Origin of the sequence: Paenibacillus sp. RC84, from assembly GCF_041260495.1 — a bacterium.
Taxonomy (GTDB): Bacteria; Bacillota; Bacilli; order Paenibacillales; family NBRC-103111; genus Paenibacillus_F.
In genome coordinates this window covers 1-115,343 of sequence record NZ_JBGBYL010000006.1, presented here as the reverse complement: position 1 = coordinate 115,343, position 115,343 = coordinate 1, and the positions used below count along the sequence as shown (strand labels likewise).

At 47.7% G+C, this 115,343-nt stretch carries 107 protein-coding genes, 1 tRNA gene and 4 pseudogenes; 44 read left to right on the top strand and 68 right to left on the bottom strand.

What is annotated here, in order from left to right:
- Positions 1–248 precede the first annotated feature (248 nt).
- Positions 249–1,445, bottom strand: a complete 1,197-nt coding sequence (locus ABH899_RS15195) for a macrolide family glycosyltransferase (RefSeq protein WP_369997651.1) — start codon at positions 1,443–1,445, stop codon at positions 249–251.
- 425 nt (positions 1,446–1,870) lie between these two features.
- Here ABH899_RS15195 and ABH899_RS15190 point away from each other — a divergent pair, with 425 nt between their 5' ends.
- The 8 genes from ABH899_RS15190 to ABH899_RS15155 all read left to right on the top strand — a co-directional run bounded on the left by ABH899_RS15190 (position 1,871) and on the right by ABH899_RS15155 (position 9,673).
- Complete coding sequence (locus ABH899_RS15190; protein WP_369997649.1) at positions 1,871–3,391, top strand: MDR family MFS transporter; 1,521 nt, start codon at positions 1,871–1,873, stop codon at positions 3,389–3,391.
- A gap of 46 nt (positions 3,392–3,437) precedes the next feature.
- A complete protein-coding gene (locus ABH899_RS15185; RefSeq protein ID WP_369997647.1) occupies positions 3,438–4,400 on the top strand; it encodes a helix-turn-helix transcriptional regulator in 963 nt (320 codons plus the stop codon).
- Between the two features lie 22 nt (positions 4,401–4,422).
- Positions 4,423–5,175 (top strand): SDR family NAD(P)-dependent oxidoreductase, encoded by a 753-nt coding sequence (locus ABH899_RS15180; protein WP_369997644.1) that lies wholly within the window; start codon positions 4,423–4,425, stop codon positions 5,173–5,175.
- A gap of 247 nt (positions 5,176–5,422) precedes the next feature.
- Positions 5,423–5,998 carry a class I SAM-dependent methyltransferase gene (locus ABH899_RS15175; protein ID WP_369997642.1) on the top strand — a complete coding sequence of 192 codons (576 nt, stop codon included), beginning with the start codon at positions 5,423–5,425 and terminating at the stop codon, positions 5,996–5,998.
- 69 nt (positions 5,999–6,067) lie between these two features.
- Positions 6,068–6,676, top strand: a complete 609-nt coding sequence (locus ABH899_RS15170) for a DedA family protein (RefSeq protein WP_369997639.1) — start codon at positions 6,068–6,070, stop codon at positions 6,674–6,676.
- Positions 6,673–7,374, top strand: coding sequence for a response regulator transcription factor (locus ABH899_RS15165; protein WP_009672927.1), 702 nt, complete (start codon positions 6,673–6,675; stop codon positions 7,372–7,374). The genes ABH899_RS15170 and ABH899_RS15165 overlap by 4 nt, the downstream gene beginning before the upstream one ends.
- Positions 7,367–8,794, top strand: a complete 1,428-nt coding sequence (locus ABH899_RS15160; protein ID WP_369997636.1) for a sensor histidine kinase — start codon at positions 7,367–7,369, stop codon at positions 8,792–8,794. Before ABH899_RS15165 ends, ABH899_RS15160 begins: the two co-directional genes overlap by 8 nt.
- Positions 8,795–9,073: 279 nt before the next feature.
- A complete protein-coding gene (locus ABH899_RS15155; RefSeq protein WP_369997634.1) occupies positions 9,074–9,673 on the top strand; it encodes a DUF4062 domain-containing protein in 600 nt (199 codons plus the stop codon).
- Between the two features lie 91 nt (positions 9,674–9,764).
- Here the strand turns inward: ABH899_RS15155 and ABH899_RS15150 are convergent, their stop codons facing one another.
- Entirely contained in the window at positions 9,765–10,316 is a 552-nt protein-coding gene (locus ABH899_RS15150; protein ID WP_369997631.1) for a riboflavin biosynthesis intermediates N-glycosidase, read from the bottom strand.
- 2 nt (positions 10,317–10,318) lie between these two features.
- On the bottom strand, positions 10,319–11,206 hold the full coding sequence (locus ABH899_RS15145) for an NUDIX hydrolase (protein WP_369997629.1): 888 nt from the start codon (positions 11,204–11,206) through the stop codon (positions 10,319–10,321).
- Between the two features lie 298 nt (positions 11,207–11,504).
- On the opposite strand from ABH899_RS15145, the gene ABH899_RS15140 reads away from it, so the two are divergent.
- Positions 11,505–11,870, top strand: a complete 366-nt coding sequence (locus ABH899_RS15140) for a PadR family transcriptional regulator (RefSeq protein WP_369997627.1) — start codon at positions 11,505–11,507, stop codon at positions 11,868–11,870.
- Complete coding sequence (locus ABH899_RS15135; protein ID WP_369997625.1) at positions 11,857–12,903, top strand: HAAS signaling domain-containing protein; 1,047 nt, start codon at positions 11,857–11,859, stop codon at positions 12,901–12,903. The genes ABH899_RS15140 and ABH899_RS15135 overlap by 14 nt, the downstream gene beginning before the upstream one ends.
- Before the next feature lie 301 nt (positions 12,904–13,204).
- Here ABH899_RS15135 and ABH899_RS15130 read toward each other — a convergent pair whose 3' ends face one another.
- Both ABH899_RS15130 and ABH899_RS15125 read right to left on the bottom strand, forming a co-directional pair.
- Positions 13,205–14,614: a hypothetical protein gene (locus ABH899_RS15130; protein ID WP_369997623.1), complete on the bottom strand. Its 1,410-nt coding sequence runs from the start codon at positions 14,612–14,614 to the stop codon at positions 13,205–13,207.
- Positions 14,615–14,629: 15 nt separating this feature from the next.
- Positions 14,630–16,108, bottom strand: coding sequence for an MBOAT family O-acyltransferase (locus ABH899_RS15125; RefSeq protein WP_369997620.1), 1,479 nt, complete (start codon positions 16,106–16,108; stop codon positions 14,630–14,632).
- Positions 16,109–16,211: 103 nt separating this feature from the next.
- On the opposite strand from ABH899_RS15125, the gene ABH899_RS15120 reads away from it, so the two are divergent.
- The gene (locus tag ABH899_RS15120) at positions 16,212–16,520 is read left to right on the top strand and encodes a nitroreductase family protein (RefSeq protein ID WP_369997618.1); all 309 of its coding nucleotides are present in this window, start codon (positions 16,212–16,214) and stop codon (positions 16,518–16,520) included.
- A 296-nt stretch (positions 16,521–16,816) separates the two neighbouring features.
- Here the strand turns inward: ABH899_RS15120 and ABH899_RS15115 are convergent, their stop codons facing one another.
- Positions 16,817–17,317, bottom strand: coding sequence for an SMI1/KNR4 family protein (locus ABH899_RS15115; RefSeq protein ID WP_369997615.1), 501 nt, complete (start codon positions 17,315–17,317; stop codon positions 16,817–16,819).
- A 124-nt stretch (positions 17,318–17,441) separates the two neighbouring features.
- Here ABH899_RS15115 and ABH899_RS15110 point away from each other — a divergent pair, with 124 nt between their 5' ends.
- Positions 17,442–18,134, top strand: coding sequence for a YetF domain-containing protein (locus ABH899_RS15110; protein WP_369997613.1), 693 nt, complete (start codon positions 17,442–17,444; stop codon positions 18,132–18,134).
- A 256-nt stretch (positions 18,135–18,390) separates the two neighbouring features.
- Here the strand turns inward: ABH899_RS15110 and ABH899_RS15105 are convergent, their stop codons facing one another.
- Positions 18,391–18,834 carry a cell wall hydrolase gene (locus ABH899_RS15105; RefSeq protein WP_016423721.1) on the bottom strand — a complete coding sequence of 148 codons (444 nt, stop codon included), beginning with the start codon at positions 18,832–18,834 and terminating at the stop codon, positions 18,391–18,393.
- Positions 18,835–19,061: 227 nt separating this feature from the next.
- Between ABH899_RS15105 and ABH899_RS15100 the strand changes: the two genes are divergently transcribed.
- The 3 genes from ABH899_RS15100 to ABH899_RS15090 all read left to right on the top strand — a co-directional run bounded on the left by ABH899_RS15100 (position 19,062) and on the right by ABH899_RS15090 (position 22,099).
- Positions 19,062–19,811 carry a GntR family transcriptional regulator gene (locus ABH899_RS15100; RefSeq protein ID WP_369997609.1) on the top strand — a complete coding sequence of 250 codons (750 nt, stop codon included), beginning with the start codon at positions 19,062–19,064 and terminating at the stop codon, positions 19,809–19,811.
- 203 nt (positions 19,812–20,014) lie between these two features.
- Positions 20,015–20,731 carry a purine-nucleoside phosphorylase gene (gene deoD / locus ABH899_RS15095; RefSeq protein ID WP_369997606.1) on the top strand — a complete coding sequence of 239 codons (717 nt, stop codon included), beginning with the start codon at positions 20,015–20,017 and terminating at the stop codon, positions 20,729–20,731.
- A 30-nt stretch (positions 20,732–20,761) separates the two neighbouring features.
- A complete protein-coding gene (locus ABH899_RS15090) occupies positions 20,762–22,099 on the top strand; it encodes an MFS transporter (protein WP_369997604.1) in 1,338 nt (445 codons plus the stop codon).
- A 249-nt stretch (positions 22,100–22,348) separates the two neighbouring features.
- Here the strand turns inward: ABH899_RS15090 and ABH899_RS15085 are convergent, their stop codons facing one another.
- From ABH899_RS15085 to ABH899_RS15070, 4 genes are all read right to left on the bottom strand, one after another.
- Positions 22,349–23,446, bottom strand: coding sequence for an L-dopachrome tautomerase-related protein (locus ABH899_RS15085; RefSeq protein ID WP_369997601.1), 1,098 nt, complete (start codon positions 23,444–23,446; stop codon positions 22,349–22,351).
- A 296-nt stretch (positions 23,447–23,742) separates the two neighbouring features.
- A complete protein-coding gene (locus ABH899_RS15080; protein WP_369997599.1) occupies positions 23,743–24,372 on the bottom strand; it encodes a hypothetical protein in 630 nt (209 codons plus the stop codon).
- Between the two features lie 14 nt (positions 24,373–24,386).
- Entirely contained in the window at positions 24,387–24,830 is a 444-nt protein-coding gene (locus ABH899_RS15075; RefSeq protein ID WP_218230682.1) for a hypothetical protein, read from the bottom strand.
- A gap of 4 nt (positions 24,831–24,834) precedes the next feature.
- The gene (locus ABH899_RS15070) at positions 24,835–28,503 is read right to left on the bottom strand and encodes an AAA family ATPase (protein WP_369997597.1); all 3,669 of its coding nucleotides are present in this window, start codon (positions 28,501–28,503) and stop codon (positions 24,835–24,837) included.
- Positions 28,504–29,020: 517 nt separating this feature from the next.
- Here ABH899_RS15070 and ABH899_RS15065 point away from each other — a divergent pair.
- The 3 genes and pseudogenes from ABH899_RS15065 to ABH899_RS15055 all read left to right on the top strand — a co-directional run.
- The gene (locus ABH899_RS15065) at positions 29,021–30,394 is read left to right on the top strand and encodes a hypothetical protein (protein WP_369997595.1); all 1,374 of its coding nucleotides are present in this window, start codon (positions 29,021–29,023) and stop codon (positions 30,392–30,394) included.
- A gap of 929 nt (positions 30,395–31,323) precedes the next feature.
- Positions 31,324–31,980, top strand: coding sequence for a CatB-related O-acetyltransferase (locus ABH899_RS15060; RefSeq protein WP_369997593.1), 657 nt, complete (start codon positions 31,324–31,326; stop codon positions 31,978–31,980).
- Positions 31,981–32,139: 159 nt separating this feature from the next.
- Positions 32,140–32,232, top strand: a pseudogene (locus ABH899_RS15055) (transposase); the annotation flags it as partial.
- Here ABH899_RS15055 and ABH899_RS15050 read toward each other — a convergent pair.
- The 5 genes and pseudogenes from ABH899_RS15050 to ABH899_RS15030 all read right to left on the bottom strand — a co-directional run bounded on the left by ABH899_RS15050 (position 32,229) and on the right by ABH899_RS15030 (position 36,637).
- Complete coding sequence (locus ABH899_RS15050; RefSeq protein WP_369998229.1) at positions 32,229–32,594, bottom strand: cupin domain-containing protein; 366 nt, start codon at positions 32,592–32,594, stop codon at positions 32,229–32,231. The pseudogene ABH899_RS15055 and the gene ABH899_RS15050 sit on opposite strands and share 4 nt — an antisense overlap.
- A 155-nt stretch (positions 32,595–32,749) precedes the next feature.
- Positions 32,750–33,578 (bottom strand): annotated as a pseudogene (locus tag ABH899_RS15045) (helix-turn-helix transcriptional regulator).
- 45 nt (positions 33,579–33,623) lie between these two features.
- Positions 33,624–33,839, bottom strand: a complete 216-nt coding sequence (locus ABH899_RS15040) for an NADPH-dependent FMN reductase family protein (RefSeq protein WP_036739699.1) — start codon at positions 33,837–33,839, stop codon at positions 33,624–33,626.
- 1,255 nt (positions 33,840–35,094) lie between these two features.
- On the bottom strand, positions 35,095–36,090 hold the full coding sequence (locus ABH899_RS15035; protein ID WP_369997590.1) for a hypothetical protein: 996 nt from the start codon (positions 36,088–36,090) through the stop codon (positions 35,095–35,097).
- 166 nt (positions 36,091–36,256) lie between these two features.
- On the bottom strand, positions 36,257–36,637 hold the full coding sequence (locus ABH899_RS15030; RefSeq protein ID WP_369997588.1) for a hypothetical protein: 381 nt from the start codon (positions 36,635–36,637) through the stop codon (positions 36,257–36,259).
- 411 nt (positions 36,638–37,048) lie between these two features.
- On the opposite strand from ABH899_RS15030, the gene ABH899_RS15025 reads away from it, so the two are divergent.
- Entirely contained in the window at positions 37,049–38,023 is a 975-nt protein-coding gene (locus ABH899_RS15025) for an Ldh family oxidoreductase (protein ID WP_369997586.1), read from the top strand.
- Positions 38,024–38,288: 265 nt separating this feature from the next.
- Positions 38,289–38,993, top strand: a complete 705-nt coding sequence (locus ABH899_RS15020) for a DUF421 domain-containing protein (protein WP_369997584.1) — start codon at positions 38,289–38,291, stop codon at positions 38,991–38,993.
- 118 nt (positions 38,994–39,111) lie between these two features.
- Here ABH899_RS15020 and ABH899_RS15015 read toward each other — a convergent pair whose 3' ends face one another.
- Positions 39,112–40,314, bottom strand: a complete 1,203-nt coding sequence (locus tag ABH899_RS15015) for a pectin acetylesterase-family hydrolase (protein ID WP_369997582.1) — start codon at positions 40,312–40,314, stop codon at positions 39,112–39,114.
- 380 nt (positions 40,315–40,694) lie between these two features.
- On the opposite strand from ABH899_RS15015, the gene ABH899_RS15010 reads away from it, so the two are divergent.
- On the top strand, positions 40,695–41,072 hold the full coding sequence (locus ABH899_RS15010) for a hypothetical protein (protein WP_369997579.1): 378 nt from the start codon (positions 40,695–40,697) through the stop codon (positions 41,070–41,072).
- A gap of 347 nt (positions 41,073–41,419) precedes the next feature.
- Here ABH899_RS15010 and ABH899_RS15005 read toward each other — a convergent pair whose 3' ends face one another.
- Entirely contained in the window at positions 41,420–41,869 is a 450-nt protein-coding gene (locus tag ABH899_RS15005) for an S-Ena type endospore appendage (RefSeq protein ID WP_369997576.1), read from the bottom strand.
- A 207-nt stretch (positions 41,870–42,076) separates the two neighbouring features.
- Between ABH899_RS15005 and ABH899_RS15000 the strand changes: the two genes are divergently transcribed.
- Positions 42,077–42,466: a DUF3992 domain-containing protein gene (locus ABH899_RS15000; protein ID WP_369997573.1), complete on the top strand. Its 390-nt coding sequence runs from the start codon at positions 42,077–42,079 to the stop codon at positions 42,464–42,466.
- A gap of 250 nt (positions 42,467–42,716) precedes the next feature.
- Positions 42,717–43,103, top strand: coding sequence for a DUF3992 domain-containing protein (locus ABH899_RS14995; RefSeq protein WP_369997570.1), 387 nt, complete (start codon positions 42,717–42,719; stop codon positions 43,101–43,103).
- 1,642 nt (positions 43,104–44,745) lie between these two features.
- On the opposite strand, the gene ABH899_RS14990 is transcribed toward ABH899_RS14995, so the two are convergent.
- The 4 genes from ABH899_RS14990 to ABH899_RS14975 all read right to left on the bottom strand — a co-directional run bounded on the left by ABH899_RS14990 (position 44,746) and on the right by ABH899_RS14975 (position 46,924).
- Positions 44,746–45,153, bottom strand: coding sequence for a DUF7668 domain-containing protein (locus ABH899_RS14990; RefSeq protein ID WP_369997568.1), 408 nt, complete (start codon positions 45,151–45,153; stop codon positions 44,746–44,748).
- An 89-nt stretch (positions 45,154–45,242) separates the two neighbouring features.
- Positions 45,243–45,809, bottom strand: a complete 567-nt coding sequence (locus ABH899_RS14985; protein WP_369997565.1) for a hypothetical protein — start codon at positions 45,807–45,809, stop codon at positions 45,243–45,245.
- Between the two features lie 136 nt (positions 45,810–45,945).
- Complete coding sequence (locus tag ABH899_RS14980; RefSeq protein WP_369997562.1) at positions 45,946–46,368, bottom strand: hypothetical protein; 423 nt, start codon at positions 46,366–46,368, stop codon at positions 45,946–45,948.
- 310 nt (positions 46,369–46,678) lie between these two features.
- Complete coding sequence (locus ABH899_RS14975) at positions 46,679–46,924, bottom strand: hypothetical protein (protein WP_369997559.1); 246 nt, start codon at positions 46,922–46,924, stop codon at positions 46,679–46,681.
- Positions 46,925–47,028: 104 nt separating this feature from the next.
- Here ABH899_RS14975 and ABH899_RS14970 point away from each other — a divergent pair, with 104 nt between their 5' ends.
- The gene (locus ABH899_RS14970) at positions 47,029–47,451 is read left to right on the top strand and encodes a tetratricopeptide repeat protein (RefSeq protein ID WP_369997557.1); all 423 of its coding nucleotides are present in this window, start codon (positions 47,029–47,031) and stop codon (positions 47,449–47,451) included.
- 426 nt (positions 47,452–47,877) lie between these two features.
- Here ABH899_RS14970 and ABH899_RS14965 read toward each other — a convergent pair whose 3' ends face one another.
- Complete coding sequence (locus ABH899_RS14965) at positions 47,878–48,855, bottom strand: helix-turn-helix transcriptional regulator (protein ID WP_258042455.1); 978 nt, start codon at positions 48,853–48,855, stop codon at positions 47,878–47,880.
- Between the two features lie 179 nt (positions 48,856–49,034).
- Here ABH899_RS14965 and ABH899_RS14960 point away from each other — a divergent pair, with 179 nt between their 5' ends.
- The 4 genes from ABH899_RS14960 (at position 49,035) to ABH899_RS14945 (ending at position 52,207) form a co-directional block, all read left to right on the top strand.
- Positions 49,035–49,514 carry a hypothetical protein gene (locus ABH899_RS14960; RefSeq protein WP_369997554.1) on the top strand — a complete coding sequence of 160 codons (480 nt, stop codon included), beginning with the start codon at positions 49,035–49,037 and terminating at the stop codon, positions 49,512–49,514.
- Between the two features lie 22 nt (positions 49,515–49,536).
- Positions 49,537–50,013 (top strand): GyrI-like domain-containing protein, encoded by a 477-nt coding sequence (locus ABH899_RS14955; RefSeq protein WP_369997551.1) that lies wholly within the window; start codon positions 49,537–49,539, stop codon positions 50,011–50,013.
- Between the two features lie 320 nt (positions 50,014–50,333).
- Complete coding sequence (locus ABH899_RS14950; RefSeq protein WP_369997548.1) at positions 50,334–50,921, top strand: TetR/AcrR family transcriptional regulator; 588 nt, start codon at positions 50,334–50,336, stop codon at positions 50,919–50,921.
- A 137-nt stretch (positions 50,922–51,058) separates the two neighbouring features.
- Positions 51,059–52,207, top strand: a complete 1,149-nt coding sequence (locus ABH899_RS14945) for an MFS transporter (RefSeq protein WP_369997545.1) — start codon at positions 51,059–51,061, stop codon at positions 52,205–52,207.
- 41 nt (positions 52,208–52,248) lie between these two features.
- Here the strand turns inward: ABH899_RS14945 and ABH899_RS14940 are convergent, their stop codons facing one another.
- The 3 genes from ABH899_RS14940 to ABH899_RS14930 form a co-directional block, all read right to left on the bottom strand.
- Positions 52,249–53,823 (bottom strand): ABC-F family ATP-binding cassette domain-containing protein, encoded by a 1,575-nt coding sequence (locus tag ABH899_RS14940; protein WP_369997542.1) that lies wholly within the window; start codon positions 53,821–53,823, stop codon positions 52,249–52,251.
- Positions 53,824–53,868: 45 nt separating this feature from the next.
- The gene (locus ABH899_RS14935) at positions 53,869–54,729 is read right to left on the bottom strand and encodes a S1 family peptidase (protein ID WP_369997540.1); all 861 of its coding nucleotides are present in this window, start codon (positions 54,727–54,729) and stop codon (positions 53,869–53,871) included.
- A gap of 234 nt (positions 54,730–54,963) precedes the next feature.
- Entirely contained in the window at positions 54,964–56,703 is a 1,740-nt protein-coding gene (locus tag ABH899_RS14930; RefSeq protein ID WP_369997538.1) for an ABC-F family ATP-binding cassette domain-containing protein, read from the bottom strand.
- 293 nt (positions 56,704–56,996) lie between these two features.
- Here ABH899_RS14930 and ABH899_RS14925 point away from each other — a divergent pair, with 293 nt between their 5' ends.
- Together ABH899_RS14925 and ABH899_RS14920 are read left to right on the top strand one after the other, a co-directional pair.
- Complete coding sequence (locus ABH899_RS14925; protein WP_369997536.1) at positions 56,997–58,181, top strand: hypothetical protein; 1,185 nt, start codon at positions 56,997–56,999, stop codon at positions 58,179–58,181.
- Positions 58,178–61,183, top strand: a pseudogene (locus ABH899_RS14920) (DEAD/DEAH box helicase). The gene ABH899_RS14925 and the pseudogene ABH899_RS14920 overlap by 4 nt, the downstream one beginning before the upstream one ends.
- A gap of 190 nt (positions 61,184–61,373) precedes the next feature.
- Here ABH899_RS14920 and ABH899_RS14915 read toward each other — a convergent pair.
- Positions 61,374–61,472, bottom strand: a pseudogene (locus tag ABH899_RS14915) (DNA alkylation repair protein); the annotation flags it as partial.
- 380 nt (positions 61,473–61,852) lie between these two features.
- Here ABH899_RS14915 and ABH899_RS14910 point away from each other — a divergent pair.
- Positions 61,853–62,659 (top strand): class I SAM-dependent methyltransferase, encoded by an 807-nt coding sequence (locus tag ABH899_RS14910; protein ID WP_369997534.1) that lies wholly within the window; start codon positions 61,853–61,855, stop codon positions 62,657–62,659.
- 92 nt (positions 62,660–62,751) lie between these two features.
- On the opposite strand, the gene ABH899_RS14905 is transcribed toward ABH899_RS14910, so the two are convergent.
- The 5 genes from ABH899_RS14905 to rlmH all read right to left on the bottom strand — a co-directional run bounded on the left by ABH899_RS14905 (position 62,752) and on the right by rlmH (position 68,880).
- Complete coding sequence (locus ABH899_RS14905; RefSeq protein WP_369997532.1) at positions 62,752–63,639, bottom strand: DUF5677 domain-containing protein; 888 nt, start codon at positions 63,637–63,639, stop codon at positions 62,752–62,754.
- Between the two features lie 501 nt (positions 63,640–64,140).
- Entirely contained in the window at positions 64,141–64,701 is a 561-nt protein-coding gene (locus ABH899_RS14900; RefSeq protein ID WP_369997529.1) for a hypothetical protein, read from the bottom strand.
- Positions 64,702–65,552: 851 nt separating this feature from the next.
- Positions 65,553–66,179, bottom strand: a complete 627-nt coding sequence (locus ABH899_RS14895) for a hypothetical protein (protein ID WP_369997527.1) — start codon at positions 66,177–66,179, stop codon at positions 65,553–65,555.
- A gap of 312 nt (positions 66,180–66,491) precedes the next feature.
- Positions 66,492–68,267, bottom strand: coding sequence for a GmrSD restriction endonuclease domain-containing protein (locus tag ABH899_RS14890; RefSeq protein ID WP_369997525.1), 1,776 nt, complete (start codon positions 68,265–68,267; stop codon positions 66,492–66,494).
- A 133-nt stretch (positions 68,268–68,400) separates the two neighbouring features.
- Positions 68,401–68,880, bottom strand: a complete 480-nt coding sequence (gene rlmH, locus ABH899_RS14885) for a 23S rRNA (pseudouridine(1915)-N(3))-methyltransferase RlmH (RefSeq protein ID WP_009673450.1) — start codon at positions 68,878–68,880, stop codon at positions 68,401–68,403.
- A 381-nt stretch (positions 68,881–69,261) separates the two neighbouring features.
- Here rlmH and ABH899_RS14880 point away from each other — a divergent pair, with 381 nt between their 5' ends.
- The gene (locus tag ABH899_RS14880; protein WP_369998226.1) at positions 69,262–70,788 is read left to right on the top strand and encodes a gluconokinase; all 1,527 of its coding nucleotides are present in this window, start codon (positions 69,262–69,264) and stop codon (positions 70,786–70,788) included.
- A gap of 83 nt (positions 70,789–70,871) precedes the next feature.
- On the opposite strand, the gene ABH899_RS14875 is transcribed toward ABH899_RS14880, so the two are convergent.
- The 3 genes from ABH899_RS14875 to ABH899_RS14865 form a co-directional block, all read right to left on the bottom strand.
- Positions 70,872–71,279 carry a DUF4878 domain-containing protein gene (locus tag ABH899_RS14875; RefSeq protein WP_218230708.1) on the bottom strand — a complete coding sequence of 136 codons (408 nt, stop codon included), beginning with the start codon at positions 71,277–71,279 and terminating at the stop codon, positions 70,872–70,874.
- Between the two features lie 162 nt (positions 71,280–71,441).
- On the bottom strand, positions 71,442–71,609 hold the full coding sequence (locus tag ABH899_RS14870) for a CxxH/CxxC protein (protein ID WP_009673401.1): 168 nt from the start codon (positions 71,607–71,609) through the stop codon (positions 71,442–71,444).
- Between the two features lie 19 nt (positions 71,610–71,628).
- A complete protein-coding gene (locus tag ABH899_RS14865; protein WP_369997523.1) occupies positions 71,629–72,867 on the bottom strand; it encodes a S1C family serine protease in 1,239 nt (412 codons plus the stop codon).
- A 174-nt stretch (positions 72,868–73,041) separates the two neighbouring features.
- Between ABH899_RS14865 and ABH899_RS14860 the strand changes: the two genes are divergently transcribed.
- Complete coding sequence (locus ABH899_RS14860; protein WP_103995373.1) at positions 73,042–73,254, top strand: hypothetical protein; 213 nt, start codon at positions 73,042–73,044, stop codon at positions 73,252–73,254.
- On the opposite strand, the gene ABH899_RS14855 is transcribed toward ABH899_RS14860, so the two are convergent.
- The 17 genes from ABH899_RS14855 to rpsF all read right to left on the bottom strand — a co-directional run bounded on the left by ABH899_RS14855 (position 73,223) and on the right by rpsF (position 90,142).
- Positions 73,223–74,029, bottom strand: coding sequence for an MBL fold metallo-hydrolase (locus ABH899_RS14855; RefSeq protein WP_326050507.1), 807 nt, complete (start codon positions 74,027–74,029; stop codon positions 73,223–73,225). The two genes, ABH899_RS14860 and ABH899_RS14855, sit on opposite strands and share 32 nt — an antisense overlap.
- Before the next feature lie 45 nt (positions 74,030–74,074).
- Positions 74,075–74,839, bottom strand: a complete 765-nt coding sequence (yycI, locus tag ABH899_RS14850; RefSeq protein ID WP_369997519.1) for a two-component system regulatory protein YycI — start codon at positions 74,837–74,839, stop codon at positions 74,075–74,077.
- 100 nt (positions 74,840–74,939) lie between these two features.
- Complete coding sequence (locus ABH899_RS14845; RefSeq protein ID WP_369997517.1) at positions 74,940–76,226, bottom strand: YycH family regulatory protein; 1,287 nt, start codon at positions 76,224–76,226, stop codon at positions 74,940–74,942.
- Positions 76,223–78,055, bottom strand: a complete 1,833-nt coding sequence (gene walK, locus ABH899_RS14840) for a cell wall metabolism sensor histidine kinase WalK (RefSeq protein WP_009673424.1) — start codon at positions 78,053–78,055, stop codon at positions 76,223–76,225. Before walK ends, ABH899_RS14845 begins: the two co-directional genes overlap by 4 nt.
- A 1-nt stretch (position 78,056) precedes the next feature.
- Entirely contained in the window at positions 78,057–78,791 is a 735-nt protein-coding gene (yycF, locus tag ABH899_RS14835) for a response regulator YycF (protein WP_369997513.1), read from the bottom strand.
- Positions 78,792–78,939: 148 nt separating this feature from the next.
- On the bottom strand, positions 78,940–80,454 hold the full coding sequence (locus tag ABH899_RS14830) for a peptidoglycan DD-metalloendopeptidase family protein (RefSeq protein ID WP_369997511.1): 1,515 nt from the start codon (positions 80,452–80,454) through the stop codon (positions 78,940–78,942).
- 207 nt (positions 80,455–80,661) lie between these two features.
- A complete protein-coding gene (locus ABH899_RS14825; RefSeq protein WP_009673419.1) occupies positions 80,662–81,387 on the bottom strand; it encodes a hypothetical protein in 726 nt (241 codons plus the stop codon).
- A gap of 291 nt (positions 81,388–81,678) precedes the next feature.
- On the bottom strand, positions 81,679–82,965 hold the full coding sequence (locus tag ABH899_RS14820; RefSeq protein ID WP_369997508.1) for an adenylosuccinate synthase: 1,287 nt from the start codon (positions 82,963–82,965) through the stop codon (positions 81,679–81,681).
- A gap of 149 nt (positions 82,966–83,114) precedes the next feature.
- Positions 83,115–84,470, bottom strand: a complete 1,356-nt coding sequence (gene dnaB / locus ABH899_RS14815) for a replicative DNA helicase (protein WP_009673460.1) — start codon at positions 84,468–84,470, stop codon at positions 83,115–83,117.
- Positions 84,471–84,535: 65 nt separating this feature from the next.
- On the bottom strand, positions 84,536–84,979 hold the full coding sequence (gene rplI, locus ABH899_RS14810) for a 50S ribosomal protein L9 (protein ID WP_009673400.1): 444 nt from the start codon (positions 84,977–84,979) through the stop codon (positions 84,536–84,538).
- Positions 84,976–86,943 carry a DHH family phosphoesterase gene (locus tag ABH899_RS14805; protein WP_369997504.1) on the bottom strand — a complete coding sequence of 656 codons (1,968 nt, stop codon included), beginning with the start codon at positions 86,941–86,943 and terminating at the stop codon, positions 84,976–84,978. Before ABH899_RS14805 ends, rplI begins: the two co-directional genes overlap by 4 nt.
- A gap of 17 nt (positions 86,944–86,960) precedes the next feature.
- Positions 86,961–87,893: a DUF2232 domain-containing protein gene (locus tag ABH899_RS14800; protein WP_369997501.1), complete on the bottom strand. Its 933-nt coding sequence runs from the start codon at positions 87,891–87,893 to the stop codon at positions 86,961–86,963.
- Positions 87,890–88,201, bottom strand: coding sequence for a MazG-like family protein (locus ABH899_RS14795; RefSeq protein ID WP_217562979.1), 312 nt, complete (start codon positions 88,199–88,201; stop codon positions 87,890–87,892). Before ABH899_RS14795 ends, ABH899_RS14800 begins: the two co-directional genes overlap by 4 nt.
- A gap of 111 nt (positions 88,202–88,312) precedes the next feature.
- Positions 88,313–88,666, bottom strand: a complete 354-nt coding sequence (locus ABH899_RS14790; protein ID WP_369997497.1) for a cupin domain-containing protein — start codon at positions 88,664–88,666, stop codon at positions 88,313–88,315.
- 339 nt (positions 88,667–89,005) lie between these two features.
- Complete coding sequence (gene rpsR, locus ABH899_RS14785; RefSeq protein ID WP_082211313.1) at positions 89,006–89,314, bottom strand: 30S ribosomal protein S18; 309 nt, start codon at positions 89,312–89,314, stop codon at positions 89,006–89,008.
- Between the two features lie 19 nt (positions 89,315–89,333).
- A complete protein-coding gene (gene ssb, locus ABH899_RS14780) occupies positions 89,334–89,816 on the bottom strand; it encodes a single-stranded DNA-binding protein (RefSeq protein ID WP_009673468.1) in 483 nt (160 codons plus the stop codon).
- Positions 89,817–89,854: 38 nt separating this feature from the next.
- Positions 89,855–90,142, bottom strand: a complete 288-nt coding sequence (rpsF, locus tag ABH899_RS14775; RefSeq protein WP_009673440.1) for a 30S ribosomal protein S6 — start codon at positions 90,140–90,142, stop codon at positions 89,855–89,857.
- A gap of 244 nt (positions 90,143–90,386) precedes the next feature.
- On the opposite strand from rpsF, the gene ABH899_RS14770 reads away from it, so the two are divergent.
- Positions 90,387–90,569 (top strand): YjzC family protein, encoded by a 183-nt coding sequence (locus ABH899_RS14770; RefSeq protein WP_009673434.1) that lies wholly within the window; start codon positions 90,387–90,389, stop codon positions 90,567–90,569.
- Positions 90,570–90,586: 17 nt separating this feature from the next.
- Positions 90,587–90,868 carry a hypothetical protein gene (locus ABH899_RS14765; protein ID WP_009673391.1) on the top strand — a complete coding sequence of 94 codons (282 nt, stop codon included), beginning with the start codon at positions 90,587–90,589 and terminating at the stop codon, positions 90,866–90,868.
- A 134-nt stretch (positions 90,869–91,002) separates the two neighbouring features.
- On the opposite strand, the gene ABH899_RS14760 is transcribed toward ABH899_RS14765, so the two are convergent.
- The 4 genes from ABH899_RS14760 to ABH899_RS14745 form a co-directional block, all read right to left on the bottom strand.
- Positions 91,003–91,093, bottom strand: a tRNA-Ser gene (locus tag ABH899_RS14760).
- A gap of 78 nt (positions 91,094–91,171) precedes the next feature.
- Entirely contained in the window at positions 91,172–91,408 is a 237-nt protein-coding gene (locus tag ABH899_RS14755; RefSeq protein WP_369997493.1) for a DUF951 domain-containing protein, read from the bottom strand.
- Positions 91,409–91,411: 3 nt separating this feature from the next.
- Positions 91,412–92,335 carry a mechanosensitive ion channel family protein gene (locus ABH899_RS14750; protein ID WP_369997490.1) on the bottom strand — a complete coding sequence of 308 codons (924 nt, stop codon included), beginning with the start codon at positions 92,333–92,335 and terminating at the stop codon, positions 91,412–91,414.
- Between the two features lie 13 nt (positions 92,336–92,348).
- Complete coding sequence (locus ABH899_RS14745) at positions 92,349–92,600, bottom strand: putative Se/S carrier protein (protein ID WP_369997487.1); 252 nt, start codon at positions 92,598–92,600, stop codon at positions 92,349–92,351.
- 154 nt (positions 92,601–92,754) lie between these two features.
- Between ABH899_RS14745 and yyaC the strand changes: the two genes are divergently transcribed.
- Entirely contained in the window at positions 92,755–93,369 is a 615-nt protein-coding gene (gene yyaC / locus ABH899_RS14740) for a spore protease YyaC (protein WP_369997484.1), read from the top strand.
- Here the strand turns inward: yyaC and ABH899_RS14735 are convergent.
- From ABH899_RS14735 to rpmH, 12 genes are all read right to left on the bottom strand, one after another.
- The gene (locus ABH899_RS14735; protein WP_256124131.1) at positions 93,344–93,838 is read right to left on the bottom strand and encodes a DUF4446 family protein; all 495 of its coding nucleotides are present in this window, start codon (positions 93,836–93,838) and stop codon (positions 93,344–93,346) included. The genes yyaC and ABH899_RS14735 overlap by 26 nt on opposite strands.
- 68 nt (positions 93,839–93,906) lie before the next feature.
- Positions 93,907–95,070, bottom strand: coding sequence for an aminotransferase class V-fold PLP-dependent enzyme (locus ABH899_RS14730; protein WP_369997481.1), 1,164 nt, complete (start codon positions 95,068–95,070; stop codon positions 93,907–93,909).
- A 101-nt stretch (positions 95,071–95,171) separates the two neighbouring features.
- Positions 95,172–96,032, bottom strand: coding sequence for a ParB/RepB/Spo0J family partition protein (locus ABH899_RS14725; RefSeq protein WP_009673433.1), 861 nt, complete (start codon positions 96,030–96,032; stop codon positions 95,172–95,174).
- Positions 96,013–96,786 (bottom strand): ParA family protein, encoded by a 774-nt coding sequence (locus ABH899_RS14720; protein ID WP_036739716.1) that lies wholly within the window; start codon positions 96,784–96,786, stop codon positions 96,013–96,015. The genes ABH899_RS14725 and ABH899_RS14720 overlap by 20 nt, the downstream gene beginning before the upstream one ends.
- A 431-nt stretch (positions 96,787–97,217) precedes the next feature.
- Positions 97,218–98,045, bottom strand: a complete 828-nt coding sequence (noc, locus tag ABH899_RS14715) for a nucleoid occlusion protein (protein WP_009673389.1) — start codon at positions 98,043–98,045, stop codon at positions 97,218–97,220.
- Positions 98,046–98,304: 259 nt separating this feature from the next.
- Positions 98,305–99,033: a 16S rRNA (guanine(527)-N(7))-methyltransferase RsmG gene (gene rsmG / locus ABH899_RS14710; RefSeq protein ID WP_369997477.1), complete on the bottom strand. Its 729-nt coding sequence runs from the start codon at positions 99,031–99,033 to the stop codon at positions 98,305–98,307.
- Between the two features lie 8 nt (positions 99,034–99,041).
- Complete coding sequence (gene mnmG, locus ABH899_RS14705) at positions 99,042–100,931, bottom strand: tRNA uridine-5-carboxymethylaminomethyl(34) synthesis enzyme MnmG (RefSeq protein ID WP_369997473.1); 1,890 nt, start codon at positions 100,929–100,931, stop codon at positions 99,042–99,044.
- 22 nt (positions 100,932–100,953) lie between these two features.
- Entirely contained in the window at positions 100,954–102,330 is a 1,377-nt protein-coding gene (mnmE, locus tag ABH899_RS14700) for a tRNA uridine-5-carboxymethylaminomethyl(34) synthesis GTPase MnmE (protein ID WP_009673451.1), read from the bottom strand.
- A gap of 88 nt (positions 102,331–102,418) precedes the next feature.
- Positions 102,419–103,036, bottom strand: coding sequence for an RNA-binding cell elongation regulator Jag/EloR (jag, locus tag ABH899_RS14695; RefSeq protein ID WP_217562992.1), 618 nt, complete (start codon positions 103,034–103,036; stop codon positions 102,419–102,421).
- Entirely contained in the window at positions 103,033–103,788 is a 756-nt protein-coding gene (locus ABH899_RS14690) for a YidC/Oxa1 family membrane protein insertase (protein ID WP_218230726.1), read from the bottom strand. The genes jag and ABH899_RS14690 overlap by 4 nt, the downstream gene beginning before the upstream one ends.
- 104 nt (positions 103,789–103,892) lie before the next feature.
- Entirely contained in the window at positions 103,893–104,240 is a 348-nt protein-coding gene (rnpA, locus tag ABH899_RS14685) for a ribonuclease P protein component (RefSeq protein WP_009673476.1), read from the bottom strand.
- Between the two features lie 138 nt (positions 104,241–104,378).
- Positions 104,379–104,513 (bottom strand): 50S ribosomal protein L34, encoded by a 135-nt coding sequence (gene rpmH, locus ABH899_RS14680; RefSeq protein ID WP_009673467.1) that lies wholly within the window; start codon positions 104,511–104,513, stop codon positions 104,379–104,381.
- Positions 104,514–104,990: 477 nt separating this feature from the next.
- Here rpmH and dnaA point away from each other — a divergent pair, with 477 nt between their 5' ends.
- The 8 genes from dnaA to ABH899_RS14640 all read left to right on the top strand — a co-directional run bounded on the left by dnaA (position 104,991) and on the right by ABH899_RS14640 (position 115,026).
- Positions 104,991–106,355, top strand: a complete 1,365-nt coding sequence (dnaA, locus tag ABH899_RS14675; protein WP_369997465.1) for a chromosomal replication initiator protein DnaA — start codon at positions 104,991–104,993, stop codon at positions 106,353–106,355.
- 168 nt (positions 106,356–106,523) lie between these two features.
- On the top strand, positions 106,524–107,666 hold the full coding sequence (dnaN, locus tag ABH899_RS14670; RefSeq protein WP_369997462.1) for a DNA polymerase III subunit beta: 1,143 nt from the start codon (positions 106,524–106,526) through the stop codon (positions 107,664–107,666).
- A 39-nt stretch (positions 107,667–107,705) separates the two neighbouring features.
- On the top strand, positions 107,706–107,921 hold the full coding sequence (gene yaaA, locus ABH899_RS14665) for a S4 domain-containing protein YaaA (protein WP_009673395.1): 216 nt from the start codon (positions 107,706–107,708) through the stop codon (positions 107,919–107,921).
- A 26-nt stretch (positions 107,922–107,947) separates the two neighbouring features.
- Positions 107,948–109,066, top strand: coding sequence for a DNA replication/repair protein RecF (gene recF, locus ABH899_RS14660; RefSeq protein ID WP_218230728.1), 1,119 nt, complete (start codon positions 107,948–107,950; stop codon positions 109,064–109,066).
- A 6-nt stretch (positions 109,067–109,072) separates the two neighbouring features.
- On the top strand, positions 109,073–109,321 hold the full coding sequence (gene remB / locus ABH899_RS14655; protein ID WP_042235705.1) for an extracellular matrix regulator RemB: 249 nt from the start codon (positions 109,073–109,075) through the stop codon (positions 109,319–109,321).
- Between the two features lie 34 nt (positions 109,322–109,355).
- On the top strand, positions 109,356–111,272 hold the full coding sequence (gene gyrB, locus ABH899_RS14650; RefSeq protein ID WP_369997457.1) for a DNA topoisomerase (ATP-hydrolyzing) subunit B: 1,917 nt from the start codon (positions 109,356–109,358) through the stop codon (positions 111,270–111,272).
- A gap of 65 nt (positions 111,273–111,337) precedes the next feature.
- A complete protein-coding gene (gene gyrA, locus ABH899_RS14645) occupies positions 111,338–113,863 on the top strand; it encodes a DNA gyrase subunit A (protein ID WP_369997454.1) in 2,526 nt (841 codons plus the stop codon).
- A gap of 89 nt (positions 113,864–113,952) precedes the next feature.
- Positions 113,953–115,026 carry an HD-GYP domain-containing protein gene (locus tag ABH899_RS14640; protein WP_369997451.1) on the top strand — a complete coding sequence of 358 codons (1,074 nt, stop codon included), beginning with the start codon at positions 113,953–113,955 and terminating at the stop codon, positions 115,024–115,026.
- Positions 115,027–115,343: the final 317 nt, after the last annotated feature.

The window sequence follows — 115,343 nt, the reverse complement described above, 5'->3', positions numbered from 1 at the left end:
TTTATCTCATTATTTCAAAAAATTTGCCGTTATGATAAGGTTCACCGCGCTGTCCCCATAGACCTGCACATCACTAACATAAATTAACCCGGTTGTACCTGACATAGCGAAGTTCAGTTCGTATGCCGCCTCAACGACTAAACAATGAGATAGACTCACCGTTAGTTAGTTATGCTGTCGCAAAAAAATAAGCTCCCGCCGAAATTAATCGGGGGAGCTTATCTCCATGACCTGCCATCGGATCAAATTCACTGGTAAATATAAGATCGATTTTTAAACTCGAAAATCTCATCAACGGCTTGACGATACCCGCCTGATTTCCGAAAAGATTCGCCGATATTTGCAACAGCTTCTTTGAAAGATGGGGGGCTTAACACTTGATCGGCGGCTTCACGCAGTTGATGTGCAGTCAACCCTTGCATTTGTAGGGCAAGGCCTGCTCCGATTTTGGCGACTTGCCCCGCAACCATCGGTTGATCGGCGTTTTGAGGGATGACAACGAGTGGGACCCCGTTATAAAGACCTTCATGGGTACTGTTCATTCCGCCGTGTGTGATAAATAACTTCGTGTGTTGCAAAACTTCCGTTTGCGGAACGTAATTTTTGACGATGAAATTATCAGGTATCTCCCCCAAATCGGAAATTAGGGTGTTATTCCCTACAGACATGACAATCGTATGCTCCGTGTTCCCGAACGCCTCGAAACAGAGCTTGTAGAATTCAATCGCCTGGTTAAAAACCGTCCCCAGCGAAATGTAGATCGGATTTTTCCCCTTGATTGCGGTCAAATCGAAATTTTTTTGAGCTGGCCGCGACGAGAGGGACGGACCGACAAATTTATACGTTTGGTCGAATTTCTCCTCATTCGTTTGAAAGTCCCTTGTTGTATATACGATGGTAAACGGAGCCGGATTACAAAACACCTCATAAGGAGTACGGACCTCTACACCGTATTTTTCGCCCACCTTTTTCGTCAGGCTATGAAACCGTTCAACGATTTCTTCGGGGGTTTTTACGGGAGGCGGTTCCAGGAGGGCATCGAACGTTTCTTCGATATGCGCAAAAGAAGTACAAGAACTGATGGCGGGAAGCTTAAGAATCTGAGCGAGCATACGCCCGCATCCGAACATGGAATCATGGATCATGTAATCAAAATGTTCTCCCCGAATCTGCTCGAGGACGGCCGGGATGACTACATCCGCCGTAAGCAAAAGACCGATGGCTCTTTCGAGTACATAGTCTTTTCCACCGGAAGTAAAGGCTTCTATAAATTGTTGATCGTCAATAATTCGTACCGAAGCCCCCGTCTTCTCTATGCGGTCCCGATAAGCCCCTATACAGAAGTACACCACCTCTTCTCCACGCGAAATAAGCTCCTGCACAACGCCAATCGTCGGATTGATATGTCCCTCCGAGCCGGCATTAATAAATAAAACCCGCGCCATTTCTATCACTCCTTAGGTTACGGTTTTCTAAATCGCGTAAGAGCAACGCCTTCTACGAAAATAATGGAAACAAGTCTATCATATTACAATTTTATGGAAATCTCAAAGCTTTAACCCAAAGGACTGCCCCCGGCAATCCCTTGGCTAACCGCATAGGGCATCCGTACCGCGCTTTCCACAAATACCGGCTTCTGCAACTTCGCCCCTTCCATATGGTGCTTTACATAAGCCGTCGGGTTGAACTAGTCCCGCACACCCGGTGGTCTGCCGCTACGGGCCCAGCCTCAGCCCTCTTGGAACCTTATTTCGAAAAACGCCAATGGAGCATTCCTTCCCTGACATACAGATGTCAACAAGGGTAGCTTATGATGATCTCAGATGATTGTTCAGCAATCAATTCAGGTACATGAAAGGAATGGGAGTATATGAGAAACAAACTGTCCGCAATCGTTGGAGGACTGCTGCTTGCAATTCTGATGGCGTCCATGGACAATACGATTGTATCAACGGCGATCGGCACGATCGTCGGAGAGATGGGAGGACTCGACAAGTTCGTATGGGTCACCACAGCATATATGGTTACAGAGATGGCCTGCATGCCGATCTTCGGCAAGCTGTCCGATATGTATGGGCGCAAACGTTTTTTCATCTTTGGGATCATCGTGTTTATGATCGGTTCCGCGTTGTGCGGAATAGCGCAATCCATCGTAGAGTTAAGTATCTATCGGGCTGTGCAAGGGGTCGGGGCCGGGGCGATGGTATCCATTGCGTTCACGATTTTGTTCGATGTCGTGTCACCCAAGGATCGCGGGAAGATGATGGGGGCATTCGGAGCGGTGTTCGGTTTGTCCAGTGTGGTTGGTCCGCTGCTCGGCGGGTACATCACGGATCACATAAATTGGTCGTGGATTTTCTACATCAATCTGCCGCTGGGCTTCATTGCCTTGCTGATGATTGCCTTGTTCTACAAAGAATCGGCGGAGCATTCGCAGCAAAAAATCGATTGGGCGGGTTCTATTCTTCTCATAGGGACTGTCGTCTGCTTTATTTTCGGGCTTGAGCTGGGCGGCAAAACATATGCCTGGGATTCCCCGCAAATTATCGGGTTGTTCACTGGATTCGCGGTTCTTGCTTTCATGCTTGTCATAGTCGAGAAAAAAGCCGCAGAACCGATCATCTCGTTCGGCTTGTTCCGCAGCAGACTGTACACGACGAGCAATCTGGTCGCCATGTTCAGCGGCGCAGCATACATGACCGCGGCGATTTTTATTCCGATCTACGTGCAAGGCGTGCTTGGCGGTTCCGCCTCCAATTCGGGGTTGACCTTATTGCCGATGATGCTGGGTTCAGTTGTCACCGCGACGCTTGGCGGATTTCTGATGACGAAACTGCAATACCGGACAATCATGATAGGGACGCTGGCGATGCTGCTGACAGGCCTTGCCCTCCTCTCACAAATTACGGTAGAATCTTCTCGACTTTCCATTACAGGGATTATGATTCTGATCGGTCTCGGGATTGGCGCTTCCTTCTCGGTATTAAGCACTTCTGTGCTTCATTCGTTCCCTGCGGCGCAACGCGGGGCGGCAAACGCGACTTTGAATTTCAACCGTTCGCTCGGCATGGCGCTTGGCATTACCATTTTTGGGATGGTACAAAGCCACAGCTTGCTCTCGAAGCTCACCGAATCGCTTGGCAAAGGCGACATAGCGGTCCCGGTTGACTTGAACTTAAGCGATCCCCATTCGTTGCTGAATCCGGCGCTTCGGCAATCCGTGGATCCTCAGCTTCTTGATTCCATTACCGCCGGGCTGTCGGGCTCCATCGGAGCAACCTTTGCCTGGAGCCTCATTCCCGCTGTTTTGGCGCTGATTGCGGCATTTCTGATGACGAAGGATAAAATGGATCCGGCTGCCGAAGGCGAAGAATTCGCCACCGCACACTAATTCATCTATCGGCAAGCTGCAGCAGGCCGACTTAGGAGAGATGACATTGAAGCTTGAACGGTTAATGACCATTACGATTTTGCTGCTCAATCGAAAGCGGGTACAAGCGCAGGAATTGGCGGACCAGCTTGAAGTGTCTCTGCGCACCATTTATCGCGATCTCGATTCGCTCGGTCAAGCCGGCATTCCCATCGTCTCCTATACCGGCATGGAAGGCGGTTATGAGATTATGGACAGCTTCCGCCTGGATCGGCAGCTGCTGTCCTTCGATGAGCTGACCGCCCTCTCCACTGCGCTTCGCGGTCTTGAGTCTACGAAGGCCTACGATCGCTCGAATATGGATCTCCTCCTCAGCAAAGTCGGCGCAATGGTGGCGCAAGCCGAGCAGGGCCGGGCAGGAGAAGGAGACCGTATTCATATAGATTTTACCCCTTGGAAAAATAGCGAAGAGGACCAAAGTCGGTATAATTCGCTTCGCCAAGCCGTGAATGATCGGAAGCTCATCCGATTCAGATACACGAGCAGAACGGGCGATGAACAAAAGCGCGAGGTAGAACCGATGGCGCTCGTGCTCAAGAACTACGCGTGGTACCTTCACGGCTATTGTCGCTTGCGGGGCGATTATCGCATCTTCAAGCTGACGCGTATTCGGGAATTAGGCATACAAGCCGGCACCTTCATTCGTCGAGCGGAGTCGCTTGCGCAGTTGAATGACAGGTGGAAGAAACCTGAGATAACCGAGGCAAATGAGGCGATTGCAGTTGTCCTTCAATTTAAAGCATCGGCTGCCGTGTCCGTGATGGACCATTTTGATGAAAAGGATATTGAACGGTTGTCGGATGGACAGCTTATTGTGCGCATGACCTACTCGAGTGAACATTGGCTGATCCGTACTGTGTTCCATTATATGACGGATGTTATTGTGCTTGAGCCTGCTTCTATTGCCGCAAAAGTGAGGCAGACTGCTCTGGATATTGCGGGACAGTATGGCGTGTCGGATACGAAATAAGTTCAAAGAGGGAGGTTTGCTCATGATGTCCTTAGATGGAAAAGTAGCGATTGTTACCGGGGGCGCTCGGGGGGTCGGGAGAGCGACGTGCATTCAGTTGGCTAAACAGGGAGCGAAGATTGTTGTCAACGACTTTGGAAATGAGTTGACCGCCGAATCCGTCGTGTCCGAGATTGTTGCGGATGGCGGCGAGGCCGTGTCGATTCCGGCGGATGCCCGCAGTGCGGGACAAATGGAACAGCTCGTGAAAGCCGTGAAGCAAGCATTCGGGCGTATTGATGTTCTCGTATGCAATGCGAGTAACGGCGCTACAGCCGCGACCTTTGCCGAGCTCTCTTGGGAGTCATTCGAACGGCAGCTGACCGATGAGTTGAAGGCGGCATTCGAGCCGACGAAGGCAGTTATCCCGACGATGACGGCACAGCAATTCGGCCGGATCATCTATCTGTCCAGCACGGATGCCAAAGATCCTACCCCTCAATATATCGCATTCGGTACGGCGAAGGGCGGGCTCGATACGTTTGCGCGATATATTGCGCAAGAATTCGGCCCCTGCGGGATCTCGGCAAATGTCGTCGCTCCCGGCTTCGTTAGAGCCGATGAGACTCTTATGATCTCTGAGGAAGAGGCTCGCGTGATAGGCAGCTTCACACCACTCGGCCGGATTGCCGAGCCGGAAGATGTGGCGGGAGTTATCTCTTTTCTCGCCGGAGACGGCGCCCGATTCCTGACGGGAACATACACGCCCGTTACCGGCGGGCTTGTCATGGAGTGAGTCTCTCCACACTCGATCCCCTCATAATGATGCGACTGCCCCGCATGGGAGCCTTTTAAGGCTCCTTTTTTGTATTGTATGTGGCGGCAAATTCGCATGGCGAAGACATGTCCTTGAAGTAAGGGCATGTCTTTTTTTCAATAGATCTTAAGAAAATCTTTATTGTTTACTGACGTAAATGCTAATAAATTTTCGATAAGATAAGGCCAGTAATCCATAAAGTACATTAAGGAGTTGAAGTGAACATATGCTGGCTAACACCTTTATAAAAACCAAGATCACCGATAGATGGCGCTTCCTTAAAAAATTTATTCAAAATCCCCACGACGTCGGGAGTATTGCCCCAAGCTCGAACAGATTGACGCAAAAAATGTTGGAGCCTGTGCCCTGGAATCATGTGCACACGTTAGTCGAATTGGGAGCGGGAACAGGGGTATTCACCCAAATGATTTATGACCTAGTTCGTCCGGATTGCCAAGTCGCCGTCTTTGAGAAGGAAGAGGAGATGAGGGATTTACTCAAGCGAGAGTTCGTCGGATTCCATATGTTCCCCAATGCGCTGGAGCTTAAAGACAGCTTGAGCAGCATCGGAGCGGGCCGAGTGGACTGTATCGTCTCGGGGCTGCCTTTCGCCAACTTTTCGCAAGCGGATCGGGAGAAGATCATCCGGCAAGTTCGCGAGACGTTAAGGGAAGACGGATTGTTCATTACATTCCAATATTCGCTGCAGATGAAAACCATGCTGCAGGCTGCGTTCGACGAGGTAAGCATCTCACTTGTTCCGTGGAACCTCCCTCCGGCTTTCGTCTATACATGCAAATAAATGCCATTATCCTAAAAATTTCCTGATTTTCCTTTTGTTCATTATTAAATTAGAATTGGAGGAGACATCATGAGCATTGATTCCATACTCGATGGCATTCATCACTTCGGTTATTTCGCGCTCTTTTTCTCGCTATGGCTGGGCATAGTCGGGATGCCGATACCGGATGAAGTGGTTGTCATGACGGGGGGAATGGTCGGTTCGCTGCACTTGCTGCAGACGGTTCCGGCTTATGTTATGACCTACCTGGGAGTAGTGTCCGGGTTATCATTAGGTTATATTTTAGGCAGAGTGATGGGACCGCACGTCGTCGAGCGTTTGCGCGAGAAGAAAAAAATCGCGCCCTACATTCAAAAATCCGATCGGTTGCTCGAGAAATACGGGTCGTTCGCGCTGGTGATCAGCTACTGTTTTCCGGTAGTTCGTCATGTTCTGCCTTACTTGGCGGGAGTCAATAAAATGCCGTTCCCTAAATACGCGATGATTTCCTACTCGACCGGACTGCTGTGGACGACGATTTATTTTATTATCGGTTATTATTTTGGAGGCAGCATCGAGCGGATAGGAAATAATGTGTATAAATACGGGTATTATGGCCTGGCTGCAGCCGTTATTTTCATAAGCAGTGCCGCCGTTATCAAAGCGATTCGTAAAAAGAAGAAGGTGTGTTCCGAATGAAGAACGAGAAAGGGGCCTCCGTCCTAATCATTGACGATGAGCCGGAAATCCGCGACATTGTCCAAATTTTTCTCAAAAATGAAGGGTACGAGGTCATGGAAGCCGAAGATGGGGCCGCGGGCTTGGAGCTGCTTCGGAAGAAGGAGTTCGATCTGGTCATTTTGGACGTGATGATGCCGAGGCTCGACGGGATCAAGGCCTGCATTCAAATTCGGCAAACCCGGAATACCCCGATTATTATGCTCTCCGCCAAGAACGAAGACATGGACAAAATATTAGGCTTAACGAGCGGTGCGGACGATTATTTATCCAAGCCGTTTAATCCTCTGGAGCTTGTCGCCCGGGTCAAATCGCAGCTGCGGCGGGTCCGGATGAGCGAGACGCAGGATAAGCGGCAGCCACTAGAGCTTAGCATTGGAGATTTGGTCCTTAATATCCCCCGCCACCAGGTAACGGTCAAAGGCAAGGATATCTCTCTTACTCCGCTGGAGTTCGATATTCTGGAGCTGCTCGCCACTCACCGGGGGCATGTATTCAGCGTGGACAGAATTTACGAAACGATCTGGAAGGACCCCGCGTTGCAATCCGACAAAACGGTAATGGTGCATATCCGGAATCTTCGCGAAAAACTCAAGGACAATCCCCGGGAGCCCAAATATATCAAAACCGTCTGGGGAGTGGGCTATAAAATTGATTAGACTCAAAAGACCGGATTGGATCAAGAGTCTGCGGGTAAAGCTAATGCTGGCTTTCGGAGCGACCCTCGTGCTCACGACGATTTTGAGTCTGCTCTTCGACTATGTGACGCGGGAATCGCGTAAGGTCTACTTTACCAGTTTTGAAACAAGCAAACAGAACGTCAAACAGCACTTGAGCGACATAGAGCGGCAGATACCCGTGCTCTCCGGTCCGGAGGGGATCGATCCGCTGCTAAAGCGCGAGAGCGAGGCAAGCCGGCTGCGCATTCTGCTTTCCGATATGCAAGGGACTATCGTCTATCATTCCCCATCGGTTACAGAGGATAAGATCGATTTATACCAAATTATCTATGAGCAGAGGGAGACGGAGAATCAGCCCGAGTCCGGCACTATGTATACGGCGATTACACCCATCCAATATCAGGGTCAGAAGCTGTTTCTTGTCGTATCGGGGCCGCTCTTTGCAGAACGAGGTTATGTATATGAGAATCCTCCCCTGTACAGCTCGCTTGTGTTTCTGCTGTTATTCCTGCTGCTGTTTTATTTGCTCACCTACAGCAAAATGAAAGAAATCCGGACCATGAGCAGAGGAGTCCGGCAAATTGCCGAGGGCAAGCTATCCATACGACTGCCGGTCAAAAGCAAGGATGAGCTCGGAACCCTCACCGCAAGCATCAACGAGATGGCGGGACAGCTAGAGGAGATGATCGCCAAAGAGCGGCTGGCCGAGCAAGCCAAGAGTGAGCTTATAACGAACATATCTCATGATTTGAGAACTCCTCTGACGAGTATTATCGGCTATTTAACCGTCCTGATCGAACATCCGGAGACAAGCGGCGTGCTGAAGAATTACGTTAATAATGCGCTGAACAAATCCAACCAGCTCAAAAAATTAATTGACGATTTATTCGAGTACACACGGCTGACCAACAATCAGGTGGCTCTGGACAAAAGCCGGGTCGACCTGGTCGGTATGCTGAATCAGATCATCATGGAATTCCTTCCGCTCGCTGAGCAGCACCAGATCAGAGTGAACAGTACGCTGCCCGATCGGAAAGTAGATGTATGTATCGATGCAGACAAAATCGTCCGGGCCATCGATAACTTGTTAACCAATGCGCTCAAATTCAGCGTAAAACCGGGCAGCATCGATATCGTAATGAATGCAGAGCACACATGGGTCGTACTGTCTATCGCCAACACGGGTTTGGCCATTACGCCTGAGCAGGAAAAAAGGCTGTTCGACCGATTCTATAAAGCCGACGAATCGAGGAACGACCACCGGATGCCGCACGGGTCGGGTCTTGGCCTTTCGATTGCACAGAGCATCATGCAGCTGCATGAAGGAGATATCTGGCTGCGGCGAACCGGACCGTACTATGAATTCTTTATGCGGATTCCATTGCCGCCCTCACATTAGACGCCCGCTTCCGTTACAATGTAAACATGTTGCTCGGTGTCTGCCCGCGAAAAATGTGAAAGGAGCTGCCGCGGCACGCTCCTTCGTTGATGTTCTTATGGATTTATATTTTCATGATCTGCACGACAGATTGACGATTCGGTGCCGAGGCACTTCGAAAAGTCGGCTTTGTCGCCTGTAATACGGATCACGCATTACCTCGGCTACTTCGGCAAATATTGATAAATAAAGTGAGCCGATGGTACAATTTATAATAATTTCACTTAATAAAGGTGGCCTATGAGAAAAAAACTACAAGTCTACATATCGTCTACTTTCAACGATCTTATTGAGGAAAGACATACCGCTGTTGAAGCCATACTTCAAGCCGGCCATATCCCTGCTGGAATCGAGCAATTTTTCAAGGAAAGTCCAATGAAAATTAGGAAGAGATGGATCGACGAGTCCGATGTATATATCCTGATTCTCGGAGGATTCTATGGTTTAACTCTTCCTGATGAATCTAAGAGCTATACACATTGGGAATATGAGTATGCCGGAGAAGCGGGCAAACCTAGATTTGCTTTTGTTGTCACAGATGAAGCATTAAGACAAAAGCCATACGACTTCGCAGCAATTGAATACTATCAGGAGTTCCAAGAATTTAGGCAATCCGTATTCGAAACAGTACCTACATTTTATGTTGAAGATGTACGGCACATTAAGCTGGTTATTCACGATAAATTGCCAGAATATGAAGGAAGAGACGATTTGTATGGCTGGGTTTCCGGTAAGAATGTCTCAGACGTACAAAAGTTATTGGAAGAGAATGCAAGTTTGTTGAGAGAGAATGCTAAATTAAATGCCGAGTTAGAGAAGAATAAAAAAACAAATCAATGATTTTCGCCGTCGAAGAGGTTCATGACATTCTGCCATTTCTTTTCGGTTCATTTTTTTCCCCTTCTTTCGTCCGTACCGATTCCGCCTGAAGTTAATCGCGCAATAATTCGTCGCGCACATCGGTTAGCACGAATCCAAGCAGATTCCTCCCTCTCCATTTGATGGGGTTCTCCGCGTCCGGGTTGGACTGGCCCATGCCAATTCCCCAGATGCGGTCCCGCGGGCTCGCCTCGACGAGAATACGGTTTTTCGTCGACTTGAGGTATCCGCCAAGATCCGGGTTTTGCGTAAACTTGGCCAGACTGCCTCTTCTGACGATGCCATAGCATTCTTGGTCCCATACGTCCTTGTCGAAGTTTCTAACCGCGCGCCCATAAGCTTTCATCTCCTTGGGATGATGGGCCTTGAGGATCGCATCCAGCATTTCGTCATCTCCGAACAGCCTTGCTTTCTCAGCCATCATAAACTGCTCCGTGCAGGAATACGCAGTCCCCTCTATCACAAACGGGCTCTTCCACCATTGACTAAAACAACTTTTGTCGACGCTGCCGTCCTTTGACGGTGTATGGCCCCAGAAGAACACAAATTTGAATTTGTTTCCCTCGTTATAAGCCTTTCTTAACTCTTCGATCGTGTATATCATCTCTAATCCTCCAATCTTCTTCGATATAAGCGGGAAGGACGATGTCCCGCATTTTCAGTGTAGTGGTCGGTCTCTACCACAAGATCGGCCACTTTACGCCGAAAAGCAGCTTTCAACAGCTCTTTGTCTAAAATAACCTCGTAGACCTGCTGCAGCTCCGTCAGCGTAAATAAGGGCGGCATCAAATGCAGGGCAATATCGGTATAATTCACTTTTCCCCTTAGTCGTTCAATGGCACAGGCAATAATTTTCGCATGATCGAAAGCCAGTCCATTATTCGATACGATGGAGTATACGGTAGACGCCGAGGTAGGCTTTACCGTCACTGTCCGATCCACAACGGCCGTAAGCTCCTCCTCTTCACTGTTAAGCTTGAGCTCATATTCATACGTTTTTACATACCCATTCTCGAGCAGTTCTTTCCGCTCCCGCAGCCGCCGATAGGTTACCTTGAACCAGGTAGCGTCGGCAGCGTCATCCCCTGCCTTCAACTGTACCTGATCGCTGTCGATCAGAGCCATATAGCTGCAGCTCATCACCCAAGTTCGGGGGTCACGCCCAATATCGCTGAATGTGTACAACTGCTCCAGATAGACATCATCCACGCCGGTCTCTTCGCGCAGCTCCCTCGTTGCTGCCTGCTCCGTCGTCTCGCCTAGCCGGACGAAGCCGCCCGGAAGCGCCCATTTGCCTATGTACGGATGCCCTCCCCGTCGGATGAGCAAGACGCGCAGCTCTTTCTCCGGAAGCTTGCGGTAGCTGGCCGCCTCCGTGTTCGTGACGGTGAAGATGGCCATATCTGCAGCCACCGAGGGCCGCTCGAAATCCCCCACCCGATACTGTTCCAAAAATTCACGTTCCGTAAGGCCATCGCGATCCAACAAATCCAATGTACTCGCCTCCTTCTTTGCTCTATGTTATTTCATTGCCGTTCAGATATTTGATCGGTCCAATAATCGCCCGCATAATCTTAGTATCATTTTGATAATAATAATTTGTTAATAACAAAAATATCAAAAAATCAAAGGAGATGCAAGTCAAACGTGAAAAATAAACATCTTTGGAGGGTTGTAATGCAGACAAAGGAATCATTTAAATCTGGATATAAGACTCAAGTAAAAATAATAATATTGTTCCATTTACAATAGTGTGTGACACACAGTATAATAATTTCCAGGAGCTGATCATATGGCGGATGTAAATGAAACGATAACGGGTTTATTAAGCGAGCTGCGACGGGGCACGATTGTCATTGGCGTGCTCAGTCAATTATCCGAACCGCGGTATGGCTATTCTCTCGTACCCTTATTGGAGGAAAAAGGAATCGCTGTCGAGCCCGGCACCTTGTACCCCCTGCTTCGCAGACTGGAGAAGCAAGAGCTGTTGGAGAGCAGATGGGATACGAATGAATCGCGCCCCCGTAAATACTATCTGCTCAGCCCGTTCGGGAAGAAAGTATATGCGGGTCTGTGCCAGGAGTGGCGCAAGCTAGTCGCCAGCATGGAAGGTATTTTGACTGATCTTGGAGGAGGAGAGCAGCATGGAAGTAATTGACCGTTATATTTATGCGGTGACGCAGCGTCTGCCTGAGCAGCATAGAGAGGATATTAGACGGGAATTGCAAAGCCTCATTGAAGATATGCTGGAGGAGCGCATACCAACTGGCCAAGCATCTAAAGAGGATGTCGAAAGCGTACTGCTTGAGCTGGGCCCTCCGAATGAGCTGGCCGCGAAGTATCGCGGGTACGAGCGTTACCTGATCGGTCCGATGCTGATCGACGCTTACTTGACTACGCTAAAGATTGTGTTGGCCTCGATTGTCATAGGACTAACCGCTGTTTTCATCATCGATACATTCCTTTCACATTCGGGGAAGCTAGACCCGGTTACAAGCTACCTGGCCTCCCTAGTTACGGGTGCTGCACAAGGATTCGCTTGGGTTACCGTTGTATTCGCTTGGATGGAGTATAGGCAGCGAATAAATATCGCCGGTAACGGCAGCAGGAATAAAGCGTGGAGACCCTCCGATTTGCCGCTGATTCCGGACGCAAAGTTGAAAATCAAAAGGATCAGGCCAATCTTAAGTATCTTTTTTACCATTGCGGTCATGGTGATTTGTCTCTATTTGACCGATCTGCTCGGGATCTGGAGGTACCACGATGGCGTGCTTGTGAGCGTTCCTTTTCTGGACAACGATGTATTCCGACGCTATTGGCCGCTTCTGTGGATCGTCGCCGCCTTTTCCATTACGAAGCAAATCGTCCGAATTATTGTGCGTTATAGATCGAGCAAGCTGCTGGCTTTCCATATCGTGATGACGATTATTACAACGATGCTTGTGTGCATCATGCTTTCGGATCAAACTCTATGGAATCCCCATTTCGTTCAGGATTTGACCGCCTCGAACCTTATGCCCGCCGAAGGAAATAACTTCAAAACCCTAGTGTCGACTTGGCCCAGGGTGAAAGAATGGCTCATAAACGCCATCGTGTTGTTTGCACTCCTCAATATCATAAGGGAGTCCCTTGCCTGGTACCGAACAAAATCATCGCCCTCTCCAATCACTCAAAAAAAGCCGCTTGTGTAGCGGCTCAGGCTGCTAGGAACCCTCCTCCTTTTTCCGATTGTGGCCGGATAAGAAGGAGTAGCGGCAAATTCTCGACAATCCGACTGACCTCAAGAGGTCAGTTTTTTTGTTGTTACATCCACAGACCTCAAAACATCATTTCCGCCTACTTATGATTTATGCCTAAGTGTGCCGCGCGGCGGTATTGATGCCTCTTGAAGTAACATTATCACCCGCCTTTAGTTCTACAACGTGGAGCTTGTAATTATTCTCCTGTTAGGTTTTATGGCAATCAGGCTCCTGATATGGTTCGGTATAAACTTTAATTTACTGTAAATTTCATAACAAAAGGCTTTGAGTTAGGGTTAATTTGATTAAACCATCCGTAATCTTCTTGGATCATATTAATTTGAATTTCATACTCCCCAGCTTGCTCTATTCCCGGGATGAGAAAGTTGTAATTTATTATTCCCTTAGGCTTAATATCAGGAAACAATAACAAGCCATGTTGTTGAACGAGATTTCCTTTTCGATCCAATATTTGAATAACAGGATGAACTAAATACTGATTATTGGCTTTAGCCTTGGAAGGCCATAAAAAATTGCTTTCGTTAACAATACTAAAATTAACTTTAAATGGATTTTTAGTTTTTATAGTTTGATCCTTATTTACTACCATATTTTCAACTAGAAAATTCATAGCGTCTTTATTCAGAACCCCATCTATTTCTGAAGATGTCGACTGATTATTTGTTTCGATCTGCGACTTTGCTTGAACGTTCCGATCTCCGAGTTGTTGAGCTTTTAAAAGCTCAATCATCTTTTGAGTACGTATGGTCATGCCGTCTTGATTTAAGTGATTGTGAACATCAAAGAAATAATCGATGTTTGAATATACAAAATCAGTAGGGGAGCCTAATAAATTAAAGCCCTTCTCCTTTAAGTACTCGGTTAAATTCTCAAGATATATATTATTTTTAAAACTATTGCTTGCGTCATACTCAGATGAAAAACTTATGTATAGAGTTATATTTCTTTGCTCGCACCAAGTTTTAAATTTAGACAATTCGAGCAATCCCTTAGTTTCAGTAAAATTAGGGAACGAAGTTAATTGTTTTATTGTTTCTTCAAAAGTACCGATATTAGTTGTCTCGTCGCCATTTCTATTCAACGTTAATGAGGTGTAACCTTCACCTGGATTCGGTTCATTGCCATTATACTGTACTTGTTCTTTTAACCCTTTTATGTAGTCAGAGGGACTAATTTGAAAGAAAAATTCTAACGCTTTTAAAGGTGAAATATGTACCAAATATTTTTTGTCGTATGACAAAGTATAAAAAACTTTTTCCTTGCTCGGTTCTCCGTTAAATAGAAACTGGTCGTCGTATTCAAGTGGAAGTACAGCTATATCGCCGGGTTTTAATACTTCCTTGGCTCGATGAAGCAGATAGTCAACTTGAAGTCTAGCATGCGTTGCAAAGTTTACGGATGGAATACCCAGTGCATCTTCTATGTCCTTGGTTCGTATACCAAATAATGAATTACTTCCACTGATAAACACTATCTTATTTCCAGTTACAGAATCCGCATCTTTAGTTTTCTTATTATAGATATTATCAATCCAAGAAGTCGTTACGGGGGTCTTAAATGAAATCAATATTAAACCCAAATAACTACAGAAAAAAACACAGATCATACAAAAAAACATGATTACAGCCGTTTTTACTTTCATAGTTATACCTCATATCTAGAAATTGAAATATAAAAAATACGTTTCTTCTGTTGATACATTAATAAATAAAATGGACAGTACAAACAACAGTGCAGTAAGCAACACGCTTCGAATGTTTATTTTAGACGTAAGATTAGATAGTAAATGATTTGAGTTTTTTTGCTTAAATACAATAACGAGTGAAATAAGAATAACTCCAAAATAAATAGCATCATTACCGAACCACTGAAGCACAATATTCAGTATATTCATACCTAATGTATCTTGGGGGTTAGTTCCTGATAAAACAGTATGTTTAGCATACTCCAAATCAATACCATGTGCCCCGAACATCCCTTTAATTAGTATCAGCGCATCATGCAAGTTAGGGGCTCTAAAGATAATCCAACCAATATTCACAAAATTAAAGGTTAAGAACCATGCTGCAAGCTTAGGCATCTTTAATTTCGAAGAGGCCCATATCCTATGTATTACGCTTCCGATTCCGTGATACAATCCCCATATGATAAAAGTCCAGCCTGCCCCATGCCAGATTCCGCATACCAAAAAGGTAATCATCAAATTGAAACAATTACGAGGCAATGAAACTCTGCTTCCTCCCATTGGGAAATAAATATACAAACGTAGTAATCTCCCCAGCGTAATGTGCCATTTTCGCCAAAATTCGGCTATGTTGAGCGATTTGTAAGGACTATCAAAATTAATAGGCAACTTAATATTAAACAAAAGGGCAGCTCCAATGGCCATATCTGAATAGCCGCTAAAATCAAAATATAATTGGAGTGTATATGAAAGTGAGATCATCCACGATTCTATTAGCCCATACTCCGACACATTGTTAAAACCATTATTAGCAAAGTGACCTAGAGTGTCGGCTAGTAAAACTTTTTTAGCCAATCCTAGTGTAAATATAAATATTCCTTGGAAAATATGATCATAGTTAATAAGTCGTTTGCTTTCGTCATCGAACTGAGACATCATGTTTTTATGATTAGTAATAGGTCCTGCTATAAGGTGAGGAAAGAAAGTAACGAATAACAAATAACTCTGAAATTTCCCTTTTTTCACTTCACCCTTAAACGTATCAATGAGATACTCAATTTGTTGAAATGTAAAAAAACTTATCGCAAGAGGAAGTGTAAAATTGATTAAAGGTAAATTAATGGGGAAAATAATGTTTATGTTGCTAAATAAAAATCCCAGATATTTATAAAAAAATAGAACAAGGAGATTTATCGAAATTCCAAAAACCAGAAATGCTTTTTTTCCTTTGCCTGGTTGTGAATTTGCAATGAAATATCCTATTATATAATTGAATAAAATGGAACCGATAAACAATGGTAAGTATCTTATATCCCACCAAGCATAAAAGAAAATCGAGCATGCTATTAATATGTACTTGCCGAGCGAATATTTTTTAGTTGATAGCAAAAAATAAATCAGAAAGGTAATTGGTAGAAATAGGAAAATAAAAATATTAGAGTTAAACAGCATTTGGAATTCTCCTAGCTTTTTTGATTAGAACAGATTTTGCCTGCCAATAGACTGTTACATATTTCGACAGGACCTCATATTTTCCTTTCTTAATTGTTATAACATGCTTGGTCTACCTCAGTACGTCATTCCCCTCTTCGGCATCGCCGTCGGCGTACCCGACCAACAGCCGGAAGTAAAGCCTCGCCTTCCCTTGGAAGCCGTCTATTTCGAGAACCGTTGCTCCTCCGAGACGGAGCAGCTTGAACGAGTCCAAGCTTACGACAGCGACATGAACCACTATTACCAGACGCGCAGCGAGAACAATCGCAATGAAGGGTGGTCGCGAAAGCACATTGACATTCTGAAGATGAAAATACCGCTCGGCGCCATGACCGAATACATGCGCAGCAAGGGCTTTAACATTACCTGAGGGAAACGACGAGGGATACTCGTTGCGGGGAATCATTTCGCCTTACTTATGATACGATTCACCGTATCACTCTAAAAGCGAATTTTAAAGGGCACCTAGTTGGGTGCCCTTATGAAAGCCTGAACAATTGTATGTGTTGGATAAGCATCGAATGCGAACGTCGATCTGTCTGGTGAGCATATAGTTCTGACAGCCAAGCTCATCTCCGACGCTTCCCATCAGATCGGCTGCGATGCCGGCAACCATTTGTAATTAGATAGACATTTATTAAACAAACTATATCGATATACCTTTATTTAACACTGGAACCCTATTGAATTCGACATAATTAATTCCAAAAACTCTTCAAGAGAGTTGGCCACTTTATCAACTTCTTCGAATTCGGGCTCATATCCACGTACAATAGCACCTTTATCATTGGTTAAATCAATCGCATAGAAGGAATATCCACCATCAACTGACATAACTATGGGCAAGTAATTATCCCACCATGCAGTTATTTGAGATTTCCAAATATTATCATTCGCTGCTGCTTCTAAACTGAGCAATTCATATTCATTCCATTTAAATGCACTATCCGAGCTATTATTGAACTCATTCTCACAAATAAACCAAGTCTCTTCATTTGGTGTCATACATTTTTCAACCACACTTAAAAAATCCAAATATTCATTTGGGATTTCTTTATATCTAGATAGAATGCTGCTGTCTAAATTTAATTGAAACCCAGATTTTTCGGTTATATCCCAACTGTTTTCATTAGCCCAAATAATAAATTCGCCAATTTTTTTGTTCATATTCATCACCCCCTAAAATATTCCACACGCCCAACACATTCTCCTAGGTTTCCACAACATTATTTTTGCCGACACTGAAATAAGGCCCAATCTAAAACCATCTGTTATGCAAGGAGCTCAGCACATGACGTATGGAGAAATTCTATTTCGTACGGCAACGTCCTTCGTTGCTCTACTCGTTTTGACGCGTCTGCTCGGTAAAAAACAAGTCGGACATCTAACGTTTTTCAATTATGTAACAGGGATCACCTTCGGCTCCACCACTGCCGAGATTATCGTCAACAGACAAATCACGCTGCTGCAAGGAATATCCAGCTTGGTCTTATGGTCGCTCTTGACGTTCATCATGGCATTGACCGGATTGCGGTCCGTCAAAGCTCGTGAGATTCTCGACGGCCAGCCTACGATTCTCATCAAAAAAGGAATGATTTTGGAAAAGGCATTAGCTAAACAGCACCTCAACATCGACGATTTAATCATGCTGCTTCGGAACAAGGATGTCTTCTCACCCGAAGAAGTCGAATTTGCAATTCTGGAACCTGACGGTAAACTCAGTGTGTTGAGAAAAGAAGAACTACTGCCTGCAACAAAAAAAGATATAAAAGCAACCATTACGCCTATTCAAAGAATCCCGACTGAACTTATCGTTGATGGCAAAATCGTAGAAAAAAATCTTATAAAAATGGATGTCTCCGCTGCCTGGCTCAACCAACAATTAAAGAAAGCCAGCATTCATTCTTTGGATCAAGTATTTTACGCAGAGCTCCAGTTGGACGGGACGCTATATATCGACAAATACCGGGATTCGATCCCATAAAAAGACCCGGTAGCGACTACTTGAGTTCAACCCAACCAACCTTCAACAACTGATACGGTTCGCCGCGCTGTCTATAACGGCAAGTTTTCGGGCTATCCTTGGCGGGATGACCTTTTGTAATTTGGACTCGACTTGTCTCCTTCAAAATAAAAAAGAAGCCGCGATATACGCGGCATTAAATGAGATAAAGTTCTTGTCACCCGAGGCTGTAACAAGTCAGGTTTAAGAGATCCTGAACTCTTATTCGTTTATAAAATTAAAACGTGTTATATATATTTTCACATTCTTCCCCGGTCGGTTCATAAAAACAGTGCTTCTTCCATCGTCCTGCGAGCGGCTGATTATACCAAGTTGGCGGACAGGGTCCGGGATTTTCGAACGTTCCTGGACGGAAATACCACAGGGAGAATTTACCCGGCCAATTCCGCTCCCCATTCACAGCCCGTCGTGCCAGACGGCGTTCCCTGTCCCTTGCTTTTTGATAGTACAGACCATGTTGCAAGGCTTCGAACGCATGCGGCTGGTTGATCATTTGGGGAATTGTCCGGATTCCTTTAAAATCGGAGCAATTCGCTCTTACCCGGTTAATGCCAACATTTCCAACAAGGAGCATGCCCGTTTCGCCTTCGGTCTCAGCTTCGGCTCGAAGCAACCTTGCCAACATATTAATATCCTGGTCCCTGGCTTTTACGACTGCCATTGGATCACCTCTTTAGATTTCCTAGACTCATCATATTGTAGGCGAAGCGGATGTGTTACTCTGACAGACAATTTAATAAAATGAACAAGGCTATTTCACCTAATAGCCGCCTATTTCGCTTGGGTTAAGAATCAACCTTTGACAGGAAGGTCCGCCCAAACTGAACGATTACGGGTGTGATATAATAGGCTCTAACTGATGAATTTAGAGAATAGGTGTGTGGACCGATGGAAGTAAAGCCGGAACATCCAGCCAAAGCAAAAATACCGCTATACCTTACCGTATATAATGAACTTTTCAAAAAAATCATGAGTGGTGTGTTCCCCCCCAACAGTCAATTGCCTACTGAACCTGAACTTGCCAAAATGTTCGACGTAAGCAGAATGACGTTAAGACAAGCATTAGCTCTCTTGCAAGATGACGGGCTGGTAAAGAGTATTCATGGTAAAGGAAACTTTGTTACCCCATCTCGAATGGTGCAGAGAAATGATGGACTGGATAAAATCGGAAATCCTATTTATAAGTGCCATACAGAGGACATTGACCATGTCGACATCCAGTTCAGACTGGACTTGGAGAGTGACTACACCAAAGAGGTCTTGAAAAGGAAAGCCACGGCTGTGGTAGCCGTTGAGCGTTGGTATATGAGTAAAGGACAGGCGGTGGCTTTCGGATTTACCTTTATGGCAATTGAGGCCGTAACCGAATTGAACCTGGACCTCCAAAATGAAGAGCAGCTGTTGGACATGCTTGAGAATAAGGTATATGAGTTGGCTAACTCTGCAACGGTGGAGGTCAAACATTCCACGGTGATGAATACCTCGTCTCAAAAATTTGAACTTAATGCCGGCGAGGGGTGTGACTTGCTGCTGGAAAGTCTATATGTAAATGAACAGTACCCTCTTGTATACAATAAATATTATATTCCTAAAGAATTTAGCCGGATTGTGATCAACGCTTCGAAGAATAGGACGTAATCTAATTTCAGGGCAGTCGTTTCTCCATAAAGGAGAGACCACTGCCCTTTTTGCATAGGACCGCCTAAAGGGATAGAACATTAGAAATTTATCCAGAAAAAATTAGTTGATAAAGGAATGCGATGTATGGTACTTTATCCGTGTACCAATTAGACAACTTATTATACAACTATACCAATATGTAAAAGAAAAGGAGATTTAAAATGAGTACTTCCACTAAAGAAACGCCGCATATTCAACCTGGAGGAGCAGAGATCGCCGAAACGATTCTATTACCGGGCGATCCCTTAAGAGCGAAGTTTATTGCGGAGAACTTTTTGGAGAATGTCGTCCAGTTCAACAAAGTCCGCGGTATGCTGGGCTACACGGGAACTTTCAAGGGTAGAAAAATATCCGTGATGGGAACCGGAATGGGAACTCCAAGCATGAGTCTGTATTCATGGGAGCTGATTCATGTATTCGGTGTTAAGAATCTCATTCGAATCGGTTCCGCAGGGGCGATTCAAGATCATTTGAACCTGTATGACATTGTTTTCGCAATGGGTTCTGCAACCGATTCCAATTATGGACACCAGTACAATCTCCCAGGTCACTATTCGATTACGGCCTCATTCGAGCTGTTGGAAAAAGCCAAGAAAATAGCGGATGCGCAGGGGCAGAAAGTTCATGTAGGCAATGTGCTCTCCAGTGACATCTTCTATAATGCGGATCCGACGGCGCTGAAGAAATGGAGTGAAATGGGCATTCTATGCGCCGAGATGGAATCTGCAGGCCTGTATATGAACGCAGCCCATGCGGGCGTTAACGCACTGTGTATCTTGACGATCAGCGATCATATTTTCAGACATGAATCCACGACCCCTGAAGAGAGACAGACAGCTTTCACTAAAATGATGGAAATTGCACTGGAACTTGCTTAATCATTTGATTCCAAGAAGGGAATGTGGCTAATGGCTGCAATAACTGAACAAACACCGCAAACTGCCCCATCCTTTCAGGCGAAAAGGGCAGTGCCTGTGATTCTGCTCTTTTTCGTTTTTGCCTTGATCGTCGACAACTCATTCAAGTTGGTTTCGGTAGCTATAGCCGATGATCTGGGAATCTCGGCAGCTGCGGTTAGCTGGCAAGCCTCATTAGCGGGACTTGTGATTGGAATTGGCGCTGTCATCTATGCCTCTTTGGCCGACACGATCAGTATCAGAAAGCTGCTGAGTGCAGGGATTATCTTAATCTGCATCGGTTCTGTTATCGGTTTTATTTTTCAACACTCTTATCTGCTCGTTATTATCGCTCGTATGATCCAGACAGCAGGCCTGGCCGCGGCTGAAACTTTATATGTGATCTATGTAACGAAACACCTGCCCAAAGAGGAGCAGAAAAAGTTCCTGGGACTCAGCACAAGCAGCTATTCGCTTTCTCTTGTTATCGGTTCCATTACGGGGGGTTACGTGTCCACCTATTTAAATTGGTCCACGTTATTCTTAATCCCGCTGCTGTCCTTAATCCTGCTTCCCTTCATTCTTAAATATTTGCCGAAGGAACAATCCCGGAAGAGTCATGTTGATTTTATCGGACTGCTTCTAATATCCGCCATTACTACTTCCGTCATGATGTATTTAACGGATTTCAACTGGATCTTTATTGTGATCTTCATAGCTGCAACAGGACTATTTCTTGGCTATATCAGCAAGAGTAAGAAGTCGTTCATCGGGATTTCCTTTTTCCAAAATAAGCGGTTTGCAGCGGTTCTTGCCATCGCTTTTGTGATTTATTCCGTTCAACTGGGCTACATCTTTATTTTCCCATTCCTGCTTCAGAAAATGTATAATCTTCAGCTCGACACGATCTCACTACTGCTGATACCAGGTTATGTAACCGCGATACTGATTGGATCGCTGTCAGGAAAAATAGCAAAAGTATTGACCAATAAGCAAGCGGTTTCCATAGCTATGATCATTATCGTGTGCAGCCTGGCTTTGCCCGGCCTTATTGGAGGCTCGGTTATCGTATACGTTCTCTCCATGCTGCTGTTCTCGGGGTCATTCGCATTCATGTACGCACCTATGCTTGATTCATGTATACGCTCCATTCCTGTAGAAAGATCAGGAACAGCCATTGGATTCTACAACTTGGTGTTGAATGTGGCCGTTTCTATAGGCATCACCTATACCGCGTCTCTAATGGATGTAGTATCTTTTGGAACGGTGTTATGGATCCTTGCTATAATTACCTTGTTCGCTCTATTGATGTATTGGTTGCTTGTAGGCCGACTCACCGAGTCCAAATAAGTAAAGATACCTTTAGCTTAAAACGCCAAAACACCTCCTCTTTGGGGGTGTTTTGGCGTTTTAAATATCTCCTGCGCTCTTGAAGTCGTTCTCCTTGAAAGTTCTCCTTGAAGAACTTTGTAGTTGTTCTTATATACACCGAATCTTTCGTAGTCATTTATGGTACGGTTCCCCGTATCGGGTCTATCGGCGAAAAATACGAGAGTAGCTGGTGATGGCCAGCTCCCTGATGAGGGATAGCTACCTTCATTATGAAAAGGTAGGAGCAGGGAATTCATCAATTCTCATACGAAGTAAACTATATGGTTTTTCCCGCAGGTCTCTTCCATAATGAAATCTCGCCTGCCGATGTAATTGATTCACAATGACATATAAGTATCGATCGGGGCCAATCGAAAAAGTATCCGGCCATAAAATTCTGGGGTCATGTGCGATGGTTTCCATTGCGCCATCCGGCAATATCTTCCGGATACTGTTGTTTTCATAGTCTCCCGCATAAACGGTTCCTTTTGCGCCGGTGATCATTCCATCAGACGCACCTTTTTCCCCCCAATACTGCACATATTGGGATAAATCCATGTCCTGTATCCTTCTGTCTCTTAGGGCTTCTGTTGAGATCGAGAACAGCTGACGGCTGGTTAGCGGAGCATAAAATAAAACCTTTCCATCCGGAGAAATCGCTAAACTATCGGAAGCCAATCTAAATGGGAAAGTCGAGCCGTCCGGGTTTCGATTCATCAAAATTTGACCTTCTACTTTCGGTAAAAAATAGGGATCAGGTGAAGTTGATAGGGCCCCATTTAACCGTCTAAACGCGTTCCCATTTTCTAAATCTACGACGATAATAGCCCCTGGCCCTTTGGAAGAAGAATCCGTTATATATGCATAGCCTGCACTTCCAACCCGAAAGTCCAAACGGACATCATTCAGATAAGTGGTTGGCAAGACAACATCTTCCGTAAAGGTATATACTCTCTTTATTGTATTCGTGCTTAAATCAACAGCAACTAATTTTGCTCCCCCTTGAATAGGTTCAGAAAAGTTTGGTGCTCCTGTATCCAGTACCCAAAGTGTTCCTCTTCCATCCGCAACGATACTTTGGACACTGACGAAAGACATCGTAATATTTCCCGTATTAACCACATTGGCTTCTAAACTGGGATAAGGCTGCAATTCATTCTCAACAATTTCCGCCACAGTAAATTGAACGTCGTCTCCCCATTTCGGAAAGCAAACAAAAATACGACCGGTTTCGGAAACGCTGACACCTGTAGGCATAGCCCCATAAAAAGCATGCACCAGTTCAAACCGCCCAAAATATTTTTCTTTAGGTAACATAGGTTGCATGATATCCTCCTCATCAAATCCGAACGGATATCACCTATATATGATCAAATTTTTTTGTAGTGCCTAGTTCTTAATAAATTTCTCTCTTGATGGATGCCGTGGATTTCAACTTCTCAGGGGCGATTGGCAGTTATACTCTCATCGAAATGATGATCGGTTCGTTTTCCGATTACTTATGATAAGACTCCCCGTATCGGGTCTATCGGCGAAAAATGATAGGCTGAGAAAAAAACCATTGGTGACATAAAAGTCGGCAATGGTTGTAGTTCGGCGTACCTGTTCACTTGTCGATCAAATTACTGTCCGGTTATCGTGTAGACGTTAGAGGAGCCTACCGGCGCCGCATTGAAATAAGCGTTATTCTGAACGGCTCCGGGGAACTTAACCCCGTATGTAATCCCGCCTCCGCCATCCTTAACACCTGTAATTTCAACCACACTCGGAATCGGAATATCAAGGAACACCGGGTTATGCATAATATTTATGTTCGCTTGAAGGATATTGCCGTCCACCTTCACTGTAACGACATCGCCGTCTTCCGCGGCGAAATCCCAGATCAGCATGCGGCTTGTCGTTGTATCTTTCTTCATCTCAATCTCGAAGTCCCTGGCCTCGAGTCCCGCCGAATCATCTGCCGCGGCTAGCTGGATACCCGCCTTCATCCCTTTACCGATTCCATTCGACTGAACATCTTTTATACTGCCGGTTGAACCTTGGAAATACATGCCCATCCCAAACGTGATCAATGCCGTAATTCCGATCCAAAATCGGTGTTTATTGCTTATTTTTCCCTTAGATGATGACTTGCGATTGACGGATGACCCTGTAACTTCCAATGGAACATCATCATCTTCCCTTTGTCGAGGCTCATATTGATTTGGAGCGTATGACTTCGGCTTTTGCTCGTTTTGTTCGTGATTTGCCAATTTCCTTCTCCTCACTATTCCATATATCGATTTGTCTGCCGATCAATCGGATACTTCCAGTACAGCAGCGACATGCATAATCGGATAGCCACAATCGCAAGCAGCATAAGCGTAATGGCCCATCCTTTGGAATAAAGTCCTTCGTCAGCCCATTTGTTAAGAATCATGACTCCTATCGATAGAGCGAAACTGGTATAGATGAGCATTTGCAGGAAAGGAAGCAATATCGTTATTTTACGATAGGGGATTCCTAAAAATTGACTTCTCATGGCCAAGTAAATAAAGAAAGCCAAAAGGCTTATTACGATCACACCGCCGCTTGCGACCGGAACCTCGTTAATCAGAAGATTCCTTATGTCACCGTATATCATGAAAGGCATAAAAAGCGTAACGATAATGACCCCGAGCATGAAGGAATGATAAAAAACAATGGCGAGCAGCCATTTTAGGACTTTCATTACATCACCCCCGTCTTTCCTTGAAGTCTTCAGGCATCAAAGCGGATAATTCCTCGGCCGTGGCGTCGGCTTTCTTGCTCATACGCAAGGCATGGTCTCGAATCGCTTTCTCTACCAAATTTCGAACGAGCCGTCCATTGCCTGCGGTCCTATCTCCTTCATAGGTCTCCAAAATGGAGAGCAGCGTGGCTTCGGCCTCCCGGACGATCACATATCCTTGCGCCTTTACCAGCAAACGCGCAATTTGCAGCATTTCCTCGGCTGTATAATCGGGGAATGTAATCATATTGGGAAACCTGGAGCGGAGTCCCGCATTGCGGTTCAAGAAGCGCTCCATATCTTCGTCGTAGCCGGCCAATATAACGATGAGTCTGTCCCGGTAATCGTCCATGGCTTTGACGAGCGTATCGATCGCTTCCTGTCCGAATTGATCCCCTTCCGCCAAGGCATAAGCCTCATCCACGAACAAGATCCCGCCAAGAGCGCGTTCGATAACCTCTTTCGTCTTGAGCGCGGTTTGCCCCACATAACCGGCAACCAGGCCGGACCGATCGGTTTCTACCAGCGTGTCGGCCTTAATCACGCCCAGTTCTTTAAATCGTTGGGCCAAAATACGGGCAATGGTCGTTTTACCGGTTCCCGGGTTTCCTTTAAATACCATATGAAGAGCTTGGGCAGAAGCCTTGGGCAGCCCCATCTCTTGACGGCGCTTGGCCACCTCAATTTGAGCCGATAGGCTTTTCACAAATTCCTTAACAGAGGACAGACCGACAACCGCATCGAGCGCTCCAAGCGCATTCGCCCGCTTCCCCGCAAGGTCTACATGTGCCGACAGTCCAAAATCCTCCACAGTCAGCTCATTTAACTGATCCGCCGCAATATCGGGGTGATCGGCCAATCGCTCCGCTTGCTTGCGTATCGCCTCCTCCAGCGTATTGCGGACGAGTCGTCCGTTGCCTCCGTCCTTTCTGCCCGGGATTTGCTTCTCGTTAAAATAGGATTCGAGCAAACCTGACACATCCGGAGCTAAAGCAAAACCGCGCGCCTTCACCATAATAGAGGCGATTTGCTGCATTTCCTCTGCCGTGTAATCGGGGAATTCGATTTGCAGCGGGAAACGCGAGGACAGACCCGGATTGACTTGAACAAACCGCTGCATATCCTCTGTGTATCCCGCCAAAATGACAACCAGATTGTCTTTATGAAGCTCGATAAGACGAACCAGTGAATCGATCGCTTCCTTACCGAAGCCCCCGCCCTGCACGCCATCCTGCGCTAGTGCATAGGCTTCGTCGATGAAGAGCACGCCGCCTAGAGCAGATTCGACAACCAGCTTGGTCTTGTTGGCCGTCTGGCCGACATACTCCGCTACCAGATCGGATCGGTCCACCTCAACGAGATGTCCTTTTTTTAAATAGCCCATGGACCGGAGCATCCCTGCCACCAGCCGCGCCATCGTCGTCTTGCCCGTACCGGGATTGCCCGAAAAAATCATGTTGAGAGTCTGTCCGGTATCGACATGAATCCCGGCTTCCTTCCGCCTTCGATCAACAATAAGTTGTTTCTCCAGCGTTCGGACGAATAGTTTGACTTGCTCCAATCCGACAATTCCGGCGAGCTCATTCTCGATATTAAAAGCTTCTTTCTCTCCGATCCCGAAGTCTGCCCCCGTCAATAATTGCAAGTCTGTATCTGCAGTTGTCCCTGACATCAGCCCTCTAAGCCGAGTCGCTTGCTTGCGGACAGCCTCCTCGAACAAATTGCGGACAAGCCGGCCGTTGCCGCTGTCATTGCGGCCAGGGATTTGCTTTTGATCAAACAGCTCGATCAAACCCTCATAAGCATCCGTTTCTATCCGGAAACCATTCTTGTTCGCCATCTGAATCATGATGTCCAGCATATCTGCCGCTTTGTAATCCGGGAATTCCACGATGAATGGAAATCTTGAACGCAAACCTGGATTCGATCGCAAAAAAGTCTCCATCTCCTGGGTATACCCTGCCAGCACAACAACCAGATGATCCCGATGATCCTCCATCGCCTTGACAATCGTGTCGATCGCTTCGATGCCGAACGTATCGTGATCGTGGCGGGCGAGCGTATAGGCCTCGTCGATGAACAATACGCCTCCCAAGGCCTCATTGACTTGTGCCATCGTTTTGGGAGCGGTAGAGCCCACATATTGGCCTACAAGATCCTGTCTCGTCACTTCGATCAGTTGACCTTGCGGCAGCAATCCGAGCGCCTTCAGAATACGGCCGACTAAGCGGGCGACCGTCGTTTTGCCGGTTCCGGGATTCCCGGTGAACACCATGTGAAGCGACATCGCCACAGAGCCTCCGCTTTCTCTGGCCCTCAGCTTGTTAACCTGAACCGTCTCCATGAGCTCATAGACAAACTTTTTCACGGGTTCCAGACCCGTTAACGCATTTAATTCTTCCAGAACATCGTCAATCGACTCCTGACGAACGAAAGATAGTGCTTTGATCGGAATTTCAAGAGAATTCGACTCCACAAAAAAAGAATCGTTCTTGAAACGGATACGCACACTCTCATTGCCACGAATCTCATTGCGGGCCCGTAGACCGGACAATACAACAGTAAGCTCCTTATCAATCCAATGCTGCACTGCCTCGCCGAACGTTTTGTTTGCTGCGGCTATATCGGCCAACGCCTCATACGTGGAAGGATGGACGGTAATCTCTGTTTGCATATCCCTTGACAGATCGTCTATCGCTTTCCCCAGCAAGATCTCGGCGATCTGCCGCATCGTCTCCTGCTCTAATGGTGAAGATATTGCCGCCGCAAGGATGGTTTGCAAGATAGAGGCAGGGAGATGCCTTGCCAGCACGGACGGAACTTGGCCATATTCGCTTTCTCTCTCTGCATGTTCATCGATATAGAAAATGATGAAATAATCGGCGGCGCTTATGCGAACCCCTTCTTTGGTTCGGAAGCTGCCTTCCGCGGCGAGCTTAGCGACCAGGCCGATAATAGCCGGGTCAGCCCCTTTGACCCCCTGGAATAACACCGTGCCCTCGGAATGCCGGAAAGCCTCCGCCATATCACTAATAAAATTTCCTGATAGTTCATCCGCCTCATAACGCTGTAAATCAATTTCTGCAATATGTGGCCGGGAGGTTACCCGACGTGCATGCATCTCCCGAACCAGCCATTCCAAGGCTGTTTTTTTGCCCGTACCAGGAGCCCCGGCCAGTAAGATCACATTCCTTGGCTTATTACTCTGGCGCCCATTCATATATCCCTGCTTATATCCCGCAACCAAATCGTCTACGAAGAACGCCTGTCCGATCACTTGACTATTTACGTTCTTTTCCACTTCTCGGAACAGTTGATCCAATTGCTTGGGAGATAAAGCACTCTGCGCATCATTCCGGCCTTCTCCCTGCGACGTATATGCTGGGGTCTGAACAGGTCGGGAAGTCGGTGAAGAAATGTTCTGTCCCGCGGCGGCCTGCTCGGAATAGCTCGGACCTGCACTTCTGGCTCCCGATCCTGCATGATATTGTTGCGTCGGCTGCACTTGCCTCGTTGGAGCCGGAGGGTCTTCTTTTTTGGCGATAAATCCTTTTTCCCGAACCAATTCAACGAGTTGATACTCAGGAAAAAGAAATTTGAGCGCTTTCAACATACTGCTTCGGTTGATTCTCATATTTCCCGTTACCCCCTGCGACCTGCTGTTCTTTCTTTCTTTTTTTCCTATATTATACTATGGCTCCGTTACTTTTGCTTTCAAACTATGGAATGTGTATCCGCCTAAAAAATTATCTAGGGCTAGCCCTCTTCGATACGGAACGCATATTTTTAGCATGGGGAACAGATAGGTCCTTGCAAATGCTGTTCATTACTGACAATAAAGATTCAATCAATCTCCTATAACCATGTATGGTGCATACGGAAAAAAATCCTCAATCCAGACTGCTTGATTAGAAGAAGGATACGGGGGATGAACTCAATAGACACTATACAATTCAATCCAACTATTTTGTTGACAAAACACATAGGAATAATTTAAATTAAATCAAGGGTATCTTTTGTATTATATGTTAAATTATTACATCCGACTGGTTTAACCAGAGGCATGCCGATAAAAACCCGTTACCGTGGGTTAAAAGTATGCCTCTTTTAGCTTTGTAAAAATTTATTTTGGAGGGAGCATGTCAACTACTATGAATAGGCATTTACAGAAAAAGCGGAACGTTTTCCGAAAGCTTCATAAGCGGTTGCTTAAACTGGGGCTATGCGCGCTGGTTTTCGTATCCTTTAGCTCCGTAACGGTGCAGGGTGCTCAAGCGGCTGCATCGGTGCTGGCAACCGCGGATCAACAGGCGCTGGATGCATGGAGCATTCAGATCAATCAGAACAACAATTACCCTTTGCTGAAGGCTCAAGCCAAGGCGGCGTACAAGCTCGCCTACGGCGGCTCATTGAGCACAGAAGCGGAGAGCCGTCTCGATAACGCAATCAACGAGCTCGCGTTCAGCGCAATTCAGAAAGCGGTCAACAGCGATCCGTATTTCCCTAAAGTATACTGGTTAAACACTCCACCACGCAGTTGGCTTGGTCTGAACGTGCCGGGAGGACGGTATTCTTATGATAACCCGGACAATATTTACCGTACCATCCCGATTGACGGCTCGTCGAAGTACATCATTCATGGGAAACGTACTTTTCCGGGGCCGACCGATGTAACGTTCTCCCTGATCAGCAACCCCAATTCGCAACAGACCATCACCTTTCTGTCCGGCAAAGATCTGGTAGTGAATGCGGACGGGAGCTACGCCATCACCGTAGATAGCAATCCCGCCAATGGACGTGCCAACCATATACAGTCCACGAGCGCGGCCGTGCAGTTATTCGTCCGCAATAACCTTGGCAATTGGAATACCGAAACGCCCGATGCGCTTACGGTAGAGCGGCTGCCCGACGGCAGCCAGCGTACGCCCAAGAGTCAGCTTGCCATTGCTGCCGAAGCTTGGGCGAATCTGCAGGAATCCATTGTCGATTATGGCTATGGTGCTTTGGGCATAAAGACTCACACCAATCCGGTGAATACACTCTCCAGTCCGAGCGTATCATCCACATTAGGCACGCTGGTCACGCAGGCCAGTTCGTTCGGCCACTTCAAACTGGCGGATGACGAAGCGCTGGTCGCAAGGGTAACAACCGGGGGAGCAGGTTATGTAGTGTTTCCGGTTACAGATCCGTGGATGGTAACCGTAGACCCTATCCGTCATCAATCAAGTCTTAACAACGTTCAGGCAGCGCCGAATGCCAACGGCAGCTATACGTTTGTAGTATCGGTCAAAGACCCTGGCGTAGCCAACTGGATTGACCCTGTAGGGCTGCATGAGGGAACGATTATGGTTCGCTGGCAGAACCTGCCCGATAAACCGCCTGCAACAGGCGGGCCGTCCGTACAGACACAGGTCGTGAAGCTGGCTGACCTGAGCAGGGTTTTGCCGTCCGATACCCGCTACGTGACTTCGGAGCAGCGCAGCCGGCAGTTGGCCGACCGGGCAGCCGGTTACGCACTTCGCTGACAAAGGTCTCGTTCTCCACCATTATTTTGTGACTATCGAAGTTCATCAATAAGACCACCACGCAGCGAACGTAAACTCTGAATTTCTTCTTTTCCCCCCGCCGTACTGCGGTCGTAATAGCTTTGCCATGTTCGAGGGCGAGCTTGCAATGGCGTCTTGCGACCGCCAGTAATTGAGCCGATGTCGCATCGTCAATGATCAGCCCGATCAGCGAACAACGATTAGCGGATGCGGCTTCATTGATAGGCGATACGATTTTTTCAGTTATTGCGATCATAAGTAAATTCCTCCCAGTCAACAAGTTTTGTTGACTGGGAGATTTCGCAAGTCTTGTTTACAATGATTCATTTACCGAATTTGTTCTTTGAGCCAACCTGTCACATCTCATCTATTCTTTCAGCACCATCAATATTAGGCATTCGACATGTGACGACTAGACAGGGAGTACAAACCTTCACAGGAATGACATTTGCTCTTATGACTAGGGCGGCTAAGACAAGCCACTCTTTTTTCGATCTACTTAAGACATCTTGTATCTCAAATTGTCAAATTATAATGTCAATAATGTGCTACGTTAATTGAGAGGTGCTAAGAATATGAACTGATTCTCGTCCTTAACAAGGATTAGGTTGAGTATGTACGATGTCCTTATATAATCCGACGCAGCCTATAAAACGCATTGGTATATACAAGGAGGCTGTCAATTCCTAAGATGTTTGTCCAGATTAGTTACTTTTTTTATGTCATGGTTAGTTATAACAGTGAGGTATGATTTGACGAACAGAAAAATCGTTTGTTACAATGTCCCCATCAAAAAGGAAAAGGATGAGGACGATGGTTCGTCGTTTGAAACGGCTTAAGAATGTTGCTAGCGCATCAAGCTTCTAAGTGAAAAAATGATCTATATTACTTAGAAGCGAGGGGTAAGAATGAAACAACATCGATTTAACCACTGGTCTGAAATTAAGTATCTAAAGGATATTGTTACCAATCCAATGATTGAAGTAGGGGAATATTCCTACTACTCTGGTTATTACGATAATCATGATTTTGAAGATGGGTGTGTTAGATACCTTTGGGGAGATGAAAAATCAAGAAAATTATTTAACCCCATCGAGAACTATGGTTGGCTTTTAGATAAATTGATAATAGGAAATTACGTATGCATTGCAAGTGGTGTAATTATTTTAATGGGTGGAAATCACAATCATCATCCTGAATGGATTACCGTGTATCCGTTTGTGGAGCAGATTGAAACCTCTTACGAACCAAAAGGAGATACGATCATCGGAAATGACTCCTGGATTGGCATGAATGCAATGATTATGCCCGGTGTGAAAATAGGTGAGGGTGCCATTGTTGCGGCAGGATCGGTTGTTGTAAAAGATGTCCCACCCTATACGATAGTAGGCGGCAACCCTGCTAAAGAGATAAAAAAACGGTTCTCAGACAAAGAAATCGAAAAGTTAAAGGAAATGCGTTGGTTCGATTGGGAACGTGAGAAAATTGAACGAGCCAGTCATATCTTCTCAAGTTCTTCTATTGATCAATTATATGACTTTTATCAAAGGGAAATAAAATCATAGGGTAAAAGAAAAAGAGGGGCTAATTGCCCCTCTCAGATTGCAGACAAATTCCCTGGTTTCCATCGAAACCGAGGGATTTTGTTTGTTTTTTCAGCTAACAAGAGCAGAATTTTAGTAAGGGCAGACCTGCCACCACCCAGCCTCCAGAGCCAGGCTTGCATGCGATGGACGACTTTACGGGGACTGCGTAAAGTTTCGATGCAGGCGATGCTCGTTTTCGCTTGCATGAACCTCAAAAAGTTGAAGCACTAGATCCAAGTATCGTGGGCTGCTGTTATTTCGGTCTCAGGACCGCCAGTGTTTACAACGCTTTTAGGTTCCACCAGCATGAGATGGCATTCTTTTTCGGCGGAAGGCTTCATCTCTATTCCTTTCGGGACAATAAACATCTCGCCCTTGGAAATTTTCACTTGGCCATCACGAAAATCAAGGATCATCTCCCCTTCGAGTGCGATATATACCTTGTCGGTATCTTGATGAACGTGCCATTCGTAATCCCCGGCAATTTTAATAAGCTTAAATTGATAGTCATTCATTTCACCAATGACTTTCAGAGACCAATAGTCGTTGAATTTGGATAGCTTCTCATTCAGATTAATAGCTTGGTAATGGATATTAACCCCTCCTTATTTCTCTAAATTTAAATATACCGTTACAGTGAACAGGCCTGTAATCTGTTGCATATGAAATTTCTCCAACATAATATCTTCATTGATTTGACACTATTATAGTAAAGTAATTTTTAAATTAGAATGGATGCTTGTTGAAATCAGCATGGATTATTGATGAACTTCTCTCGATATTCAGTGGGAGAAATACCAAATTGTTTCTTGAACACTCTACTAAAATAAAAGGGGTCGGCAATTCCAACAGCTTGCGCAATTTGTTGTACAGGAACATCACTTGTAAATAACATTCTTTGCGCCATGTTTATACGATAGTTTAATAAATACTCTGCTGGTCCCATACCTGCATGTGTTCTAAATACATAAGAAAGCCGATTTCGATTAACGTTATTTTGTTCTGCAAGCGATGCTATTGTAAGGCTTTGATAATAGTATTCTTGAATGTAATTAGATACCCGTTCGAATAATGTATGCGTTCCACAACTATTTTGCCTATTATCGACACATAATAAAGCTTCATTTAGTACATCGCGAAATAACATCTCGGTTTGAAACTTCGAAATGCCTCCACGCTGATTATAAACATGCCAAAGACGCATAATTAGCTCAAGAAGTCGAGGAGATTGCCCTGTTAATAATTCAAAATGCTGATGCAAAAAGCTTGACTCTTTTAGTTCTGAGTTACATGTCCGGTATAAAACAAGGATGTATTCCCAGTCAGTTTTACCAAACACTTTTTGGGATAGTTTCATTTTTGCACCCCCATGTACAACTTTCCCTGGCGAAAAGATATAGGGGGGTTCCATTAAATTGAAATTGTATTTTCCCTGTAAGAGGAAACACAAATCCAGGAAAAGAATCTGTATAGTCAGCGTGAGGCACACCTGGATTTCTAGCATATCGATATACTCCTTGTACTTGAAAAGGAATGTGTGCCAGATGCTCTGCTAACTGATTAACGTCGATTTTCACATTGCATCCCTCGTTTTCAATGGTTATTGACCGATAATCCTAAGATCATTCTTTGTACACCCTGTGCAGCTCTTGACCACAAGCAGATCCTTCCTTCCATGTATAAGCATCCAGTAAAATACAATCATAGCGTTCAAGGATGGACCCATTGGCATCAAGCACCGATTTTAAGGTCCGTTTCCCACCGCGTAATGCTTGCCATACAGAAAGGTGGACATGAGAACTCTCGTCTACTTTTAGGTTATTGATAATGATTTTCATTGTCAACACCTATGAACAATAGGTCTCAACAATCCATCCCGAGATTGCACCCGCTCCAGTTTCATTCACTAGCAGCATCCCGAGGAGAGACCGCGCCAATTTCAGCGTCGACCGTTGAAAAAAGGATTCATTCAAAGGCTGTTGCAATCTGCCGTCACCCTCCTTAATTAGAAAGAAACCGATAACGCTTCTAAACAAAACCCGTTCCGCGAATTTCAGGCGGATTCGGCTGATTGACAGCATATTCGGCCAAAAGCTTCCCCATCTTCTTCTTTAGCGTAGAAAAGGCAGCCGATCATTATTCATCATGATCGCGACGATATCGGTAGCAGGAGGACTCGCAGCAGTCGCGGGAGTCCTCCTGCTCTGGACGCTGACAAGCGACCCGTCGCGCCCCTTTGACCTCGAGGCCATAGCGACATCGCCGACGATCCCGCTTGAGCTCGGCGCCGTCGTCGGAGCTAGCTTCGCCCTCTGGACCGCCATCGCGCTCTTGCGGTTGCCCGGATCTATCGCCCACGCCCGGCGGCGTCAGGCGGACATCGAGCGACTCCGCGTGGAGGGTTCGTCATGCACCGGAACGTTGACCGCCGTGCATTTTACTAACCGTTGGCTCTTTAATTTTCCGATGTTCACGGTTGAGGTAAATTATATCGTTGACGGTGCTCCTCGTGTCGTTTCAGCACACATGCGTACCAGCGCCGACCGCGTTCCCGTCGTCGGGTCGCGAATGATCGTGCTGATCGATGATCGCGGAACCACCCACGTGGAGCTGGACCTGGCGAGTGGAGCGGCATTCGAGCCGGACGTGGGGAAGTACGCTCCATCGGACGGTTGATTTTGCGACCCTGATGCAACATGGTTATAAGGAGTTCAAGTCAATACGGAGCTAAAGCTTCGCTTCACCATTTTTAACGCAGGACAAATTGGGCACTCACTCGGTATTCCTATGCGCAGCAAGTAGCAAGAAAGGTATTGGAACATCATCCGTACCATAACATGGAAAATAGTGGGTTATTTTCTGGTAAGTAGAAACTAAAAAGCCTCTGAAACTCAAGGTCTCAGAGGTTCTGTAAAATCCTTTATATCACACGCATATAACATTCCCAAGCGTCCCACCAAGGAAATTTTTCGCCGTCACTTATGGTACGGTTCAGCTTAACGGGGCTTTCGGCCAAAAATCCGCCGCGGCGCATAATCGCCAGCCTTTTACTCGATCCAAGGACTTCGTCTAATGAGCACGAGGTCTGCTTTTCTAAGACGCTCTCTCTTTCTCGTCGTTGACTGAAAAGATATGAAGTGGTCGATTCGGCGGAATATCGACCTCAAGGGGAATGTTCAGCTTCCTTGCGGCTATATGCAAATTTTGCAGCATCGTGAACCATTCTGCGTCCGAGCATGCATAATTTTTCGTTTTGATGGTAAAGTTCCTGCCATCCTGCTGCCAGAATGTGATCTTTCTGCCTCCGATATTTTCCAAACTTGCATTGCAATCTACGACGATTTTCCTGATTTGGTCTGCGGGCAGTTGATTTCTTTCGGAAAAAATAATTCGGTTTTGCTCAGAATCTACGACGATCCGCTGGGTCTTTATTGTACTGTAAGTAAGTGTGAATCGAGTCGCGGGGGATATGGAAGAATCTGTACTTGCTTGTAACTGCGCCGTTGCTTCAAGTGCCTTCAATTTCCGATTATTCAGCTGTTCATTTCTTTGCAACAACCGATCCTCCACTTTATAATGGCCTTCGATAGATCTAATAGGCAGTTTGATGACCTGCTCGGGCGTATAAAGATTGTATTCTTGCAGCCAGAAAAAACTAAAGCGTGCGATTCTGAATTTTTGCTCGACCCCGATCAGTTCCTCGAACGCCACATCGTAGCGGCGGCCCCATTTCGAGAATTGAATCCGATCATGCGACATTACGATGGAATACGGTGGCCGCAAGTAGCCGGATAGCGCTGTTCCGCTTATGAACAAAAAAATGCCCAGACACACAGCTGAAGCATTGATCGCCAGCATTTTCAGATCTTCCGACAGAAAGGACAACCATCCCATGAGGGGAAATTTGACCGAAAAGATCAGAATCGAAAATACTCCAATTAAAAGAAGGGACACAAAAAGCGATACCGCTGCAGCAAATCCAAGAGATTTAAACAATGATTCCCGCCTCAGTATTTCAGCTGGCGGTTTGTTCTCTTGCTCCCATTGCTTCTGTTTACGCTGATGTTTCGTGTTTATTTGTTTATTCATAGTTAAACTATAACACTTCCTCTAGTACATATTAAACATGCCTGCAGTACGAAATAGAGAGATACGGCCAAGGAATTGCGGCAAAAGCTGCTTGCTCCAAACACGAAGCAGCAAAGGAGAACGCCGTGATGGTCGTTCTCCTTTAATTTGGCTTAGTGGAACGTGACTACAATTCCATCCATTTTATACATTTTGGACGAATTTTCGTCTTGAAAAATTCTGTGCACGCATCAGTCATTTGTTTAACTGTAATAACCATTGTACTTGCTAAAACTACTTCTGCGCCATGAACATTCTCGTAAAAGGTAATCGTTTCGTCCCTAATATTGTCATCACCGCAAGAAGCAAAAGTTCCCGTCTGTTCAGAATCTAAAAAATACAACACACAATAATCATCCCGAATAAAAGCACATAATTGAGGGATACCACTTTCGTTAAAGGTAAAAATAATCTGATTGGCATTAAATGCTGGACGATTTCGAATAAACTCAACTACCTGCGATTCTGTATCTATTACAATTTCTCCGTTAAAATCACTAGCATACATTTGAAAGACCTACTTTCAGTAACAAAAAAATGGATTCTCTCACCTATACAGTTCTTGAGGCACTTAAGTTAAAAAGTGCCTGTGAACTCTCCTTGTTTTTCCTCATGTCAAATTTTTCGCCGTCACTTGTGATACGGTTCAGCTTAACGGCTCTACCGGCGAAAAACGGAAAAAGAGCTGGTCGCGACAGATCAGCTTAAGCTATTCGTTATTCATGACAAGTTCAGCTCACGATGACTTCTCTGGGCAACATATTTCCATGATATAATTTATGAAAACTTGTATTTCACATGGAAAGAAGAAACTTCAGTCGGGAGCGTGATGAAATGCCGAGAGGAAACAAGAAAGCAATAACTGAATCGGAAACTTTTTCACCCGCCGTAATTGAGCAGCATATCAGGATAATAGCCAATGCGATATGATCTTAAAAGTGCAAAAGAGTTGGCTATTCGCGTGTGTGTCGCCGCTGGTGCAAGCAAAGCAGCAGCCATCTCTCTCGCTGAGGCAACTGTCGCTGCGGAATGTTCCGGTAGGAGTTCGGTTGGATTTACTCATCTCCCAGACTATCTGGAAGGCTTTTTGTGTGGCCGCATTGCTGGCACAGAAGAACCTGCGCTCTGCTTTCCAGCGCCTGCTCTCATTCAAGTCGATGCCAAGGGGGGAATCGCCCAATTTGGCTTTGATCGTGCATTCGATGAACTGCTCATACGAACAGGCGTTTATGGTGTGACCGTATTCTCGTTAAAGAACAGCTATACGGCTGGAGAACTGGGCTACTACGTAAGGCGGCTCGCCCGTAAAGGATTGGTAGCGCTGGCTGCGACCAATGGATCTGCTTTAATGGCTGCCGGACAGAGTAGCCAGGCTGTTTATGGCACTAACCCGTTCGCATTCGCCGCACCTGTCGACAACAGGGCACCCTTAGTTATCGACCAAGCATCTAGCGCCACGGCGTTTGTCAATATTCGGCGGGCGGCAGAACGGGGGGAAGACATCCCCGAAGGCTGGGCCATCGATGAAAAGGGACACAACACAACAGATTCGCGTGAAGCGATCAAGGGAGCTTTACTTGCATTTGGGGGTGCTCGTGGTGCTAATATCGCACTCATGGTTGAAATACTCGCGGCAGGTACGACAGGTGCGAACTGGTCACTTGATGCGCCATCCTTTGAGGAGGGGAGTCACTCGCCTGGTGTGGGCCTGTTCATTGTGGCCCTAAATCCCGAACTACTCGCTCCCGATTTTTCCGCTCGAATGGCATCACAGATCGAACGACTGTCCTCCAAAGGTATTCATATCCCCGGAGACAGCTGTGCTGAGGATAAAACTGAAATCGACCTTCCGTCTTCACTTGTTGCGACCCTTGAGAAGTATTGTTTTATTTAATCTGTCATAACGTCGGGGCTATCGGCGGAAAATGCGCCTAAGTGCACCGCGCGGCGGCATTGCTGGCCTCAAAAGTAACTTGAATTTTTGCAGCTCTTAAGCCTGCAAATCAGAACTTACCGAATTACTGCAAAAACCCGAAACTAGGCAGAACATGAATTTCCCACTTCTCAGCGAAAGAGTTATAACACCGGCTTCAACCGTCAATAGTGTTATTATCGAGCCGTACGCCAGATCCCATAAATTGGAACAAGGAGTCCGCCCATTGCAAGCATACGTGGAAGTTATTTTTCGAACGATCGCCGCTTTTGTCCTCCTCATGATCACGTCGAGAATTCTCGGCAAGCAGACGATATCCAATATGACCTTCCATGACTTCGTGAGCGGCATCACGCTGGGCGCCATTGCGGCGAATTTGGCGTTTAACGATAAGCTCAACCATTGGCCCATCGTCGTATCGCTGCTGATGTTCTTCGTCATTTCTTTCCTCGTGTCCAAGATCGCGCTCAAAAACCAGGCATGGAACCGGTTGGTATCCGGCACTCCGACCGTCATTATCGAGAACGGCAAAATTCTCGAGGACAACATGCGAAAAATCCGCTACACGTTGGATTCCCTGGCCCAATCTTTGCGTGAAAAAGATATTTTCAATATAGCGGAAGTCGAGTACGCTTGCTTGGAGGATCACGGGAAGCTATCCGTCAAGAAGAAAAGCGATTATGAGTGGGTGACGCGCAAAGATCTGAAGCTACACGCCGCGGCCGTCCAGTCGTTCCCTGTCGAGCTGATTATGGACGGCATAATCATGGAAGACAATCTCGCCCACAACGGGCTGACCGTCCAATGGTTGGAGCAGGTGCTGCGGCAGCGGAACAAGTCCGTATCCGATGTGTTCTATGCCGTGAGAGGTACGCAAAATCAGTTGTATTTTGACTACTATCGGGACCACATTGACAAGCCCATCGATTAGCCCCGACCTCACTGCGCTCTCCCCTTGCCAGCCGAATGCCCCTACCAAAAACACCCCCATCAGGGGCGCGACATATGACCCTCATGAAGAAGCAGACGAAGACGCTGGACCGATATCGTCAGCCCTCTTTATCTACAAAATGCCGCCCCACGGAGTAATATTCATCCTTATTCACAGCATCGTCCAGCCACTTCATCAGCTTCACCCCGTCCTGTTCGGCTTTGTAGAAATGATTTAATGGGGAGAGTGTATGTGGTGTCCTGCCCGTCTTCTCGTTAAGACCGTAATCAGTGATGTAATAATAGTAGCCTGGCAATACTTCAGTTAGCTCTCCGGCAGATTGCAGCATGCGGGCCGACCAGCGATGCACATATTCGCTATCGTCCGAAACGTCACCATTCAGATCCTTTTCAAAGTCGAACAGCAGCTCGTCATAAAGCGTATTGGACTGCAAAAGTACTGCGTTGTCCGGGAGCAGCTTGCGGTTCGCCGCGAATACGGACGAAATCAAATCGACCTGGACTTCATAACCAAAGGTTGCTGCAAAGTTGGCCTTCCATTCGTTATCGATAATATCCGGCCAGCGGTCGGCATTTAAGTAGGAGCTGTCCGAATATTGATAAATGCGGGCATCCGGGTAGCGTTTCGCAATCTCAGGTGCCCAGAAAGCAGCTCCGAATCCTCCGGCGCTTTCTCCCGCAATGAGGATCTTTTCCGGCGCAGCGAAATGGTTTGCAATCCATTCCAATGCTGCGCGCGTATTGGCTTGACCGTTGTAACGCATTGTAAACGGCTTGCCTTTGGCGTCCGTATATTCCTTGGATGCATTCCCGATATGCAAATCACCAGTAGAATAAGGGATATATACAATATTCCAATCCTTGAACGGATTGTCAGGGTTATTATTTTTCAACAGGCCGCCAAGCGTACTTACTTTAAAGAATGGAATGTTCGGAAAGTAATATTTGATCTCACCGTTCTTCACTACATTACTCAGACTGATCGGCTGCGCGGCAGTCACCGCATCCCAAGCCACACCGCCCCCAGAAAAGTAAATGATCAATTTATCTTCAGCAGATGCTCCCTTATTGGCAAGTAAATAGTATTCTGAACCGTCGGCAGAAATTACTTGTGCATCCTGGTCAAACTTGATTTTATTCCAGACATAGCGCTCCGCATCAGCCCATTTATCCGGTTCAGAAGGCTTTTCAAGTATGAAAAAATGAACATAACCTGCCAAAACACCCAAGATAATTATAATGCCGCCTATCGCAGTCAGAAGAATCTTGTTGATTCTTTTCACGATTTTCTTTTTTACCACACACAGACCGTCCTTCCTACCAAAATATATCCCCCAGATCCGAGCGTAAAGTGCTTACTGTTTTGGCTACTTGCATTTTTTAGGGGAAATTTTACAAACTTTATACCAGTAAACATTATTTTTCGCCGTCACTTATTGTAAAATTATAGATATTAAATATTGGGGGTGAAGGTGTGTATGGCTGAGTACAAAGATAATAGGAAGTTGAACTTTCTATTACGTCACCTAGAATATCATAACACCTACAAAAAAACGTTCAATAATGAGGAAGAAAAAGGGAAGAAACTCCTCCATTATATAGTTGATCGTCCCGGCCGCGTCGCGGGGAATCCCCCTCTGCCGCTCAGGGTGCGAGTATCTTCCTCGGGAGGGCGATGCCAATGAGGAATGCTGCGGAGGGTCAGCAGAAGCACGGGCAGCAAGAACATATCGAGACGCTGCCGCTGTTCTCCACCACGGATAAGAACGGACGAATGACTATGCTCCTGCCGGGACGTCGCGTCGGACGCGCGGCTCCGCTGATACCTTGGCTGCTTACAGCCGCTGCACTGTGGGCGCTGACAGGCTCCGTGCCGTTCGGCGCACTGCTCGGCATGGCGCCGACACCGGCGATCAACATGCTCCTCGGTCATCCGGTCACAGTGGGCGTCGCCGTTTTGCTGCTGTTCGTCGCGATCGGTACGACCGGTGCAGTGTACTCGCTATCGATTGAGCAGTTCGGACAGAGAGCACGGCTCAGGTGTATCGGTAATGCCTAAATCACGATTAAAGGCAAAGCCAAATGCAAATATGAATATGCCCATAAATGCCAATATCATTCCAATCGTTGGTATGGATTCTTGTTTACCTCCCATAATGCATTTCTGTTATTTCTACAATTATAATATCTAAATGAAAATTCACTTAAAACGAGAAAATAATACCTTTCGACTTCACCTTGCTTACAATAATCAATGCCCATACTGTTGCATCTCATTATTTAATTTGAATCACAATATTAAGCACTTCACAGGAATTCGTAATATTGCGATAAGTTGTCTAAGGACACAAATCCCCAAAGATTTCATGGGAAGAACCCATATCAAATTAAAGAAAAACAACTGGCTCAGGAGCGAATCATTAATTCGAATTTACCTTTGCAGAATTTATCCTCTTCGTTGGCATTGGTGCATATTATTTCAAGTTTATAAATAGAGCCTACAACAAAAGCAGCTTCCTGATATCCATCTATTGTCTGCTCGATTATTTTCTTTTTTGAGCCCAGCTTTATGAAAGCTTGCATTTGGCAATTCGAGTCGTTTTCGATTTTTAAGACACTTGTAGATGGGCGATGAATGCCTAAAGCTCGAAAGTAAATTCGGGCTTTCCCATCACATTTTTGAAATATACGACCGCATATTTTTTCACATATATCAAATCCTCCTTTCTTTTTGCACATTCTCTTTTTGTACATTCTCTTTTTGCACTTTCCCTTTGTCCTCATTTTTGAGCAGCCGCAGCCTGTTCTAACATTAACAACTGTCTTTTGCCTTATCGTTTGAGAAGCTGCTTTCAAATCCCTTACCTCCCCATCAAAAATAAATCCGTCCTCATCCTATATTTTATTTTGCTATGGGTAAATCGTACTAAGACAAATATCCATTTATCGAATATGAATTGCAAATGGGTGGATTAGCAAGGGTACACGCGGATACAGGCTGTACTTTAGTTACGTATTTATACTTGAACACTAAACTAATTTTTGAGAGGAGGAACCTTATCTATGTGTGGAAGTAGTAATAATCAAACCATAGTGGTAGGCAACCACGAGTGTTGTAGTCAAGCCCCATTTGTGCAGGATAAATTGTGTGCTCCCTATACGATCACAGCCGCTACACCTACGATCACCATCTTTGCACTAAATACAAATCCATCTAAAACATTTGTATCAGGAACAATATCATTAGGCAGTGGACCAACTGGTGGTACCGTAACTGTTAACTTTCTGCTTGGTACTACTGTAGTGGAAACTGATACACTAACTGTAGGTGCTAGTCTTGCATTTACCAAAACTGGATTTACTTCAATAACACTAACAGGAACAGGTGCCGCTCCATTTACACCTCTTTACCAAGGAGAGTTCTGTATAACTCCACGGTATGCCTTAGGTTAATGGTGGGGATCTATAATTTAGAAAATAAAGATCGGCTTTTGTAAAATATCTGCTCCTTTATTGATTGCCTTAGGGGAGAAATAGCAAGTAACCCTTGTAATTTAGTTTATTTTTGCTATGGGTAGATCGTACTAAGACAAATATCTATTTATCGAATATGCATTGCAAATGGGTGTATTAGCAAGGGTACACGGGGATACAGGTTGTACTTTAGTTACGAAATTTATTTTTTAGAGGAGGAATCTTATCTATGTGTGGAAGTAGTAATAATCAAACCATAGTGGTAGGCAATCATGATTGTTGTAGTCAAACCCCATTTGTGCAGGATAAATTGTGTGCTCCTTATACTTTGACAGCCGCAGCACCTCTGGTCATCTATGCCCTAAATACAAATCCAACTAAAACGTTTGTATCAGGAACAATATCATTAGACAGTGGACCAACTGGTGGTACCGTAACAGTTAACTTTCTGCTTGGTACTGCTATAGTGGAAACTGAAACTCTAGCTGCACCTGGTATTCTTGCATTTACCAAAACTGGATTTACTTCAATAACATTAACAGGAGTAGGTGCTGCTCCATTTACACCTCCTTACCAAGGAGAGTTCTGTATAACTCCAAGGTATGCCTTAGGTTAATGGTATGGATGGTTAAAGATCTATAAGCAAATAAAAGGAATATACAAATAGAGACAATAAATGATGCAAAAGAGCCACCATCTTCTCGAGGCCACTGAAGAACTTGTAGATTTCAGAACAACTAAGGGACACGAATCAAAAGACAACCTTTATTCCCAGTTTTTTGGGGTAAAGGTCGTCTTTTAAACTAGAAAATAATTGAGCAGACAATAGACGAATATCAGGAAGCTGTTTTTGGCTATATTCATAGCTTTAAAATAATGGGCACCAGAACTAACGATGAGAAGAAAATTCAAATTAATGATTCGCTCTAGAAGTATATAATGATTGTGCAAATGCACGAGAAGAAAGAATTCTCAGATACGCATTTCATCAGCTCGTCCATGTTCCGATTATGAAAGGCACAGCTACTTCAGTAGTGCCTGCGATTTGGAGGGCTGAAGGGAAACGAGAATTAAGTATGCGACTCTGTTTCCCCTCTATGCGATTTGCGTAATAACAAGGTGTGCTGATACAGGCATTGTCCCTCCTGCGAGAGGAGTGATAGTAAGTGCCGTGGAATTACCAGCAGGATTTCGTACAGTGAGTACTGAATTGATCACTGTTGTTTTCACAAGAGCCACTCCTATTAGCTGAGAAGTACCTGTTGCTCGCCCAACAACCGTATAGGCTAGCTCCGAACCATTGAGTGTTACAACCAGTTGGCCTGCCTCGGTAACACTCACCTGAAACAAGACCTGATAAGTGCCAATTGTAGCCAAGTTAAATGAACTTGGACTAACACGGGTTATAGTAGTCCCGCTAGTAGGTCCATCTTCCGGGAAACTTACGTCTGTACCCGGAGCAACTGTTGCTGCGTTATCAGGAGGCATCAAGGCATAAAAATCTGCGTAGCTTAATATTCCTACTGTTTGGGACTTACATCTCTGGCAACAAGAAAAATGGGAGTCACTTACATATATTCTCTGAGACACCTAAATCACAACCTTCCAGTTTATTATCCTATCAGTCCTGCTTCTATATAATAATAGTATGCAAATTGAGATATTCGGGGACATGCATTAGTACTATGACAATTTGCATATTTTTCGAGACTTTGTGGTGAAACAACTCGCGATTGCGAAAAACTAGATTCATTGCTGGATGGACGTCATTTCCCCTGAGCTCCAACAACTACTCTCAGAATACAATCTTGCACGCACACAGCGCCCGATCCATGCTTACCGTAAAGGCATTAGTACTATTTCAATTGGTTGTATTCTAGGTGAAACTGCTCTAAAGAAAAATACTGTCAATAGCGTCTATTATTTCGCCACTGACAGTATTTTGATATAACACTTTACATTATCGCGCGATAACTTCCGCTTGGAAAGAGGCCTCATTTGAGCTATCAGCCTCGATTAGTTCTAATTCAAGCTAATCAGGGCTTAACTACCTCATCCCCCACCCTACCCGCTTCAACCTCATTTAGTGCTTCTACGCTCTTCACACACGAAAAATTTAGCCGTCACTTATGATAAGGTTCAGCTTAACGTGACTATCGGCGAAAAATGAAAAGAGGAGCCTGTCGCGGCGTGACAGCTCCTAGCGAATTCAATTGGGTTGACCCAAAACAATATTTTCCATATAAAATACGATGTCATTAAAGTACAGTAATCCCACTCTTAAAAATGACTCTCAGAGAGTCACCCTCAAAGTGAAACTCAAAACTCAAAGTCAAATCATTGGGTTCGCCCTCTGTCGTCAATGCATATTCGTAAGCAATTCCGCTTCCATCGTTAAAATAATAGAAGGATTCTTGTTGATAAACACTGCCATCTTTATAAACAGGCCTAAAGGTACATTCTACATCAAACCTATCGATCTGCCCCAACTCATTATCTTCCTTAAAACTCTCGATGACCTCTTTTAATAGCTCAACGTCCCAATCCTGCATATCATCAACTTTTTGAGCAATTTCCTCATATCGTCCATCTGCGATGGAGTCAACAATCTCTTTTGCGAACGCCCGAATGATATCTTTCTCTTTACCCAATACCCGTTTAAGCATACCACGTGCTCCCTTATCTCCAGAATAGTCTACCTTATGAAGGTCGTCCCTTAAATGCTTTACCGATGCGAGGGCTGGCAAACTTCTATTTAGTAGGTGGTACTTTCAATCTTAAAATCTAAATTGATGTCAAATTCCGCTGGCCCCTTCCTTTCTGTCTTTTGCAAAACAAACTCAAATGTGGGTTCATAATATGAATCCTGCAACGTTTCTCCACCCAATACTTCTATGCTGTACCAGCCGTTTTCAATTTCAATCATCGGCTTTTTGTATTGCCGGTAATGATTAAGTAAAGCGTTGACTCTTTCGTTAGTGAATTGTTCTAGTATTCGCCAAGTAAACAGCATCAGTATGTTGTTTTCAACTTTAAGCGAATAGCCACCACGTCTAAATTGTAAATGGCTATCTGATCTCAACAACTCCGGTGTATCACCAGAAAGATTAAATATAATTGTATAGGGATAGTTTTCAATCCCTGCCATTGGAAGTACGATACCATCAAGCACGGCATGGTCGCCGCTTTCGTTTGTTGTAAACTCCATGGCTAAGTTGTCCGAAAGATGATTGGACTGTTTCCAGCTCTCCAGCAGCAAAATATCCCCGAGAATGAAATAGTCTATCAGATCATTCAGCACTTCTGTAAATTTGTAAATCATTTAAAGCTCCTTTTTCCTCTTTTATCTCAAAGCTATAAATTCAACTTAATCAAATCATGCAGGAAAATTATAGAATCCTCCTTTTCTAACGGTACCTAAATAAGATCCCTCCATTACTTTGTTGGGAATAAGAGTACTAATATTCTGGCATTTGCCAACCCGTTTCCTCATCCCAAATGGCATCTGTATCATCTAGATGCACATGCCAATCCCCATTAGAAATACTTCTTCTAATATTCGTCAAACAGGTCAACCAATAATACAGCGCATTCAATATCACTTCAAAATCATCTGAAAAGGGTAGCTTTGTCGAACCTGCAAAGATCACGGTTGGTTCATCCTGATCATAGTCATAAACACAAAATGTTTCTCCAATATCCTTCATTTCAAAACCCGCATTGTATTTATCAATGATGGCTGTTATCTCTTGCTCCTCACTGTTGGTAAGGTTATGATTTCTCATACAAGTGTAATAAACAGAAACCCCCATGCTACATTTCCCTTCTTTTTTCAGTATATTGGAACTACCGTTCCCGTTTACCATTAATCCGATGCTCACTTTTTGATCCCGTACCATTCTACTTACATTTCATTGCTAATGCCTAACACTTCATCATTCTTCGTCAGCGTATGCTCAACCGGATGTATTCGGCTTGGTCTTCGATGCTGTGCAATGCGGATGTCCGGCCATAGCAGAGCTCTGCGAAGAGCATTCTGTCTTTCCAATGTAGAGCGGCTGGTTGGTGATGACGAGCAGTACTGTATGCGGTACATTATATCATGGAAGGTGCATTATAATCCCATATTATGGACTTACAAACATGAGGGACATTCACGAGTTTCGACAAATGTCGAGTGCCAGGCTGCATCTAATTTCCCTGCCAATATCCCTTACCAGACCGAGGGCAAATGCTCCGAGCTACAGATCCAATCAATTCCATCAACAGGGGCTTATTTAGTCCTGCAGAAATTCTAGCAATTGACATAACAAAATCACCGTCAATTTTTTCTTGTGTTTTTTGTTTTGAATTATAAAACTGAAAACATGGAACAGCCAAAACAATCAATAAAACAATTAAACTTAGAATCAAAACACGTGCTGTAGTTTTTTTCATCATAAATTCCCCTTGTTACAACTATGGGATTGTTTGCCTGAAGTCAAAGACTGTGCCGAACGCATTTGTTTATCCAATCAATCAATAGAACAGGAGAGATTGCGTTGCAACTCACAGATTCCACTTATTCCGCAATTAGGGCTCTATGTAAACAAGGCGATGATTTAGTGAAGACAGGCGATTTTGACGCCGCCAAGCAAAATTATATGGCCGCCCTTCGCTTATTGCCTGAAAATCATCAAGAATGGGAGGCCGCTACCTGGATATATGCAGCTATTGGGGATATCCACTATCGTTTGAAGAATTACGATAAGGCCTTCAAGTGCTTTTTTAATGCCGTCCAGTGTCCGAATGGGTTGGGGAATCCGTATATTCATCTTCGGCTTGGGCAGTTATATTACGAACAGGAAAACTTTGAAAAGGCAGCTGACGAGTTAACCCGGGCTTACATGGGCGGCGGTATTGAGATTTTTATGGAAGACGACCCAAAATATCTTGAGTTTTTGGAGACAAACATAGAGATTTGAAAATTCAGGTTAGTTTCACCTATCATTAAAATCATATAGATTTTCATATCTTTTGTTATCTCTGTTGTTGCTCGATAACAGGGGCATTTAAAATACCGTTATAAGCGAAACAAACCCGGCCTTTAGAGAGGTCCGGGTTGGAAAACTTGTTTCATAGTTATTAAACTATCGTCTCCCGCTAGTTTAATCCTCTAAGCTACTTTAAACAATTGTAGCTCTGTACCCTGTATTCTTGCCTTTTTTAACTGCTTCGATATAGCCATCGAAATAATAGGGGATATCATCTTCTTTACCATTCCGAATTCTGCCTCTTGCGAAAGGCAGATAAGAAGGGGCCAGAGGAATTTGACATCAACCCAAATTTTAAGCTTGAAAGTTCCGCCTACTAAAATATAATTGTTAAGGCCATCCTGCAGCAGGATAGCCTTAACTTGTGCCTAGCGTGTATTTTGTTAAAGTGTCCGCACTTCCCCTTAACCGCTCTTCCAAAATCAAACGCAGTTCATCAGGAATCCGTTCATACTCGACTCCTTTTCCCAAAAACAAAAGCCAATCCGCGTAATACTCTAGCGCCTCAACATCGGTCACATTCAGTTGAACATTGAAAATCCCACTCGACTGGAACATCCCCGTAAAGGACAAAATAATCCCCGGCGGATGCAAGCGCTTAAAGCGCTGAACTCCAGTCGTATCAAGCTTTACAACCAGATTGGATTCACGTGCATCAAGCCGTTTTTTGCTTAAAATCTCTTGCTCAGACCGCTTCATCTCCTGCTTAGAAATTGCCGAATCCCGCAGCATCTCAACGGGCAGATAACGAAACTCGTCGGTATCAAGATCATAAACCTCAACCAGCCAATGAGCGTTTGAATTAAAAATATGAATCAAAAAAACGTCCATTAACTGTGGCCACCCAGGACTCGGCTCATAAGTCAAACGCAAGTGCTTATCCCGCGCAGCAAGCGAAATCAACTGGTTCAACTCCGCAGGCGCCGCGTCATCGAGTTCCAACAGATTCGGATTAGCAGGATTTGTATTTTCAAAAAGCAAGATATTATTCAGCTCGATCAACTCGTCGTGCTGGGTTTGCGAAGCGATGCCGATGAGTTTTTCAGTGATGGAACGGCGATTTTGCAAATAGGGCAACTGCGAGTTTTTCGAAGCGATAAAGCTGATAAATATCGCTTTCAGCTCTTCCGGTGTGAAACGGACAGCGGACAGATACTGATTTTGCAGGACATTGTATCCACCCCCGCGCCCAAGCTCGGTCGTCAGCGGAAAACCCATCGCCTGAATCTCGTTAATGTCGCGAATCGCCGTCGCGCGGGAAATCTTGAACTCACGCTGAATCTCTGCAATCGTGAAATGCGCGCGGTTATTGATGAAGCGCATGATCAGGTTCACTCGTTCTATCTTTTTCATGATTTTATTGTATCAGAAATGTAGCATCCATACTGATTTTGGTTCTGGTTTTGATTCTGTTTTTGCATTACTTTTTGATATCAAATAAAAGGTTTCATTTTTTGATACATTTAGCGAATAGTATCAATCTTGTAAGATATGACCCTAAAGGAGAGATTAAAATGTCTACCTACTCCATCCAAACCATCTCGGAAAACTACAAAATGACTGCTTTCGGTGTTTCACTTGAGGACTACAACGACTGGGCAGGTAATGCAGCCAAAACTGCGGCGAAAAAAGCTGAAATCACTGAAAACGGCAAGCTTGCCAAACTTCTCGCGCTCGCTGACGGGCAGGAATATCAAATCAACTACGTCATCGACGGCAAAGCCTGGCGCGGCTTCGGCGTGAAGGGTGCATACGACGTGGAAGACGCGGTCGTCATCGACTTCCTCGCTGGGGATTACCTCGTGGTGCCTGACACAGGCTCTGACAAAGACCGCCTTGCTGACGAAATAACAGGCAAAGTTTTCGGTGGCCTGCTGCAAGAAATCACGGACTACAAATACGTTGGTCCAGGTAACTCGACATTCGTCAAAGCAATTGAAGACGGTAAATTCTACGGAGAAATGTGGCTTCGTGTAAAAAAAGTAGTAGACTAATCTCAGTCAAAGGAGGTCTCTCATGGCAAATTACACAGTTGAACACAAAAAATCATTTACATTGACCGCTTATGGTTTTTCACTTCAATCGAATTTTCAAGACGCCCCAGCTCTGCAAAAGGAAAAAGCGGAGTTTTGGGCAGGACTCAAGGCTGACGGACGTTTTGATAAGCTCAAGGCGGCCGCAAAAGATAATCGCGAATGGTCCGTCAACGAGGTTTATCAAGGCAGACCGTGGAATTATTTCGCGGTAGAAGCCAGCAAATCGGTGGCTGACGCAACACGCATCATCGAGTTTCCGGAAAGCGAGTACATAGTGCTCGCAGGAACCGGCGAAAAGGAAACTTTGTTTGATCTGCTGACTTACCGCGCTTTTGGCGAAGTCTTGGCACAAATCACTGATTATGCTTACATCGGCGGTCCAAATGCGACTTATCGCAAAGAAAACGGTAACGGCACTTTCTATGGCGAATTTTGGGTTCCTGTGGTTAAAAAATAGTAGGATGGCAAGTGTATGCCACCTATTTCTCGAAGACAACTCCTTTGCAAGCCAAGAAGGCTGCCCATGAACAGGGCGGCCTATTTACTGTAGATCAATGTTATGCATTATCGTAAATATAACCATATACTCAGCAAACTGCTTTTCGCCTTCACTTGTGACAGTTATGAGCATACCGTCTTACCCAATCTCCAATTTTCGCCGTCACTTATGATATGATTCAGCTTAACGGGTCTACCGGCGAACTCAGACGCATAATATTTGACACATCAGTACAAAATGATTATTGTTATATTAGAGAGCAGGAAGGGGGCAATGAAGTGAGGAAAAGCGGAAGACCTCGAGAATTTAAGGATACCGCAGTGATCGATTCGGCCATGGAATTATTCTGGGAAATTGGCTACGAGGCTTGCTCGACAGAAGATTTGTGTAAACAAACCGGTCTTGGAAGAGGAAGCTTATACAATGCATACGGAAGTAAGCATGAGCTTTATGAACAAGCCCTCTTGCATTACCATGAAATCGGCATCCAAGCCCAGATTGAGATTCTCCAGGGACAGGGGCCTATAAAAGACCGCCTTCGTGCTTTATTGGATTGGGCCATCCAAGAGGACTTTGCAAACGAGAATCGCAGAGGCTGCTTATTGATCAATGCCGCAATGGAGCGTGCGCAAAGAGATCCGTTGGTCGAACGCCTATTCAAACGACACGTGGATTTGCTGGAGCAGGCTCTGCAGCAGGCTATTGAGACGGGGCAGATGTCGGGAGAGATCTCGCGGACACATCAGGCTTCGGATTTAGTCCACCTCTTTCTAGGCAATTATTATGGACTCCGGGTACTCAATGCTGCTCAGAATCGTGAAAGGGCCATTCAAATGGCCAAAGCAACGTTGGAAATCGCATTTTAGCGTTGCGCTTTTTTATGGCTTATTTTGTACTGATTAATAAAAAAATTAAAGACGTCTGAACAGATCACCTTAGGGGCATTATCACGTCTTATTTTGTACTAATCATTACAATTTATTAAGAAATGGGGGGAATTGCTATGCCGTTTGCTATTTATGTACTGGGGATGATGATCTTCTCCATGACCACTGCCGAATTCACGGTGGCCGGAATTATGCCTTCGTTATCAAAGGAATTTGACGTATCCATTGCTTCCGTCGGCTACCTTATAACCACTTATGCTGCAGGGATGATTGTAGGGGGACCCTTGTTAGCGATTGGTTTGTCCAAAGTGTCGAAGAAGAGGGCCTTCTTATTGATTTCCGCCATATTCCTGTTCGGTCAGATTCTTGGCGCTTCAGCCATCAGTTATGAGATGATGATGGTTGCCCGGATCATTACCGGGGTTTCCTCCGCTGCCTGCTTCGGCATTTCGCTGGGTATTTGCTTTGACTTAGTCAGTCCTCAATACCGCGGTCGTGCCGCTTCCATCGTCCTTGGCGGCTTAATGGTTGCTACCGCGCTCGGATTGCCCGCGGCGATGCTATTCAACCAATATTTCGGATGGCGGTCCAGTTTCTGGGCGGTTGTCGTACTGGTTTTACTGTCCGGAATTTTGGGCATGAAAGTGATCCCCACCGCATCCCATTCGGAGTCCGTTAGTTTGCGCAGTGAACTGGCGAGTTTCAAAAATCCCAATCTATGGGCTGCCTTTGCGACCAGCCTTCTCATTATCGGGGCGACGTTTGCCGCATTCAGTTATTTTACACCTATCCTTACCGACCTCTCCGGCTTTGACACCGCTATGGTTCCGCTTATATTGGGAATATACGGCATGGCCACCATCGCGGGAAACCTTGTTACCGGCAGAACTGCCGATCGATATATGATGCCAACCCTAACCATAGGATTGACGCTCTTAACTTCAGCGCTGATGATATTCGCACTCTATCCACGCAGTCCGTACGTCTCAGTCATTGCCGTCATTATCATCGGCCTAACAGGGGTGACTCTGAATCCCGCTATGTCGACCCGCATCACCCGTGTTGCAGGGACCGGCACGCTTGTTACGACCGTTCACGGATCGATTATTAGCCTCGGCGTCGTCGTCGGATCCTTCATCGGAGGACTGACCATCGACAGCGGATACGGGATCCACTCTCCGTTATGGGTCGGTTTTATTCTGGCGATCCTGGGCTTGATTTCATTGCTTCCCTACTTAAAGAGAGCTAAAGCGTCAGCCTCATGATGAAGAGTAAGGTTGAGAGGTATCGAGAGAACCATTCTCCCTTATAGACTTTGTTCGGTCACTCCCGTCACCGGATCGAAGGTCAGCATTTTCGTCCCTATCTTATCGATGAAGAAGCGATCATGACTGACCGTAATGACGGCGCCGGGAAAATGGATTAGAGCTTGCTCCATGACCTGAATACTCATGAGATCCAGATGGTTGGTAGGCTCGTCCAAGATGATAACCGCCGCACCCGATAGAAGACACTTGGCCAGCGCCACCCGAGCCTTCTGTCCGCCGGACAGATTGCCGATCTCCTTGCTCAGATCCGCCTCCGAGAATTGCAGCATCGATAGAAATTTGGCCACCTTTTTGCGCGGGGCGTCCAGCCCCAATCCATACGTATTCACCGCGTGGCTAACGGTATCCTTGGGATCAAGCTCCTCCCACATCCGGTTGAAGTAGGCGTAGCTAACGCCCTTCTCCCAGATAACCTCTCCCGACTCCGGCTTCTCCGCCCCGGTAAGCGTCTTGATGAGCGTGGACTTCCCGCTTCCGTTCGGCCCCGCGATGACCAAGCGATCTTCCTTCTGAATATCGAAGCTAACGTTCTCGAAGATCTGCCTGCCCTCGTAGGTCTGTCCGATCTTCTTCACTTCGCATAGCTTATCAGGGAAACGCAGCCTCTCGTATATATCGGTAATCAGTACGTTAACGGGATGCTGCTCGATCCGCTTCTTGTTATCCGCCAGCTTCCGTGAGAGACGGTCCTTGGAAGCGGATTTCCTGCTCGCGCGGTCGTCGATCGCTTCAGACTCCATGAGCAGCAGCTCTTCCTCCCATTCGAACTGACGGTCCAGCTCCTTCTTGCGCATCTTCTTCTTACGGACGTAATCGGTGTAGTTGCCTTCGTATTCCTGAAAATGATAATTCTCGATCTCGATCGTACGCGTGACGACCTTATCGATGAATTGCCGGTCATGCGACACCAGAATCATGGCTCCCTTGAACCGGTACAGCCACTGCTCCAGCCATGCAATGCCTTCCATATCCAAGTAATTCGTAGGCTCGTCGAGCAGAACGACATCGGGCAGCTCGATTAGTAACTTCGCGAGCGCCGCACGGTTACGCCATCCCCCGGACAACTCATCGATCGGCTGATTGCGAGATCTGTCGTTGAACCCTAGCTTCATGAGCACTGTGTTAATCTCGACGGACACGTTCCAGCCATCGAGATGATCCATTTGCTCGAATAACTCCGCCTGCCTCGCTAGCAGCCTCTCCATTTCGTTATTGTCTGTAATCAAACCCAGCTTATCTCCTACCTCTAGTAGCTCTCGTTCGATAAGGGCAACCTGCTCGAAGCACATTTCCAGTTCTTGCTGAACAGACAGGCTTCCGCTCAATTCCGAGAATTGAGAGAAATATCCGATTTTCAACTGAGGATTTATTTCTACTCTGCCGGAAGTCGGCTCCTCTTTGCCCATAATGAGCTTAAATACCGTCGACTTGCCGGCACCGTTTCGTCCGATCAGGCCGATACGTTCCCCTTGCATAACTCGAAAATAAATATCGCGAAAGATCATGGACCCTTCATACTTCTTCGTGACGTTCTCCAAACGTATTACGCTCATGGCTATCACCCTTACTTTAGCAAGATGTCGAAAATATTAAAGTTTTTATTCTACTGGCGGCAGCGAAGTTCGCAGCAGGGTCTCCATGTCGGCAATCGGTACGGCCAAACCGGCCTCTATCATTTGGTCTTGATGCTCGACATCGGCAGTGGCGAATACAACGGCGATGGCTTTGCCACGCTTGTTAATGACGGGAGAGCCGCTATTGCCCTTATAGACCGGCGCATCAAGGGCCATGACCGGCGTCTGACGGCCTTGGATCGGGACCAAGCCGATAATAGCCCCTTTGATGGCGATTTGCGTGAAATGAAGCGGATTGCCAATCACGTAGATTTGTTCATCAGGCTCCCACTGTTTGTTGTCTCGCTCGACTTCAATAAACGGCAGCCGTTGATCCCCGATGTCCACCTTCAGTATGGCGATATCCAGATCGGGATCGCTGCCCGACAGCTCCGCTTTATAACTCTGACTTTGCCCCGGGAATTTCACTATAATATAGCCGTTATCTTCGATGACGTGGTAGTTGGTCACAATATAGCCGCCGTTAATGTGGAATCCGGTGCCCTTGCCGTTGTCCGTGCTGACTGTAACAACCGCTTCTTTATAGCTTTGGATTTCAGCTTGGCTGGATAATTCCCTCGACCCGAACAAGAGGGGGAGCGTCTTCATGTTGTAGATTTGCGGCCAGAAGGCCAATATATTTCCGACTAGAGCGGCAACGAGCAGGAATATGACCGTATTTCTGATCCACTTCCGTCGGTTGGCCGATGAACCCCCGTCGTCGTCCTCCTCTTCCGACTCAAAGTCCCACTCCTCGTCTGCATATGGGTGGTCATTCTCATGTTCTTGCTTCTCTTCGGAATGAGAAAGAGAGTTCTCTTTGTTGCGACTCGGATTATTTTCCATGCGCATCCCTCCGTATTCGGCGTAATCTTGTCCCGTTATTGTATCATCAAACTGCCTATAATTGGGGGAAGATGGCGGCAACGTCCTGCGTCGCATTGAATACATTATTAGTGCAGTGGGGAATTCAAACAAACCACTTCCGGGAATAGAGTGGTTTGTTTGGGTTACATCGTTGATATTTTTCCACTATCATCATGTTTTATTGCTAACTGACCTCACTTCGAGGGTTGTCATTTAAAGCCATTTAATCAGCTCTTCCAGCTCCTCTACCAATCCTTTTGCAAGTTCAAAATCAGTATTTTTTAGAGCCAATTCTATTTTCATTTCAACTGATTTTTTCTTTTGTTCCGTTTCTAAATAATCTTTATCAAAATGACTATCATAAATCATCTGTCTAAACTTTGGCAAAGTCATTTTTCTAATCGTCTTATCGTCAATAATTAAAACATAATCCATACCATTTACAACAGAATAGAAATCATGGGAAACCATGAGAATCGCGCCTTTAAAATTTTCAATGGCTTTCTCCAGTGCTAGTTGTGTATAGGTATCTAAATGGCTTGTCGGTTCATCAAGAAGCAATACGTTTGCTTTACTGGCGGAAACCTTAGCCAACTGAAGTAAATTTTTTTCTCCACCAGATAGAGATTCTATCTTTTGACTAAGGGTTTCTCCTTCAAAGCCATAGTTGGAAAGATACAATCCGATCTCATCGTAAGTTTTGAACCCTGCATCGAAGAATTCTTCTAGTATTGTATTAGCGTCCTTTAGCATTTCACCTTGAAGCTGAGACAAATAAGCTACTTTAACATCCGCATTGATTTCAATGGAAGCATGATTATTTTTAAAGATGTCTCGAAGTAAGGTCGTTTTCCCGGTACCGTTTGCGCCGATAATAGCTACTTTATCCGTAGATTTTATCTCAAAGTTAACATTGTCTAGCAGCAGCTCATCAAAGCCAACACTATAATGATGGACACTTACAACAGTAGCGTCTTCCATTTCATTATCCACACCAAAACTGATATTCGGTTGTTTAATTTCAACGAATGGCGCTTTAATTCGACGCGCTTCCAGTCTTTCTTGAAATCTAACTCTAGCTTTTAACGCTCTCCCTCTCGAAGCGTCTGAATTGTAAGTTGCGATAACTCTAAGATTGTTGATGATCGTATCGTTTCTCTCCATCTCTTCTTGTTCAGCGACCGCGAGCTCTTGCAGCTCCATTTTTGTCTGAAGCAATGAGAAGTTATACTCGATATATCGCCCATCAAACTCCTGGATCTCCCTATTTTCAAGGTGTATAATTTTGTTGAAACAATGATTCAATAGATATCGGTTGTGCGTAACAACCAGTAGTATGCCTTTGTACGAATGAATAAGTTTTTTAAGCGCATTTAGGTTTTCGAAGTCTAGAAATACATCAGGCTCGTCCATAATCAATATGTCGGGACGATTAAGCATTTCCTTCATCACTTGAATAAGTTTGAATTCCCCGCCGCTCAGGTCGGCTACCTTACTATCTCTTCGCTTCATAAGGTTTGCTACATTTAGCTGCTTATGAATGTTGCTTTCAAAATCATCCCCACCGATAGAATCCAATGCGTCTAAAGCGAATTGATACTTTTCCAGTAACGGTTCTATATCTGTTGAGGTTTCCATTTCCGTGCAAATCGATTGAATTTCATTTTGAAGCTTTATAAATGGTTCTCCTATATATTCAAAAACGGTTGTTTCTTTCGTGTTGTCTAGTTCTGAGAACTGACTTACGTATCCAATTGTACAATCGGGGTCCATCTCTAATTTACCATCGAAAAGATATCTTTCCGGGTCCATCAGTATATCTATCAATGTGCTTTTCCCACTGCCGCTTGTTCCGATAAAAGCGCAATGTTGTGCTTCTTCTAACGTAAATGAAATGTTGTTAAATAGTTCTTTTTGAGGAAACGAGAAGGATAAGTTATCGAGTTTTATCATAGTATTACCTTTCTTTATCACTAAAATAGTGGCTATTAGATGTATTGCAAACCATAGATTTTGAATTTACCGCTGTCAGAATAACACTGTTTACAACCAACTTCAATCCCATTGTATCCCCTGTGGCCTTTATTGGATTACCTGTCATTGTGGCGGGTGGTCGTTTTTAAGCCGACGTTAATTGGGTCTTAGATCAATGGTCTTTGGGCTGTATGCCATCTTTACCATTTATCGTTATAATGAAGGGAGGGATTTACGAGCGGCCAAAGCTCAAGAAAGGAATGTCCGGCATTATGACGATAACCGAGTCAAATCGACTGAGCGAGCTGAGCATTGAAGAGTGTCAGGGCCTGATCGCAGGCTGTGCCGAGGAAGCGGTGAACAGCCCGTTTCAAATAAACTACGGTAACGAAGTGCGCTCCAAAGTGCGTCTCTTTCTGTCCGAATTGACACCCGAGGAGGCCTGGCTGCTCGAGCTGAACATCGGGCTGTTTTTGCTTCGCAAGCAATCGACCGACCGCCACTCGGGCTACTTCGCCCAGGTGGCGGCATCCGAGACGATAGATACGATTGAGGCTCACCTCAATAGCGGCTTGCCGCCGGAGATCGCGGTCAAGCATCAAGGGCGACTGCTGGAGACGGCCGTTTACATCCGCGAAACGGTAAAGGCGAATGCGTGGTTCCCTCCAGCCTATTTGGATATCTATGTGGAGCTGTGGTTGATCCTGGTATCATCCGATGCGGACAGCCCTCGCCTCTTTAAGGAGGAGCTGTCCCATTTGGCCGATGGATTCGGCAAGGAAAATAAGCTCTTCCCGCTTGTCGCCCGCGCTTGGATTCACTTCTGGCTTCAAGAGGATCAAGCTGCTTGGCGGCTGCTCGAAGCAGCGGAGCGGCATCGGCTAAATCCCGGGCATGTGTTCCGCTTTCTGCGCGTGCTGGAGGAGGCTGGCGAATGGATACGGCTAGAGGCTTGGCTAAGCCATTGCGCCACCGAGCGGGTCGGTCGCAGCCCCGGCAGCCTGGATACATATGGACGCTACTGGGAAGCCGTCGTCGGACAATTGCCGGAGGCCGAGAGGAACATGTGGAGCGCGATTACGAGCCTGCTTCCCTACTCCAGCAGCCTGTACGAGGAGAGCCTGATGCGCTTCGGCCGTTGGCGTCAGTGGGTTGATTATCAGCTTAGCCTCGGCAGCGATCCGCTCGACTTCCGGGCGAAGGATCTGCAGCCCATCGAGAAGGAGGCCCCGGAGGCGCTGCTGCCGTTCTACCACCAAGGCACAGAGAAATACGTGTTGTTAAGAAACCGCCACGGCTACAAGCGAGCGGTGAAGCTGCTCAAACGGCTGGCCAAGCTGTACAAGAAGCTAAAGCGTGAGCAGCGGTGGGACGTGTACATAGAGACATTCGTGAGCCGGCATAGCCGGCTGCGGGCCCTCCAGGAAGAGCTGCGGAAAGGAAAGCTGATTCCATGACGACGACGATCGATAATCTGGATACCATCGCGGTTCGAATGGTGTTGACGTCGCATGGCGACGCGTTGTTCTTCGCGGACCCGGATTCGCTGCGGGAGTGGACCGGGCTTCAACTGAAGCATCGCCTGTTCGCCTGGCACGAGCCGTCCTTCTATGGCACCGAGCTGGAGCTCGTCAAGGTCGGGGAGCTCGAAGCCATTGTGCTGCCCGCCGAAGAGGTCATCCCCTTCTTTGCATCTGGACCTCTACTGGCGCATATGGAGTGGAAGTGGGAAGACGATGCCGCGCGCTTGGCCGAATTGGCGCCATTGCTGGCCGAATGCCTGGAGAAGCGGCTGTACGCGCCCGATCTTGCGGCTTACCGCAGCGGCTCGCTGCGCTGGAGCTGGGATGCGGCGGCGGTCGGTGCGACCTTCGGACAGGCGCGCCGCGACGAACTGGACCTGAAGAGCGGCAGTTGGAGCAATGAGGCGCGCGACGGGCTGAAGGCGGCCTTCTCAGCGGCCGTCATGAGCCGCTTCTACGGAACGGAGCCGGACGAGGCGGATCTGCGCCGCGAATTCCCGGCCCTGTTCGCGCGCGAGAACGCGGCGGCCGCGACGGCGGGACTGGACGACGAGAGCTGGCTCGTGCAGATTGGCTGGAAAGCGGATGTCGCGCCGTTCCGCCCCTTGCTGCAACTATTGGAGCCATGGGAGGGCGACGAGCACTCCCGCTGGCGGCTTCGGTTCGTGCTGCAGGACAAGAGCGATCCGGCTAAGCTCCGCAGAGTACGGCTCGGCGACGACGGCTCGGCGGTCGGCAAGTGGCCTGACGCATGGGCGGAGGCTATCCGCAGCCGCTCGGACGGTTGGCTGCAACGGCTGCGAGCCAGCCTTCCGCACGATCGGCTGTCGAGCGGCGAGGACGTGCTCGGCAAGCCGCTTGACGACGAGGCGGCCTGGCGGTTTCTGAACGAGGACAGCCGCCGGCTGCTCGAAGCCGGCTGGCAGGTGCTGCTGCCCGCATGGTGGGAAGCCGCCAGCCGCAAGAAACCGCGGCTGCGCGCGGCGGTGCAGTCGGAGGACGAGTCCAAAGAGCGTGGCGGCGGCAAGTCTTTATTCGGGCTGGAAGCGATTCTGAGCTTCAACTGGCGCATCTCTATCGGCGGCGCCGACCTGAACGAGGAGGAGTTCGACGAGCTGCTCGCGCGAGGGGAGCGTCTCGTGAAGTTCCGGGACCGCTGGATCGTACTCGACCCGGCGCTGATTGCCCAGATCCGCCGCATGATGGAAGGCATGGACAAGAGCCAGGGATTGAGCTTCCAGGATGTACTGCAATTGCATTTGCTCTCGCAGGCCGAGACGGACGCCGGCGCGGATGGCGGGGCCACGGATGCCGGCGCGGAGACATTCGGGACCGATGCTGCTCGCGTTGAGCTCGATGTCGAGCTGAACGCGCATTTGACCGGGCTATTCGCCAAGATTAATCAGCAGAGCGAATGGCCGCGGCTTGATCCGCCGGCCGGTCTGCGTGCCGAGCTGCGCAGCTACCAGCAGGACGGATTCACCTGGCTGGCTTTTCTCCGCCGCTTCGGGCTCGGGGCCTGTCTCGCGGACGACATGGGCCTCGGCAAGACGGTCCAGTTGATTGCCTACCTGCTCTACGCCAAGGAACAGGCGGACGAGGGGATGGGACTCCCTTCGCTTATCGTCTGCCCCACGTCGGTGCTCGGCAACTGGCAGAAGGAGATCTCCCGCTTTGCCCCGTCGCTGCGAGTGGCCATGCATTACGGCTCCGGGCGTAAGAGCGGCGACGCGTTCCGGAACGAGGCCCGCAGCGTTGACGTCATACTGACCTCCTTTGCTACCGCCTCGCTCGACCAGGAGACGCTCGCCGGATTCCAATGGGGCGCCGTCTGTTTGGACGAGGCCCAGAACATTAAGAATGCCGGGACCAGGCAGGCCGCGGCGGTCAAGAGCTTTCCCGCGCTCCATCGCATCGCGCTCACCGGGACGCCGATCGAGAACCGGCTGGCGGAGCTATGGTCCATCTATGATTTTATCGTGCCCTCCTATCTCGGGGCCGCCAAGTCGTTCCAGGAACGGTTCGCCTCTCCGATCGAGCGTGAGCAGGACGGGCGTCGCACGGCTGAACTAAAGCGGCTAGTGAAACCGTTCATGCTGCGACGCAAGAAGAAGGATCCCGCCATCCAGCTCGACCTGCCGGACAAAAACGAGATGAAGACGTATGTTCCACTGACCTCCGAGCAGGCCGCCCTGTACGACAATTGCGTTAAGGAGCTGCTAGAGAAGCTGAAGAAGCTCGACGGCATCTAGCGCAAAGGCGCTATTCTCGGGGCGCTGACGCGGCTCAAGCAGGCTTGCGACCATCCAGCTCTACTGGATGAGGATATGGGAACGGAGCTGGAGGATGGCCCTCTACATACGGAGGCGATCGTCGCCCGCTCCTCCAAGCTGGAGAGGCTGCTGGCCATGGTCAAGGAGCTGCGCGAGGCGGACGAGCGCTGCCTCATCTTCACGCAATACATCGGCATGGGCAAGATGATACAGGATGTGCTGCAGCGCGAGCTGGACGAACCCGTGCTATACCTGAACGGCAGCACGCCGAAGGCGCAGCGGGACCGGATGGTCGAACGGTTCCAGTCCCGCGACCTTCCGCCGTCCGAGCAGCCGAACGTGTTCATCCTCTCCCTCAAGGCGGGAGGCGTTGGGCTTAACTTGACCGCGGCGAACCACGTCTTCCACTTCGACCGCTGGTGGAACCCGGCCGTCGAGAACCAGGCGACCGACCGCGCCTACCGGATGGGCCAGACGCGCGACGTGCAGGTGCATAAATTCATCTCGCTCGGCACGCTCGAGGAGCGCATCGACGAGATGCTGGTGAACAAGCAGCAGCTAAGCGACAACGTCATCTCCAGCTCGGAGGGCTGGATTACCGAGCTGTCGACGGATGCGCTGCGGGAGTTGTTCTCGCTGCGGCGGGACTGGTCTCGCGATTAAGCGGGATTTGGGCAACCTAGCATGGGTTCCTTACTTTCCTCCCTGAGAAATTCTTTAATCATCTCAAAGTATCGAAAACTACATGATAATTGCGACAGACGAAAACCTTGTTACGGATGAAACTTTTGAAATTGCCCTCCAAGCAAAAAGGATCTGGAAGCTTACTTTCAGATCCTTTGTCCAGGGGTAACTAATTATTATTTCGTTTGTTAACTTCAATCGCAATGAACTCCGGCAAATAATTGGGAGTGCAGCCCTTTGATACCATTTCATCTTTATAAAGACCCGTAACTCTAGGTAAACCTTTAGGAATGTTTTCCTTATTTAACCGGCAAATATATCCATATATCCATTTTGTATATTTCTTTCAGAGTCGGTACTCAGGTCACTAACCAACAATCCCAATTTTTCATCGTCACTTGTGATACGGTTCACCGCAACATCGTAAGGGGCAAACGAATGAATGCATTCAAACTTGAGGTGAATTTTGAACACTAACAACCGTCTTTGGACTTTTATTTTATCTCATGATTACTTGGATGTAGCCACTGAAATATATGGTAATGTATAGTACTATCACAAGAGAGGAACGTATGTTCTTAACCTTTGACTCTTTATTCGTCTCAAACAGATATTTCGGAAAATTTACCCATTTAGGAGGGTGTCTGCTTGAACAAAGATTCTATTTATAGAACAAACGTTATTGGTGCTGGTGAGGTTGGTGTCGCCAACTCGATCAAAATGGATAAGAATGTTGTACATAAAACAAACAGCTTCTATTGGGATACAAAAGGAAATGACTACTTAGGGGCAATCGTGCTTCCTTTTTATGGGGCATTTGTCTCAGAAGAAAAACACCAACTTTTTGGTGATGTTTCAGGAAAAAAGATGCTGGAGATAGGCTGTGGAAACGGTCAATCCTTGCAATATCAGGGGGACCGTAAAGCATCTGAACTGTGGGGTATGGATATATCAGAAAAACAAATCGAAAAGGCAATGCAACATTTGACCTCATGTGGTCTTTCAGCTAAATTGATCTGTTCCCCCATGGAAGAAGAATGTGGCATAGCAAAGGATTATTTTGACTTTGTTTATTCGGTTTATGCTATAGGCTGGACCACCGACCTTGAGGGTACTTTTCGCCGAATCGCTTCTTACTTAAAAAAAGATGGCGTATTTATTTTCAGTTGGTCCCATCCTATACATAAATGTGTTGTTGCAGAAAATAATATGCTTGCTTTTAAGAAATGTTATTTCGATGAATCTTGGTATTCGGTTGCTCTTGATGACGGTGAGCTAACGTTATCGGATCGTAAACTTTCAACTTATGTAAATGCGTTGGCAAAAGCGGGATTTGTCATGGAGCAAATGATTGAGGAATCTGATGATGAAATTATACAATCACGGGATAGCGGATTTGCAAGAAAGGCAAAGATGCTTCCTGTAACTTTTGTCATCAAAGCAAGAAAGCTATAGCCCTTTATTCAATTACTGAGATAAAAGAACCGTAAGACTTCTGCCAATAATGGTTAGTCTGCGGTTCTTGCTTTGTTCCGTTTGTAATCTATTCAATAGTGGTTGAGGTTCTTGTGTTCTTGATTTTTTAAGGTGTGGTTTGTTTGCCCCTTCACTTCGCCGTTTTGTCTTTTGCTTTTCGGCTTCTCTGCTTGGTCTCTTACACTCATTATTTTTTCTTCAAACGACTTTAGAACTTCTTCTTGCTTCATATTAAATACATGATTAAGGCAATTTAGGGCAATAACAAGTACTGAGTAAGCTGTAAACAATGATCTATCGATGTCTTTATCACTTGGAAGTGAATTAATCGCAATTATATCTTGTGTATCTTCGTCAATCTCCAAATACTTTTGTAGCGTCCTTATGTCTGTATGTACTTCAAAATTTAATGTTTTATAAGCGTAAGCATAGAAACTATCCATACCTGCCTTACTTGCCCATTCATAGACCTCTACTTCTTTTATTTCTTCATTTTTGTTTTCTTGTTTAAGACTGTCTAACTGGTCTTTACTCAGGGTTTTTCTTAAATCTTCATATATGCTCTGTTTATCTTTTTCGAAAATTGATTTAAGCAATCTTTCTCGCTTTTTCTTGTCTGTGTTAATAAAATTTAAGACCTCATCTTCATTATCTGGTATGGCCTTCAAAACAAAGGTAGCTTCTAAAATAGTTCTTAGAATAACTTTTGCTTCTGTATCTAATCCAATTTTGTAGAGCATTAATATTGCTTGAAATCCATTGTGAATTTTCGAAAATAAAGAGGAACCTATTACTTGCTGACCATTATTTAAATCTATCGCAAGTGCATACTTTGTTGTATAGGTAAATTTATTTAGATCATAACCTACTTCAAATAATGCTTTATGCTTTTGGTAATTTTCTTGGGCAAACTCATTTATCTGATTTCCTAAGAATCCTACGTCATCAAAATCAAACATCACTTTTACCCCCTTCTATTTCAATACCGCTGGCAACCATCCAGGTAATAAAGATATCCTCGAACAGTTCGCTTTATAAGCAAATTATCGTTGAACCAGCAGATCAGCAAAAGGGTGAATGTATGGCGAATTAACACAATCGCTTCAATTTAGAGGTTCTTTTATTTCAAATTCCTATCCCCCCTCCATCCTCCCATTTTTCGTTGTCATTTATGGTACGCTTCCACCGATTAATCTAATCGCCCGAAAACTACTCCATTAACAGCAACACCCGCATCAGTTGATGCGGGTAGGTAACGCAGCCGAAGTCTCAACCACTTGTCGCTGCAGAAGTTGGCAAGCGAGAAGTCGATATTCGCTGCAAGATGTACGGCCATCCCGTTCCATGTATTTGACAACGACTCAGTCGAATTCACTTCAAACCCCTGCCGGATCGAGCGCCGAATAGCCCGATGCGTAAATACGGTGTTAGGGGAGGTTCCCCTCTGCTTCGAATCAAGATCAATTACTTATTTTTATTAATAAGTCCTTTACTGAATAACTAATAAATATATTGATTGCACTTAGCGTAATTATTGATAGTGGTATGGAAAGATTAACAACAAGCTTTTTGTTTAATAACTTATATTTCTTATGTTGAAAATCAGCCATATCGTGAAAATAATCATTGATTTTAATTAGAACTTCCAAATATGCCGCTGCAAACACAGAAACTATTATCCAGGCATTTTGCTCAATTTGATTTAGTGAGGAAAATTGAACAATTAATGCAACCCAAACTGTAAACAGGATCTTGAAAAGTGATTCTACAACGATGTTTAAGTACTTTAGTCTTGCATACCCTATCATCATGAATAGACCAATCACAGCTATATTAATTTCTAAAAGATTTTCCAATAAATCAAAATAAATAGTTCCTTTGAGAATCCGTTCCCATAATAATAAAGAGGATCCATAGATTATAATACTTATAAAAAAACTTAACCAAAATATAAAGTTATCTATTAAGAAAAGTTTTAGATTAAATCTATTTCTTTTATGCTTTGTTTTTCTTGACTCCATCATGTATCCTCTTTTTACATATTTAAGGAATCTCTCGTAACATCTTTTTAGCGAAGTTCGCTAATAACATGAGCTCATAGACATTTACGAATACAAGCCTTTTACATACCATGATCATACCACAGGAATAGAGGAATTTGTCGTATTTTCCCTATAGCACCTTCTTTCACCACTCTGACAGGCACTAGGACCTTCTCATCACCCAATTTTCGCCCTATTTATGAAGTTGAAATGGATGATACTACTCAGGCTTATTACGAATCATTAGGTCTTAGCGAGGGTACCGGCAGATGGAGGCCATGAATTGATTGAGTCACCTAATAGAGCAATATAATTTCAGCAACTGGTGTTTTCTCTTAGAACAGTATTATGTGAGTTCGATGATAAAGCGAATACAGAAACGGCTGAGCTATAGTGATGACGGAACAGTTTTCAAAGAATCGATTAAGGAAGCCATCACCATTGGCGTTGATCTGTTTATACGGCGTCTTCAGTTGAGGAGAACACAAGCAAAAACTGTGTCTGACTTCGAAAAATGGTCAAGCTTGGGCTTCTTAAATATGAGGGACCTACCCGGCGATCAGAAGTCACGACCGATATAGGGATGCATGAGACGCTATGGGAAGCAATTATGAACACGCCAGAGTTTGAAGTAATTAAAAACAAATTGGCTGAACAGATGAATAGGATAATTGAGGATAACTAGCGGGAATCGATGGGAGAACGCCTATGATGGACGGTCTCGCTTAGTTTAGCTTGGTGGAGCGTATGTGGGTCTGTTCAGGAAAGCCAATGAAAACAGATATCTGAACAGCCCACAACGTCCATATGTCTGGGTTCTTTCAAATTTCTTAAAAAGCCTTAGATAACATTATTAACGAATTTAATCTATTACCATGACACTCTGAGTAGATACTTTCGCTACCACAAAAACAAAGAGAGCTAACCTGTCCACCCTGGCGAATGTATTGTTGAATTTGGTTATTCATTTTTTCAAGTTCATTATATACTTGAGCTTCCGTCCGACTTAATCTTATTTCATGACTAAACGCGTTTTGCCCTCTATTCCTTATTCTAAATAATGCTTTATGAATATCGATAACATCATTAACCAAAAAATTACTGATGCAACTAATGCGGATATTGTCCACTTGTGCGCCTTTATAATTCACTTTCTCGTCTTGAACAAACAAAATATGCTCAACTGGTGGAATTTTGGGAGTTATATCAATTAAGTCACCATTACTACTTCTCCAGACTGCATGAAATTCTGCTTCACAAATCAATTCACCCTTCCAGATTTGCCAACCAAACACGATTTGGCCTCCGTCGATTGTTACTTTACTTTCGACATTTGGAAAGCATTCGTTTGGTATTGCATATGATTCATCTATCACTGGTACATACACAGGGTCCAACCCCGAGTTAATCTTTTTTAAGAGCTTTTGAACTTTTTCATCATGTATATTGGGTACCATTTATGAATCATTCCTTTGATTATTATGATAATAAATCCAGAAGTTTTGGATCTTCACAGACTTCGTAAATACTCCGTTATAATCGAAACCAAATATCAATTCTCATCATAACATACCATGGAAATAGTGGGACAATCACCTAGTTAAAAAGAACTAAAACCCTTGAGCCAAAAGGTCTCAGGGGCTCTGTAATTCCTTTATATCACACACATATTGACATACTCAAAACACCATTTTTCGCCGTCACTTATGGTACGGTTCTCCACGCTGTCTATAACGGCAAGTTAAAGGGCACCCAGTGGGTGCCCTTTATTATTTAAATCTAGAAAATACTGATGCTACGTCAGCACCATGCACTTTCTTACATTGCGCACCATCTCTAACATACAATTCATCATTGTACCAACTCGGCTCTTCACCACCAACAATTTCCATCATTATAACCATACTGCCTCTGTAATTGAGTGGGTTTAATCGTGAGGTTATGTTTGATTTTAGAGCATCTGGTAATGCAGAGTTTGTGATTTTTGTAGTTATAAAAGAGAAATACTGATCTAGGCTTACACCTTTTAATCTTGCCTCCCTTTCCAATCCCACTACTCCAAAATCGCCCACTCTTGGCACAGTAATGTTATCCAAGTGCTCTACCCTTAGAGTGTGTGCTTCACGATCAGATACACCTATAAATATGTATCCTGTTCTGCCTTTCCCAAGGTTGGCCATTGCACATATGTTATGAAGGATTTTTTCGAAGCTCTCCTCATCAAACAATCTGTTCTGGACATCAAGGGTATAAAAACCTTGTTTAAAATCATAATGTGGTGGCTCAATTTTGGATAACCTCAAGTAATTTTCAAAATCGATTGCTAGTACACCTGCACTACGAAGTGTATGTGTCGCCTTTTTAAAGTAAGGCTGTACTAATCCGACAGTAAGATTAATATTCGCGATTCTGTTAGCTGTCACAATACTTTTTGCAGAAGCAAGTCTTCCTGCAACATTTGTTAATGCAGAAAAGATCGAATCAATATTAAATGGTTCTTTTTGATCGTTAATAATCAACTCGTAAATAGCCATAAATAGGGTATAATAGGGTTCTTTTACAGCATTACTCCCTGCTGTTGGATTAAGGATATTTTTCAAATAATTCTTTTCACTTGATTTTGAAAGCGCCATGTTTTGTATTGTATCGAAAACAAGTTTTATGTCATTCTTTAAATTTTCTCTACCGTATGTTGCAATTGAGGTCTCAATTTCAAGCTTCTTTTTATCGTTCAAATAATAATCGTCAAAATTGTCCTTGCTTGCTTGAAAAGGTTCTCTCAACGCTACTGACAAAATTATATCTGCTATTAATTGTTCATCTTCACTATCGCGTAAGTGGGACACACGTAATATACCTTGGTTACACCAAAAAGTATCTTCGGCCGCAACGCCATACCCCAATGCAATATTTTTCGAATCGATACTAATTTCGGGCATTTCAGTTAATGGAAGAACACCCCTAGAAACATCACCCCGAATTTCAGAACTTAATTTCCTTACTAACTCTGAAAATACAGTTGTTGTCCCTGCTTGTCTAACTTCTTGTGGGGATAAGTGTTTACCGTTGGAATTAATTCTACCAAAAACCTCGATTACTTCCTTTTCCGATCCTTGGAAAGTTGAAATAGGAAGTTGATACTCTAAAAAGGATGCGCATTTCTTTTGACTCAGACGTTTAATTTCATCACCGTGGACCGGCGAAAACACTCCTTCTTTGGCCAAGGTATTTGCAGTTGGGTGTTGTGAAACATCAAAGTACAACCCATTTACTGGGAATTGGTTTTCAATGAAACTAAAGAGAGCATTTAGTCTCTGCATCCCATCAATAATTTCATATGTTGTTTCTCCCTTATCATTAACTCCCTTCTCTGCCAAAAGAATAAGCGGAATAGGATACTGTGAAAGTACACTATCGATTAATGCTTCTTTTTCTTCTTTAGTCCAGACTAACTTTCTCTGATATTTTCTGTTTACAAGCAGGCAATTGCTCCGATAGAGCTGGTATAAGTTCATAACACTCATGCCTCTTGGGGTAATATTCAAGCTCACCACTCCATACAATGATTTTTCTAAATTATACCATACGGTAGTATTACAAAAGCAAATTCAATATATAGTGCTCGAAACTTTACACTCCTTACACTTTTCTTCAAGCGATCCGGCTAAAAAATTTCCCTTATTTATGATACGGCTCCCCCCTATTTATCTTAAACGCCCGATAAACCTGCTCCACCAGCACCAGCCGCATCAACTGGTGCGGCAAGGTCATGCGCCCGAACGACAGCTTCGCGTCGGCGCGGCGCAGCACCTCGCTCGACAACCCGAGCGAGCCGCCGATGACAAAGGCCACCTGGCTGCGCCCATAGGTGGCCAGCTTATCGAGCGAGCCCGCCAGCTGCTCACTCGTCCACATCTCGCCGTCGATGGCCAGCGCCACGACGTAAGCGTCCGGGGCGAGCTTGGCCAGCAGCCGCTCGCCCTCTTTGGCCCGCACCTGCTGCTCCTCCGCAGGGCTCATGCTCTCCGGTGCCTTCTCGTCCGGCACCTCCACCAACTGCACCTTGGCATACGGGCCAAGGCGCTTGACGTACTCGTCAATCCCGTTGACGAGGTATTTCTCTTTCAGTTTGCCGACAGAGGCAATCGTGATGTGCATGGCGAAGTCGCTCCTTTTTTTACCGGTCAATGGCTTAATCTTCCCTTACTGTACCCCAAATCCCACCCGAATCCAACCTGCCCCGTCCCGAAAAACACCCGCCCGGCCATTTCCCGTATTTTCACGCCGCCCGATCCGAAAAAAACACACTTGACGTTTCTCCCCAAGCAGGTATGATGCCAGTAGGGGGTAATTTCCAGCAGGGCTCCTGCCGCGGAAAAACCCTCTTGGAGTGCGGTTTGCAGCCACCAGACAGATAAAAAAGAGCTGCATTTTCGAAAGTCTGCCCGATAAGCCTTATAATGAAGATAGAGATGCTGACCATTGAGGCAAGGAGATCGACCATACCGACGCAGAGGTGAACTAGAATTGACCTATTTCATGGGAATTGACATTGGAACGACGAGCACCAAGACCATCATCACTAACGAAAAAGGAACCCTCCTCGGAGCCGGGGAAGCCGGATATCCGCTGGCCGTACCGCAGCCTTCCTGGGCGGAGCAGGACTCGGACCTGATGTTCGAAGCCGTGCTTCAATCCATCAAGGAAGCGATTCAGCGCGCAGGCATCGACGGCAAGCAGCTCGAAGCGATCGGTTTCAGCACGGCGATGCACAGTGTGATTCCGATGGACGCCGACGGACGTCCCCTGATGAACAGCATCATTTGGGCGGATAACCGCAGTGTGGCCCAAGTACAGCGCCTGAAAGACGAGAATCTGAGCAGCATGCTTTATCATAAAACCGGCATCCCGATCCATCCGATGACCCCCCTTCCGAAGATCATGTGGCTGAAGGAAGAGCGTCCGGATATTTTCGGCAAAGCCGTTAAATACATATCGATCAAGGAATATGTTCTCTACAAATTTTTCGGCCGTTACGTGGTCGATCATTCGGTCGCAGGCGGCACCTGCCTCTTCAACCTGAACACCATGAGCTGGGACCCGGACGCTCTGCGCATCGCCGGCATCCGTGAGGATCAGCTCAGCGAGCTGGTTCCGACCACCCACATTATGCGCGGCATGAACCGGGAGTTCGCCGATCTGCTCGGCCTCGACCCCGAGGTGGCTTTCGTCGTCGGCGCGGCCGACGGAGCGCTTGCCAACCTCGGCGTAGGCGCGGTCGAGCCCGGCGTTGTCGCGCTCACGATCGGGACAAGCGGCGCCGTCCGTACCGTCGTGCCCAAGCCGCTGACCGATGCCAAGGAGCGCACATTCTGCTATGCGCTCACGGAGAATCACTGGGTCATCGGGGGGGCCACAAGCAACGGCGGCCTTATGCTCCGCTGGTTCCGCGACGAGTTCTCTTGGCCGGAGGTCGAGGAAGCCCGCCGCACGGGTCGCGATCCGTACGACGTTATGATCGCGGCGGCCAAGGAAGTCGCACCGGGCTCCGAAGGCCTGCTCTTCCTGCCGTTCCTTTCCGGCGAAAGAGCGCCGTACTGGAACGCGGACGCGCGCGGCAGCTTCTTCGGCATCGGCCTGCATCACAAGCGGCCGCATTTCATCCGCGCCGTGCTCGAAGGCATCCTGTTCGCCGTCTACGGCATCGGCATCGCTCTGCGCGACCTGGCCGGACCGGCGACGGAAATCCGGGCGTCCGGCGGCTTCGCCCGCTCCCCGGAATGGCGCCAGATCATGTCCGACATGTTCGGCTACCCGGTGCACATCCCTAAGAGCCACGAAAGCTCCAGCTTCGGTGCCGTCGTGCTCGCCATGTACGCCGTAGGCGCACTGGAGCGTCTGGAGGACGTGAACAAGCTTATCCCGATTACGGAGCGCCAGGAGCCGAACATCGAGATTTCGCCTACGTACATCGAGCTCTATTATCTCTATGACCGCGTCTACCGCAAGCTGGAGCAGGAGTTCTCGATTATCGCGGAGTACCAGCGCCGCACGACCAGCAAATAAGCCATTACTCTAACGGCTTTCAAATGAAACTAAAAGAGACCGTACAGGACAAATTTCCTTTGTCTTTACGGTCTCTTGGTTTATTAAACGGGCTTTTTTATTAAAACCTTCCACTTGCTATCCGCCTTTACAACCGTAATTCTGCTCTCTTCCTGACTAGCCTCCTTCATGATAAGAACCCGCATTTCATACTTACCGGGTTCTGACAAGACAGCGTCTTTTATTTCAAAGTCTCTGATATCACTTGTCCAAATGTAATTTTTAAAGTCTGACCTTTCCCTGGACGTAAGCGGTACCTCATATACCACGTTCTGTTCAACCGCCTCCGCATTATGTTTGATAATTGCCGTCAAATACCGATTTGCGCTTCGTTTAGCCTCCGTGGAATCATCCTGCTTAAAAAATAAAATTCCCATCCCAAAAAGAACAAAAATAAAAAACGCAGTAGAAGGAACCATTATTCTTTTATAAGTTTCTAGAAAAGATTTCAACCCGACACTCCTTCAACAAGAAATTTTTCCCATATTCTATATTATTGGAAGCCAAAAGTTTTCTCAAATTACATTGCTTTATTTTAGCCCTCCACACCAAAAAGGCCTCTGCACCAAGCTCGCTTCTCAGCGAACCTTGTGCAGAGGCCTCTTTTTCTATCGTCAAACGACCAGATACTCCGGCTTTTCCTTGCAGTGCTCGCAATGAGCGGGCGGCTCCCACTCGGCGAACTTCACTTTGCCCAAATCCACGATGTCCGGTGCGTCCTCGTATTCGTCCACGAATACGTCAATGGCCAGCTCCAGGTGCTCTTTACAGACGGAATACATTGCTCGGCCCCTTCTTCCCTTAATTCTCTCCCGCTTCGGCAAGGGTCAGCTCGGTCTTCTGCTTCTTTCCTTCGCGGTAATACGCAACTTCAATTTTATCCCCTATCTTGCTTTCCTTATACAAAAATTTGCGGAGCTGGACGGTCGTCTCGATCTTCTTCCCGTTGATCGCCACGATCACGTCCTCGCTTTTGAGGCCCGCGCTCTTGGCCGGTCCCGAAGCTTCGATGACGATCAGGCCGCTTTTCACGTCGGCAGGCAGTGTAAGCTCCTCCGTCCCTTGGAAGAGCTGCAGCTCCTGGGTCGACACGCCCATCAGCGGGCGGATGACTTTGTGATTGTCGATCAGCGACCGGATCACAGGCTCGGCATCTTTGATCGGGATAGCGAAGCCCAAGCCCTCCACGCCCATATCGGAGATTTTCAGCGAGTTGATGCCGACAACCTGGCCGTTCAGGTTAACGAGCGCGCCGCCGCTGTTTCCTTGGTTAATGGAGGCGTCCGTCTGAATCAGCTCCATCTCCCAATCGTACTGGCCGTCCATGGCGAACGAGATCGGGATGGATCTTTTGGGCGACGAGACGATGCCCTTGGTGACGGTCGGCGAGAAGCCGAGTCCCAGCGGATTGCCCAGCGCGATGACGGTCTCTCCGGCCTTCAGACTGGCGGAGTCGCCGAATTCCGCGATGGACGTCAAGTTCGACGCGTCCGTCTCCAGCACGGCCAGATCCGTGATCTGGTCTTTGCCGAGCAGCTCGGCTTTTTTCTTCTCGCCGGATGCCGTGTACACCTCGAACTGCTTGCCGCCGTCCACCACATGGTAGTTCGTGACGATTCTTACCTTCGAGCCGTTCTTCTCGAACACGATGCCGGACCCGATGCCCGTCTGTTTGAGTTCGTTCTTGTCGTTCGGCTGCAGATTGACGATGCTGACGATAGCCAGCTTCACCCGCTCCGCGGCCTGAACGACAGCGTTGTTGTAGGAGTCCTCCATCTGCTTGGAGGACATGGCAGCCGGCTTCGCGCTGCCGGTCCCGGCCAGCGCCTGCACGAGCAGGACGACGACCAGCATGACAGCGGCTCCCGCTCCCCCGGCCAGCCACACCGTGCGGCTGCGCAGGTCTGGAAGCCCTCTCAGGCCCGCTAACGGCCGGTTCCCCGAGGCGAAAGGCTTTCCCTTCGACCAGCCTCCCTCCTCCTGCTTCCGCCGATCCTTGCGCTGCTTCGTAGAATAGAACTCGTCATCGAACAAACTCACGCGATCACACCTCTCGCTCTATCGGCGGATTATTGTACATGTTGTACTGCATTTCGGGAAAATACGGAGAAATCAGGAATGTTTCCGGACCAAACCGTCTACAATAATAGTAAATGATTTTATAAGAATGCTAGACCAAGGACGGCCCACTAATCCGTAAAGGAGCTACCCTCCATGAATAACCGTATCCGCACTCACTTGGATGAAGTCCAGCTCATCGGCAAGCTCGCCGATCTCAAGGAAGACCATTACCGCAATTCGCTCATTCTTACCGCTCTCATCGATGTTCTGATCGACAAAGGCGTACTGACCACGCAGGAGCTTCAAAACCGGATGGACAAGCTCGACAGCAGCTTCAGTCCGTACCCAGCTCCTCCCATTTCGTAGGACGGTCAAAATACGTGTCCATCAGCCGGATATTGCGCTCCTTGAGGGAGACGCCCCGGTCTTCTAATACACTATTCAGCGTAAGCCTGGCTAAATCCATCAGGTTATGATTTTGGCTCAAATGCGCCATGTATACGGCTCTCGTACGGGCCGTCATAATATCCAGCAGCGCTTCTCCGGCCGCTTCGTTGGACAAGTGGCCGAGGTCGCTCAGAATCCGGCGTTTGATGTTCCACGGGTAGCGCCCCATCCGCAGCATCTCGATGTCGTGATTCGCCTCTAGAATAATGGCGTCCGAATCCCCGATGACATCCTTGACCTTCGTGCTCATGTAGCCCAGGTCCGTCGCCATGGCGAGCTTTTGGCCTCCGCAGTGAAAGCAGTATCCGACCGGCTCCGCAGCATCATGGGAAATGCCGTAAGATTCGACCCGGATGTTCCCGAAGTACTCTTCCGTACCCGTCTCCATAATCCGGCGGTTCGGTTCCGCTATCGCCCCGATGTGTTTATCAAGCGCTTCCCACGTCTTGGTGTTGGCATAGACGGGAAGATCATATTTCCGAGCAATGGCCCCAAGGCCCTTGATATGGTCGGAATGCTCGTGGGTCACCAGAATCGCGTCGATCTGATCCCCGCTGACCTCCCGTTCCTTCATGAGCTGTTCGACTCTCCGGGCGCTGAGTCCCGCGTCTACCAGCAGCTTCGTTTCCCCGTCGCAGATGACGGTCGCATTGCCCGTCGATCCGCTGGAGAGCACCGTAAATCGTAAACCCATAAGCGTTAACTCCTCTATCGTAAAATCCCGTCCCGAAAGACCGGATTACTTTTTAGTATCCGCAGCTGCATCTTCCGCCGAGGCCGACTGCATTTCGACCGCCCCGTTAAAAGCATGCACATAATAAATATCGCCGTTATTAATCGTGACACGCCAGTTCGGCACCATATATTGCGTCTGGGAATCAAACAATTGCCCATGGTAACCGAGCCTTACATCCGTAATTACCGAACCGTCGAGCAGAAACTTCTCAACCAGACTGCGCACCGCAATATAAGCCGGAATCACCTTCTGCTCCTTGTCCTCTCCACCTGATTCTACTTCAACATACGCCTGCCGGTAACTGGTAATTTGTGCATCGGTTTCATAGAGTTTTAATTGAACATCGAACATCGGATACTCGTTATACATCTGGTTCAGCACGTACATCCCTTTCTTGCTGAGTATCGGGTCGTGCTTGTACGCGTCCAGTTTGGGAATGTCGGTTTTCGGCAAATCGTCCTTCGGAGAAATCCGGTTCAGGAGGCTGGCGATTTTGAACGGGTACTGAAGCTTGAGTGTGACGTTAGGCTGGTAAGACTCCACGAACTTAAACGTGATTTCCTTGAGCTTCGGCGCTTCCTTGGGCAGCTCGTGGCTGAGCTGAATGCTTTTTCCCTTCAAAAGCTTGTTCGTTTCCTCCAGCACGCCCGTCATATCCGTCGCCAGCTCGGTCTGCTTCGCTTTTCCCGTCCATACGAGATACCCCAGCACCACATTCAGAAAGAAAAACGAAAGAATCAGAATGGTTTTGGCTCTTCCCCAGTTCAACTGCGCAGCCTCCTTCCCGTAAAAATAGTAGATACTCGCGTCACGTTAACGCCTCATCTGTTGATTGGATTCTTGAGCTCCTACAAGCTCCTCCTAAAACTCAGCGGAAAAACTCGTAAGTCCCGTCTTTAAATTCGATCGCCCACACGGGGGACAGATTGACGGTTTTGACGCCCAGCGTCGGCCGGTAAGCCGGGAACACGTTCACGATATTGTAGCGCTTCGGATGATTCGTAATCTTCGCGTTCAGCGCTTCACCGCCGATCAGCTCGGTTTTCTGCTGATTGATGATTTTCAAATCGGAATAAACGACGGAGCGCTCATAGTTGGAGACGACTCCTTTTTGCAGCGTAATATGAATGGCCCCGTATCCTTCCTTCTGTTCGGTCAGAATCGGGAACGCATCGTACACCTGCCGGAACACAAACATCTGATTCGAAAAAGCGTGCTGCTGCTGCGGCTTGCTGATCGTATAAGTCCCGTTCCAGCCGCCGTGCTGGTTAATAAACTGCACCCCCGCATCGAGGTTTTCCTTGATGCTGTTCTTGCTGTCCGTTACCGCAAGCGGATCGGTATATTTCATCCACTTCTTTTCCTGGTTGATCTGCAGCCCCCGCTTCGCGTCCGTGTAGATCTGCGAGCCGTCCCGGTCTTTGAGGTTCCTCGTCAGGGAAGGATCGGCGAAAAGGCTGCTTTTCAGCTGCTCCGTGGGAAATTCCTTATAGCCGAAGTCATAAGAAGTCGCCGGAATGGGATTGACCGGTAAATAAAACTCTCCGCCGGAAGCCGCCACATAGGGAGGATTGGTTCCGGCAATCGCCGTGAAGTTCTCTACATCCTTCGCCGTAAAATCCGCTCCGAGCACTTCGAAAGCCGTGTTCGCGGAATCCGTGAACAGGTACGTGGCGGCGGATTTTTTATCGCTGCTCGCGAAAATCCAGATCCGGGTAATCAGCTCCGTGTCGTCGGGGATATCCCCCTTGATCTGGAACGTATTCTGCAGCACGCTCAGCGGAAGACCGTCCCGGAAGCGAACCTCGACGCCTTCCTGCTTCTCGCGGATTTCGTCCCAGTTCGTCCGCTCCTGGTTCATAGTGACTTTGCGGAAGCGTTCCATTTTGCGCTGTTTGACGCTTTCGAAAATGGTGGAATACGAAGTGGAATCCGGATAAAGGACCGTATGCTGCTGATTGCCGAAATGCAGCACAATCTGATCCGGGAACAGCAGATCTTCCAGCTTCGCTTTCGTCCCTTCCAGTTCGCTGGAAATATATTCGGAAGGAGGCAGCGGGTCGTAGTTCGGTGTGCTGTACGCCAGCAGATAGCTGAGCAGCAGGCTCAGCAGAATCAGTACGGTCAGCGTGACCGACTTCAGCTTCTCTATCATGACGCATTCTCCTCCTCCGGCAGGACCGGCAGCATAAAGGTGACTTTCGTGCCGGACCCCGGCTCGGACTCCAGAGACATGGCGCCGCCATGGGCTTTTACTATTTCCCGGGCAATCGAGAGCCCGAGGCCGGTGCCGCCCATGTTGCGGGAACGCGCCTTATCGACCCGGTAGAACCGGTCGAAAATGCGCGGCTGATCCTTCTTCGGAATCCCGATGCCCGTATCCTGCACCGAGATTTCGAGCTGATCCCCCTCCGCCATCCGGGCATAGATGGTGATAGCCCCCTCGTCCGGCGTATATTTGATCGCGTTGGAGACCAGGTTGTCCAGCACCTGGTCGATCTTGTCGCGATCCAGCGCCACCGGACGGATTCCCGGCTCCGCCACGATGCGGATCCGGATGCTCTTCTGCCGCAGCTGGAAGGAGAAGCGGTCCGCTACCTCCTCCAGCATGTCGGCGATATCCGTCTGCTCCTTCGTGAGCAGCGCCTGCTTCGAATCCAGGCGCGACAAGTGGAGCAGATCCGTCACGAGCCGGATCATCCGCTCGGTCTCGTTGCGCGTCACGCTCAGGAAGCGTGGAGCAAGCTGCTTGTCTTCCATCGCGCCGTCCTCCAGCGCCTCGAGGTAGCTCTTGATCGTCGTCAGCGGCGTCCGCAGCTCGTGAGACACGTTCGCGACGAACTCCCGGCGCGACTGCTCGAGCTTCTCCTGCTCCGTGACGTCCTGAAGCACCGCAATCGCTCCGGTTACGCCATCGCCTCTGCGGTGAATCGTCGTGAACGTCACACGCACGGTCTGCACGTCCTCGTCATCCGGCAGAGGCACATCGATCAGCGTCGTGTTGCGCTCGCCGTGCACGTACTGGTCGATCTCCTCGCGGGTGAGGCCGAGCAGTTCCGAAATGTGCCGCTGTGCGGAGTGCTCCTCCTTCACCTGGAGGATCTGCATCGCCCGGCGGTTCATGAGGATAATCTGCCCCGCTTCGTCGGTGGCGACCACCCCGTCGTTCATATTCGTCAGAATCGAGGCCAGCTTCTCCTTCTCTTCCTCATTGATGAAGATGGCTTCCTTGAGCCGGTTCATCATGAAGTTGAACGTATGGCCAAGCTGGCTGATCTCGTCTTTGCCGTAAACTTTTACGCTCTGGTCGAAATTCCCCTCGGCGGCGGCCGTCGCCTGCTGGGTAATTTCCTTGATCGGCTTCGTGATCGTACCGGACAGAATGACGCCCAGCCCGGCCGTAAACGCAAGGGCGATCAGCGTCGCCACGATGAGAATCCGGTTGATGCTGGACATCGTTTTGTACAGATCCTCCATCGAGGAGACGATGTACACCGCGCCCAGCACCCGGACGCCGCTGCCGATCGGCTTGGCCGTCGCGAACTTGCGCGTATTGTCCACGTCCGTGAACATGCGGTCGTTATCCCGGATTCCCTGAAGGGCGCGGGTCACTTCCGTCTTCGTCGTTTTCTGATTCACAATCTGTTTATTGGCTTCCAGCGACGTGCTGAGAACAACCCCGCCGGCGTCGATAATCTGTATTTCCGTATTTCCCGGCGCGAACAGGCTGTTAACGAAGTAGGTCAGCTCTTCCGACAAGTTCTTCGTATCGCTGTTTCTCGGCTCGTTCAAATACTGGCTTTCCACCAGCCCCGCAATCAGCGTAGCCTGGCTATTGATGGAATCGCGGAATTCATTCTTATAATGGCTGTCGAGCGTCTGATAGAAATAAGCCGCAATCAGCTGCATCGCGATCAGGATCAGAAGGACGTAAATAATAATCAGCTTCGCCTGGATGGATTGGAAAAACCGGATTACCTTCATCTCAGAAGCCTCCGTTTTTCGTTCCCCGCATCATGTAACCGAGCCCTCTCCGGGTCACGATATACTCCGGTTTGCTCGGATCGGCCTCCAGCTTCTCGCGCAGACGCCGGATCGTGACGTCCACCGTCCGGACATCGCCGTAATAGTCATAGCCCCATACGGCCTGGAGCAGATGCTCGCGCGTCATTACCTTGCCGGGATGCTTCGCCATATAGTGGATCAGCTCGAACTCCCTGTGGGTCAAATCCAGCGGTTCTCCGTCCCGGTAGACGACATACATGTCGCTGTCGATAAAGAGCCCGTGAAGCCGGATTCCGTTGGCTTCCTCCGGTTCCGGGTCCGCTTGTCCGAGCGGCGTGGTTTTGCTTTGGCGGCGCAAATGCGCTTTGACGCGGGCAAGCAGTTCCCGGTTGCCGAAAGGCTTCGTCACATAGTCGTCCGCCCCCATCTCCAGACCGAGCACTTTATCCAGCTCCGTGTCCTTCGCCGTTAACATGATAATAGGCGTATTCAGCCTGGCGCGGATTTCCCGGCACACGTCCATCCCGTCTTTGACCGGCAGCATCAGATCGAGGAGAATAAGATCCGGCCGCTCCGAAAAAGCCAGCTCCACCGCCGCTCCGCCGTCATAAGCGCAGACGACCTGGTAGCCCTCTTTTTCCAAATTAAACTTCAATATATCTGCAATCGGTTGTTCGTCGTCGACCACGAGTATTTTGCCATTTGTGCCGAACATGTCTCTCTCATCACCTGTCCTTCACCTAGAAAACCATACCCTTTTATTGTAACATACCTGTACGCAAAAAGAGACATAGCCCCCCCGCCCGGGAGGCCACATCTCTCTCAAAAAACTTGCGTCTATGATAGGCGATTCGCATCGCGATTTACCGGTTCAAATATTTCAGCGGATTTTCCAGGCTGCCGCCTTTGTGGATCTCGAAGTGAAGATGAACGCCGGTCGAGTCGCCCGTGCTCCCCATGATCCCGATCTGCTCTCCTTTTTCCACGATGGTGCCGGCAGTGGTTTCTACCTTGCTCATGTGAGCATACATCGTTTCGTACCCGTTCATATGATCGATAAGAACATAATTGCCGTAATCCGATTTATAACCGGCCGACACCACTTTCCCGTTGTCCGCCGCCATGATCGTGTGATTGCCTACAATGTCGATGCCTTTGTGCATCTTGCCCCAACGTGTACCGAACGTAGAGGTGATGGATTGTGAAAGAACCGGCCATGCGAATGTCCCTGTGCCTTCCCCTTTTACAACCTTGGTGCCTTTTCTTACTTTCTCCGTTATCGGCTGTTCAACGATGTCTTCTCCGACGATTTTCTCGTCCGTCAGTTGGCCGTTGATCTTCGTCAGCTCATACGTGACCTGTTTCAATCCGTTCTTGCCCGGAGAGATCGTCTCCACAATGCCTTCTTTCATCGTCGGATCCGTTTCGACTTCGGTTTCGAAGTGGACCTCCTCGTTCTCCACCATCTTCTCGACCGTCTTGACGGACAGAGCCGGCTGAATGACCGTAAGGTCGAGCACATCGCCTTCGCGGATCATATCGTCATGAATCCAAGGATTCTTGTCGTAAATCACCTGCTTCGGGATGTTCAGCTTCTGGGCGATGCAGCCCACACAATCTCCGGCTACCACCGTATACTTCGTCGGCTGTACGCCGCCCGTCTTGATTTTGGCGATCAGCTCCTCCGGCTTCATCACATCCTGAGGCTGGATATCGACGGCTTCCTCCGTTTTGACCTGCTGGACGAATTCCACCTTCTCGACCGTGGCCGGTGCCGCAGAAGGACTGCCGTCCGCCGACAGAACGGCGACCTTGCTTTCCTTTTCCTTCTGCTCGAAAGGCTTCTTGATCTCCGCCAGCACCCGATCGGCCGTGGCCTGATCTTTGACGATCGCATACGTTTTGCCTTCGATAACCAGTTCTACACCGGATGCGACAGGCTTCAGCTTCTCGTCAAGCAGCGCGAGCACCTGCTGATCGTCCGTTTTCTTCATGAAAGCTTTCTCCGGTTTGGGTTCTTCGATGTCGGGTAATGCCATATGTACATCCGGATACTGCTTTTCCAGCTTTTCTTCACGTTCTTGTTTGTACTCCTGCAAAATTTCCTTCGAACTGATGTAACCGAGTGTCTCCTGACCGACTTTGACCGGGTAAATGTCCGCGAGATTCGCTTTGACATACTGCTGACCGCTAACGGTTAAAAATCCGATTATTGCTATGGAACTGACGCTATATAGGAAGAACCCTTTTCCCCGTCCTGCCGGATCAGCCGCAAGTTCGGTGGAAGGTTCCGCTTTATTCCCGGTCAAGCTATGCCACTGAGCCCGGCTTTGATTCCACAACTTCCTGGCCCAATCTACTGCTTTAAAACCTTTCATATCCTTCTCCTTATCCCTATGTTTCTTTACGTGGCAAGAGAATGATAGGCCCAGCCGATCATCTCCAACTCTACCAGCGCATAAAACTTCCTTAATAATTTACCACACCTTCTCTTGCGGTTTCAAGAAAACAGGGGGTTGCCACTATTAGGAACGGTTTGGAAGAAGCTCAAAAATCAGGATTGAAAGGGATTCAAAAGGGCTTAATCAGCCCCCATATTTTTTCAAAATCCCCGAAAGCTGTTCATATTCGGCCGGATTCAGGTATTTTTTCAGCTTGCTGTCCACTTCCTTCAGCTCCTCGGCTGTAATGCCGTCTTCCACCATCGCGGAAAGCTTCTGAACTTCTTCCGCAGGCAGCTTCGCGACGAGAATGGAGAAGATTTTCTGCTTGTCGCCGCTCGACAGAGCGTCCTTCTTCTTGGAAAAGTCATCCGTCGACATGACCACGTCCCGCTTCTGCGCATCCTTCGGATCAGGGCTTGCCTGCCCCTCCTTCAACTCGCCCATTACGGCGACGGCATCCGGCATTCCGCTCGGCTCCGGCGAAGAGACGCCTCCCTGTACCGGGGAAGAGGACGGTGACGGCGTCCCAGAGCCGTCCAGACTGCCCGTCACGGGCTTTTCCGCTCCTCCGGGGGTTGCGGACGGGGTCGGACTCGGGCTTGGGCTGGGCTTCGACGAGGAAGCCGCTATGCGCTCCACCCGGTCGTTAACCGAGCCTCCCTTGCCTATCGCGCCTATACCGAACTGCTCGCCCAGCTTCCCGGTAATCTGAGAGAAGGAAAGCTTGCTTCCTATCGGCGGCAGCTGAAACTGCTTGAGCACTTCATCTACCATCGTAGTCACAATCACATACGTCGTAAAAATGGACAAAAAAGACATCACAACCGCACCGGCCGTCCACCTGCCTAACCGTCCCAACCATTTCATTCGTTCATCCACCGCCTTGAAACTTCTCGTTTATTCTGGTTTCTCTATAAGCCCAGTATTGACGGTTTAGACCCGGATCAACCCGCTATTTCCCAAAAAAACCTTAGAACCTCCAGCGCGCAGCTCCAAGCGCGGCGCAGCGTCGCATGAATGTGGTCACCCGGCCCCTGCCATTCCTTCCTTCCGGACAATAAAAAAGACCCCGCGCAGACGGAAGCAAGTCCGGTTGCGTGAGGTCTTAGGGACGATGATTAAGAAATCGTCCTCTCAATATGATCTTGTAAGAACCGATTAAGCGTAAACCGGGCGGACCAGGTTCGTCTGCTCACGGTTACGGCCGACGGAGAAGATGGCCAGCGGAATACCGGTCAGCTGAGAAACGCGCTCCAGGTAATGACGCGCATTTTCCGGCAGGTCGCTGAGCGATTTCGCGTTGGAGACGTCTTCGCTCCAGCCCGGAAGCTCTTCGTACACCGCTTCGCACTCGGATAGCATGTTAAGGCTCGCCGGATAGTGCTCGATGATCTCGCCTTTGTACTTGTAGCCTGTGCAAATCTTAACCGTCTCCAGGCCTGTCAGCACGTCGATGGAGTTCAGGGACAGGCCGGTGATGCCGCTCACGCGGCGGGCGTGACGGACCACGACGCTGTCGAACCAGCCGACGCGGCGCGGACGTCCGGTAACGGTGCCGTATTCGTGGCCCGTTTCGCGGATTTGGTCGCCGATGGCATCGCTCAGCTCCGTCGGGAATGGACCGTCGCCGACACGGGTCGTGTAGGCTTTCGCTACGCCGATGATCTGGTTGATCTTCGTCGGGCCTACGCCGGAACCGATACATACGCCGCCGGCCGTCGGATTGGACGACGTCACGAACGGGTACGTGCCTTGGTCGATGTCGAGCATAACGCCCTGCGCGCCTTCGAACAGAACGCGCTTGCCGGCGTCAATCGCATCGTTCAGAACCACGGACGTGTCCGTTACGAACATGCGGAGCTGCTCGGCGTAACCGAGGTATTCTTTCAGAATCGCGTCCGCATCCAGACCGTCGCGTCCGTACACCTGCTTCAGCAGCGTGTTCTTGTCTTCGACGATATGGCGGAGTTTGCGCTCGAACTCTGCCGCGTCCATCAGGTCCGCGATACGGATGCCGTTACGCGCCGCTTTATCCATGTAGCAAGGGCCGATGCCTTTGCGGGTCGTGCCGATTTTGTTAGCGCCTTTGCGGTCTTCTTCCAGTTCGTCCAGAAGCAGATGATAAGGCATAATCACATGGGCGCGGTCGCTGATTTTCAAATTGTCTACCGAGAATCCGTTATCGCGAATATATTGAAGTTCGTCTACCAGAGCAGCCGGGTTGATGACCATGCCGTTTCCGATGACACACATTTTATCGTGATTGAAAATACCGGACGGTATCATCGTCAGCTTGTACTTCTTGCCTCCGATCAGAATGGTGTGGCCGGCATTGTTGCCGCCTTGGTAGCGGGCGACCACTTCCGCGGACTCCGCCAAATAGTCCGTGATTTTCCCTTTCCCTTCGTCTCCCCATTGGGTTCCGACTACAACCACTGTTGACATTCTGTATTACCTCCGTTAGGCGAATTGCATCGCCACTCATTTTGCTTACTTCTTTTACACACCACTTTAGTGTAGCAGACCGCATGAAGCAAAGTCAACAAAACGCGAACAATCATACTATCTCTAGTATGATTGTTCGGATATTTCAGTCAACCTGTCTGCATCTCCTGATGAGCGCGATCCATGTTGACGAATTTATTAAAGTTTTTGAGAAACGCCAGTTCTACCGTGCCGACCGGGCCGTTACGCTGCTTGGCGATAATGATCTCGATGATGTTCTTTTTCTCGGATTCCTTGTCGTAGTAATCGTCCCTGTACAGGAACGCCACGATGTCGGCATCCTGCTCGATCGAACCGGATTCCCGAAGGTCGGACATCATCGGACGCTTATCCTGACGCTGCTCCACACCCCGGCTGAGCTGGGAGAGCGCGATGACCGGCACGTTCAGCTCACGCGCGATCTGTTTGAGCGTACGGGAGATCTCGGAGACCTCCTGCTGACGGTTGTCTCCCTTGCCCCTGCCCTGGATAAGCTGCAGGTAGTCGATCAGGATCATGCCTAGCCCCTTCTCCTGCTTGAGACGGCGGCACTTCGCCCGGATGTCCGCTACCGTGACGGAAGGCGAATCGTCGATGTAGATGTCCGCTTCGGAAAGCGAACCGATCGCCATCGTCAGCTTCTCCCAGTCATCGCCTTCGAGGAAGCCGGATCTGAGGCGGGTTGCGTCGACGTTGGCTTCCGCGCAGATCATACGCTGCACAAGCTGAGCGGCGCCCATCTCGAGCGAGAAGATCGCGACGGTTTCCTTCGCCCTGACGCCGACATTCTGTGCGATGTTAAGGGCAAATGCCGTCTTACCGACGGAAGGACGGGCCGCCACAATGATTAAGTCGGAGCGCTGGAAGCCGGACGTCATTTTGTCGAGATCGTTGAAACCCGACGGAATCCCGGTGGAGCCGCCTTTATGGGAATAAAGAAACTCCACCCGCTCGAAGACTTCCATCAGAACGTCCCGGATGGAGATGAAGCCGTTGGAAGCCCGGCGCTGCGAAATTTCGAGAATGCGGGCTTCCGCATCGTTGAGCATCATGCCCACATCGTCGGCGCTCGCGTAGCCGTCCGATACGATCTGCGAAGCGGTCCGGATGAGCCTCCGGAGCAGCGATTTCTCTTCTACGATTTGCCCGTAGTAGTCAATATTCGCTGCCGTCGGAACGGCATTGGCCAGCTCCGACAAATAGGCGACGCCGCCGATTTCCTCCAGCTGCTGCTTGTTCTGCAGCCGGGCGGTCAGCGTCACAAGATCGACCGGCTCGTCTTCCTCCGCCAGCTCGATCATCGCTTCGAAGATGTGCTGATGGGCCGGACGGTAGAAATCGTCCGGACTCATCCGCTCCATCGCCGTGATCAGCGAGTCGCTGTCCAGCAGGATGGCGCCAAGAACGGCCTGTTCGGCTTCTATATTTTGCGGCAGAACACGTCCCATGAACATTTCTTCGTTCATGAACCTTCACCTGTTCTATTGTTAGTTTCTATCCTGTCCAAACTTAGAAGGAATAATAACACCGTCTATTCTTCCGACACTTGCACGCTGATCGTAGCCGTTACTTCCGTATGCAGCTTGACGGGCACTTTCGTTACGCCCAGGGAGCGGATAGGATCGTTCAGCAAAATTTTACGCTTATCGATCTTATAGCCGGCTTTCTCCAGTTGCTCCGCAATCTGCTTGCTTGTGATAGCCCCGAACAAACGGCCGCCTTCGCCGGCTTTCGTCTTGATAGTCACCGTTGTTTCGTTCAGCTTGCCTGCCAGAACTTCCGCGTCTTCTTTCTCCTGATCTTTACGCTTCTGTTCGGCTTTCTTCTGCTGGTCAACCTGCTTAACCGCCCCGTTCGTTCCTGCTGCGGCCAACCCGCGGGGGATCAGGAAATTCGTTGCGTAGCCCTCGGATACCTCTTTAATTTCCCCTTTTTTGCCTTGCCCTTTAACGTCCTTCAGAAATACGACTTTCATTCGAAAAGCCCCTCCTCTTCCTCTATCTCTTGCAATATTTGTTTCAGCTTCGCCGCCGCTTCCTGCGGAGTCAGCTCAAGCTGGGTCGCTGCATTCGTCAGGTGGCCGCCGCCGCCCATCCGTTCCATCACGATTTGAACGTTCATCGCGCCAAGCGAGCGCGCGCTGATGCCGGTTAAACCGTCCGGCCGTTCACAGATGACGAAGGAGGCGAAAACGCCGGTCATATTTAATAAGGTATCAGCCACCTGGGCAATCATCAACTGAGAATATTTGTGATTCTGTTCGCCGACCGCCAGAGCAATATGATCATACATCATTTCCGTATGCCTCATAATCTCCGCTTTCTCGATATAGGCTTGAAGATCTTCCTTCAGCATCTTCTGAATGAGAGTCGGGTCCGCTCCGTTCCGTCTCAGGAAAGAAGCCGCTTCGAACGTACGGGAGCCCGTACGGAGACTGAACTGCTTCGTGTCGACCACGATCCCGGCAAGCAGCACGGTGGCCTCCAGCGCGTCCAGCGACATCTTCTCGTTGAAGTACTGGAGCAGCTCCGTTACCAGCTCACAGGTCGAAGATGCGTACGGCTCCATGTACACGAGCACGGCATCGTGGAAAAACTCTTCGCTGCGGCGGTGATGATCCACGACCATGACACGGTGTGTCAGGTTAAACAGCCTCGGCTCGGCGACCATCGAAGCTCGGTGAGTATCCAGCACGACGGCCAGCGTGCGCTGCGTCGTGATCTGCATCGCCTGCGCCGGTGTGATGAACCACCGGTTCAGCTTCTCGTCCTCTTCGATCATCGCCATCAGCTTCTCGATCGAAGGATTGATGCCTTCCAGCACAATGTAGCCTTCTTTGTTGCTGATCTGCACGGCCTTCAGCAGGCCGATCGCCGCGCCGATGGAGTCCATATCCGGAAAGCGGTGTCCCATGATGATGACCTTGTCGCTTTCCTTGATCAGATCTCTCAGCGCATGCGAGATCACGCGGGCACGCACGCGTGTGCGCTTCTCTACGGCGTTGGTGCGCCCGCCATAGAACGAGATGCGCTGGCCCGCCTTGACGGTCACCTGATCGCCTCCGCGGCCCAGAGACATGTCCAGGCTCGTCTGAGCGACCCGGCCGAGTTCCTCGAGCTCCTCGATGCCGGAGGCGATCCCCACGCTGACCGTGAGCGGGAGCTTGTATTCCATCGTGAGATCGCGCACTTCATCGAGGATATCGAAGCGGTTCTGCTCCAGCTCGCGCAGCGCCTTCTGATTCATCAGAATCAGGAAACGGTCGGATGAGGTCCTGCGCAGATACACTCCGTACCGGTGAGCCCACTCCGTGATTTCACCGGTTACCCGGGCGAGCATGATGCTCCGCGTCTGATCGTCCATTCCCTGGGTGACTTCATCCAGGTTATCCATCAGGACGATGCCGATCGCGATTTTTTCCTCGTCATGCTTCTGAACGAGCCGGACGTAATCCGTCACATCGCGGATATACAGAAGACGTTCTTCGGGACGGTGCCATATTTTGTACACCTGGCCGTCCTGCTCGACTTCATGCGTCTCTTCTTTTTCCTTCTCCTTGCCCGGCTTCCAGGTTGGAAGCACGTCCTCCAGGGAATCCCCGATCACGGAGTCCTTTTTGGCGAGCTTGGCGACGAACGGATTGTGCCATTCGATTTCTTTTTCTTCATTATATAGAATCATGCCGATCGGCAGCTCCGATATCACGTCGCCGGCGGATTTTTTGACCCGGTGCGTGATGGTGCCCAGATAAGCATTCAAATCGTGACGAAAAGCACTCTCCGCCTTCCACGAGAAGTACAGCACAAGTCCCGAGGCGAGCAGAGCAGCGACACCCAATACCCATTCATACAGAAACAGTACGATCGTTAAAGCGCCGAGCAGCGCAAACGTCCATACCATATGTTGTCCATGCCATCGTTTCGACAAGAATTTCGGCATTTATTCTCCCCTGACCCTTATCTAGATTTGAAGAGCCTTTCCCGCAACGGAAAAGCCACATCGAACACGCCGAGTAAACTGTAGAGCACAAGCAAAAACGGCATAAACACGATCAGAAGAATCGTGCCGACCACCGGCAGCAGTTTACCCCAACCTTTATAATGGGCCACGAACGCAAGAAACGAAATTGCTTGGATGGCGAACGCGAACATAAGCAGCGGCAGCAAATTGATAAGCAAAGCTGACATCAGCGAATTGGTCGCCGATACGAACAGCATATCCGCCGCGAACGCGATGAGGTAAATCCAGACGAACGCTTTCGGAAGTTTCCACTCTCTCACAGGCGGCATGCCGGGGATGTTTTCTCCCATGCGATTAAGCAGACGGCGTCCGATCAGATGAGTAACTCCGATAAAGTAGAGCGAGAACAGAATCATATCCAGCGGAATGATTTGTACGAGCACATCCACATACCACTGCATGTCGCCCTGGGTCGGCAGCATTCCCTTTACGGCAGGCTGCATGTTGTTTAAGTAATCCAGCATGACCGTTTTGAATTTCTTAATGAAATTCAATTTGAACAGGAACCCGATCACGAGCGTAAGCAGCATTTCGGCCAGAAAAGTAAGCGTACCGTACGTGATGACCAGATGTGCGGGCGCCTTCTTCTTATAAAGCGTGCCGATTACGATGACCGGCGGCAGCAGGAATAGCGAAATGGCCAAGACGACGAATCCCGTCCACCCGAGCAATAAATTCACAACCAGGAGAATTCCCAGATAGACAGCTGTAAATCGTTTGGCGTCCAGCTTCACGAACAGAATCAAGACCGGAATCATCAGGAAACTGGCCGTAATCACCAAATAGGACGTCATAAAAGATAACAGAAAGAGTATATACAGCAGACCCCATCCGATGAACTGCAAATTTTTCTTTGTCAACGCGTTCACCTCTTACGAAGATGATCTTCCAGTGCCGAGATATCTCCATACCAATCCTCGAGCTGGTGACCCTCTTCTCTATGCTTTTTCATTTTATCCATGATTGCTTCATCTAAACTTCGAAAAGAGACCCCAAGCCGGCGGCCAAGTATATATACGCTGGAAATCAGACTGGCAAGGCCATCTATAATTTTAGCTTGATTGCCTTCCCATATCCCTTTCAACAGATGCGCTACCTGATCGACAACCTCGGTTTTGAGCCATTCAATGACCTTGACCCGCTTCGCGAGATCAACCTCTCTTTCCCGATTGGACAACGCCCGCTCCTCCCCTTATCCCTTACAAGCTTTATACACGATTATACCACAAAACAGCTTGAGCTGTGTTTCCTGAACTTGGCGCTTCACGGGCTCCGGGTACGTTAAATTTCAGTCAGGTTTGAGTTCTGCCTGGGGGATTCGGTCTCCTTTAGTACCCGGTTTGGAGATAACTAGAAACTCCGCTGCATCATGCGAACGGTTATGAATACAGTGCGGGGTTCCCGGCGCGATCCGAAGCCCTTCTTGAGGCCCCAGTTCATGCCGTTCGCCGTCCATCTCCATCACAACCTGCCCCGTTAAAATGAAAAAGAACTGCGCCGCGCGCTCATGCAAATGTCTCTCCTCGCTCTTTCCCGGAGGCATTCGTTCGTGAATAATCGTCTCGTCCCCTTTGTGGAGAAACCAGCCGTCGCATCCGTCTCCCCATACGTAATGCTCGGCGTTTTGTTTGCTGATTTTCAAATCATCCGACACTCCCCGGTTTTGTAGATAACTTTCGTCCCTTTTCTATCCACATGTGCATAACTTTCCGTCCGGATTTAGTCACCGTGTTTTCCACATGTCCCCAAGTCCTACCTCCATTCTATAAAAGTTCCTGTGGACTGTCTAACTTTGGCGGTTATCCACAACCCTGTTCCCCTCCGGAACGCAAAAAAACCGGAAATTTCTCTCCGGCTTCCTTCGTTCTATCCTTTTTTTGTTGAATCATTCTTGCCGATGCCGCTGCTTCCAGCTCGGTTGTCTTTTTTACGGATAAAAAAAGACAGCCGGCAGAACCGGCTGTCTTCTCCTCTATACAAACTACTCCGTAGTGTATGGAAGCAAAGCAATTGTGCGCGAGCGCTTGATTGCTGTTGTCAGCATACGCTGATACTTCGCGGAAGTACCTGTTACACGACGAGGCAAGATTTTACCTCTTTCGGAGATAAATTTCTTAAGGGTCTCGATATCTTTGTAATCGATATGAGTGATCTTGTTTGCTGTGAAGTAGCAAACTTTACGGCGCTTACCGCCTTTACCGCGGCGTGGAGTGAATTTACGCTCCGAACGCTCCGGACGATCACCGCCTTCCGAACGTTGCGGACGGCTGCTTGTTTGTTGTTCGCTCATTTGAGTCAGTCCTTTCTACTTAGAATGGCAAATCATCATCGGATATGTCGATCGGTTTCCCGTCGTCGAGGAAAGGATCCTGCTGTTGATCCCGCGTATTTCGGCCGCTGCCGCTTCCGCCGCCGCCATATCCACCGCCTGAACCGCCGGAGTAAGAACCCTCTTCACGGTTAGCGGAATTAGCAGATTCCAGGAAGCGCACATTATCGGCAATGACCTCGGTTACGTAAACTTTACGTCCCTCGTTATTGTCGTAAGAGCGTACCTGCATGCGTCCTTCCACAGCCGCCAAACGGCCTTTGCGAAGATAGTTGGCGCAAGTTTCCGCAAGCTGTCTCCAAGTCACGACAGGTATGAAATCGGCTTCCCGTTCCTTCGATTGCGAACTTACGAACGGCCGATCCACCGCCAGTGTAAATTGGGTTACGGCCACACCCGCAGGTGTGTAACGCAGCTCAGGATCTCTTGTCAGTCTGCCGATAAGAATTACACGGTTTAACAACGTTCATCCCTCCGATGCTTCCTTACTTAACACGCTGATTAAGCTACGTCTTTAACGATCAGGTAGCGAATGATTTCGTCGGAAATCTTCATTACACGATCAAGCTCTGCTACAACTGCAGGTTCTGCGTTGAAATGTACGAGCACATAGTGTCCGTCACGGAACTTGTTGATCTCATACGCAAGGCGACGTTTACCCATCAGGTCGTGCTTCGTAATTTCGCCACCACCGTTGGTGATAATGCCTTGGAACTTCTCTACAGTAGATTGAACTTGTTCTTGTTCAATGTCTGTACGAATGATATACATCACTTCGTATTTGCGCATGCTTGTCACCTCCTTTTGGACTAAGCGGCTCCCAATTCTGATCGGGAGCAAGGAGCGAGAATTAGTTGAATTACAAAACTCGCACCTAAATACTATAGCAGATTGCTTTCCCCATTACAAGTCACAACCTGTCCATCCGCCAGAACTGCCAATGTATGCTTACCGGCAGGCTCCCTGCGCGGCACATGCTTTCTTAAGCGAGGGACATACTAACCCCGTAATTAAAAGCTTGGAGGTGAAAAGCATGGGTGAGAAGACGCAGTTCGTGCCTGGCGACAAGGCGCCCAACGAAGGGCGCTACATCGAAATCGGCGAGAATGCCTTTCATATGGGGATCAACAACCCGGAAATCGTTCACTTGAAGAAAGGTGACTCGTTTCCCGACACCAAAAATCACAACCGCAAATGGAAACGGCTGTACCACTAAAAAGGAGCTCTGCCTTTATGAAGAAATCCTTCACACTATACGGGACGGTTTTCGGCCTTTTACTCTGTCTGATTCATTATTTCGGCCATGACCAGGACTCGCTGTATCTGCTCTTCTACTCCCTCAGCGTTCCTGCCTGGTTTGCTCCCATGTTTACGAATGTCTACGAGATCTCCATGGGTAAAATGTTCGTGATCTACGTGCTTACCGTAGCTTCCTGGGCGCTTATCGGTTACGTCATCGACCGCTTCTCCGTTGTGCGGAAAGAACGGCAGGGACGTACCGGCGGGGCGGCCTGAAAGCGGACGAAGTCCGCCGCTTCGCAGAACGAACTTTGGGCCTGCTTCGGCAAGCCGATGTAAGCTGCAACCGCAATGGCATGCAAAAACCTCCTGCTTCATAACGAAGCAGGAGGTTATCATTGGTAAAGTTATGGCGGAAAGAGTGGGATTCGAACCCACGCACGGCTTGCGCCGCCTAGCTGATTTCGAGTCAGCCCCCTTGGGCCTCTTGGGTACCTTTCCGTATCGAGAACATTTTTTATTGTAGCACAAGCTGTGGTTAGTCTGCAAGAGGGAAATTCGTCAAGAAAAAAAGGAGCGTCAAGAACCTGACACTCCGTTTTCGGATGGTTCCACTCCCTTGTCTGCCGAGGACCGGAGCACCTTTTTCAGTTTGCTTTCGAACTTGGCGCGCGGCACCAGCACGCTGTGTTTGCAGCCTACGCATTTGATCCGGATGTCCATGCCCATACGAATAATTTCCATTTCGTTCGTTCCGCAGGGATGCTGTTTTTTCATCTGCACGATATCCCCGAGTTCGTACTGCTTCTTCTCCATAGGCTACACGGCTCCCCTTTCCCCTTTGAAATAGGTCACGGTTTTCGGACACGGAATCTCGATTCCGTGCGCATCCAGCTGCTTTTTCACTTCCGCGAACATTTTACGCTGCACATCCACCTGCATATTCGGTTTGCACTCCGCTGTAATCCTCAGAACAATCTCCGACTGTCCCATAGACTGGACACCGAGTACCTTCGGCTCACTTACGATATTTTCGTTGCCTTCCGCCATCCGGTCCACGGTTTTTTGCAGAACTTCCATCGTTTTATCGATATCCGATTCATAAGCAATCGAAATATCGACGATCGCCAGCGAATTATTGATCGAATAGTTCGTAACCTGTTTGATATTCCCGTTCGGAATAAAGTGAACTTCCCCTGTCCAGCTGCGGAGCCGGGTTACCCGGATGCCGATTTGCTCTACGGTTCCCCGGAACGTATCGACTTGAATAACGTCCCCTACGGCAAACTGATCCTCGAAAATAATGAAGAACCCCGTTATGACATCCTTCACCAAGCTTTGGGCTCCGAAACCGATCGCCAGTCCGAGCACACCCGCTCCGGCGAGAATAGGTCCCAGATTAATGCCTACTTGGGCCAGAATAAGCAGAATGGTTATAAAATTGACTACATAAGAAATGATGTTGTGAATAAGCTTGCCGATTGTAGCTGTGCGTCTCGGATCGAACTTAAGAGGGCTCTTCTCCCTCGTTTCCATCATCCGGTTAACAAGCTTGTCGGCCACTTTAATAATTAAACGCGAGAGTACGTATATAACGATAATTTCAACGATCGTTGCTCCGTACTTGATCAGCTGTTGGGAATCCAGCAAATATTTTTTGATATCATCCACGAAATGGGTCACCGTTTCTTCAGGATTTTGCAGTCCCGTAATGGCAGCCAGTCTGCTTCCCATGTTAGTCATTTTGTCACCGCCCTTACTTTTCCATCCTAACATATTCGGATTCTTTTTTGAAATAAATGCCCCTGATTTCCACCTTCTCCGTCTCGATGATCCGCTGCACTTCCGTATAGTCCTCTGCCGGAAATTGAATGGAAAGCGCACAGCCCGCCGTTACGCCTTTGGGAGTCGGGCACAGGTCGATTTCGATATCCGCGTATTCGAGCAGCATTTCGGCCCGCAGCGCCTGCTGGGTAGAGTCGAATGCAATGAGCAGCCGTTCCCCCATTCTTCATCCCTCTCTTCACTCTAGTTTCTTCTCTATCGACTACGTATATTTTATCGACTTTCTCCGTATACTAGTAAAAACTTCTAAGCGCCCAGCTAATGCCTGCCGAAAGCGTTTTTCCACGATTAAGAAGACAAACCCGGAGGGATCCTCAATGAAACCATTCGGCTTTTCCGCGAAACCGGCTGCCGAGCAGCCCGCTTCTATTAAACTTTCTCATTCGGACAGCAGCACGCCTGCAGCTCTATCCGCATACTTTTCCGAGATTCTAAAAAAGCTGCCCTCCTATCAACCTATTGTGATCGTTTGTGTCGGTACGGACCGTTCCACAGGCGATTCACTAGGCCCCCTGGTTGGCAGCAATTTAAAGAGACGAAGCGGCGCTTCCTACTCCCTGTACGGAACCTTGGATGAGCCGGTACACGCCATGAATTTGTCGGATACGATTACGGCTGTCGAGACAGCCCACCGCTATCCCTTCATCGTGGCGATTGACGCTTGTCTCGGTCAGGTATCCAGTGTCGGTTCTATACAAGTCGGGCATGGCCCGCTTAAGCCGGGAGCAGGCGTAAATAAGGAACTTCCGTCGGTTGGCGATATCCATGTTACCGGTATTGTAAACGTCGGCGGTTTTATGGAGTATTTCGTGCTTCAAAATACCCGCCTCAATCTGGTGATGAATATGGCCGACGTTATCGCAGGCTCCCTCCATCACGCGCTTTGTTCCGTCCGGCGATCTTCCCCTACTTCTGCGCTAACGTCAGATTGATCGCTTCTTTCTCCTCGGGAGAAAGCGAGTATGGAGAACCGCCCTTCTCGACCGGTTTGGCATAGATGTATGTATCTTCCCTGCTGTGAATGCCGGTGATGAGAATCCCATCTTCATACTCGTCCAGAATAGCCACCGTGAAGCTCATAAGACTTCCCGTGTCCGAGAAGGCGTTATAGCGGTGAATGCCGACCTTGGATTTCATCCGTTTCATGGATTGGCTGATCCGGTTCAGCCGGTCCGCCGTATCTCCCTGCAGGATGATCTGATCCTCAATCTGCTGCTGCATGTGAACAAGCAGCTGTTCGATATTAACCTCTCCGGCGCCATTCATGACTTTCTTATATTGTTTGCGAAGCTTGCCCAGTTTAATCCACAACGCAAGCATTCCGATTAACAGCAACAAGACAAGCAAACAAAGAACCGATAAAATCGGTTCAACCGGCAGCCCGATGTTGTTTTCACCCATGTCCTTCTTCCCCTCTGCTATCTTGTCTCGCTGTTTCTTGTTCATTCCAGTCGGCTGCGCGTTCCTGCTTATAAAATAACGGAGTCCGCTATTTCTTTGACCGCTTCAATTAGAGCATCCACTTCTTCATCTGTCGTAAAATAGCTGACACTTGCCCGGACGGCACCGGTTTTACCTGTGCCTGCGGTTTCATGCGCAAGCGGCGTGCAGTGATAGCCGGCTCTGACCGCGATGCCGTAATGCTGGTCCAGGATGAACGCCACCTCGGACGCGTCCATGTGCTCCAGGACGAAGGATACGATACCCGTCCGCTCTTCACCTATTGCGGGACCGAGAAGCCGAAGATCCGGCACATCACGGAGCGCTTCCATGATCCGCTGAGTTTGCCGCCACTCCTTCGCGTGAATGTTCTCCACACCCGTCTGCAGGACAAACTTCAGGCCTTCGCTTAACCCGGCTAATCCCGGGGTATTCGGCGTGCCCGCTTCGTACCTGTCCGGTCTTACGGAAGGCTGGTCGATCGCTTCCGACTGGCTGCCTGTTCCGCCGTGCATAAGAGGCTCCAGATCGAGCCGGGGATGGATATACAGGCCTCCCGTCCCTTGAGGCCCCAGGAGACCTTTATGGCCCGGAAACGCCAACATGTCGATCCCCATCTGCTCCACGTGAATAGGAAGAATTCCGGCCGTCTGAGCGGCATCTACGAGCAAGCATATCCCCTTCTCTTTGCAGAGCTGCCCAATATCAGCGACAGGCAGGATGCTTCCGAGCAAATTGGAGCTATGGTTGATAACGACAAGCGAAGTGTTGCTTTGAATATTTTCCTTTAAGGCCTCTATGTTTATTCTCCCGAATTCATCGGTTTCCAGATAGGTGACCTGCACGTTTTTGGTACGCCTCAAATATTCAAGGGGTCTTCGGACGGAGTTATGCTCTACTGCCGTACAGATAACATGCTCTCCCTCTTTCACATGGCCTTTGATAGCCAAATTGAGGGCTTCCGTTGTGTTGGAACCGAATGCAAGATCATTTGGATTTTTAAAACCGAACAGCTTTGCTGCGTGCTTGCGTGCTTCGAACACAACCCGGCTTGCCTGTACAGCCATGGCATGACTGCCTCTGCCGGGATTAGCCGCATACTCGTTGATGCAGCGCAGCACAGCCTCTCCGACCTGCGGCGGTTTTGGCCACGAGGAAGCGGCATTATCGAAATATAAAAACGGCTTCGTCACTGCCGGCCCCTCCTCACAAAGATAGCATACCTTCTCTCACTTTCTTTACGGACAGAAAGCCAAAGATTTGTATGCTATGTATGGTTTAGTTAGATAAACAATCAGGAAATCTGCCCTTGAAGCATTTCCAGCAATCTTTCCAAATCATCTTTGGAGTAATACATCAGTTCGATTCGTCCTTTATAATTTTGATGCTTGATCCGGACCGTCGTACGATAATGATCCTGAAGTTGTTCTTCCGCCTGATGAAGATAAGGATCTTTCTTCTTGTCTTTCACCTTCGGTTTTTCCTTGTCTTCGGAAGCAAGCTCTTCACGCCGCTTAATCTCTTCCTCCAACTGGCGAACGCTCCATTGACCGTTAATACAAGCATCCGTCAGCTCTTTCTTCACCTTGTCATCCTTAACCCCTACAATCGCGCGGGCATGTCCCATGGACAGTGTTCCACGTGAAACATATTGCTTGATGGATTCAGGCAAATGAAGAAGACGCAGAAAGTTCGCGATATGAGAACGGCTCTTGCCTACTTTTACAGACAACTCTTCTTGCGTTAATGAAAACTGATCTATGATGGCTTGATAAGCGATTGCAATCTCCATCGCATTCAAATCTTCCCGCTGAACGTTTTCGATCAATGCAATTTCCATAACCTGCTGATCGCTAAGCTTTTTCACAACCGCCGGAATAGTTGCTAAACCGCTTGCCTGAGAAGCGCGGAATCTTCTCTCCCCGGCAATAATCTCGTATCCTTTTAAAACCGTACGAACAATGATCGGCTGAATAACGCCATGTTCCTTGATGGAAGAAGCCAGCTCTTGAATACCGTCTTCGTTAAAATGTTTACGAGGTTGGTATGGATTCGCCCGCAGCTGATTCAAAGGGATTTCAATGACCTTGTCCTCTTCCCCGATCTCCAGCTCCGGAATAAGCGCTCCGAGACCTTTACCTAGTCGTTTGCTCAAGACTAATCACTTCCTTTGCAAGCTCTAAGTATACTTCCGCACCTTTAGACCGCGGGTCATAAGTAATAATGGATTGTCCATGGCTCGGCGCTTCGCTAAGTCGGACATTACGCGGTATAATCGTTTGATACACTTTTTGCTGAAAATATTTCTTCACTTCTTCAATGACCTGGATACCTAGGTTTGTACGGGCGTCAAACATCGTTAGGAGAACGCCTTCAATTTGCAGTGATGTGTTTAAATGCTTCTGCACAAGTCTGACTGTATTCAACAGCTGACTTAATCCTTCAAGCGCATAATACTCGCACTGGATCGGAATAATCACGGAATCGGAAGCCGTCAGTGAGTTAATGGTCAAAATCCCTAACGACGGAGGACAATCGATGAGGATATAATCGTACATATGCTCGACAAGCTGAAGCGATTTTTTCAACCGAACTTCACGCGATATCGTTGGAACCAATTCAATTTCGGCGCCCGCCAATTGGATAGTGGCCGGAATAATGTTCAAATTCGGAATTTTAGTAGCAACTGTAGCGTCTTTCGGGTGAATATCATTAATTAGGACGTCATAAATACAGTATTCCACATCTGCTTTATTGACCCCAATCCCACTCGTCGTATTACCCTGAGGGTCGATGTCCACCAGCAGTACTTTTTTGCCGAGCGAAGCCAAACAAGCACCCAAATTGACAGATGTTGTTGTCTTCCCTACGCCGCCTTTTTGATTCGTTATCGCGATTGTCTTGGACAATTCATTCACCCCACTACCTTAAAACCTCTCATTAAAAATTTAACAAAGAGAATACTACTATATTACCATAATCAAGAGAACGAAACTAATAAAAATGCAGGTTCCGACAACAAAATGAAGAAATTTGGCAGATTGCTCGGCTGTAGTTTCAAATCGGTTTCCAAGCGTCAATTAAACTATACACATGCGGCTCTTTCCCACTTAGAATGCATGCAGTAAATAACGAACAAACCTATGACGTATCTCGCACCTAAAAAGTTTGCACTCTTCCTGATATTTTGCAGTTGAATTTTTAAAAACTTTTCTGGTAACCCCCCTCAATTAATTCCACATTCCAATCTTCCTAACAAAAAAACCTCCTGTTACAAATTCAGCTTCCTTTACGGGAGACTGCCTTTGTCATACAGGAGGATTATGCTTTAATCCCTTGATTATTTTGCTGAATGCTGCTTAGGAATTTTAATGATGATTTCGTAGTGATCTTCATGATCCTGCTCAGCCGTATTAATATTGAGACCCGAACTGGCTACCATCTCAACGGACTGTCTGATGGTATTTAGCGCCAGACGTACATCTTTCGAATAAGAAACACGTTTGCTTTTCTTAATCTGCGTAGCTTCTTTCAAAAATTGAATGCGTGTTTCCGTCTGCTTCACATTAAGCTCTTTAGCGATAACCTCTTCAAGAATTTTAACCTGAAGCTCTTCTTGATCCAAAGAAAGCAGTGCACGCGCATGCCTCTCTGTGATCTTCCGCTCAATAAGTGCCATTTTAACAGGTTCGCTCAAATTCAACAGACGAATCTTGTTGGCGATAGTCGATTGGCTTTTGCCCAGACGCTGTGCCAGGCTTTCTTGTGTGAGATCATGCATCTCTATAAGCTGCTGATAAGCGGCAGCTTCTTCGATCGCCGTCAAGCCTTCACGCTGCAGATTTTCGATTAAAGCAATAGACGCAGCTTGAGAATCGTTGAATTCCCGCACGATGGCAGGAATGGTTTCCAGACCGAGCTTTTTGACCGCTCTTAATCGGCGTTCCCCTGCTATTAACTCAAAAGTATTATTACGTACCCTTACAACGATAGGCTGAATAACGCCATGTGTACGAATCGTTTGGCAAAGTTCATCAATGCGATCATCATCAAAAATCGTTCTTGGCTGGTACGGACTCGGATTGATGTTTTGTACGGGAATGTTTTTAACTTCATCCATATTGCTTCGCTCCGTAAAACCAAAAAGTTTTGATAGCTGCTCTTTCATGAATATAATACCACCCAACTCTTCCCCGATATTTTACAGGAAGGAGAAAGCAAAGCCTCGGCATTCTACCAACCCGTTTATCTGAAACCAAAGAATTAAAGAAGGGTCGCAGACTCCCCTGTCACGACAATTCTATCCATAGATCTTTAATTGCGTAAAAATCCCTTATATAAGATATTCGTCAGCTACCCATCTTTTTCCTGCCAATAAAGGTAAGAATTCATGAAATTCCTGGTAATGATGTTCCACGTGAAACATCTTATTTCACTAAAGGCTGCTTTAAAGGTAATCCAGCTTTACGAGGGTATTTACCGGGTGTAGGTGCTGTTTTCTGGATTTGGATAAAATGTCGTACGGACTTCTCGACTGGCAATTCCAAACGATCTACCTGTTTAAGCTGTCCTTTGAGTAAGCCTATACTAAAGGCTGCCTCTTTCATCTCTTCTTCCGCATCCACGGCCTTCATCGCAACAAATAATCCCCCTACCTTCACAAATGGCAGGCAAAATTCATTCAGCACGCTGAGTCTAGCGACTGCCCGCGCCGTAACCAGATCATACCGGTCACGGTGCTGCTGCAGCCGGGCCGCATCTTCCGCACGGGCATGGACACACGTTACATCCGTCAATCCAAGCTCTTTTACGAGCTCATTCAGAAAAACAATCCGTTTGTTCAATGAATCCACAATCGTAACTTTCAGATGCGGAAAAGCGATTTTCAAAGGGATGCTGGGGAAACCGGCACCAGAGCCGATATCCGCCAGAGTCTCTACTTTTTCCATATCCACATAAAAGGCAAGCGAAAGCGAATCGTAGAAGTGTTTCAAATAAACCTGGTCGCGCTCTGTGATCGCGGTTAGATTGATTTTCTCGTTCCACTCTACGAGCAAACGGTAATACGTCTCGAACTGCTGGAGCTGTTCATCGGAGAAAGACAGCTGGTGGGGCTGCAAATGACTAACAAACTGCTCTTGTATTAAATCGGTCATAAATTCCTCTATCCCCTTGCAGCGATAACTTGGTTATAGTGCTCCAGGTAAACGAGCAGGATGGAGATATCCGCCGGTGTTACACCAGAGATCCGGCTCGCCTGTCCGATGGATACGGGACGAATTTTTGCGAGCTTCTGCTTTGCTTCCGTTGCAATTCCATGAATATCTTCATAGATGATATCGTCCGGAATCTTTTTCTTTTCCATCTTTTTAAGTCGTTCTACCTGTGCCAGCTGCTTTTCGATATACCCTGCATATTTCACTTGAATTTCGGCCTGCTCTTTTACCTCATCGGAAAGCTCTACCGGCAGAGGAAGCATACCCTCAACGTGAGAGTAGTTGATCTCCGGGCGTTTCAGAAGGGTGAGAAGATCCACGGCATTATTCAGCAGAACGGTGCCCGCTTCCTCGAGAATAGCCTGAACGTGAGGTTCCGGACGTACCTTGGTCGTTTTAAGACGCTGAAGTTCCTGTTCGATCTGTTCCTTCTTCTCCATAAAACGCTGGTAACGTTCTTCCGGAATCAGTCCGATTTTATGACCGATCGGAGTCAGCCGAAGATCGGCGTTATCGTGACGTAGCAGCAGACGATACTCCGCACGCGAAGTGAGCAAACGGTATGGCTCCGGCGTCCCCTTGGTCACCAGGTCATCGATCAGCACGCCGATGTAGCCTTCGGAACGGTCGAGAATGACCGGGTCCTTCCCCTGCACCTTGCAGGCCGCATTAATACCGGCCATGATGCCCTGACCGGCCGCTTCTTCATAACCCGAGGTTCCGTTGATCTGCCCTGCTGTAAACAAACCCTCAACCTGTTTGGTTTCAAGGGTCGGTTTTAGCTGCGTCGGAACAACCGCATCGTATTCGATAGCGTAACCGGTACGCATCATTTCAACCTTCTCCAAGCCTGTAATCGAACGCAAAATTTTGAGCTGCACATCTTCCGGCATGCTTGTCGACAGTCCTTGCACATAGTACTCGGACGTATTACGGCCTTCCGGCTCAAGGAAAATCTGATGCTTCGGCTTATCGGCAAAACGTACGATTTTATCCTCGATAGACGGACAATAACGGGGACCCGTTCCTTCAATGGCTCCCGAAAACATCGGCGCACGATGCAGATTATCGTTAATAATCTCGTGAGTATTCTCGGTCGTATAAGTTAGCCAGCAAGGCAGCTGATCTTGAGTGCCCTCTTTCGTTTCGTAGGAGAAAAATCTTGGATTTTCGTCCCCGGGCTGAATTTCCGTTTTGGAAAAATCGATGGAGTCCTTGTGCACACGCGGCGGAGTTCCCGTTTTGAAACGGACGAGTTCCAGACCCAAATCACGCAGAGATTGGGACAACCGGATAGAAGGCTGTTGGTTGTTAGGGCCGCTTTCATACATAAGTTCACCCATAATTACTTTCCCGCGCAGATAAGTGCCTGTCGTCAGAACGACCGCTTTGCCGTAATATTCGGCCCCAGTCTTCGTGACTACGCCTTTGCAGACGCCATCCTCCACAAGCAGTTCTTCCACCATCCCCTGACGTAACGTCAGGTTTGGAGTGCTTTCGATTGTTTCTTTCATCATGTGCTGATACAGAAATTTGTCCGCCTGAGCACGCAGTGCATGAACGGCCGGCCCTTTTCCTGTGTTCAACATCCGCATTTGAATGTACGTTTTATCGATATTGCGTCCCATTTCTCCGCCAAGCGCGTCGATCTCCCGGACAACATGCCCTTTTGCAGGTCCTCCGATAGAGGGATTGCAAGGCATAAAAGCAACCATATCCAGGTTGATGGTAAGCAGAAGCGTTTCGCAGCCCATTCTGGCTGCGGCCAGCGCCGACTCCACACCCGCATGGCCCGCTCCGATGACGATAACTTCGTAGTTCCCGGCTGAGTAGCCCATCTTTTCTACCTCCTATACCGTCTTATTTCCCAAGACAGAACTGTGAAAAAATTTGATCAATCAACGATTCGGCCACCGAATCTCCTATAATTTCACCGAGATGCTCCCACGCAGCACGGATATCAATCTGAATCATATCGATTGGCACATAGGCATCATTGGCTTCCATTGCTTCACGAAGCGAGCCTTTGGCCTGCTTCAGCAGTCCGATATGCCGGACGTTGCTGACATAGGTTAAATCCGTGGACTCCAAATTGCCTTCGAAGAAAATAGCCGAGATCGCTTTTTCCAGCTCCGCGAGGCCGCTTCCTTCCAGAAGAGATAGAGAAACCACTCGTCCCTGCGGGAATTTGGCTTCGATCTCATCTTTATCTATTTGTAAGGGAAGATCCGTTTTATTCAAAATGACGATAGTTTGACGCTGTCGCAGTTCTTCTATCATGGCCAGTTCTTCAGGCAGCAGCGGTTCGCTGCTGTTTAACACCAAGAGAATCAAATCCGCTTCGGACAAGGCCGTCCTGGAACGCTCTACCCCGATTTGCTCTACAAGGTCCGACGTTTCCCGGATACCGGCCGTATCAAGAAGCTTGAGCGGAATACCGCCCACATTGACGTATTCCTCGATCACATCCCGGGTTGTCCCCGGAATATCCGTGACGATAGCCCGGTTCTCCTGCGCCAGCGTATTGAGCAGCGAGGATTTTCCGACGTTCGGCTTGCCGATAATCGCCGTCACAATGCCCTCACGCAAAATTTTCCCGTGTTCGGCCGTTCTTAACAGCTCGTCGATACGGGAACTCACTTGAATGCAGCGTTCGCGGATAAACGCATTGGTCATTTCCTCAACGTCATGCTCCGGATAATCAATGTTCACTTCAATATGAGCCATCAGCTCAACCAGTTGGTAGCGCAGCTCGCCTATCGCTTTGGATAAATTGCCGTCCACCTGCTTCAGCGCAATTTGAAAAGCACGGTCCGATTTGGACCGGATCAGGTCGATGACCGCTTCCGCCTGGGTCAGGTCGATCCGTCCGTTCAGAAAAGCGCGCTTGGTGAACTCGCCAGGCTCGGCAACACGTATCCCCTGCTCCAGTAGGAGGTCCATCACCCGTTTGACGGAGACAATTCCCCCGTGACAGTTGATTTCAACGACATCTTCCGTCGTAAAAGAACGCGGTGCACGCATGACGCTAATAAGAACTTCCTCTATTTTATCACCCGATGAAGGGTGAATGATATGCCCGTAATGAATGGTATGTGTCTGAGCCTCGGACAATTTCACTTTAGACCGGAATAACGGCTCCACGAGCTTGACGGCTTCGTCGCCGCTGACTCTCACAACCGCTATACCGCCTTCCCCGAGTGGAGTGGCAATGGCGGCAATTGTATCTGAAATCATAAAATAAACACCCCGTAAGCGGAGCGGTAACCGCTCAAATTATGAAAAAAGCAATGACGCCTAGAAAAAACAGGGTCATTGCAGACAGTTATCTTAACGTAATTACAACGCGACGATTCGGCTCGTCGCCTTTGCTGTATGTTTTCACCGACGGATGCGATTGTAGCTCGGCATGAATGATTTTGCGCTCCTGAGCGTTCATCGGCTCCAAAATCAATTCCTTCCGGGAACGAACGACACGGCCCGCAAGCCGGTGTGCCAGTTCCTGCAGCGTCTGCTTCCGTCTGTCTCTAAACTGCTCGGCATCGAGCAGAATGCGGACATGCGCGTTTGAGAACCGATTTGCGACGATATTGACCAAATATTGAAGCGCGTCCAAAGTTTGTCCTCTTTTACCGATCAATATTCCGAGTTCGGATCCGCTTAAGTTAAACAAATGGCCTTCTTTCGTTTGCTTCTGGTCAATGGAGATAGCCAGCCCCATCGTATCGAACAGCTCTTTCAGAAAAGCAACGGCTTCCTCGATCGGATCCGGGATCTTCTCGAGTTCCACCTTCGCTTCCTTCGTGCCGATCAATCCGAGAAAACCTTTGGACGGCTGTTCCAGGACGGTGACATGCACCCGGTCTTGCGTAGTGCTTAACTGCGCAAGACCGGCCTTTATTGCATCATCAATCGTTTTTCCCGTCGCAATCACTTTTTTCATGCAGCCTGTCCACCTTTTGTTTTAGGAGATCGACCGTACAAGAAATAGGTCTGAACGATGGTGAAGATGTTGCTGTAAATCCAGTACAGCGGCAAAGCGGATGCGAAGCTCATCGACATCACGAAGATCATCACCGGGAAAATAAACATGATGCTCTGCATCTGTTTGTTCATCGGGTTCTGAGCCGACATCACTTTCTGCTGAATGAATGTTGTAGCCGCCGCTACGATCGGCAGTACATAGAACGGATCGGGTTTACCGAGTTCCATCCATAGAAATTGGTGAGAAAAAATGTGCGGATTCCGCACGATCGCTTGATAAAGCGCCAGCAAGATCGGCATCTGAATCAGAATCGGGAAACATCCGGCAAGCGGATTGACACCATGCTTCTGGAAAAGCTTCATTGTCTCTTCCTGCTGCTTTTGCGGGTTATCTTTAAACTTCTCGCGGATTTTAGCCATTTCCGGCTGTACTTCCTGCATACGCTTGGAGCTCTTGTACTGCTTGAGCGTCAGCGGCAGAACGATCAGGCGGATGATGATAGTCACGATCAGGATAGAGATACCGTACGAATTGCCAATCGAATTGGCAAAGAAATCGAGCAGATCAGACAGAGGGATAATGAAGTATTTGGTGAAAAATCCTGCTGTCGCGGGATCCAATGGAGGATACGAGGTAGGCGACGTGCCGCAACCCGTTAGCACGAACAACAGCAAAAGAAGTGGTGCATATTTGTAGGTTCGACGAATCAATTGAGGTCCTCCCAGTTTTCTATTCCACCATAAACTATACCATAGTTTAATCCGGCAAGGAAATAATTGCTTGGAAATTAAAGCATGTTCAAATCGAGCCGGGATCAGCTGTTTTTTCGCAGCAGCCCCGCCCGTTTGAAAACATGGTAGATGCTCTTCTCCATCTCGTGGAAATCCATTTCAACGGCCGGCTTTCTCACGATGACAATATAATCGTAGCCACCGGGAAACCGTTCCTCGTTCAGCCGGATAATTTCCTTTAAAACGCGGCGCAGCCGGTTGCGGATGACGGCGTTTCCAATCTTTTTGCTGGCCGAGATCCCCAGCCGGAAATGTTCATTCTCACGACGAGGCATATAATATAGAACAAACTGGTGGTTCGCTGCCGACTTTCCGTAGCGATACACCTTTTGAAAATCTTCTCTTTTTGCAAGCCTAAGCTTTTTTTCCACAAGCAAGCACTCCAAACAAAACCGCTTCTTTGACCGCCCATTACTTAGTTTTCACCGGTAACGGGCGGTTTAATCGGTCGAAACCCTCACAAGCCTATAAAAATCCAGAAAAAAAGACCACATCAAGTGGCCTGGCAATTAAGCACTCAGTACTTTTCTACCTTTTTGACGGCGTGCTTGCAGCACTTTACGGCCGTTTTTCGTGCTCATTCTTTTACGGAAACCGTGGTTCTTCTTCCGTGTTCTTGTGTTCGGGTTAAACGTAGGACGCATCTATTTGCACCTCCCTGAGGATCTATCTAATCCCAAAAATGTCTTTTTCAATTAAAGCACAAAGAGAGGCTATAAGTCAAGGTGGAAGCTCGGTCGGAACAACCTGTGTACAAATTTTTCAGGCCTCTGTGCAGAACTTGTCGAAAACAAACAAATTATCAACAATATCTAGTGGTGTTAATATTAACTTTACACAAGGGGTTGAATATGTGGATAAATTAAAACATTGCGTTGATAATCCCTCTCTCATTTGCTAATATAGTATTGTTTCTGTTGTGGATATTCTCCTGACACCCTTCGTTTATCAACAGCCTGTGGATAACATTGTGAACAATTTTCCCTCTATTCGAGCAAGTCTCTTCTGCATAACCTGACTCGTGTGGATAAGAATCGACAAGATTTTGTGGTAATTGACATGAAGCAAGGCGACATGGCGTTTTCCGCAAGTCTTTTTTATGTTTAAAGGAGTGAACTGTTGTGGATAGCCATACGACCGACTCATGGCAGCAAGTCCTGTCTATCATACAAAAAAAATTAAGCAAGCCGAGCTTCGATACTTGGCTTAAATCCACAAGAGCTACCGTCTTTACGGATACGACTGTCGTCATCAGCGCACCGAACAATTTTGCGAAAGAATGGCTGGAAAGCCGCTACGCGAAAATGATCGGGACCACGATCTATGAATTTCTCGGCAAACAAGTCGAGGTCAAATTCATAAACGAATCCGACGAGAAATCGCCCGTCGCGGTACAAACCCCGCCCCCGGAAACTCAGAAGGAGCCTGTCGCTCCCGTTCAAGAAGAAACTTTTCATCATATGATGAATTCGCGGTACACGTTCGATACGTTCGTTATCGGCGCCGGCAACCGGTTTGCCCATGCGGCTTCTCTTGCCGTTGCAGAAGCTCCGGCCAAAGCATACAATCCGCTTTTTCTGTACGGAGGCGTAGGACTGGGTAAAACCCACTTGATGCATGCAATCGGGCATTATGTGCTTGAACATAACCCGCGGGCGCGCGTTCTCTACATCTCGTCCGAGAAATTTACGAACGAATTCATCAATGCGATTCGGGACAACCGCGGTGAAGGATTCCGCAACAAATACAGAAGCATTGACGTGCTTCTTATAGACGATATTCAATTTCTTGCGGGTAAAGAACAGACGCAGGAAGAATTTTTCCACACATTCAACGCCCTTCATGAAGAAGGCAAGCAGATTATCATTTCCAGCGACCGGCCTCCCAAAGAGATCCCGACGCTCGAAGACCGTCTGCGTTCGCGCTTTGAATGGGGACTCATTACGGATATCCAGCCGCCGGACCTGGAGACACGTATTGCCATTCTCCGCAAGAAAGCCAAGGCCGAGAATCTTGAAATTCCGAATGAAGCGATGGTGTATATCGCCAATCAGATCGATACGAACATTCGGGAACTCGAGGGTGCATTGATTAGGGTCGTCGCCTATTCCTCCTTGAGCAACCAGGATATTACGACTCATCTGGCTGCGGAAGCGCTGAAAGATATTATCCCTTCAAGCCGGCCGCGGGTCATTACGATGCAGGATATCCAGCAGAAAGTCGGAGAGTTCTACGGGTTGAAAATGGAGGACTTCAAAGCGAGGAAACGAACCAAAGCCGTTGCTTTTCCTAGGCAGGTTGCCATGTATTTATCTCGGGAAATGACCGATTTCTCTCTTCCCAAGATTGGCGAGGCGTTCGGCGGACGCGATCACACGACCGTCATCCATGCGCATGAAAAAATTAGTGAGGCCCTGAAAACAGATCAGGAACTTTTCAAAATCATTCATAGCCTGACGGAAAAAATCAAAAATCCGTCCTCTTAATAACTACAAGCCTATGCACAAACTATGCACATGTGGATAGGCTTGTTTTTTGTGGCTTTCGTCCACATATCCACATATCCAGTGCCTCTACTACTATTACTAATAAAAAAAAGGTATTATATAAGGGTATGCAGTCCGGCTAGAATTTAGAACCACAGGAGTGAAAACATGAAATTAACGATATTGAAAGATTATCTTAATGAATCCATTCAGCACGTCTCCAAGGCAATCTCCAGTAAAACGACTATTCCGATTTTGACCGGAATCAAAATAGACGCCACTTCAGAGGGTGTAACACTGACTGCCAGTGACACCGACATTTCCATCCAAAGCTTTATGCCGACCGAAACTGCTGAGCTGAAAGTAATTGAGCTCTTTCAACCGGGAAGCGTTGTGCTCCCCGCTAAATTTTTCATGGAAATGATCCGCAAGCTCCCTTCCCAAACGATAGAGATCGAAGTTAAGGACCATTTTCAAACGACGATTCGTTCGGGATCTTCCGAAGTGCAAATTATGGGTCTCGACCCTGAAGAATATCCGCTTCTGCCCCAAATCGAAGAAAGCCGTACGATCCGGATTCCAAGCGATCTGCTCAAAACGATGATCAAGCAGACGTCTTTTTCCGTTTCGACGAATGAAACTACGCCTATTCTGACCGGTGTACTCTGGCAGATTTCGGACAATAAGCTGAAATTTATCGCTTGCGACCGCCACAGACTGGCTTCCCGTGAGATTAACCTCGATCTGGAGCCGGGGCAAAAATTCCATCCGATCGTTATTTCCGGACGTACGCTTAACGAGCTGAGCAAAATTTTGCCGGATCAGAATTCCTTGATCGATATCGTTATTGCGGATAACCAGGTGTTGTTCAAAATGAACTCGATTTTGTTCTATACGCGCATCCTGGACGGAACTTATCCGGATACATCCAAGCTTATTCCGCAGTCGTTCCAGACAGAACTCGTTGTGGGCACCAAAGAACTGGCCGATGCGATCGACCGTGCCTACCTTCTTTCCAGAGAAGATAAGACCAATATCGTTAAACTCGTGATGAAAGAAGATGAATCCATCGAGGTTTCTTCAAGTTCGTCCGAATTGGGCAAAGTAACGGAACAGCTGCAGCTTCAGAAAATCAACGGGGATCTGCTGCGGATCTCGTTTAATTCCAAATATATGCTCGATGCGCTTAAAGTCATGGATAGCGACCATATTCACATCGGATTTACCGGCGCTATGCAGCCGATTATTATCCGTCCGGAAGAACAGCAAAATATTTTGCAGCTTATTCTCCCGTACCGCACAACAAACTAAGGCAACTGACAATTAAATCAAACAAACGGAGGAGACTCGATGAAAGAGGTCACCATTCGTACGGAATATATAACCTTGGGTCAATTTTTAAAATTGGCGGACTGCATTCAAACCGGGGGACAGGCCAAATCCTTTCTTCAGGAAGCCCATATCGAAGTAAACGGAGAAATCGAAAACCGCCGCGGGCGGAAGCTGTACTCCGGAGACAAAGTTGCCGTAGAAGGCTGCGGGGAATTCGTCGTGTCCCGGGAATAGGCCCGAGAAGCACAGGAGGAACGCCATTGTTTGTCAAACGGCTGTTGTTGGATCATTATCGAAATTATCCACATGTGGAAATCTCGACGGATCGGAATGTTAACATCTTTGTAGGTCCCAATGCGCAGGGGAAGACCAACTTGCTGGAATCCATCTATGTGCTTGCACTGACCAAGTCTCACCGTACCCATCAGGATAAGGAATTGATTCAATGGCAGGAGGACCATGCCAGACTTTTCGGCGAGGTGGAACGAAAATACGGAATGAGTACGCTCGAGCTTGCGATATCGGGCAAAGGCAAGAAAGCGAAAGTAAACGGGCTTGAGCAAAAAAAGCTGAGCCAGTACGTCGGGGCGCTCAATGTGGTGATGTTCGCTCCCGAAGACCTGGAAATCGTGAAGGGAAGCCCCGGCATCCGCCGGAGGTTTCTCGATATGGAGATCGGGCAGGTTTACCCCAGCTACCTCTACGACCTCACTCAATACCAGAAGGTGCTTGTGCAGCGGAATAATTTGCTGAAGCAGTCTTACCCCCCTTCCGCGGCCAATAGCTCCATGCTTGATGTATGGAATGAACAGCTTGCGGCCTTTGGTGTTAAAATTATGAAAAAGCGTCAAAGCTTTATAAAGAAACTCCAAAGCTGGGCGGAGCAGATTCATCAGGGAATCACCAACGGCAAGGAAATGCTCCGGGTGGAGTATGCTCCTTCCTTTGCGGACGGGCACTTTGAAGATGAATCTGTTTTATTGGACCGATTTATGATAAAGTTATCACAGATAAAAGAACAGGAAATGCGAAGAGGCGTCTCATTGATCGGTCCGCACCGGGACGACCTTCTTTTCTGCATTAACGACAAAGACGTACAAACGTACGGATCCCAAGGGCAGCAGAGAACGACTGCTCTTTCTTTAAAGTTAGCCGAAATCGAACTCATCCGGGAGGAGGTCGGCGAGTACCCTGTTTTACTCCTCGACGATGTTCTTTCCGAACTTGACGAATATAGACAGACCCAACTCATCCAGACGTTCCAGAAGAAAGTGCAAACGTTTATCACAACGACCGGACTCGAAAGCGTCCATTTGGACCAGTTAGACCATGCGGCCGTTTTTCATGTTTCGAGCGGCAGCGTCATCGACAGGAGTTGAGAGATTGTGTTTATCCATTTAGGCGGCGAAAAGATTATTCGTTCCTCGGAACTCATCGCGATTTTCGATCTGTCGATCGAGAAGTCTTCGAAGATATCCAAGCAGTTTATTGCAGAGGCTACTCGCAGCAAGAAGATCGAGATCATTGGCGAAGAGGAATGCAAATCGCTTGTCGTGACGCAAGGCAAAGTGTATTATTCCCCAATCTCCTCGATGACTTTGAAGAAACGCGCAAATCAGCTGTTGACGAACTGAGCGATTTGACTATGTAAAAGCAGGTGAAGGGTGTATGACTTTGAACCAAAATTCGTACGATGAGAATCAGATTCAGGTACTGGAAGGGCTGGAAGCCGTTCGTAAAAGACCGGGCATGTATATCGGCTCGACCAGCAGCCGCGGCCTCCACCATCTCGTGTGGGAAGTTGTCGATAACTCCATCGACGAAGCGCTGGCCGGTTATTGTACCCGTATCGACGTCATCGTTCATAAAGACAACCGGATAACCGTTATTGATAACGGCCGCGGAATTCCCGTAGGGGAACATGCCAAAATGAAGCGTCCCGCGCTTGAAGTGGTTCTCACCGTGCTCCATGCAGGCGGCAAATTCGGTGGAGACGATTCGGGCTATAAAGTTTCCGGCGGACTTCACGGGGTAGGTATTTCCGTTGTAAACGCCTTGTCCTCGCATCTTCTCGTACGAGTCAAGCTTCACGGCAAAATCCACGAACAAGAATATCGCCAGGGTAAACCGCAATACGATCTTCGGATTATAGGCGAAACGGAAGAGACCGGAACAACGGTTACGTTTACGCCCGATCCGGAGATTTTTACGGAGACGACCGAATATGAGTACGATATTCTGCAATCCAGAATCCGTGAACTGGCGTTTTTGAATAAAGGAATCGAGATTAATCTGACCGACGAACGTACGGATACTTCCGAAAGCTTTATGTACGAGGGAGGAATTAAGTCTTTCGTCGAGCACTTGAACCGGAACAAAGAAGCCCTTCATCAACCTCCGATTTATGTTGAAGGCAGCAAGGACAACATCCAGGTTGAAGTGGCTATTCAGTACAACGACAGCTATACGGAGAACATCTATTCGTTTGCCAACAATATCAATACACACGAAGGCGGTACTCACGAGTCCGGCTTCAAAAGCGCATTAACGCGGATTCTGAATGACTACGCGCGCAAAACGAACGCGATCAAAGAAAGCGGTTCTAACCTGTCCGGTGACGACGTGCGTGAGGGATTGGCCGCCATTATCTCGGTCAAGATACCCGAGCCGCAGTTTGAAGGACAGACCAAGACGAAGCTCGGCAACAGCGAAGTGCGCGGAATCGTCGATTCTTTGTTTGCCGAGAAGCTTCTCGAGTTCCTGGACGAAAACCCGGCGATCGCGAAGAAGATCGTGGAGAAAGGCCTCCAGGCCTCCCGTGCGCGCGAAGCGGCCCGTAAAGCGAGAGAACTGACCCGTCGCAAGAGCGTGCTGGAAGTAAGCTCCCTCCCGGGTAAGCTGGCCGACTGCTCGTCCAAGGATGCGTCTATCAGCGAGCTGTACATCGTGGAAGGGGACTCCGCCGGCGGGTCGGCCAAACAGGGCCGTGACCGTCACTTCCAGGCCATTCTGCCGATCCGGGGTAAAATTTTGAACGTGGAGAAAGCGCGTCTGGACAAAATTTTATCGAACCTTGAGATCCGTGCCATTATTACGGCGATGGGTACCGGCATCAGCGACGATTTCGATATTACCAAAGCCCGCTACCACAAGCTGATCATTATGACGGATGCGGACGTCGACGGGGCCCATATCCGCACCTTGCTGCTTACGTATTTCTATCGTTACATGCGCAAGCTGATTGAAGTGGGGTACGTGTATATCGCCCAGCCGCCGCTTTATAAACTGGAGCGGGGCAAAGTAGCTCGCTATGCATACAGCGACAAGCAGCGGGATGAGATCATGAAAGAATTTGGCGAAGGAGCCAAAGTCAACGTTCAGCGTTACAAAGGTCTCGGGGAGATGGATGCGGAACAATTGTGGGATACAACCATGGATCCGGAAACTCGCACTCTGCTGCAAGTCACTATCCAGGATGCGATGGATGCCGATTCTATTTTCGATACGCTGATGGGAGACAACGTGGAACCTAGACGTAATTTCATTCACCAGCACGCTAAGTATGTCAAGAACTTGGATATTTAAAGGCTTCAAGAGATAGAGGGCTGGATTTATTCCAGTCTAGGATGCACGTTTCAGGAGGATAAATCATGACCGAAGAAATGCGTTCGCAAGTCGTTGAGGTTGATATTAGTTCGGAAATGCGCACCTCATTTTTAGATTACGCCATGAGTATCATCGTCAGCCGTGCGCTTCCCGATGTCCGGGACGGCCTCAAACCGGTTCACCGGCGTATTTTGTACGCAATGTCCGAGCTGGGCATGTATTCAGATAAACCGCACAAAAAGTCAGCCAGAATCGTCGGCGAAGTAATCGGCAAGTACCATCCTCACGGGGATTCTCCCGTGTATGAAACGATGGTCCGGATGGCACAGGACTTCTCGCTGCGTTACATGCTCATTGACGGGCACGGAAACTTCGGTTCCGTCGATGGCGACATGGCGGCAGCTATGCGTTACACGGAGGCACGCCTTTCCAAGATTGCTATGGAGATGCTCCGCGATATCAATAAAGAGACCATTGACTACATTCCGAACTATGACGGAGAGGAACAGGAGCCGGTTGTACTGCCGGCACGGTTCCCTAACCTTCTTGTTAACGGGTCTTCCGGGATTGCCGTAGGTATGGCCACCAATATTCCGCCGCATAACCTTGGAGAGGTTATCGACGGAATTCAGCAAATGATCGAGAACCCGGATGTAACCCCGTTGGAATTGATGCAGTCAATCAAGGGGCCGGACTTCCCGACAGGTGCGTATATACTCGGCCGCGAGGGAATTCGTCAGGCTTATGCCACCGGCAGAGGCTCCGTCACCATGAGAGCGAAAGCCGACATTGAAGAAGTGAATAATAAAGCGCGGATTATCGTGCATGAAATTCCTTATCAAGTAAACAAAGCCCGTTTGATTGAGAAAATCGCAGAACTCGTCCGCGACAAGAAAATCGACGGCATTACAGACTTACGTGACGAATCGGACCGTAACGGTATGCGCATCGTTATGGAGCTGCGTCGTGATGTGAATCCGAATGTCGTTCTCAACAATTTGTATAAGCATACAGCTTTGCAGTCCAATTTCGGTATCATCATGCTGGCCCTCGTAAATGGAGAACCTCGGGTTCTGAACCTGAGGGAGATGATTTATTATTACCTGGAGCACCAGAAAGTCATCATTCGTAGACGTACCGAATACGATCTGCGCAAAGCTGAAGCCCGTGCTCATATTCTCGAGGGTCTGCGTATCGCGCTCGACAATCTGGATGAAGTCATTGCCCTGATCCGTTCTTCGCGTACAACCGATGCTGCGCGTGAAGGCTTGATGACAACCTTCAACCTTTCTCACGATCAGGCGCAAGCCATTTTGGATATGCGTCTGCAGCGCCTTACAGGTCTGGAGCGGGAGAAGATTGAACAAGAGTATGCCGAGCTTCTTCAAAGGATCGCGGAATTGAAAGCTATTCTTGCGGATGAGCAGCTTATTCTTGCTATCATCAGTGATGAACTCAATGAAATTAAACAAAGTTACGGTGATGAAAGACGCAGTGAAATTACCAAAGGCGAAGACAGCATCGAAGACGAAGACTTGATTCCTCAAGAAGATGTTGTCATTACTATTACCCACACGGGCTATATTAAACGCCTTCCGGTAAACACGTACCGAAGCCAGAAACGCGGAGGCCGCGGAATCGTCGGTATGGATACGAAGACGGATGACTTTGTAAACCATCTTTTCGTAACCAACACGCATCACTACCTTCTCTTCTTTACGGACAGAGGCAAAGTGTACAAGCTTAAGGCCTACGAGATTCCGGATCTTAGCCGGACTGCGCGCGGAACCCCGATTATCAATCTGATTCAGATTGAACAGGGAGAAACCGTAAGTGCCGTTATCCCGGTTCAGGAATTCAGTGCGGACAACTACTTGTTCTTTGCCACAAAGCGGGGAATTGTGAAAAAAACTCCGCTGGATGATTACATCAATATCCGCAAAGGCGGCTTGATCGCAATCAACCTCCGTGACGATGACTCGCTTATCGGCGTTAAACTGACGGATGGCAAACGCCACATCATCATGGGGACACGTGACGGCATGTCCATTCGATTCCCGGAAGACGATGTCAGATCCATGGGCCGTTCGGCCACGGGTGTCAAAGGCATTCAAATCGGTTCGGAAGATACCGTTATCGATATGGACGTGGTTGACGAAGACGCGAGTGTCCTGATTGTGACCTCCAAAGGTTTCGGCAAACGGACGCCGATAGCGGAATACCGCGTGCAATCACGGGGCGGCAAGGGGATCAAAACGCTCAACGTTACCACCAAGAACGGTGCGGTAGTAGGTCTTAAAGTCGTGAACAACGAAGAAGACCTGATGATCATTACCGCGAGCGGGACACTTATCCGGACAAGCATCTCGGGCATCTCTGAAATGGGACGTAACACGCAGGGGGTTCGTCTAATCAACATCCGCGAGGATGATGAGGTCGCGACTGTCACTCATGTGGCCAAGAGCGAGGAGAGCCAGGATGATGAGTTCAACGAAGAAGATCAGGAACAGATAGCGTCTGAACAAACAGACGCACAGGTGGAAAATCCTGAAGAGGATACTGAAATTTAATAAATACATTCGGAGGTGGGGACTTACATCCCCATCTTTTTTGTTTTACAATAAAATTGACAAACTTAGGTAAAACGGAGGGAAACACCTTGCGGACAGTCTCTGTCTCACAAATTAAAGCCGGCGATAAGCTTCTGGAGGCTGTAAACAGCCGTTTCGGCAATGCATTATTCTATAAGGGCAGAATCCTGACAGAGCGAGATGCGGAGATTCTGAAAGCATTCCTGATCTCTACCGTAACCATTGATAGCGGGACAAGCAATTCGGGTCAAGAATCGGCCGGTGCGGTTGCTTCATTGGATATAGATACGAAACAAATCTCATCCTTTGATCTTTCTTACGACAAAATGCTGCAGCTGCTAAAGAAAGCGTTCGGTCTTGTGCTGGGCAATTCTGCCCTGCCGGTGCTGGAAATGCGTAATGAGCTTCACAAGCTGATCGAGCATATAGAAGGGTATCAGGTCCTTACGTTTACACCGCGGCAGTTTCAGCTTCAGGATTTCGTCTATCACAACAGCATCATGGTTTCTCTGACATCTTATCTTCTGGCTAAATGGCACGGACTCCCTCAGAAGGATTGGATGCAGATAGCCCTCGCCGGACTCCTGCATGATATCGGCAATGCCAAAATCGATCAGGCTCTTCTCGTTAAACCGACCAAGTTAACACCTATAGAGCTTGAGGAAATGCGCCAGCACACCCTATACGGTTACAATGTGCTAAAACCGATAGCAGCCCTTAACGAGGGAGTTAAGCTTTGTTCTCTTCAGCATCATGAGCGGGAGGACGCCTCCGGCTATCCGCTTGGTCTTAAAAGCGATCAGATTCACATCTATTCCAAAGTGGTTGCAGTAGCCGATATCTTTCATGCCATGACAAGCGTTCGTTATCATCAGGTAGCCACATCCCCTTATGTGGTTCTGGAGCAGCTGAGCAAAGATGCTTTCGGCAAAGTCGATCCGGCGATCGTCAATACGTTCATCGACAAAGTGACTTCTTTTCATATCGGGACCGTTGTAAAATTGAACGATAACCGTGTAGGCGAAATTGTTTTCTCGGATCGGTCGTACCCGACACGTCCTTGGGTCAACATTAACGGAACAATCGTTAACCTTACGATGGAAAGAAACCTGTACATTCAAGAGGTCATTGAAGCTCGTTAAGGACAAATAGGTTCGATGAAAAATATCTTCCCTAGGGAAGATATTTTTTGTTGACATGGTATCGAGTGAATGGTATATTAGTATTCCGCCTTCCGAAAGAAGCGACAAATTAAAAACCTGAAAAAATTCATTGAAAAAAAAGCTTGCAATCAACTAGGTGAATGTGGTATATTAATTAAGTCGCCGCTAGAACGAAGCGGATAACGACGAGGCTGATAAAGCCGAGATTGTCCTTTGAAAACTGAACAACGAGTGATTGAAGCGTCTCAAGTAATTGAGACATTAATGAGAAGAAATTCTCGTCAGCAACGAATTTT

Coding starts and splice junctions, on each gene's coding strand:
- ABH899_RS14845 (WP_369997517.1), bottom strand. CDS start 76,226: ATGATAGAGAAGCTGAAGTCGGTCACGCTGACCGTACTGATTCTGCTG.
- ABH899_RS15085 (WP_369997601.1), bottom strand. CDS start 23,446: ATGCAACCTATGTTACCTAAAGAAAAATATTTTGGGCGGTTTGAACTG.
- ABH899_RS15190 (WP_369997649.1), top strand. CDS start 1,871: ATGAGAAACAAACTGTCCGCAATCGTTGGAGGACTGCTGCTTGCAATT.
- ABH899_RS14735 (WP_256124131.1), bottom strand. CDS start 93,838: ATGGGTGAAAACAACATCGGGCTGCCGGTTGAACCGATTTTATCGGTT.
- ABH899_RS15010 (WP_369997579.1), top strand. CDS start 40,695: ATGAGGAATGCTGCGGAGGGTCAGCAGAAGCACGGGCAGCAAGAACAT.
- ABH899_RS15105 (WP_016423721.1), bottom strand. CDS start 18,834: ATGGCAGTCGTAAAAGCCAGGGACCAGGATATTAATATGTTGGCAAGG.
- ABH899_RS15110 (WP_369997613.1), top strand. CDS start 17,442: ATGACGTATGGAGAAATTCTATTTCGTACGGCAACGTCCTTCGTTGCT.
- ABH899_RS15175 (WP_369997642.1), top strand. CDS start 5,423: ATGCTGGCTAACACCTTTATAAAAACCAAGATCACCGATAGATGGCGC.
- ABH899_RS15195 (WP_369997651.1), bottom strand. CDS start 1,445: ATGGCGCGGGTTTTATTTATTAATGCCGGCTCGGAGGGACATATCAAT.
- ABH899_RS15115 (WP_369997615.1), bottom strand. CDS start 17,317: ATGAACAAAAAAATTGGCGAATTTATTATTTGGGCTAATGAAAACAGT.
- ABH899_RS14830 (WP_369997511.1), bottom strand. CDS start 80,454: ATGAAAGGTTTTAAAGCAGTAGATTGGGCCAGGAAGTTGTGGAATCAA.
- ABH899_RS14985 (WP_369997565.1), bottom strand. CDS start 45,809: ATGATTTACAAATTTACAGAAGTGCTGAATGATCTGATAGACTATTTC.
- ABH899_RS15090 (WP_369997604.1), top strand. CDS start 20,762: ATGGCTGCAATAACTGAACAAACACCGCAAACTGCCCCATCCTTTCAG.
- ABH899_RS15165 (WP_009672927.1), top strand. CDS start 6,673: ATGAAGAACGAGAAAGGGGCCTCCGTCCTAATCATTGACGATGAGCCG.
- ABH899_RS14805 (WP_369997504.1), bottom strand. CDS start 86,943: ATGCCGAAATTCTTGTCGAAACGATGGCATGGACAACATATGGTATGG.
- ABH899_RS15130 (WP_369997623.1), bottom strand. CDS start 14,614: ATGAAAGTAAAAACGGCTGTAATCATGTTTTTTTGTATGATCTGTGTT.
- ABH899_RS14755 (WP_369997493.1), bottom strand. CDS start 91,408: ATGGAGAAGAAGCAGTACGAACTCGGGGATATCGTGCAGATGAAAAAA.
- ABH899_RS15065 (WP_369997595.1), top strand. CDS start 29,021: ATGAATAGGCATTTACAGAAAAAGCGGAACGTTTTCCGAAAGCTTCAT.
- ABH899_RS15040 (WP_036739699.1), bottom strand. CDS start 33,839: ATGAAAATCATTATCAATAACCTAAAAGTAGACGAGAGTTCTCATGTC.
- ABH899_RS14750 (WP_369997490.1), bottom strand. CDS start 92,335: ATGACTAACATGGGAAGCAGACTGGCTGCCATTACGGGACTGCAAAAT.
- ABH899_RS14945 (WP_369997545.1), top strand. CDS start 51,059: ATGCCGTTTGCTATTTATGTACTGGGGATGATGATCTTCTCCATGACC.
- ABH899_RS15180 (WP_369997644.1), top strand. CDS start 4,423: ATGATGTCCTTAGATGGAAAAGTAGCGATTGTTACCGGGGGCGCTCGG.
- ABH899_RS14870 (WP_009673401.1), bottom strand. CDS start 71,609: ATGTATTCCGTCTGTAAAGAGCACCTGGAGCTGGCCATTGACGTATTC.
- ABH899_RS14900 (WP_369997529.1), bottom strand. CDS start 64,701: ATGGAGTCAAGAAAAACAAAGCATAAAAGAAATAGATTTAATCTAAAA.
- ABH899_RS15125 (WP_369997620.1), bottom strand. CDS start 16,108: ATGCTGTTTAACTCTAATATTTTTATTTTCCTATTTCTACCAATTACC.
- deoD (WP_369997606.1), top strand. CDS start 20,015: ATGAGTACTTCCACTAAAGAAACGCCGCATATTCAACCTGGAGGAGCA.
- ABH899_RS15150 (WP_369997631.1), bottom strand. CDS start 10,316: ATGATATACACGATCGAAGAGTTAAGAAAGGCTTATAACGAGGGAAAC.
- ABH899_RS15060 (WP_369997593.1), top strand. CDS start 31,324: ATGAAACAACATCGATTTAACCACTGGTCTGAAATTAAGTATCTAAAG.
- ABH899_RS14765 (WP_009673391.1), top strand. CDS start 90,587: ATGAAGAAATCCTTCACACTATACGGGACGGTTTTCGGCCTTTTACTC.
- ABH899_RS14770 (WP_009673434.1), top strand. CDS start 90,387: ATGGGTGAGAAGACGCAGTTCGTGCCTGGCGACAAGGCGCCCAACGAA.
- ABH899_RS14990 (WP_369997568.1), bottom strand. CDS start 45,153: ATGCTTAAACGGGTATTGGGTAAAGAGAAAGATATCATTCGGGCGTTC.
- ABH899_RS14855 (WP_326050507.1), bottom strand. CDS start 74,029: ATGGGTTTACGATTTACGGTGCTCTCCAGCGGATCGACGGGCAATGCG.
- rpsF (WP_009673440.1), bottom strand. CDS start 90,142: ATGCGCAAATACGAAGTGATGTATATCATTCGTACAGACATTGAACAA.
- ABH899_RS14935 (WP_369997540.1), bottom strand. CDS start 54,729: ATGGAAAATAATCCGAGTCGCAACAAAGAGAACTCTCTTTCTCATTCC.
- ABH899_RS15140 (WP_369997627.1), top strand. CDS start 11,505: ATGGCGGATGTAAATGAAACGATAACGGGTTTATTAAGCGAGCTGCGA.
- ABH899_RS14820 (WP_369997508.1), bottom strand. CDS start 82,965: ATGTCAACAGTGGTTGTAGTCGGAACCCAATGGGGAGACGAAGGGAAA.
- ABH899_RS15035 (WP_369997590.1), bottom strand. CDS start 36,090: ATGAATAAACAAATAAACACGAAACATCAGCGTAAACAGAAGCAATGG.
- ABH899_RS15000 (WP_369997573.1), top strand. CDS start 42,077: ATGTGTGGAAGTAGTAATAATCAAACCATAGTGGTAGGCAACCACGAG.
- jag (WP_217562992.1), bottom strand. CDS start 103,036: ATGAAAAAAGTGATTGCGACGGGAAAAACGATTGATGATGCAATAAAG.
- mnmG (WP_369997473.1), bottom strand. CDS start 100,931: ATGGGCTACTCAGCCGGGAACTACGAAGTTATCGTCATCGGAGCGGGC.
- ABH899_RS15120 (WP_369997618.1), top strand. CDS start 16,212: ATGCTTGGTCTACCTCAGTACGTCATTCCCCTCTTCGGCATCGCCGTC.
- ABH899_RS14930 (WP_369997538.1), bottom strand. CDS start 56,703: ATGATAAAACTCGATAACTTATCCTTCTCGTTTCCTCAAAAAGAACTA.
- ABH899_RS14940 (WP_369997542.1), bottom strand. CDS start 53,823: ATGAGCGTAATACGTTTGGAGAACGTCACGAAGAAGTATGAAGGGTCC.
- ABH899_RS15070 (WP_369997597.1), bottom strand. CDS start 28,503: ATGAGAATCAACCGAAGCAGTATGTTGAAAGCGCTCAAATTTCTTTTT.
- ABH899_RS14905 (WP_369997532.1), bottom strand. CDS start 63,639: ATGTTTGATTTTGATGACGTAGGATTCTTAGGAAATCAGATAAATGAG.
- ABH899_RS14995 (WP_369997570.1), top strand. CDS start 42,717: ATGTGTGGAAGTAGTAATAATCAAACCATAGTGGTAGGCAATCATGAT.
- rpmH (WP_009673467.1), bottom strand. CDS start 104,513: ATGCGTCCTACGTTTAACCCGAACACAAGAACACGGAAGAAGAACCAC.
- noc (WP_009673389.1), bottom strand. CDS start 98,045: ATGAAAGAGCAGCTATCAAAACTTTTTGGTTTTACGGAGCGAAGCAAT.
- ABH899_RS14975 (WP_369997559.1), bottom strand. CDS start 46,924: ATGAAAAAAACTACAGCACGTGTTTTGATTCTAAGTTTAATTGTTTTA.
- ABH899_RS14955 (WP_369997551.1), top strand. CDS start 49,537: ATGGCAAATTACACAGTTGAACACAAAAAATCATTTACATTGACCGCT.
- ABH899_RS15100 (WP_369997609.1), top strand. CDS start 19,062: ATGGAAGTAAAGCCGGAACATCCAGCCAAAGCAAAAATACCGCTATAC.
- rplI (WP_009673400.1), bottom strand. CDS start 84,979: ATGAAAGTCGTATTTCTGAAGGACGTTAAAGGGCAAGGCAAAAAAGGG.
- gyrB (WP_369997457.1), top strand. CDS start 109,356: ATGACTTTGAACCAAAATTCGTACGATGAGAATCAGATTCAGGTACTG.
- gyrA (WP_369997454.1), top strand. CDS start 111,338: ATGACCGAAGAAATGCGTTCGCAAGTCGTTGAGGTTGATATTAGTTCG.
- yycF (WP_369997513.1), bottom strand. CDS start 78,791: ATGTTCGGCACAAATGGCAAAATACTCGTGGTCGACGACGAACAACCG.
- ABH899_RS15170 (WP_369997639.1), top strand. CDS start 6,068: ATGAGCATTGATTCCATACTCGATGGCATTCATCACTTCGGTTATTTC.
- ABH899_RS15075 (WP_218230682.1), bottom strand. CDS start 24,830: ATGAAAGTCCTAAAATGGCTGCTCGCCATTGTTTTTTATCATTCCTTC.
- dnaB (WP_009673460.1), bottom strand. CDS start 84,470: ATGAACGAAGAAATGTTCATGGGACGTGTTCTGCCGCAAAATATAGAA.
- ABH899_RS15025 (WP_369997586.1), top strand. CDS start 37,049: ATGCGATATGATCTTAAAAGTGCAAAAGAGTTGGCTATTCGCGTGTGT.
- ABH899_RS15155 (WP_369997634.1), top strand. CDS start 9,074: ATGAGAAAAAAACTACAAGTCTACATATCGTCTACTTTCAACGATCTT.
- ABH899_RS14960 (WP_369997554.1), top strand. CDS start 49,035: ATGTCTACCTACTCCATCCAAACCATCTCGGAAAACTACAAAATGACT.
- ABH899_RS14825 (WP_009673419.1), bottom strand. CDS start 81,387: ATGAAATGGTTGGGACGGTTAGGCAGGTGGACGGCCGGTGCGGTTGTG.
- rpsR (WP_082211313.1), bottom strand. CDS start 89,314: ATGAGCGAACAACAAACAAGCAGCCGTCCGCAACGTTCGGAAGGCGGT.
- ABH899_RS14745 (WP_369997487.1), bottom strand. CDS start 92,600: ATGGGGGAACGGCTGCTCATTGCATTCGACTCTACCCAGCAGGCGCTG.
- yyaC (WP_369997484.1), top strand. CDS start 92,755: ATGAAACCATTCGGCTTTTCCGCGAAACCGGCTGCCGAGCAGCCCGCT.
- ABH899_RS14925 (WP_369997536.1), top strand. CDS start 56,997: ATGACGATAACCGAGTCAAATCGACTGAGCGAGCTGAGCATTGAAGAG.
- ABH899_RS15030 (WP_369997588.1), bottom strand. CDS start 36,637: ATGTATGCTAGTGATTTTAACGGAGAAATTGTAATAGATACAGAATCG.
- mnmE (WP_009673451.1), bottom strand. CDS start 102,330: ATGATTTCAGATACAATTGCCGCCATTGCCACTCCACTCGGGGAAGGC.
- ABH899_RS14880 (WP_369998226.1), top strand. CDS start 69,262: ATGGGAATTGACATTGGAACGACGAGCACCAAGACCATCATCACTAAC.
- rlmH (WP_009673450.1), bottom strand. CDS start 68,880: ATGCACATCACGATTGCCTCTGTCGGCAAACTGAAAGAGAAATACCTC.
- dnaN (WP_369997462.1), top strand. CDS start 106,524: ATGAAATTAACGATATTGAAAGATTATCTTAATGAATCCATTCAGCAC.
- walK (WP_009673424.1), bottom strand. CDS start 78,055: ATGAAGGTAATCCGGTTTTTCCAATCCATCCAGGCGAAGCTGATTATT.
- ABH899_RS14895 (WP_369997527.1), bottom strand. CDS start 66,179: ATGGTACCCAATATACATGATGAAAAAGTTCAAAAGCTCTTAAAAAAG.
- ABH899_RS15135 (WP_369997625.1), top strand. CDS start 11,857: ATGGAAGTAATTGACCGTTATATTTATGCGGTGACGCAGCGTCTGCCT.
- yaaA (WP_009673395.1), top strand. CDS start 107,706: ATGAAAGAGGTCACCATTCGTACGGAATATATAACCTTGGGTCAATTT.
- rsmG (WP_369997477.1), bottom strand. CDS start 99,033: ATGACCGATTTAATACAAGAGCAGTTTGTTAGTCATTTGCAGCCCCAC.
- ABH899_RS14860 (WP_103995373.1), top strand. CDS start 73,042: ATGAATAACCGTATCCGCACTCACTTGGATGAAGTCCAGCTCATCGGC.